104 protein-coding genes and 1 tRNA gene (2 of these 105 only partly in view) are annotated in these 114,017 nt (G+C 66.7%); 44 read left to right on the top strand and 61 right to left on the bottom strand.

Annotated elements, in window-relative coordinates; genetic code table 11:
- Together O5K39_RS16675 and O5K39_RS16670 are read right to left on the bottom strand one after the other, a co-directional pair.
- Positions 1-152, bottom strand: the beginning of a protein-coding gene (locus O5K39_RS16675) for an organic hydroperoxide resistance protein (protein ID WP_271144723.1). 274 nt of this gene lie to the left of the window's left edge; 152 of the gene's 426 nt are visible here — the first part of the coding sequence; the start codon lies at positions 150-152; its stop codon lies off the left edge, out of view.
- A 64-nt stretch (positions 153-216) separates the two neighbouring features.
- The gene (locus O5K39_RS16670; RefSeq protein WP_271144722.1) at positions 217-885 is read right to left on the bottom strand and encodes a J domain-containing protein; all 669 of its coding nucleotides are present in this window, start codon (positions 883-885) and stop codon (positions 217-219) included.
- A gap of 45 nt (positions 886-930) precedes the next feature.
- Between O5K39_RS16670 and O5K39_RS16665 the strand changes: the two genes are divergently transcribed.
- The 6 genes from O5K39_RS16665 to tuf all read left to right on the top strand — a co-directional run bounded on the left by O5K39_RS16665 (position 931) and on the right by tuf (position 7,146).
- Complete coding sequence (locus O5K39_RS16665; RefSeq protein WP_271144721.1) at positions 931-1,233, top strand: BolA family protein; 303 nt, start codon at positions 931-933, stop codon at positions 1,231-1,233.
- Positions 1,234-1,306: 73 nt separating this feature from the next.
- The gene (locus O5K39_RS16660; protein ID WP_271144720.1) at positions 1,307-3,121 is read left to right on the top strand and encodes an ATP-binding protein; all 1,815 of its coding nucleotides are present in this window, start codon (positions 1,307-1,309) and stop codon (positions 3,119-3,121) included.
- 96 nt (positions 3,122-3,217) lie between these two features.
- Positions 3,218-3,718, top strand: a complete 501-nt coding sequence (locus O5K39_RS16655) for an RcnB family protein (RefSeq protein WP_271144719.1) — start codon at positions 3,218-3,220, stop codon at positions 3,716-3,718.
- A gap of 126 nt (positions 3,719-3,844) precedes the next feature.
- Entirely contained in the window at positions 3,845-5,542 is a 1,698-nt protein-coding gene (locus tag O5K39_RS16650) for a cisplatin damage response ATP-dependent DNA ligase (protein ID WP_271144718.1), read from the top strand.
- 287 nt (positions 5,543-5,829) lie between these two features.
- Positions 5,830-5,903: transfer RNA gene (locus tag O5K39_RS16645), tRNA-Gly, on the top strand.
- 52 nt (positions 5,904-5,955) lie between these two features.
- On the top strand, positions 5,956-7,146 hold the full coding sequence (tuf, locus tag O5K39_RS16640; RefSeq protein ID WP_271144717.1) for an elongation factor Tu: 1,191 nt from the start codon (positions 5,956-5,958) through the stop codon (positions 7,144-7,146).
- A 152-nt stretch (positions 7,147-7,298) separates the two neighbouring features.
- On the opposite strand, the gene lpxK is transcribed toward tuf, so the two are convergent.
- From lpxK to O5K39_RS16620, 4 genes are read right to left on the bottom strand one after another with little or no spacing between them, the layout of a single operon-like run.
- The gene (gene lpxK / locus O5K39_RS16635; RefSeq protein ID WP_271144716.1) at positions 7,299-8,303 is read right to left on the bottom strand and encodes a tetraacyldisaccharide 4'-kinase; all 1,005 of its coding nucleotides are present in this window, start codon (positions 8,301-8,303) and stop codon (positions 7,299-7,301) included.
- Positions 8,300-9,601, bottom strand: coding sequence for a 3-deoxy-D-manno-octulosonic acid transferase (locus O5K39_RS16630; RefSeq protein WP_271144715.1), 1,302 nt, complete (start codon positions 9,599-9,601; stop codon positions 8,300-8,302). The genes lpxK and O5K39_RS16630 overlap by 4 nt, the downstream gene beginning before the upstream one ends.
- Position 9,602: 1 nt before the next feature.
- Positions 9,603-10,289 carry a lysophospholipid acyltransferase family protein gene (locus O5K39_RS16625; protein ID WP_271144714.1) on the bottom strand — a complete coding sequence of 229 codons (687 nt, stop codon included), beginning with the start codon at positions 10,287-10,289 and terminating at the stop codon, positions 9,603-9,605.
- A gap of 4 nt (positions 10,290-10,293) precedes the next feature.
- Positions 10,294-12,135, bottom strand: a complete 1,842-nt coding sequence (locus tag O5K39_RS16620; RefSeq protein WP_271144713.1) for an ABC transporter ATP-binding protein — start codon at positions 12,133-12,135, stop codon at positions 10,294-10,296.
- Positions 12,136-12,217: 82 nt separating this feature from the next.
- On the opposite strand from O5K39_RS16620, the gene O5K39_RS16615 reads away from it, so the two are divergent.
- Entirely contained in the window at positions 12,218-12,883 is a 666-nt protein-coding gene (locus O5K39_RS16615) for a sulfur transferase domain-containing protein (protein WP_271144712.1), read from the top strand.
- Between the two features lie 15 nt (positions 12,884-12,898).
- Here O5K39_RS16615 and O5K39_RS16610 read toward each other — a convergent pair whose 3' ends face one another.
- The 5 genes from O5K39_RS16610 to O5K39_RS16590 all read right to left on the bottom strand — a co-directional run bounded on the left by O5K39_RS16610 (position 12,899) and on the right by O5K39_RS16590 (position 15,892).
- Complete coding sequence (locus O5K39_RS16610; RefSeq protein WP_271144711.1) at positions 12,899-13,126, bottom strand: hypothetical protein; 228 nt, start codon at positions 13,124-13,126, stop codon at positions 12,899-12,901.
- Positions 13,123-13,395, bottom strand: coding sequence for a hypothetical protein (locus tag O5K39_RS16605; RefSeq protein ID WP_271144710.1), 273 nt, complete (start codon positions 13,393-13,395; stop codon positions 13,123-13,125). The genes O5K39_RS16610 and O5K39_RS16605 overlap by 4 nt, the downstream gene beginning before the upstream one ends.
- A gap of 81 nt (positions 13,396-13,476) precedes the next feature.
- Complete coding sequence (locus tag O5K39_RS16600) at positions 13,477-13,731, bottom strand: DUF4170 domain-containing protein (protein ID WP_271144709.1); 255 nt, start codon at positions 13,729-13,731, stop codon at positions 13,477-13,479.
- 26 nt (positions 13,732-13,757) lie between these two features.
- The gene (locus O5K39_RS16595) at positions 13,758-14,552 is read right to left on the bottom strand and encodes a 3'(2'),5'-bisphosphate nucleotidase CysQ (protein ID WP_271144708.1); all 795 of its coding nucleotides are present in this window, start codon (positions 14,550-14,552) and stop codon (positions 13,758-13,760) included.
- A complete protein-coding gene (locus O5K39_RS16590) occupies positions 14,549-15,892 on the bottom strand; it encodes a metallopeptidase TldD-related protein (protein WP_271144707.1) in 1,344 nt (447 codons plus the stop codon). Before O5K39_RS16590 ends, O5K39_RS16595 begins: the two co-directional genes overlap by 4 nt.
- 842 nt (positions 15,893-16,734) lie before the next feature.
- Between O5K39_RS16590 and O5K39_RS16585 the strand changes: the two genes are divergently transcribed.
- Positions 16,735-17,307, top strand: coding sequence for an SMI1/KNR4 family protein (locus O5K39_RS16585; RefSeq protein ID WP_271144706.1), 573 nt, complete (start codon positions 16,735-16,737; stop codon positions 17,305-17,307).
- Between the two features lie 63 nt (positions 17,308-17,370).
- Here the strand turns inward: O5K39_RS16585 and O5K39_RS16580 are convergent, their stop codons facing one another.
- From O5K39_RS16580 to folE, 12 genes are all read right to left on the bottom strand, one after another.
- Entirely contained in the window at positions 17,371-17,772 is a 402-nt protein-coding gene (locus O5K39_RS16580) for an MAPEG family protein (RefSeq protein WP_271144705.1), read from the bottom strand.
- 2 nt (positions 17,773-17,774) lie between these two features.
- Positions 17,775-19,595, bottom strand: coding sequence for a M14 family metallopeptidase (locus O5K39_RS16575; protein WP_271144704.1), 1,821 nt, complete (start codon positions 19,593-19,595; stop codon positions 17,775-17,777).
- A gap of 46 nt (positions 19,596-19,641) precedes the next feature.
- A complete protein-coding gene (locus O5K39_RS16570) occupies positions 19,642-20,265 on the bottom strand; it encodes a hypothetical protein (RefSeq protein WP_271144703.1) in 624 nt (207 codons plus the stop codon).
- Positions 20,266-20,324: 59 nt separating this feature from the next.
- Positions 20,325-20,681: a hypothetical protein gene (locus O5K39_RS16565; protein WP_271144702.1), complete on the bottom strand. Its 357-nt coding sequence runs from the start codon at positions 20,679-20,681 to the stop codon at positions 20,325-20,327.
- A gap of 132 nt (positions 20,682-20,813) precedes the next feature.
- Positions 20,814-22,340 carry a UbiD family decarboxylase gene (locus tag O5K39_RS16560; RefSeq protein ID WP_271144701.1) on the bottom strand — a complete coding sequence of 509 codons (1,527 nt, stop codon included), beginning with the start codon at positions 22,338-22,340 and terminating at the stop codon, positions 20,814-20,816.
- A gap of 27 nt (positions 22,341-22,367) precedes the next feature.
- Positions 22,368-23,021 (bottom strand): Pr6Pr family membrane protein, encoded by a 654-nt coding sequence (locus tag O5K39_RS16555; RefSeq protein WP_271144700.1) that lies wholly within the window; start codon positions 23,019-23,021, stop codon positions 22,368-22,370.
- Positions 23,021-23,269, bottom strand: coding sequence for a helix-turn-helix transcriptional regulator (locus O5K39_RS16550; RefSeq protein WP_271144699.1), 249 nt, complete (start codon positions 23,267-23,269; stop codon positions 23,021-23,023). The genes O5K39_RS16555 and O5K39_RS16550 overlap by 1 nt, the downstream gene beginning before the upstream one ends.
- Positions 23,270-23,305: 36 nt before the next feature.
- Positions 23,306-24,154, bottom strand: a complete 849-nt coding sequence (locus O5K39_RS16545; RefSeq protein WP_271144698.1) for an aldo/keto reductase — start codon at positions 24,152-24,154, stop codon at positions 23,306-23,308.
- Positions 24,155-24,182: 28 nt separating this feature from the next.
- Positions 24,183-24,542: an MmcQ/YjbR family DNA-binding protein gene (locus O5K39_RS16540; RefSeq protein ID WP_271144697.1), complete on the bottom strand. Its 360-nt coding sequence runs from the start codon at positions 24,540-24,542 to the stop codon at positions 24,183-24,185.
- Complete coding sequence (locus O5K39_RS16535) at positions 24,539-25,285, bottom strand: SPFH domain-containing protein (RefSeq protein ID WP_271144696.1); 747 nt, start codon at positions 25,283-25,285, stop codon at positions 24,539-24,541. Before O5K39_RS16535 ends, O5K39_RS16540 begins: the two co-directional genes overlap by 4 nt.
- 303 nt (positions 25,286-25,588) lie before the next feature.
- Positions 25,589-26,038: a biopolymer transporter ExbD gene (locus O5K39_RS16530; protein WP_271144695.1), complete on the bottom strand. Its 450-nt coding sequence runs from the start codon at positions 26,036-26,038 to the stop codon at positions 25,589-25,591.
- Between the two features lie 308 nt (positions 26,039-26,346).
- Entirely contained in the window at positions 26,347-26,961 is a 615-nt protein-coding gene (folE, locus tag O5K39_RS16525; RefSeq protein WP_271144694.1) for a GTP cyclohydrolase I FolE, read from the bottom strand.
- A 135-nt stretch (positions 26,962-27,096) separates the two neighbouring features.
- Here folE and cysS point away from each other — a divergent pair, with 135 nt between their 5' ends.
- Positions 27,097-28,506 carry a cysteine--tRNA ligase gene (gene cysS / locus O5K39_RS16520; RefSeq protein ID WP_271144693.1) on the top strand — a complete coding sequence of 470 codons (1,410 nt, stop codon included), beginning with the start codon at positions 27,097-27,099 and terminating at the stop codon, positions 28,504-28,506.
- Positions 28,507-28,682: 176 nt separating this feature from the next.
- Here the strand turns inward: cysS and O5K39_RS16515 are convergent, their stop codons facing one another.
- The 8 genes from O5K39_RS16515 to O5K39_RS16480 all read right to left on the bottom strand — a co-directional run bounded on the left by O5K39_RS16515 (position 28,683) and on the right by O5K39_RS16480 (position 35,381).
- Entirely contained in the window at positions 28,683-29,612 is a 930-nt protein-coding gene (locus O5K39_RS16515; RefSeq protein ID WP_271144692.1) for an SPFH domain-containing protein, read from the bottom strand.
- An 88-nt stretch (positions 29,613-29,700) separates the two neighbouring features.
- Positions 29,701-29,943 (bottom strand): hypothetical protein, encoded by a 243-nt coding sequence (locus tag O5K39_RS16510; protein ID WP_271144691.1) that lies wholly within the window; start codon positions 29,941-29,943, stop codon positions 29,701-29,703.
- Complete coding sequence (locus O5K39_RS16505; protein WP_271144690.1) at positions 29,940-31,205, bottom strand: lytic murein transglycosylase; 1,266 nt, start codon at positions 31,203-31,205, stop codon at positions 29,940-29,942. Before O5K39_RS16505 ends, O5K39_RS16510 begins: the two co-directional genes overlap by 4 nt.
- Before the next feature lie 411 nt (positions 31,206-31,616).
- Entirely contained in the window at positions 31,617-31,817 is a 201-nt protein-coding gene (locus O5K39_RS16500) for a hypothetical protein (RefSeq protein ID WP_271144689.1), read from the bottom strand.
- 825 nt (positions 31,818-32,642) lie between these two features.
- On the bottom strand, positions 32,643-32,852 hold the full coding sequence (locus O5K39_RS16495) for a hypothetical protein (RefSeq protein WP_271144688.1): 210 nt from the start codon (positions 32,850-32,852) through the stop codon (positions 32,643-32,645).
- A complete protein-coding gene (locus tag O5K39_RS16490) occupies positions 32,849-33,313 on the bottom strand; it encodes a hypothetical protein (RefSeq protein ID WP_271144687.1) in 465 nt (154 codons plus the stop codon). The genes O5K39_RS16495 and O5K39_RS16490 overlap by 4 nt, the downstream gene beginning before the upstream one ends.
- A gap of 91 nt (positions 33,314-33,404) precedes the next feature.
- Entirely contained in the window at positions 33,405-34,889 is a 1,485-nt protein-coding gene (locus O5K39_RS16485) for a replicative DNA helicase (protein WP_271144686.1), read from the bottom strand.
- Between the two features lie 117 nt (positions 34,890-35,006).
- The gene (locus O5K39_RS16480; RefSeq protein ID WP_271144685.1) at positions 35,007-35,381 is read right to left on the bottom strand and encodes a hypothetical protein; all 375 of its coding nucleotides are present in this window, start codon (positions 35,379-35,381) and stop codon (positions 35,007-35,009) included.
- Between the two features lie 142 nt (positions 35,382-35,523).
- Here O5K39_RS16480 and O5K39_RS16475 point away from each other — a divergent pair, with 142 nt between their 5' ends.
- Together O5K39_RS16475 and O5K39_RS16470 are read left to right on the top strand one after the other, a co-directional pair.
- Entirely contained in the window at positions 35,524-36,072 is a 549-nt protein-coding gene (locus tag O5K39_RS16475) for a GNAT family N-acetyltransferase (protein ID WP_271144684.1), read from the top strand.
- A 145-nt stretch (positions 36,073-36,217) separates the two neighbouring features.
- Entirely contained in the window at positions 36,218-38,857 is a 2,640-nt protein-coding gene (locus O5K39_RS16470; RefSeq protein WP_271144683.1) for a TonB-dependent receptor, read from the top strand.
- Between the two features lie 134 nt (positions 38,858-38,991).
- Here the strand turns inward: O5K39_RS16470 and O5K39_RS16465 are convergent, their stop codons facing one another.
- The 5 genes from O5K39_RS16465 to O5K39_RS16445 all read right to left on the bottom strand — a co-directional run bounded on the left by O5K39_RS16465 (position 38,992) and on the right by O5K39_RS16445 (position 44,408).
- On the bottom strand, positions 38,992-41,466 hold the full coding sequence (locus O5K39_RS16465; RefSeq protein ID WP_271144682.1) for a TonB-dependent receptor: 2,475 nt from the start codon (positions 41,464-41,466) through the stop codon (positions 38,992-38,994).
- A gap of 316 nt (positions 41,467-41,782) precedes the next feature.
- Positions 41,783-42,367, bottom strand: a complete 585-nt coding sequence (gene rplI / locus O5K39_RS16460; RefSeq protein ID WP_271144681.1) for a 50S ribosomal protein L9 — start codon at positions 42,365-42,367, stop codon at positions 41,783-41,785.
- A 1-nt stretch (position 42,368) separates the two neighbouring features.
- The gene (gene rpsR, locus O5K39_RS16455; protein WP_271144680.1) at positions 42,369-42,653 is read right to left on the bottom strand and encodes a 30S ribosomal protein S18; all 285 of its coding nucleotides are present in this window, start codon (positions 42,651-42,653) and stop codon (positions 42,369-42,371) included.
- Positions 42,654-42,664: 11 nt separating this feature from the next.
- Positions 42,665-43,048 (bottom strand): 30S ribosomal protein S6, encoded by a 384-nt coding sequence (gene rpsF / locus O5K39_RS16450; protein ID WP_271144679.1) that lies wholly within the window; start codon positions 43,046-43,048, stop codon positions 42,665-42,667.
- A gap of 196 nt (positions 43,049-43,244) precedes the next feature.
- Positions 43,245-44,408, bottom strand: coding sequence for an N-acetylmuramoyl-L-alanine amidase (locus O5K39_RS16445; protein WP_271144678.1), 1,164 nt, complete (start codon positions 44,406-44,408; stop codon positions 43,245-43,247).
- Between the two features lie 516 nt (positions 44,409-44,924).
- On the opposite strand from O5K39_RS16445, the gene O5K39_RS16440 reads away from it, so the two are divergent.
- From O5K39_RS16440 to O5K39_RS16425, 4 genes are all read left to right on the top strand, one after another.
- On the top strand, positions 44,925-47,654 hold the full coding sequence (locus tag O5K39_RS16440) for a ribonuclease E/G (protein WP_271144677.1): 2,730 nt from the start codon (positions 44,925-44,927) through the stop codon (positions 47,652-47,654).
- Between the two features lie 120 nt (positions 47,655-47,774).
- Positions 47,775-49,262: a M48 family metalloprotease gene (locus O5K39_RS16435; RefSeq protein ID WP_348637115.1), complete on the top strand. Its 1,488-nt coding sequence runs from the start codon at positions 47,775-47,777 to the stop codon at positions 49,260-49,262.
- Positions 49,263-49,278: 16 nt separating this feature from the next.
- Positions 49,279-49,824, top strand: coding sequence for a thioredoxin domain-containing protein (locus O5K39_RS16430; protein ID WP_271144676.1), 546 nt, complete (start codon positions 49,279-49,281; stop codon positions 49,822-49,824).
- Positions 49,712-50,071, top strand: a complete 360-nt coding sequence (locus O5K39_RS16425; protein WP_348637114.1) for a DsbA family protein — start codon at positions 49,712-49,714, stop codon at positions 50,069-50,071. Before O5K39_RS16430 ends, O5K39_RS16425 begins: the two co-directional genes overlap by 113 nt.
- Before the next feature lies 1 nt (position 50,072).
- Here O5K39_RS16425 and O5K39_RS16420 read toward each other — a convergent pair whose 3' ends face one another.
- From O5K39_RS16420 to O5K39_RS16375, 10 genes are all read right to left on the bottom strand, one after another.
- Positions 50,073-50,780, bottom strand: coding sequence for a hypothetical protein (locus tag O5K39_RS16420; RefSeq protein ID WP_271144674.1), 708 nt, complete (start codon positions 50,778-50,780; stop codon positions 50,073-50,075).
- 62 nt (positions 50,781-50,842) lie between these two features.
- On the bottom strand, positions 50,843-52,534 hold the full coding sequence (locus tag O5K39_RS16415) for a hypothetical protein (protein WP_271144673.1): 1,692 nt from the start codon (positions 52,532-52,534) through the stop codon (positions 50,843-50,845).
- A gap of 66 nt (positions 52,535-52,600) precedes the next feature.
- Positions 52,601-53,158 (bottom strand): tryptophan-rich sensory protein, encoded by a 558-nt coding sequence (locus O5K39_RS16410; protein WP_271144672.1) that lies wholly within the window; start codon positions 53,156-53,158, stop codon positions 52,601-52,603.
- 56 nt (positions 53,159-53,214) lie between these two features.
- Positions 53,215-53,715 (bottom strand): bacterioferritin, encoded by a 501-nt coding sequence (bfr, locus tag O5K39_RS16405; RefSeq protein WP_271144671.1) that lies wholly within the window; start codon positions 53,713-53,715, stop codon positions 53,215-53,217.
- A 192-nt stretch (positions 53,716-53,907) separates the two neighbouring features.
- Positions 53,908-55,134 (bottom strand): tRNA 2-thiouridine(34) synthase MnmA, encoded by a 1,227-nt coding sequence (gene mnmA, locus O5K39_RS16400; RefSeq protein ID WP_271144670.1) that lies wholly within the window; start codon positions 55,132-55,134, stop codon positions 53,908-53,910.
- A gap of 373 nt (positions 55,135-55,507) precedes the next feature.
- A complete protein-coding gene (locus tag O5K39_RS16395; protein ID WP_271144669.1) occupies positions 55,508-55,747 on the bottom strand; it encodes a hypothetical protein in 240 nt (79 codons plus the stop codon).
- Positions 55,748-55,836: 89 nt separating this feature from the next.
- On the bottom strand, positions 55,837-56,121 hold the full coding sequence (locus O5K39_RS16390; protein WP_271144668.1) for a DUF1153 domain-containing protein: 285 nt from the start codon (positions 56,119-56,121) through the stop codon (positions 55,837-55,839).
- Positions 56,122-56,294: 173 nt separating this feature from the next.
- On the bottom strand, positions 56,295-57,767 hold the full coding sequence (flgE, locus tag O5K39_RS16385; protein ID WP_271144667.1) for a flagellar hook protein FlgE: 1,473 nt from the start codon (positions 57,765-57,767) through the stop codon (positions 56,295-56,297).
- A 12-nt stretch (positions 57,768-57,779) separates the two neighbouring features.
- Complete coding sequence (locus O5K39_RS16380; protein WP_271144666.1) at positions 57,780-58,529, bottom strand: flagellar hook assembly protein FlgD; 750 nt, start codon at positions 58,527-58,529, stop codon at positions 57,780-57,782.
- Between the two features lie 2 nt (positions 58,530-58,531).
- A complete protein-coding gene (locus tag O5K39_RS16375) occupies positions 58,532-60,085 on the bottom strand; it encodes a flagellar hook-length control protein FliK (RefSeq protein ID WP_271144665.1) in 1,554 nt (517 codons plus the stop codon).
- Positions 60,086-60,175: 90 nt separating this feature from the next.
- Here O5K39_RS16375 and O5K39_RS16370 point away from each other — a divergent pair, with 90 nt between their 5' ends.
- The 9 genes from O5K39_RS16370 (at position 60,176) to O5K39_RS16330 (ending at position 69,887) form a co-directional block, all read left to right on the top strand.
- Complete coding sequence (locus tag O5K39_RS16370) at positions 60,176-60,469, top strand: hypothetical protein (protein WP_271144664.1); 294 nt, start codon at positions 60,176-60,178, stop codon at positions 60,467-60,469.
- A complete protein-coding gene (flgK, locus tag O5K39_RS16365) occupies positions 60,460-62,580 on the top strand; it encodes a flagellar hook-associated protein FlgK (protein WP_271144663.1) in 2,121 nt (706 codons plus the stop codon). The genes O5K39_RS16370 and flgK overlap by 10 nt, the downstream gene beginning before the upstream one ends.
- Complete coding sequence (locus O5K39_RS16360; protein WP_271144662.1) at positions 62,580-63,509, top strand: flagellin; 930 nt, start codon at positions 62,580-62,582, stop codon at positions 63,507-63,509. The genes flgK and O5K39_RS16360 overlap by 1 nt, the downstream gene beginning before the upstream one ends.
- A gap of 61 nt (positions 63,510-63,570) precedes the next feature.
- Positions 63,571-64,812 (top strand): putative DNA modification/repair radical SAM protein, encoded by a 1,242-nt coding sequence (locus O5K39_RS16355; RefSeq protein ID WP_271144661.1) that lies wholly within the window; start codon positions 63,571-63,573, stop codon positions 64,810-64,812.
- Entirely contained in the window at positions 64,812-66,296 is a 1,485-nt protein-coding gene (locus O5K39_RS16350; RefSeq protein ID WP_271144660.1) for a UdgX family uracil-DNA binding protein, read from the top strand. Before O5K39_RS16355 ends, O5K39_RS16350 begins: the two co-directional genes overlap by 1 nt.
- Positions 66,297-66,395: 99 nt before the next feature.
- On the top strand, positions 66,396-67,514 hold the full coding sequence (locus tag O5K39_RS16345; RefSeq protein WP_271144659.1) for an ABC transporter permease: 1,119 nt from the start codon (positions 66,396-66,398) through the stop codon (positions 67,512-67,514).
- Positions 67,511-68,314, top strand: a complete 804-nt coding sequence (locus tag O5K39_RS16340) for an ABC transporter ATP-binding protein (protein WP_271144658.1) — start codon at positions 67,511-67,513, stop codon at positions 68,312-68,314. The genes O5K39_RS16345 and O5K39_RS16340 overlap by 4 nt, the downstream gene beginning before the upstream one ends.
- 8 nt (positions 68,315-68,322) lie before the next feature.
- Positions 68,323-69,261 (top strand): MlaD family protein, encoded by a 939-nt coding sequence (locus tag O5K39_RS16335; RefSeq protein WP_271144657.1) that lies wholly within the window; start codon positions 68,323-68,325, stop codon positions 69,259-69,261.
- On the top strand, positions 69,258-69,887 hold the full coding sequence (locus O5K39_RS16330; protein ID WP_271144656.1) for an ABC-type transport auxiliary lipoprotein family protein: 630 nt from the start codon (positions 69,258-69,260) through the stop codon (positions 69,885-69,887). The genes O5K39_RS16335 and O5K39_RS16330 overlap by 4 nt, the downstream gene beginning before the upstream one ends.
- A 4-nt stretch (positions 69,888-69,891) precedes the next feature.
- Here the strand turns inward: O5K39_RS16330 and O5K39_RS16325 are convergent, their stop codons facing one another.
- The 5 genes from O5K39_RS16325 to O5K39_RS16305 all read right to left on the bottom strand — a co-directional run bounded on the left by O5K39_RS16325 (position 69,892) and on the right by O5K39_RS16305 (position 72,983).
- A complete protein-coding gene (locus O5K39_RS16325; RefSeq protein ID WP_271144655.1) occupies positions 69,892-70,716 on the bottom strand; it encodes a hypothetical protein in 825 nt (274 codons plus the stop codon).
- Between the two features lie 98 nt (positions 70,717-70,814).
- Positions 70,815-71,468, bottom strand: coding sequence for a 3-oxoacid CoA-transferase subunit B (locus O5K39_RS16320; protein ID WP_271144654.1), 654 nt, complete (start codon positions 71,466-71,468; stop codon positions 70,815-70,817).
- Complete coding sequence (locus O5K39_RS16315) at positions 71,468-72,172, bottom strand: CoA transferase subunit A (RefSeq protein WP_271144653.1); 705 nt, start codon at positions 72,170-72,172, stop codon at positions 71,468-71,470. Before O5K39_RS16315 ends, O5K39_RS16320 begins: the two co-directional genes overlap by 1 nt.
- 75 nt (positions 72,173-72,247) lie before the next feature.
- Positions 72,248-72,625: a transcriptional regulator gene (locus O5K39_RS16310; RefSeq protein WP_271144652.1), complete on the bottom strand. Its 378-nt coding sequence runs from the start codon at positions 72,623-72,625 to the stop codon at positions 72,248-72,250.
- 10 nt (positions 72,626-72,635) lie between these two features.
- The gene (locus O5K39_RS16305; protein ID WP_271144651.1) at positions 72,636-72,983 is read right to left on the bottom strand and encodes a type II toxin-antitoxin system HigB family toxin; all 348 of its coding nucleotides are present in this window, start codon (positions 72,981-72,983) and stop codon (positions 72,636-72,638) included.
- Positions 72,984-73,111: 128 nt separating this feature from the next.
- On the opposite strand from O5K39_RS16305, the gene O5K39_RS16300 reads away from it, so the two are divergent.
- Genes O5K39_RS16300 through O5K39_RS16285 form a run of 4 tightly spaced genes read left to right on the top strand, consistent with a single transcriptional unit; the run spans position 73,112 to position 76,816 of the window.
- Entirely contained in the window at positions 73,112-73,999 is an 888-nt protein-coding gene (locus O5K39_RS16300) for a DUF459 domain-containing protein (protein WP_271144650.1), read from the top strand.
- Positions 73,996-74,862, top strand: a complete 867-nt coding sequence (locus O5K39_RS16295) for a GDSL-type esterase/lipase family protein (protein WP_271144649.1) — start codon at positions 73,996-73,998, stop codon at positions 74,860-74,862. Before O5K39_RS16300 ends, O5K39_RS16295 begins: the two co-directional genes overlap by 4 nt.
- A 1-nt stretch (position 74,863) precedes the next feature.
- Positions 74,864-76,282: an MBOAT family protein gene (locus O5K39_RS16290; protein WP_271144648.1), complete on the top strand. Its 1,419-nt coding sequence runs from the start codon at positions 74,864-74,866 to the stop codon at positions 76,280-76,282.
- 15 nt (positions 76,283-76,297) lie between these two features.
- Positions 76,298-76,816 (top strand): hypothetical protein, encoded by a 519-nt coding sequence (locus O5K39_RS16285; protein WP_271144647.1) that lies wholly within the window; start codon positions 76,298-76,300, stop codon positions 76,814-76,816.
- Between the two features lie 9 nt (positions 76,817-76,825).
- Here O5K39_RS16285 and O5K39_RS16280 read toward each other — a convergent pair whose 3' ends face one another.
- On the bottom strand, positions 76,826-77,881 hold the full coding sequence (locus O5K39_RS16280) for a GSCFA domain-containing protein (protein ID WP_271144646.1): 1,056 nt from the start codon (positions 77,879-77,881) through the stop codon (positions 76,826-76,828).
- 297 nt (positions 77,882-78,178) lie between these two features.
- Here O5K39_RS16280 and O5K39_RS16275 point away from each other — a divergent pair, with 297 nt between their 5' ends.
- Both O5K39_RS16275 and O5K39_RS16270 read left to right on the top strand, forming a co-directional pair.
- Positions 78,179-79,519: a tyrosinase family protein gene (locus O5K39_RS16275; protein WP_271144645.1), complete on the top strand. Its 1,341-nt coding sequence runs from the start codon at positions 78,179-78,181 to the stop codon at positions 79,517-79,519.
- A complete protein-coding gene (locus O5K39_RS16270; protein WP_271144644.1) occupies positions 79,516-80,283 on the top strand; it encodes a hypothetical protein in 768 nt (255 codons plus the stop codon). Before O5K39_RS16275 ends, O5K39_RS16270 begins: the two co-directional genes overlap by 4 nt.
- On the opposite strand, the gene O5K39_RS16265 is transcribed toward O5K39_RS16270, so the two are convergent.
- From O5K39_RS16265 to O5K39_RS16255, 3 genes are all read right to left on the bottom strand, one after another.
- A complete protein-coding gene (locus O5K39_RS16265; protein ID WP_271144643.1) occupies positions 80,280-81,122 on the bottom strand; it encodes a CoA ester lyase in 843 nt (280 codons plus the stop codon). The genes O5K39_RS16270 and O5K39_RS16265 overlap by 4 nt on opposite strands.
- A gap of 81 nt (positions 81,123-81,203) precedes the next feature.
- On the bottom strand, positions 81,204-82,988 hold the full coding sequence (locus O5K39_RS16260) for an IlvD/Edd family dehydratase (protein WP_271144642.1): 1,785 nt from the start codon (positions 82,986-82,988) through the stop codon (positions 81,204-81,206).
- A 76-nt stretch (positions 82,989-83,064) separates the two neighbouring features.
- Positions 83,065-83,799 (bottom strand): FadR/GntR family transcriptional regulator, encoded by a 735-nt coding sequence (locus O5K39_RS16255; RefSeq protein ID WP_271144641.1) that lies wholly within the window; start codon positions 83,797-83,799, stop codon positions 83,065-83,067.
- A gap of 139 nt (positions 83,800-83,938) precedes the next feature.
- On the opposite strand from O5K39_RS16255, the gene O5K39_RS16250 reads away from it, so the two are divergent.
- The 5 genes from O5K39_RS16250 (at position 83,939) to O5K39_RS16230 (ending at position 91,476) form a co-directional block, all read left to right on the top strand.
- Positions 83,939-86,368: a glycoside hydrolase family 3 N-terminal domain-containing protein gene (locus tag O5K39_RS16250; RefSeq protein WP_271144640.1), complete on the top strand. Its 2,430-nt coding sequence runs from the start codon at positions 83,939-83,941 to the stop codon at positions 86,366-86,368.
- 162 nt (positions 86,369-86,530) lie between these two features.
- Positions 86,531-87,691 (top strand): fumarylacetoacetate hydrolase family protein, encoded by a 1,161-nt coding sequence (locus tag O5K39_RS16245; RefSeq protein ID WP_271144639.1) that lies wholly within the window; start codon positions 86,531-86,533, stop codon positions 87,689-87,691.
- Positions 87,688-88,446 (top strand): SDR family oxidoreductase, encoded by a 759-nt coding sequence (locus O5K39_RS16240; protein ID WP_271144638.1) that lies wholly within the window; start codon positions 87,688-87,690, stop codon positions 88,444-88,446. Before O5K39_RS16245 ends, O5K39_RS16240 begins: the two co-directional genes overlap by 4 nt.
- Before the next feature lie 48 nt (positions 88,447-88,494).
- Positions 88,495-89,928 carry a sugar porter family MFS transporter gene (locus O5K39_RS16235; protein ID WP_271144637.1) on the top strand — a complete coding sequence of 478 codons (1,434 nt, stop codon included), beginning with the start codon at positions 88,495-88,497 and terminating at the stop codon, positions 89,926-89,928.
- Positions 89,929-90,033: 105 nt separating this feature from the next.
- Positions 90,034-91,476 carry an aldehyde dehydrogenase family protein gene (locus tag O5K39_RS16230; RefSeq protein ID WP_271144636.1) on the top strand — a complete coding sequence of 481 codons (1,443 nt, stop codon included), beginning with the start codon at positions 90,034-90,036 and terminating at the stop codon, positions 91,474-91,476.
- 61 nt (positions 91,477-91,537) lie between these two features.
- Here O5K39_RS16230 and O5K39_RS16225 read toward each other — a convergent pair whose 3' ends face one another.
- Complete coding sequence (locus tag O5K39_RS16225) at positions 91,538-93,058, bottom strand: tryptophan halogenase family protein (RefSeq protein ID WP_271144635.1); 1,521 nt, start codon at positions 93,056-93,058, stop codon at positions 91,538-91,540.
- A gap of 53 nt (positions 93,059-93,111) precedes the next feature.
- Here O5K39_RS16225 and O5K39_RS16220 point away from each other — a divergent pair, with 53 nt between their 5' ends.
- Complete coding sequence (locus O5K39_RS16220; protein ID WP_271144634.1) at positions 93,112-93,837, top strand: DUF6445 family protein; 726 nt, start codon at positions 93,112-93,114, stop codon at positions 93,835-93,837.
- A 4-nt stretch (positions 93,838-93,841) separates the two neighbouring features.
- On the opposite strand, the gene O5K39_RS16215 is transcribed toward O5K39_RS16220, so the two are convergent.
- Together O5K39_RS16215 and O5K39_RS16210 are read right to left on the bottom strand one after the other, a co-directional pair.
- Entirely contained in the window at positions 93,842-94,864 is a 1,023-nt protein-coding gene (locus O5K39_RS16215) for a cupin-like domain-containing protein (protein ID WP_271144633.1), read from the bottom strand.
- A gap of 81 nt (positions 94,865-94,945) precedes the next feature.
- Positions 94,946-98,167, bottom strand: coding sequence for a TonB-dependent receptor (locus tag O5K39_RS16210; protein ID WP_271144632.1), 3,222 nt, complete (start codon positions 98,165-98,167; stop codon positions 94,946-94,948).
- A 214-nt stretch (positions 98,168-98,381) separates the two neighbouring features.
- On the opposite strand from O5K39_RS16210, the gene O5K39_RS16205 reads away from it, so the two are divergent.
- The 4 genes from O5K39_RS16205 to O5K39_RS16190 all read left to right on the top strand — a co-directional run bounded on the left by O5K39_RS16205 (position 98,382) and on the right by O5K39_RS16190 (position 104,225).
- Positions 98,382-99,896 (top strand): tryptophan halogenase family protein, encoded by a 1,515-nt coding sequence (locus O5K39_RS16205; RefSeq protein ID WP_271144631.1) that lies wholly within the window; start codon positions 98,382-98,384, stop codon positions 99,894-99,896.
- Complete coding sequence (locus O5K39_RS16200) at positions 99,893-101,359, top strand: tryptophan halogenase family protein (RefSeq protein WP_271144630.1); 1,467 nt, start codon at positions 99,893-99,895, stop codon at positions 101,357-101,359. The genes O5K39_RS16205 and O5K39_RS16200 overlap by 4 nt, the downstream gene beginning before the upstream one ends.
- A gap of 3 nt (positions 101,360-101,362) precedes the next feature.
- On the top strand, positions 101,363-102,871 hold the full coding sequence (locus O5K39_RS16195) for a tryptophan halogenase family protein (protein ID WP_271144629.1): 1,509 nt from the start codon (positions 101,363-101,365) through the stop codon (positions 102,869-102,871).
- Between the two features lie 145 nt (positions 102,872-103,016).
- Positions 103,017-104,225 (top strand): cation:proton antiporter, encoded by a 1,209-nt coding sequence (locus O5K39_RS16190; protein ID WP_271144628.1) that lies wholly within the window; start codon positions 103,017-103,019, stop codon positions 104,223-104,225.
- Here the strand turns inward: O5K39_RS16190 and O5K39_RS16185 are convergent.
- Positions 104,222-105,970 (bottom strand): glycoside hydrolase family 9 protein, encoded by a 1,749-nt coding sequence (locus O5K39_RS16185; RefSeq protein ID WP_271144627.1) that lies wholly within the window; start codon positions 105,968-105,970, stop codon positions 104,222-104,224. The two genes, O5K39_RS16190 and O5K39_RS16185, sit on opposite strands and share 4 nt — an antisense overlap.
- 211 nt (positions 105,971-106,181) lie before the next feature.
- On the opposite strand from O5K39_RS16185, the gene O5K39_RS16180 reads away from it, so the two are divergent.
- Positions 106,182-106,760: a hypothetical protein gene (locus O5K39_RS16180; protein WP_271144626.1), complete on the top strand. Its 579-nt coding sequence runs from the start codon at positions 106,182-106,184 to the stop codon at positions 106,758-106,760.
- A 10-nt stretch (positions 106,761-106,770) separates the two neighbouring features.
- Here O5K39_RS16180 and O5K39_RS16175 read toward each other — a convergent pair whose 3' ends face one another.
- Entirely contained in the window at positions 106,771-108,465 is a 1,695-nt protein-coding gene (locus O5K39_RS16175; RefSeq protein WP_271144625.1) for a glycoside hydrolase family 43 protein, read from the bottom strand.
- A 57-nt stretch (positions 108,466-108,522) separates the two neighbouring features.
- Between O5K39_RS16175 and O5K39_RS16170 the strand changes: the two genes are divergently transcribed.
- Complete coding sequence (locus O5K39_RS16170) at positions 108,523-109,665, top strand: endo-1,4-beta-xylanase (RefSeq protein ID WP_271144624.1); 1,143 nt, start codon at positions 108,523-108,525, stop codon at positions 109,663-109,665.
- Positions 109,666-109,973: 308 nt separating this feature from the next.
- Here O5K39_RS16170 and O5K39_RS16165 read toward each other — a convergent pair whose 3' ends face one another.
- Positions 109,974-112,112 (bottom strand): alpha-glucuronidase family glycosyl hydrolase, encoded by a 2,139-nt coding sequence (locus O5K39_RS16165; RefSeq protein WP_271147182.1) that lies wholly within the window; start codon positions 112,110-112,112, stop codon positions 109,974-109,976.
- 196 nt (positions 112,113-112,308) lie between these two features.
- Here O5K39_RS16165 and manD point away from each other — a divergent pair, with 196 nt between their 5' ends.
- The gene (gene manD, locus O5K39_RS16160) at positions 112,309-113,511 is read left to right on the top strand and encodes a D-mannonate dehydratase ManD (RefSeq protein ID WP_271147181.1); all 1,203 of its coding nucleotides are present in this window, start codon (positions 112,309-112,311) and stop codon (positions 113,509-113,511) included.
- Between the two features lie 33 nt (positions 113,512-113,544).
- Positions 113,545-114,017, top strand: the 5' portion of a protein-coding gene (locus O5K39_RS16155) for an SGNH/GDSL hydrolase family protein (protein WP_271144623.1). Its footprint extends 799 nt past the window's final position; the window shows 473 of its 1,272 coding nt (coding positions 1-473); the start codon lies at positions 113,545-113,547; the stop codon falls past the right edge of the window.

Genomic DNA, 114,017 nt, shown 5'->3' with positions numbered 1-114,017 from the left:
AACAGCTGTTCCGGATTGGTGCCGGGGCCGTCGTCGCCGCCCATGGCCTTGGGCACCGACAGGCTGACGTCGATCTTGCCGTCGTCGGTGTGCGATCGCCCGTCGCGTCCGCCGCCCGAGGCGGTGGCGTGGGCCTTGTAGAGAATGTCCATGAGGGGCTCCTGTGAGGTGGGAGCCAGATATAGTGCGTCCCTCTCCCGTCGGGAGAGGGAGCCTTCAAGCGATACCCGCCTTCTTCAACGTCTTCCAGGCCTTGATAACGCGGACCAGCTTGGCCTCGGCACCGCGGTCGCCCTGGTTGTGGTCGGGGTGACAGCGTTTCAGCAGATCGTGATAGGCGGTCTTGATCGCCTCCTTGGTCGCGCCGGGCTCCAGGTCCAGGTCGGCCAGGGCGCTGCGTTCGATCTTGCCGACGCGGCGATCCTCGGTCGGCGATTGCGGGGCCTGATCCCCCTTGCGTCCGAACAGGCCATAGCTGTCGCGCCAAGACCCCGTGCCGGTCGTGTTGGCCGTGCCCATCTTGGCGGCAAAGGTCGCGGCTTCGCGGGAGTTCTTGGAGGCCTTCATGTCCCAGGTGGGACGCCCCCCCGTCATGGCCTCGTTTTCCTTGGCCGCGCGGATCTGGGCCTCGTTCATGCCGGCGTAGAAATTCCAGCTCTTGTTGTACTCGCCCGCGTGCGACTGACAGAAGTCGTAGAAGTCGTTCAGCCGCTCGCGCGATTTCGGGGCGCGCGCGGTCGCGGCCTTGCGGCACTCGGGCCATTCGCACGGCTTCTCGCCCGGCTTCAGGCGCAGGACGTCGGCTTCCGCCTCGGCCTCTCCGGCCTTGAGCGGTTTGATCCGCATATCCTTGAAACGGGGTTTGTATTCGAATGACGCAGGCATTGGGCAGAGTGTAAGGTCGATTTGGTCATCATCAAGGATGGTTCGATGTCCGAAGGCCCGATCGCGACGATTATCCGCGAAAAACTCACAGCCGCGCTGAAACCGACACGGCTCGAGATCGAGGACGACAGCGCGCGGCACTCCGGGCACCACCACGAGGGCGGCATGGACGCGAAACCGGGCGGCGAATCCCACTTCAACCTGATCGTCGTCTCGGCCGCGTTCGAGGGCATGAGCCGCGTCGCCCGCCAGCGCGCGGTCAACACCGCCGTCGCCGAACAGCTGGCCGGGCCCGTCCACGCCCTGTCGATCCGCGCCATGACACCCGCAGAGGCCGCAACCGGCTGAAGATTCCCGTTCATCCCGTCTTAGACAGTCTGTGCGCAGATGGTCGCGGGACTGTTCAGAAGCCGGAATTTCAATGGTTGGATCCGAGGGTATCGGCAAAGGACTGGCATCCGACAACGATGCCGGCGAGGCCGCATTGGCCCTCATGGCGATTCTGCAGACCCAGTATCTGCGCTATGTGATCATCGCCAGCTGGGCCCTGGGCCTGGTGGCCACCGTCGGCTGGGTTCCGGCCATGGTCTGGTTCATCGGCACCCTGGGGGCCGGCGCGGTGCGCGGCGCCTTTGAAAAGCGGATGGCCGGAAAGGTCGGCGCGGGCTGGGGCATGATCTTCCCGGCGGTCGCCACCATCACCACCTGCGCCTGGGCCGCCGCGCCCCTCATGGCCTGGTTTTCGCCCAGCCCCTTCGGCCAGTCGCTGGCCGTTGCCCTGTTGATTTCCGGCTACGTGCTGGTCTTCGCCCAGCTGCGCAGCTCCCCGCGCCAGGCGATCGTGATCTCGTCGCCCTATGGCCTCGTCGCCCTGGCCATCCTGGTCAGTCTGTGGGGTGGCCCGCTGTTCTGGCCCTTCCTGGGAGTCATTCCCTTCACCGCCGCCGGCATGTTCGTGCTGGTGACCATGACCATGCTGCGCGAGGAGCGGATCCGCGCGTTTCAGGAACACCAGTCGCACCTGATCGCCGAACTTCAGGCCGCCCGCGACAAGGCCGACGCCGCCAACAACGCCAAGTCCAACTTCCTCGGCATCATCTCGCACGAGTTGCGCACGCCCATGAACGGGGTCCTGGGTGCCGCACAGCTGCTGAGCGCCACACGGCTGGAACAAACCCAGCGCGACTATCTGTCGATCATCCGGAACTCGGGCGACAACCTGCTGAGCCTGCTGAACGACATCCTCGACATGACCAAGATCGAGGCCGGCAAGATGACGTTCGAGCTGGCGGACGTGAACCTCAACGATCTGCACGGCCGTGTGACCGGCCCGTTCGTGGCCCAGGCCGAGGCCAAGGGTCTGGAGTTCGTCTCCCACTTTACCGGGGAACAGCCGTCGGTCGTCCGTGGCGACCCCCTCCGGGTCTGTCAGGTGATCCAGAACCTGCTGTCGAACGCCGTGAAGTTCACCGAACGCGGCAAGATCGAGTACGTCATCCATTCGACCCGCGTGAACGACAAGCGGGTGCGGTTCGACTTTTCCGTGACCGATTCGGGATCGGGGATCACCCAGGAGGACCTCGCCCGGCTGTTCCAGCCCTTCACCCAGGTCGACGCCTCGTCCACCCGCCGGTTCGGCGGCACAGGCCTGGGCCTGACCATCGCGCGGCGCATGGCCAATATCATGGGTGGCGACATCGCCGTCACGTCCGAGATCGGTGTCGGCTCGACCTTTACCCTGACCGTAGAGGCCGAGGTGGTCGAATGGTCCGCCGTCGAGGCCGCCGCTCCCATCCATGCCGAGATCGAGAACGGCGGCTCGCTCAGCGTGCTGGTCGTCGAGGATCACCCGGTCAACCGCATGATCCTGGAGGCCTGGCTGGCCTCGGCGGGGCACACCACCGCCTCGGCCGAGAACGGCCAGATCGCCGTCGATGTGGCCCGCGACCAGACCTTCGACCTGATCATCATGGACGTGAACATGCCCGTCATGGACGGTCTCAGCGCGACGCGGCTGATCCGTCAGGACGGCGTCAATGCCGAAACCCCCATCGCGGTCCTGTCCGCCTCGGCCCGGCGCGAGGACCATATGGCGGGTCTGGACGCGGGTGCCGACGCCTATCTCAACAAGCCGATCGACTTCGCGGCCCTGGCCGTCTTGATGAACCGGGTCGGCGGTGGCCGGGTCGCCGTGCGGGCTTTGCAGGAACAAGGCGAAATTTCGGTCGCCGCCTGAACCTGACCTGAGCAGGCCTGTTCAGGTCGGGCTCAAACGAAGGGGACTAAACCTCAGGGCAAGTCGAAGGTTCGACTGACCCAAGGAGAAGTCGCCATGAAGAAATTCATCACCGCCGCCGTCGCCGCTGTCATCGCTACCGGCTCGCTGGGCCTGGCCGCCACTACCGCCAGCGCCCAGTCGCGCGGCTACGAACAGTCCCAGGATCGCCGCGACGACCGACGCGACGACCGGCGCGATGATCGCCGGGATGACCGTCGCGACGACCGCAACGACCGCCGCGAATACCGTCAGGACGCCCGCGAGGATCGTCGCGAGTATCGTCAGGACCAGCGCGCCTACGCCCGCTATCAGCGCGCCGAACGCCGCTACAACGCCGGTCGCTGGCAGCAGCCGCGCGGTCATCGCTACCAGGCCTATGGCTATGGCCAGCGCCTGCCCAGCGCCTACAACGCCTACGTCGTCAACGACTACAACCGTTACGGCCTTCGCGCCCCGCCCCGTGGATACCACTATGTCCGCAACGGCAATGACGTGGTTCTCGCCGCCGTCGCCGGTGGCCTGATCACCGCCGTCATCGCGGGACTGTTTAACTAAGAGGCCTACCGCCCTTCGGGCTACTTGAGACCGATCGGTGTATGATGACACAGCCCCGGAGGGAAACCTCCGGGGCTTGTTTCGTTGTGCTGTGACGCTGACGCCTGGCGTGCATAGTGGGACCCGATGCGCGCCTTTGCCGAACTTCTGGATCGCCTGTCTCTGACGGCCTCGCGCAACGCCAAGCTGGTGCTGTTGCGCGACTATCTGAAGGTCACGCCCGATCCCGACCGGGGCTGGGCCCTGGCTGCCCTGACCGGCGATCTGACCTTCAACGACGCCAAGCCCGCCATGATCCGCCGGGCGGTAGAGGCGCGGGTCGATCCCGTCCTGTTCGGCTGGTCCTACGACTATGTCGGCGATCTGGCCGAGACGGTGGCCCTGATCTGGCCCGGCGACCCCGACCGCCGCCCCAACCGCGAACCCGAACTGGCCGAGGTCATCGACGCCCTGTCCACGGCCAAACGCGGCGAGGTGCAGGGGCTGATCGAGGGCTGGCTGGACGCCCTGGCCCCCAAGGGCCGCTGGGCCCTGCTGAAGCTGCTGACCGGCGCTCTGCGGGTCGGCATGTCGGCCCGTCTGGCCAAGACCGCCACGGCCATGATCCGCCCACCGGCCGTCAGCGAACCGCCCGATCCGGACGGCGGCGAGGCGACCCTGGCCCTCAATCCCGTTGATGTCTCCGAGATCGAGGAGGTGTGGAACGGCCTGGAGCCGCCCTACGCCGACCTGTTCGCCTGGCTGGAGGGCCGGGGCGAGCGCCCCAGCACCACCGCGCCCGGGCGTTTCCGCCCCGTCATGCTGGCCGTCGCCATCGACGAGGCGGTCGATTTTGCCAGGCTGGACCCCGCCGACTACGCCGCCGAATGGAAATGGGACGGCATCCGCGTTCAGGCGGTGCGAGAGGCCGGCGTCGCCAGACTCTATTCCCGCACGGGCGACGAGATATCGGCCGCCTTTCCAGACGTCATGGCCGGACTGACCTTCGAGGGAGCCGTCGATGGCGAATTGCTGGTCTGGCGCAACGGCGTCGTCGCCCCGTTCGGCGACCTGCAACAGCGGCTGAACCGCAAGACCATCGATGCAAAGACGATGGCGGCCTACCCGGCGGCGGTCGTCGCCTATGACCTGCTGGCCGACAACGGCGAGGATCTGCGCGCCCTGCCGCTGCGCGACCGTCGTGTCCGTCTGGAGGCGCTGGTCGCTGCCCACACAGGCGACCGCCTGCATCTGTCGCCGGATGTTCCGTACGCGGACTGGGCCGCGCTCGGACGGCTCCGCGCCGATCCGCCGGTGGGGGCCGCCGCCGAGGGTCTGATGCTCAAACGCTGGGGTTCTGCCTACGTCGCCGGTCGCCCCAAGGGCCCCTGGTTCAAGTGGAAGCGCGACCCCCACACCCTGGACTGCGTCCTGATGTACGCCCAGCGCGGCCACGGCAAACGCTCCAGCTTCTACTCCGACTTCACCTTCGGCTGCTGGACGGACGAGGGCACGCTGTCCCCGGTCGGCAAGGCCTATTTCGGCTTCACCGACGAAGAGCTGAAATCGCTCGACAAATTCGTTCGCGACCACACCCTGGAACGGTTCGGACCGGTCCGCTCCGTCCGCGCCGAACGCGATTTCGGCCTGGTCCTGGAGATCGCCTTCGAGGGCCTGAACCGTTCGTCCCGCCACAAGTCCGGCGTCGCCATGCGATTCCCCCGTATCAGCCGCATCCGCTGGGACAAGCCGGCCCGCGAGGCCAACACGCTGAACGATGTCATGGACATGCTGGATGCCATCGAGGCGGGCGGCGGGCGGCTCGCGACCGTCGAAGTCGCGTAGTTCGTTCGCCCGATCCCGTGTCGAACAAGGAATCCGATGCGCCTCCTATCGGCTGGAGAACACGAAGCTGGAGTTTTCCGGGGCCGCAGATCAGGGTCTTGCCTGAGCGATCAAAGACCGCACAAAAGCCTCGCATTTGGCTGCGGCATCGCGCTTCTGCGCACCGCGATCGCTTGCAACGGCGGGCCTCCTCTGCCAAAACGCGCGACCCAATGAGTTGCGATTTTTAGCGAAGAGACGAAAACGAGACGCGTATCTTTGATAGGGACCGGTAACCCATTGAATTTGCGGGTATAGTATAATGGTAATACAGCAGCCTTCCAAGCTGAATATGTCGGTTCGATTCCGTCTACCCGCTCCAGGTTTTTGATAGCACCCAGCGCCCCTCAACCCGGGCCATCAGGAGTTTGGCCATGGCCAAGGAAAAGTTCGAACGTAACAAGCCGCATTGCAACATCGGCACGATCGGTCACGTTGACCACGGCAAGACGACGCTGACGGCGGCGATCACGATGACGCTGGCCAAGGCCGGTGGCGCCAAGGCCATGGCCTATGCCGACATCGACGCGGCTCCGGAAGAAAAAGCTCGCGGCATCACGATCAACACGGCGCACGTCGAGTATGAGACGGCCAACCGTCACTATGCCCACGTCGACTGCCCCGGCCACGCCGACTATGTGAAGAACATGATCACCGGTGCCGCCCAGATGGACGGCGCGATCCTGGTGGTGTCGGCCGCCGACGGCCCGATGCCCCAGACCCGCGAACACATCCTGCTGGCCCGTCAGGTCGGCGTGCCCGCCCTGGTCGTGTTCATGAACAAGGTCGACCTGGTCGACGACGCCGAGCTGCTGGAACTCGTCGAGATGGAAGTGCGCGAGCTGCTTTCGTCCTACCAGTTCCCGGGCGACGACATTCCGATCACCATGGGCTCGGCCAAGGCCGCGACCGACGGCGTGAACCCGGAAATCGGCGAGAACCAGGTTCTCAAGCTGATGGAAACCGTCGACGCCTACATTCCGCAACCGGAACGCCCGGTCGACCTGCCCTTCCTGATGCCGGTCGAGGACGTGTTCTCGATCTCGGGTCGCGGCACCGTGGTCACGGGTCGTGTCGAGCGCGGCATCGTCAAGGTCGGTGAGGAAGTCGAGATCGTCGGCATCCGCCCCGTCCAGAAGACGACCTGCACCGGCGTGGAAATGTTCCGCAAGCTTCTGGATCAGGGTCAGGCGGGCGACAACGTCGGCGTGCTGCTGCGCGGCACCAAGCGGGAAGACGTCGAGCGCGGTCAGGTCCTGTGCAAGCCGGGCTCGATCACCCCGCACACCAAGTTCCTGGCCGAGGCCTACATCCTGACCAAGGAAGAGGGCGGCCGTCACACGCCGTTCTTCACCAACTATCGCCCGCAGTTCTACTTCCGCACCACGGACGTGACAGGCATCGTTCACCTGAAGGAAGGCGTCGAGATGATCATGCCCGGCGACAACGCCGAGCTGAACGTCGAACTGATCACGCCCATCGCCATGGAAGAGAAGCTCCGCTTCGCCATCCGTGAAGGCGGCCGCACCGTCGGCGCCGGCGTCGTCGCCAAGATCATCGCCTAGTTTTAGGGCGCTAACGCGAGCGACGCGTTCCCGCTTTCGCGGGAATGACGAGGCTCGCTGCTTGAGCGCGGTTTGAGTGTGAATACAGAACGGCCGTCGGGGCAACCCGGCGGCCGTTTTGCTTTGGATGCCGCCGTCTTCCTTCGGGAGGATTAGCGCACGCCGGTCAGGTAATCCGCGAACCTCGCCTCATCCTCGAACCGCGCCACCACGGGCCAGTTCACGACGCGGTCTCGCCACGTCGGCGGCAGTCGGACCCAGTCCTTCTCGGTCGTGACCATGCCCGCTCCCAGCATCCCGGCGCGGTCGGCGAGGAACCGCAGGTCTTCCTCGCGATAGGCGGCGTGGTCGGGGAAGGGGGCGAACTCGACGAGGTCGCAGCCAGCGGCGACCAGGGAGCGTTCGACCTTCCACGGCTTGGCGATACCGGCGAAGCCGAGCCGGGGTCCGGATGGCGGTGGACCGGCGGGCGTCAGGCGGGCGATGAAGATCGGCAGGTCGCCGAACACAGCGGTTAGCTCGGGATCGACCTCGGCCATGTCGGTGGGCAACAGCACGATCACGGCATCGACGCGGGCGAGGCCGGCCTTCAGCGGTTCTCGCATCGGGCCCGAGGGGAAGACGCCGCCGTCGCCGAAGGGCCATTCGTCACCGCGTGTCTCGCCGTCGACGACGATGAGGCTGAGCGACTTCTTCAGGGCCGGGTTCTGATGGGCGTCGTCGAGCACGAGGGTTGTGGCCCCGGCGGCGACCGCGGCACGGGCACCGGCGATGCGGTCACGGGCGATCCAGGCGGGGCTGTCTAGGGCCAGCATCAAGGGCTCGTCGCCGACATCCTCGGCCGTGTGGATGGCGAGATCGACGCGCAGCGGACCGGTTTCTCGACCGCCGTAACCGCGTGACAGGGCATGGGCTTCGACGCCGGCGGCGCGGAGCAGGCGGAGAACCTCGCGGGCGACAGGCGTCTTGCCGGAGCCGCCGACGGTCAGGTTGCCGACCGAGATGACGACTGCCCCCGGATCGACGGGCGCGGCGCGGGCGATGCGGCGGGCGGTCAAGGCGGCCCAGAGCCAGGACGCGGGCTTCAGCAGGGTGCGGGTGACGATGGCGTGGCGGCTGCCCCGAACATACCACCAGCGCGGGGTGTTGAGCTTCACAACCGGCCCCTGGCGATGGGTGGAGCGGGGGGCAGGAGCGGCTGCAGGCTGTCCCACAGCCGGTCGAGGCCGGCACCGGCGTCGACGGCGGCGCGGCGGGCGCGCTCTCCCATGGCCCGGGCGGCGGTGGGATCGTTCAGAAGTGGACCGATGACCTGGGGCAGGTCGGCCGGGGTGGCAACGACGGTCAGGCCGCCGGCTTCGTGCAGGGCCGTCGTCACGCTGGCCCAGTTGGAGGCGTCGGGGCCGGCGACGGCGGGCTTGCCAATGCGGGCAGGCTCCAGCGGGTTGTGACCGCCGACGGGCGGCAGGCCCAGCGCGGGCGCGAAACTGCCGCCCATGATGACCACATCGGCCAGCCGCAGGAACAGGCCCAGTTCGCCCAGGGTGTCGGCGACATAGAGGTCGGTGTCGGGGCCCAGTACGCCGCCCCGCGAACGCAGGGCGAAGCGATAGTCGTCGCGGGTCAGGGCGGTGGCGATCTCGGGCCCCCGCTCCGGATGGCGGGGGACCAGGATCAGACAGATGCGCTGGTCCAGGGCGTCCAGCGCGCGGACGATGGCGATTTCCTCGGCCTCATGGGTGCTGGCGGCGACGACCACGGGACGGTCACCGATGGCGGCGCTGAGGCCGATGAAGGCGGTCGCATCATGGGGCAGGGGGCCGCCCGAGAGCTTCAGATTGACCAGACCGTCGATGCGGGCACCCAGGGTCTGGAGCGTGGCCGCAGAGGCCTCGTCCTGGGGCAGGACGCGGTCGAAGGCGGTCAGCAGGGCGTGGGCCATGCCGGGGAAACGCTTCCAGCCCCGGGCGGTCCTGTCCGTCACCCGGGCGCTGACGAGGGCCAGTTTCACCCCCCGCCGGTGGGCCGTCATGATCAGATTGGGCCACAGCTCGCTCTCGACGAAGATACCGAGCGACGGTCGCCAATGGTCGAGGAAGGCGGCGACCGCGGCGGGGCCGTCGACCGGGGCGAACTGGTGAATGACCCCCTCCGGCAGCCTTTGGGCCAGGATCGTCGCCGAGGTCACAGTGCCGGAGGTGATCAGGATCGTCAGGTCGGGCCGCACTTTTTGCAGGCGGTCGACCAGGGGCAATAGGGACAGGGTCTCGCCGACGCTGACACCGTGCATCCAGACCAGGTCGCCGGAAGGTCGGGCGACGGTGGCCACACCGAGGCGCTCATCGACACGGACCGCGTCCTCCTTGCCCTGCTTCACACGGGCGTCGAGCAGGCGAGGAGCCAGCGGCTCCAGCAACCGGGTCAGCAGGCGATAAGCGGTCAGAGCCGGGCTCATCTCAGACCCGCTTCAGGCCGGTGACGGCGTCGGCGCGAGCCTCCACGCCGGTCAGGCGGTCCGCCCAGGCTGCGGCGACTTCGGACAGATCGGCCCCCGCAGGAAACCGGTCAATGTCCCAGACGATGGCACCCTTGCCGAACGGCAGGGGCAGAACGGCGCGGTCCCAGCTGTTCAGCCGGATCGCGGGATTGCAGCTCAGACCGATGAACAGCACGGGCGCGCCGGACAGCTTGGCCATCAGGGGCAGGCCCTCGGCCATCTGGCGGGCCGGGCCGCGCGGTCCGTCCGGGGTAACGGCCAGGGCGGCGACCTTGAGCTGTTTCAGGCCGTCACGGAGCGCCTGGGTCCCGCCCTTGGCGCGGTCGGCCTTGTCCTTGTTGGCCGAGGACCCGCGCACAGCGGGAATGCCTTGCAGCGCCATGGCCGTGGCGATGAACTGGCCGTCAGGGCTGAGCGACACCAGACCCTTGATGGGCTGGGCGCGGTTCAGCGGCCAGCAGGCCGGGCTGAGCGCGATCCGGGAGTGCCAGTAGGCGCACAGCACTCCGCCGCCCTCGGACCACACCGTTTCGGCGACGGCTTCGTTCTCTTGCGTCCAGCGGATGGTGGCGAAACAGAATTGCATCCAGCCGGCGAGGATGTGGGCCAGCACCGACTGGATGATCGGATTACGGAGAGGTCTCACGGCGCTAGACCACGGCTGCCAGGGGCGGCGTTCCGTCCAGCGACTGTTGCCGCGCCAGACGGCTGTAGAGTCCGCCCTCGGCGATCAGGCTCGTGTGGGTCCCGGTCTCGACGATGCGGCCGGCCTCGATGACATGGATACGGTCGGCGTTCATCACGGTGGACAGGCGGTGGGCGATCATCAGGGTCGCCCGACCCTGCATCAGCCGCTCCAGCGCCGCCTGGACCAGGGCCTCGCTCTCGGTGTCGAGCGCGGAGGTGGCTTCGTCGAGCAGCAGGACCGGGGCGTCCTTGAGGAAGGCGCGGGCGATGGCGACGCGCTGGCGCTGGCCGCCGGACAGGCGCATTCCGGCCTCTCCGACGCGGGTCTGGTATCCCTCGGGCAGGGCGAGGATGAAGTCGTGGGCGGCGGCGGCGCGGGCGGCGGCCTCGATGGCGTCCCGGGTCGCGCCGGGTCGGCCATAGGCGATGTTGGCGGCGATGGTGTCGTCGAACAGGAAGGGCTCCTGGGTCACCAGGGCGATATGGGCGCGCAGGTCGTGCAGTCGGACGTCGCGGATGTCGCGCCCGTTGAGGGTTACGGTGCCCGCCGTCACGTCGTAGAACCTCGGCAGCAGCGACAGAATGGTCGACTTGCCCCCGCCGGACGGGCCGACCAGGGCCACGGTCTCTCCCGGACGGACGGTCAGGGACACTTCCGACAGGGTCGGTGCCGATCCCTGCGCCGGGGCCCCGTAGGCGAAGCTGACGTGGTCCAGCGCGATCGTGACCGGCCCTTCGGTCAGGGGCGCGGCATCGGGGGCCTCCCGGATTTCGGGCTGGATATCGAGCGCCGCGAACAGGCGCCGCGCGGCGGTCAGGCCCTCGGTCATCACGGTCTGCAGGTTCGTCACCTGACGCAGCGACTGACCGGCCGCCATCAGCAGGCCGATGAAGGCGGCGAAGGCCCCGACGCTCATCTCGCCGTCGCGGGCGCGCCAGCCGGCATAGGCCATGACGGCGGCGACGATGATCATGGCCACCAGATTGCTGAACGGGCCGGCGAAGGCGCGACTGTCAGCGGATTTGATGATGTGGCGCTGGCGGCGGGTGACGACTTCGCCGACGGCGGCTTCTTCGTGGACCTCCTGGTTTTCCAGCTTGATCAGGCGGACGCCGTCGAGGTTTTCCATCAGGGCCGTGGAGAGGGCCTCGGTCTCCTTCATCGCGCCGGTGGTGGCCTTCTTGGTGCGCTTCGAGAAACGGCGCAGCACCAGGGTGATCAGGGGCACGCCCAGCAGGACGATGCCGGTCAGCCGCCAGTCGATGAACAGCATCGACGCGATCACGGCAACAAGGGTGAGGCTGTGCTGGGTGTAGTTGACCACGCCGTTGGTGAAGGCCTCGCGCACCAGGTTCGCATCGAAAAGAACCGAGGAGACGAATGAACCGGAATGCTGGCTGCGCAGCCGGGCGAGGTCGGCGCGGATCATAGCGCCGAACAGCCGGACCTGAATGTCGCCGACGATGCCATGACCCAGTCGGTTGACCAGCGCAGCCTGACCCAGGCTGGCCAAGGTCCAGACGAAGGCGACCGCGACGATGGCCGAGGGAATCACGATCAGGGCCTGACCCGGCGCGATGTCGATCAGGCCCCAGAGCTTCATCGGCGCGTTCTGTTGCAGGAACAGTCCGTTGATCGCGGGCTCCAGCAGCTTCAGCGTCAGGGCCGACAGGCCACCGGCCGCCGCCGCGCACAGCATTGAGGTGAACAGCGCCCCCTTGTGATGCGAGAGATAGTCACGCCAGATCCGCGCCAGCAGCGGGCGCAGGCCTTCGTCCTGTTCGGCGGGGGTGGGCGGCGTCATGGGAGGGAGGTCGGACGGCTCGGCCTTCAAGTCAACCCGCAGGTCTGATGACGCCGGGAGCATGGGCCTGTATGTGGCGGCAATGCCGAAGTTTGACCTCTCCACGCCCGGCGGCCGGTTTCATGCCGGCTGGGACTATTTCTGGAGCGACCACGCCTTTCTGAGGCTAGCGTTTTCCAATGCGCACTGGCTGGGACCGGACCTGGTGCGGACCAACCAGCCGTCGCCCCGGCAACTGGCGGGATGGGCGCGGCGGGGCGTGAGGACCGTCATCAATCTGAGGGGCGTGCGGGACGAGAGCTATTATGCGCTGGAGAAGGCGGCGTGCGATCGGTTGGGCTTGACGCTGATCGATGCGCCGCTGGACTCGCGTGACGTGCCGACGCCGGATCGGGTGCATCGGGCGAAGCGGCTGTTCGAGACGATCGAGTATCCGGTGCTGATCCACTGCAAGTCGGGGGCGGATCGGGCGGGGTTGATGGCCGTCTTCTACCGGCATTTCCACCTGGGCGAGCCGATCTCGGTGGCGATGGGGCAGCTGTCGAAGCGGTATCTGCACAGCCGGGAGGGGCTGACCGGGGTGCTGGATTTCTTTCTGGAGAAATATGTCCGGGAGATCGAACCGACGGGGGTCGGCTTCCTCGAATGGATCGACAGCCCAACCTATGATCCCAAGGCGATCCGCGCCGAGTTCAAGGCCGGGTGGTGGGGAACGCTGCTGACCGATCGCCTGCTGCGGAGGGAATGACCGGCCACCGATCCGTTAGCCCCATGGACCGCGCGGCGGGCCGTCGGCGGGCGGCGGGGCCTCGCCGCGTTCCCTGGCCAGTTCGGCGTCGCGGCGGGCCTTGCGCTCGGCCTCCCATTGTTTGAACCAGCGCGCGTAGCCCATCTCGCCCTTCAGCGACATGGTCCAGAGCACCAGGGCCAGAAGCATTCCGACCAGGGCCGCAGTCGCGGGGCCGTCCAGGGTTGTGCCGAAAAGGGTCATGGGCGGGCGTCTCCATCGAATGAGGGCGCGTGGGCGAAGGGGTCGGTGGGCTCTGCTGACCGCGCCGGGTTCGGAGTCAGGGTAGGGGTGTACTGTGTCGGCGCAAAGACCGGCTCGGGCGAGGGTGCGACGGCATCCGGGACCGGCGGCGCAGGCTTTCTGGCCGGGCGACGCGGCGCGGCGGGGGCGTGTGGATAGCCGATCGTGTGCCAGGCCACGATGCCGGCCCCGAGCCCCAGCAGCAGCACAATCACCAGAAATGGGGCCATAGACCGCTCCTTTGCGCGCCCCGAACCTTCATGAAGCGTGCCAGCCCCGAAAGGGTTCGCCGACCGGCTTCTTGCGTCGCCTCAGTGGGCGTGGTCGTCGCCGCGCGGGTCGATCATCTTGTGGGCGTGCAGGATGAAAAAGCGCATCAGGGCGTTGTCCACGGTCGCCTGGGCGCGGGCCTTCCAGGCCTGGCGGGCCTCGGCGTAGGAGCCGTAGGCGCCGACGAACTCGACCTTGGTCAGGTCGCGGAAGACGGGGGCGTCGAGGTGACGGAGCTCGCCGCCGATCACGAGGTGGAGCAGTTGCGGGTTTTCGACGTCGGGGGTCTGGGGCATGGGAATCCTGTGAGGGCGGGGAGGCCTTAGGCTGTCAGCGGGATAGGCCTTGTCCGCTCCAGGATCAACGGGTGCAGGGCCGGGGCGGAGCAGACGAGGCTGGCCTGGCGGGGGTCCGGGCGGTTGAAGGTCCAGCCGTTGCCCTGGTGGTCGGTGACCCGGGCCCCGGCCTCATGCGCGATCAGGTCGCCGGCGGCGATGTCCCAGTCCCATTTGGGCGAGATGGCGATGGCGGCGTCGAAGGCCCCGGCCGCGACCAGGGCCATCCGATAGGCGATGGCGTTGCGCTTCTCCAGCCGCATGGGCGGCCAGGGCTCGGCCCAGCGCGGGCTCTGCATCAACATGGCGTCGGCAAGCATGGAGGCGTCCTCGAGCGCATCGGTGTCCGAGGCCGAGATGGGCTGGCCGTTCAGGCGCGCGCCACCGCCCAGGGTCGCCTCGAAGGTCTCGTTCAGTTGAGGGGCGTGGATGACGGCGGCGACGGGTCGGCCGTTCTCGATGACGGCGATGGGCACGCACCACCACGGCTTGTTCTTCATGAAGGCCACGGTGCCGTCGATCGGATCGACGATGAAGATGCGTTCGCACGACAGGCGGGCGGGGTCGTCGACGGTTTCTTCCGAGAGCCAGCCGTAGTCGGGGCGGGCCGAGAGCAGCCGGGTTTTCAGCAGTTCGTCCACGGCGATGTCGGCCGAGGTGACGGGGGAGCCGCCATCCTTGGACCAGGTCTTCACGCCCCGCTCGCGCTCGGACAGGGCCAGGGCCCCGGCAGCCAGGGCCGCGCTGCGGATCAGATCGAGGTCGGCTTCGTAGGACGTCATTTGCCGGCGATGGCGACGGCGTCGAACAGCAGGGAGGGGCTGTTGAACGATCCCCGGAACTCCAGGTCCGACCCCGCCACCATCCGCGCCCACAGGGCCTTGAGGTTACCGGCGACGGTGACCTCGCTGACCGGATAGGCCAGTTCGCCGTCCTCAAACCAGAAGCCGGACACCCCCGCCGACCAGTCGCCGGTATTGGCGTTCAGCGAGGGGCCGAACATGGAGGTGACCATCAGGCCGGTGCCTGCGTCGGCGCGCAGCCCCGCCGCATCGCGGTCGCCGGGCGTCAGGTGCAGGTTGTGGGTCGAGACGCCGGGAGGACCGGCCAGACCGCGCGAGGCGTGGCCGGTCGAGGCCTGCCCCAGTTGGCGGGCCGAGGCGGAGTTGTGCAGCCAGGTGGTCAGGACGCCGGCATCGACCAGGCGGCGCTCGACCACCTCGACGCCCTCGTCATCGAAGGGGGCGGAGCCGAGGCCGCGCATCCGGAACGGGTCATCGATCAGGCTGAGATGGGTCGGCAGGACCGCCTGGCCCATGTCGTCCTTCAGGAAGGAGGTGCCGCGCGCGATCGAGGGGCCGGAGATGGCGCCGAGCAGGGGCGACAGGATCTGGGTGGCGACGCGGTTCTCGAAGATGACGGGGGCGGTGGTCGAGGCGATCTTGCGCGGGCCGACGCGGGCGACGGCGCGACGGCCGGCCTCTTCGCCGATCGCCGCGGCGTCGGGCAGGTCGGACAGGTGGCGGGTGGTGCGGCTCTCGCCGCCGCGCTCCATGGCCCCGTCCTTCTCGGCGATGACGCCGACGCCGAGCGAGAAGGCCGAGCCGGAGTAGCAGCCTTCGAAGCCGTGGGAGGTCACCAGCCGCCATTCGGTGGACGAGGTCGAGGCGTGGCCGCCCTCGGAGCGGACGACGCCGGGGATGGCCAGCGCTGCGGCCTCGGCCTGGATCGACACGGCTTCCAGCTCGGCGGCGCTGCGTTCGGATGTGTCCATCAGGTCGAGGTCGCGGAAGGGGCCCCGGTGAAGGCGATCCTCGGGCGCAAAGCCGGCGTAGGGGTCCTCCGGGGCCAGCCGGGCCATGGCCACGACCCGTTCGATCAGGCGGGTGCGGGTCGCCTCGGACAGGTCGGAGGCGGAGACAGAGGCCTGACGCTTGCCGACGAAGACGCGCAGGCCCAGGTCGCGAGACTCTTCGCGCTCGACGTCTTCGAGGGTGCCATTGCGGACGCCGACGGACAGGGCGGCGCGTTCGGCGGTGACGGCCTCGGCGGCGTCGGCTCCGGCCTTCAGGGCGGCGGCGACCAGATCATGGAGGAGGGCGGCGGAGGCTTTGACAGTCATGCCCCGATATGGCGGGGGCGGGACGCGGGTGCAACCGGGTTGGAGGCGGAGGGGGCCAAAGATATATCGTTGGTGTCAAGGTGGGCAGGGTGGTGAGTCCCGATAGTCCCGAGGGGTCGAAAGCTGGAGGGTGTGGCCCGTGGTGGGTCGGTGGGATCGACCGCCTGGACCGGTGGTGGAGGGGTGATGATGTCAAAGACCGTGTTCGTGCAGTTTACCACCGGCTCGATCGGTGATGGCCGAGCGGGCGATTATTTTTGAGAAGGCAGCAAAAACAGGGGCCTGACCGCACGGAATATGATGGGCACGGCTGGTGGTTTGCCGCCATGGCGGCTTGAACCGTTAATCGATCAGTTCCCGATGATTTCGGTTACGCCAAACGGCGAGAGAGCGGCGCGAACGACGACGACCGTTATGCAGAATGGTGCAAATTCCTGCTGTTACCGCCGATCGCCCGATCTCCCTCTCCCGGCGGGAGAGGGCTTGAGCGCACGGCGGCACAGCCGTCGTCCTTGCGCGAAAGGGTGAGGGGCAGGCGTTACAGTCGGCGCAAGCCGTATCCCTGCCCGCCTGACGGCTCACGCCGACGGACAGGCCGGCCCCTCATCCGTCCGCTACGCGGCCACCTTCTCCCGCCGGGAGAAGGGAAGGGCATTTGGGGCGAAGACGAACGCAGCGAACTGCAGGCCGGGACGACGAAAGCGATTGAGGTCTGATCGAGCTGGTGCGGACATGTGTTCTTTGGTCGCTGACGCGGTACAAGGTGCAACATGCGGATCGGTCGCCGAAGCTTTACTATGGGCTTGGGTGCGGTCCTTGGAGGCTGCTCGGGAGCTTCAAACATGAGCCGGAACTACGACCAAGGTCTGCAATACGGCATCAGTCTCGTGGGCAACGCTTCGCCGTCGAATGACCCGATATGGACTGATGGCTACTCCCAAGCCGAGCTTGATGACGCGCAGTCAAAATACGGATTGGTATTCCCGCCCGACCTGATTGCGTTGTTGCGCGAGCGTCGACCTGTTCAAGGCTACGATTGGCGGACGGATGACGACCAGATTCGCGCGATCTTGAAGTGGCCTCTGGAGGGCCTTCTATTCGATGTCGAGAACAACGATCTCTGGTGGCCAGAGTGGGGGCTTCGCCCACAGACGCCGGAAGCTCGGGCTCATGTTGTAGCCGACGTCGTGAACGAGGCTCCGAAGCTGATCCCGATCTTTTCGCACCGGTTCCTTCCCGGAGACCCGAATGAGGCTGGCAATCCGGTGTTTTCGATCTACCAGTCAGATGTGATCTATTACGGGGCTGATTTGGCGGACTACTTTGATCGCGAGTTCGGCGGCTCGACTCCGCCTCTACCTCAGCACATCAAACGTATTCCGTTCTGGTCAGAACTCGTCGAACGCAACAGTTAGGCGAGACGACCGCTTCCCAACCTCAATCGACCGTCGCCAGATCCGCTTTGGCGTCCAGAAGTCTTATAGCCCGCCCACCCAGCAACAGATCAGCATCACCGCCGAGGCCAGCAGCGGTACGTAGGTCAGCAGCATTCCGAACATCCGGCCGGGGGTCGGGCCCACGCCCGTCAGCATTCCCCAGGCGTGCAGGATGCGGCCCAGCAGGAAGGATCCGCCGATCAGGTGGACCACCCAGGTCTGATGCCCTGTCAGAGCCAGCAGGATCAGGGTGGCGATGGCCAGGGGCATGTATTCAGCAGCGTTGCCGAAGGCGCGGCTGGCGGCCTCGACCGGGGGCTTGCCGCCGTCGCCGAGCGAGACGCGGTGCTTGCGACGCCGGGCCGAGGTGATCCCGGACAGGACCAGCAGGACGATGATATTGAGCGCCGCCCAAAGACCCGCCGCGTGAATCCCGCTGTCCATGCTCAGTCCTCTCGCCCCACCGGATAGAGCCGGTAGCGGTCATCATAGAACGGTGTGCGTTCGTAGAACCAGCCCAGGCGGGCGTCGCCGTCGGCGGCGAAGGCGGGGTCGGCGGCGAGTTTGGCCTCGAACTCGGCCTTGAGGGCGGCGTCGGCGGCCATCATCCGTTCGGCCAGGGGGGCGATGGCATAGCCCTCGATGTATTCGACGCGGTTCAGGATCTCGGGGAACAGGCCCCAGGCGAAGAAGCTCTCGGACGACTGGGGCTCCAGCAGCAGGACGACGATGTCGCCCAGCGGCTGATCCGTCGGGACGCGCACCGAACCGACGGGATAGGTCCAGTCGCGGCGTTCGACCTCGACTGTCTTGACGCTGGCCTGGACGTGACCCTCGTTCGGGCGCGGGGCCAGGGTCGGATCGACGAGGCGCAGCATGGAGACCGACGGGGTGCGGGGGGCGTCGAGGGTCTCCATCGTGATCCCGTGGAGGCGCAACCGCTCGATGATGTCGGGACGGGTGGCGGGGACCCAGTAGGCGGTGGGGCGCTTGAGGCTGAGGGTCGGGCGTGAGCCGTAGAAGGGCAGTTTCCACGTTTCCGGATCGGCCTGGCCCAGCCAGCGGATTTCGCGGCGGCCCGAGGCGGGGCTGTCATAGGTCTCGTAGCGGATGCCGAGGAAATCCCGCGTCGAGGCCGGGGTCGGATCGGGCTCGAAATTGGTCGGGATCTCGGCGGGGCGCAGGGCGCGGTCGCTCTCGGTCGCGGCGCGCAGCTCGGCACCCTGTTCGGCCAGCAGGGTCAGGGACCGCTCGATGAAGACATAGGTGCCCAGCACCCGCTGCTCATAGGGTTTGAGGCTGTGGTTCTCGATCAGGATGGTGGGGACGTGGGCGGCCGCGCCCCAGCCGTTGGAGAACCGCTCGCCGAGTCCGCCGTCCGACAGGCCCTTCTTTGGATCCTGATCGTCGATGCCGAAGACCAGTTCGCCGGGGATGTGCCCTTGCGCCGACAGGGCCGCGTTCATGGCCGGCTTGAAGGTGCTGTCCAGCCAGGCGGAGGCGGAAGGCGAGCGGCTGAAGGCCCCGTCCTCGCCGTTGAAGCCGTAGGTTACGTCGTACTGGTAATCCATGCCGTCGGTGACGTGGACATCGACATAGAGGTCGGGCCGGTATTTCAGGATCAGGCCACGGACGGCCCTCATCTCGGGCTGATCCAGCTTCAGATAGTCGCGGTTGAGGTTCTGGTTGGTGGCGGTGTTGCGCCAGCCCTGGATGCGGGGGCCGCGCTGGTTCGGGCGGCTGTAGGCGCTGGCGCGCTCATGGCCGTCGACCGACAGGATGGGGATCAGGATCAGGTTGACCCGGTCGAGCAGGGTGTCCTTGCCGTAGAAGGCGATGTCGCGCAGCAGCATCATGCCCGCGTCCTTGCCGTCGATCTCTCCCGGATGAATGCCGGCCTGGATCATCAGGATAGGCTTGGAGGGGTCGAAGGCAGTCCCGTCCTTCGAGGCGATGACGGCATAGATGGGACGGCCCTCGGGCGAGGTGCCGAACTGTTCGATGCGGATCAGGTCCGACGCCGCGTCCAGCCGGTCGAACCAGGCGCGGGTGTCGACGTAGTTCGGGCTGAAATCATGGTCAGCGTCGAGCTCAAAGGCCGTGACCCAGGGGTCGGAGGCGTCGCGCAGCAGGCTTTTGGAGGCTCCGTCCCAGGCAGGGGCGGGCGGCAGGAAGGGTTGATCCCACGCAGGCGTGTTGGGGACGGTCTGGCTCATTGCGGGGGTTCCCAGGAAAAGCAGGGCGAGGGCGGTGAACAGGGCGCGCATGGCGATGTTCCTCGGACAAATGCGGCGGCTTCGCAAGCCGGGAGGATCAGCCCCCTGTGGCCGGCAACCAGCCGCCGGATGCGAACAGGATGTGCCCGGCGCGGACGATGTTCCAGATGGTGTAGATCAGGACGACCAGCAGGGCGGCGATCACCACCCTGCGGCCGGGCGCGAAGCCCGCGACCGCTGTGGACAGGGCAAAGACTCCCAGGCCGATCAGGATTCTGGGGGTCCACAAGGCGGCCCAGAGCGGGTCGGCCAGCGACAGCAGGGCCAGCAACAGCCACACCATGGCGTTGGCCGCGAGCACGCATCCGAAGACGATGCGCCGATGGGCCCAGAAATGGTCGTCGAGATTGATCCGCGCCTCTGCGCCTTCGGCGGTGACGCGCGGGAAGGTGATGCTGGCGGCCACATAGAAGGTCGCGGCGATGGCCAGGCCGATCAGCAGCAGGGCGGGATTGAACGGCGCCCCGCGAAAGAACCGCCACGCCTGAACCCAGAAGGTCGCCAGATCCATGGCCACGAACAGGGCCAGCAGCGGCGTCAGCCAGCCGAATCGGACCCGATGACGCTCGTGCAGCAGACGGGCGAAGCCGCCGACAAGCTCGGCGACCGACAGGCCCAGCAACAGGCCATAGAAGCTGAAGAAGAACTCGAACGCGCTCATGCGGCCCCCGCCGTTGGAAAGCGAGGCTTAGCGGGTCATTCGGCCGGCGTCATGGGTGATCAGCTGGTGCGGCGTTCGCGCTTGGCTTCCAGGCGGTCGATGACCGACTGGTGCTCGGCCTTGCGGGTCTCGTGCTGCTGGATCGCGGCCTGTTGCTCGGGGGTCAGGCCGCCGGAGGCTTCGGCAGCGGTCTGGATCTCGTAGATCTGCTGGTCGATGGCGACGACGGCGTCCTGGGCGGCGTACAGCCGGGTTTCCTCACGCTCGCTGAGTGGCGGACGGTTGCGACGGGCGGCGGCGCGAGAGGCACCCCGTCCGGCCATCACCTGGGCTTCGGCCGACGTGGGGACCGTCACGGTCACGACCACGGGGGCGGCGAGGGTCAGGCACAGAGCAGCAATCAGGACACGCGACATCGTGGAAAGCTCCAAACAAGGAATTGCGAACCGACGCTATCGCGGCATTACAAATCCGTCATCCGAAAAGTGTGCGCTGCAACATGAATTGTGACGAGACGGCGCCCTGTTTGAGACAGCGTCGTGCGGGCGCTATTTCCAGATCGGCTTTCCGTCCCCCGGCAGGCCGAGCCGATCCCACATCTGCGACACGCGATCGACGACGTCGGCGTCCATGCGGATCTCCTCGCCCCATTCGCGGTGGGTCTCGGGCGGCCATTTGTCGGTGGCGTCCAGGCCGATCTTTGAACCGAGGCCGCTCTCGGGACTGGCGAAATCCAGATAATCGATCGGGGTGTTCTCGATGACCGTGATGTCTCGCGCCGGATCCATCTTGGTCGAAATGGCCCACATGACCTGTTTCCAGTCGCGGGCGTCGATGTCGTCGTCCACGACGATGACCCACTTCGTGTACATGAACTGGCGCAGATAGCTCCAGACGCCCAGCATCACCCGCTTGGCGTGGCCGGGATAGGCCTTCTTCATCGACACCACGGCGATGCGGTAGCTGCAGCCCTCGGGCGGCAACCAGAAGTCGGTGATCTCCGGGAACTGTGCCCTCAGCAGGGGGATGAAGACCTCGTTCAGCGCCTCGCCGAGCACCGAGGGCTCGTCCGGCGGGCGGCCGGTGAAGGTGGTCAGATAGATGGGGTCGCGGCGCATGGTGATCGCCGTCACCTTGAACACCGGGAATTTTTCGACCGAGTTGTAGTACCCCGTATGGTCGCCGTAGGGGCCCTCGTCCTCGTGCTCGTCCAGCAGGACGTGGCCTTCCAGCACGATCTCGGCATTGGCGGGGACCATCAGGGGCACGGTCTTGCAGGGAACCAGCTCGGCCTTGGCCCCGCGCAGCAGGCCGGCGAACTGGTATTCCGACAGGGTGTCGGGCACGGGCGTGACGGCGGCGAGGATGGTGCCGGGATCGGCGCCCAGGACGACGGCGCAGGGCAGGGGGCCGGTCTTCTTCTTCTTGTGGCGCGCATAGTGCTGGGCGCCGCCGCGATGGGCCAGCCAGCGCATGATCGCGCGATCCTTGCCCAGGACCTGCATCCGATAGATGCCCAGGTTGAAGTCGTCCTCACGATCGTCCGACGGCCCCTTGGTGACGACGAGGCCCCAGGTGATCAGGGGTGCGGGCTCGCCGGGCCAGCAGCCCTGGACGGGGAGGGAGGTCAGGTCGATGTCGTCGCCCTTGAGCACAACCTGCTGGACCGGGGCGGTCTTCACGACCTTGGGCCGCATGGACATGACGGTCTGCATCAGCGGCAGCATCTCCATGGCGTCGCCGAGGCCGCGCGGCGGGGTCGGGTTGCGCAGGAAGGCCAGAAGTTCGCCGACTTCACGCAGTTCCGCGGCAGTGGTGCGGACCTTCTTTTCCATGGTCACGCCCATGGCCACCCGCTTGACCGTGCCGAACAGGTTGGCGAGGCAGGGGATGGGGCTGATCGTGCCGTCGGGCATGACAGGCTTTTCGAACAGCACCGCCGGGCCGCCGTTCCTCAGCAGGCGGGTCTGGATCTCGGTCATCTCGAGGTGGGTGGAGACGGGTTCCGACACCCGCACCAGCTCTCCCTCGGCCTCCAGCATGGCCATGAAGTCGCGCAGGGATTTGTAGGCCAATGAACCGCTCCGGTGGATCACGCCGGATTAGGCGGCTGCGGCCGTCCTGTCACGCCGTCCGAGGGTGCGCTCGATCGCCACGACGATCAGGCCCACGATGGCGAAGAAGACCAGCAGGCCGCCGAAGTTCAGCAAGGCGGGGCCAAGACCGAGCCGGCCCACGTCGATGAACCAGTAGGGATACCAGCAGCTGATCGCGCCGTGCAGCAGGGTCCAGGCACCATAGGCGAGGGGGAAGGCCAGCCACCGGCCGGCATCCACCCATCGCAGACGGCCGTTGGGTGTGAAGATCAGCCAGTCGATCAGGATGGCGGCCGGCATGACATAGTGCAGGGCGATGTTGGCGACCCAGGACCAGCCTTGCGGGCTCCAGGTGGCGTGAAGCAGGAAATGGTACACCAGCCCCACGACCACGGCGTACATGGTGACCCCGGCGCGAATACCCTCGGATGCGGCCCAGCGCCCGGGACGGCTGCCGGCGGCGATCACCGGCAGGGTCATGGCGAGGGCAACCAGCAGGTTGGTCAGGATGGTGAAGAAGCTGAAGAAATTCACCGTCCGCGTGATCAGGGCGGCGGCCGGTGGTGCCGAGATCATCAGCCCATACTGAAGCCCCAGGGCAGCCCAGCCGACGACGGCGAAGGCTCCACGCCAGATCAGGGCGGCCCGCGATCGGCTCATCAATAGGCCGGGGTGTCGGACACCAGCGCCCAGAGCGGCAGGTGCAGCACCTGGGTCGCGGCCCCCAGCTGGGCGGTGGTCAGATGACGGCGTCCGGCCTCGATCAGCCGGACATCTTCGGGCGACAGGTGGATCGCCTCGGCCAGGGCGTCCAGATCGACGTGGCGCTGGGTGCGCCAGCGTCGCAGACGGGCGCCGATCCGGACATCGTCGGGATCAACCGTTGGAAAGCCGAGTACCTGACCCATGGCGTCTCCTGACCTCCGCGCTTCTGCTGTCGCGGATCAGGCAGCTTCGTCCCATTTGAACGCCGGGTCCAGCCAGTCGCCGAGGCGGCCGTCCGGGCGGGCCAGGGCGTGGATGCGGGCCATCTCATCGTCAGACAGGGTGAAGTCGAAGATGTCGAAGCTTTCCTCGGCGCGGCTGACCTTGGTGGTGCGGGGGATGGCGATGACGTCCTGCTGGATCAGCCAGCGCAGGGTGACCTGGCCGGCCGACTTGCCGTGGGTCTTGCCGATAGCGTTGATGACGGGATCGTCGGCGATCTTGCCCTGGGCAAGGGGTGACCAGGCGGTGATCGACGAGCCGAGGTCGCGGGCGGTCGCCAGCAGCGGGCCATTGGCGAGATAGGGGTGATATTCGACCTGGTTGGTGACCAGTTTGGCCTTCGACAGGCCTTGCGCCTGCTTGAACTCGGCGGACGGGAAGTTCGACAGGCCGATCGAACGGGTCAGGCCCTGATCCCTAGCCTCATTGAGCGCGCCCAGGGTCTCGGCGAAGGTCGGTTCGGCCTTGGGCCAGTGCAGCAACAGCAGGTCGGGCGTGAACCCCAGGTTGGCGATGGACTCGCGCGCCTGGGCAAGAAGTGCGTCGTGGTGGAAATGCTTCACCCAGATCTTGGTGGTCAGCCAGAGGTTGTCGCGGGTGACGTGGCCGGCCTCGATCGCGTCGCGAATGCCGTCTCCGACCGCCGCCTCGTTGTGATAGATCCAGGCCGTGTCGATGTGGCGATAGCCGATGCGCAGGGCCTCCGCGACCATCCGGCGGGCGTCTTCGGGCTCAAGCATCCAGGTGCCGAAACCCAGGAGCGGGATGGACAGGCCGTCGACGACGATGGTGGGCTGGGCGGACATGGCGGGCTCCTGAAGGCGGACCCGGGAGTTAGGCGCCGGGGACCTCGCCCGGAAGGGTCGGATGCTGTTTTTGCAGGGTCCTCGGCGCGACCTTGCGCCAGCGCCGCGCCATCATGATCCCCAGCCAGGCCGGATCGACGCTCGCGAGGCGGGCCAGCACCATGGCGTGGTTGCGATAGTGGTCGGTGAAGAAGAAGGTCTCCGGGTCCATCTCGATCAGCAGGTCGCGCTCGTCCAGGCTGTCCAGATGCACGACCACGCAGTCGTCCTCGTCGCGGATACGGGTCAGGAACTTTCCCGCCGTCCGGAAAGCCGGCATGCCGTAGGCCGAGCCGCGCTCGGTCCCGGGCAGGGCCAGGATCAGGGCCTCGACGTCGTCGCGGGTCATGACGGCCGGCGACCCTCGGGACGGTCGCCGATGACGATGGTGGTGTTTCGAGCGGCCCCTGCGGTCTGAAGCAGCCGCAGATGGGCCAGTTCCGGGTTGTCCTTCAGCAGCCGGGCGGCATTGGCCAGGGAGCGCAGCGCCGCCTGCTCGCCCCGGGCCCGCTCCAGCGCGGCGAGGCCCTCCAGGCGGGCCCGCTCGACCTCCGACATCAACCGACGCAGTTCCGGCGGCAGGATGACGGCGCTCAGGGCGATCGATTCGATGCGGGCCGCGCCGACGGTGTCCGGCACCCCGGCGGTCAGCATCTGGTCCAGCTCTTCGGCGCGTCCGAGAAGCGCGTCCATCGAATGGGCCGAGGCCAGACGGACGAGGGCGGTGTTGGCCACCTGGGTCACCGGGCTCCACACGGGCTCGCGGATGGCCATTTCTGCGTCGTGCAGCCGATAGGCCACGGTCGCGGTCAGCCGCGCCGGAAGCCGGTCGGCGGTCACGACTTCGACCGGTCCGACCTGGATGTACTGAAGCGCCATCGACAGGGGCGCGATCGTGACGCTTCGGCGCGATCCCCAGATCGTGTGTCGGCCGGGCTCGAGCAGGCGGTCAAAGACGCCGTCGACGCTGACCACGCCACGCTCCCACGGGCTGATCCGAATCGTGCGCCGGTCCCCGATCATGGCTCGGAGGAACCAGACGGCTATGGCCAGGACGGCGAAGGCGAAAATCAGACCGGCGGTATCGAACACGGGCACGTCCTCTGCACGATCGGGCGTCCGGCACCGCGGCGACCTGACGGGGATCGCGAGGATCCGCAGGGTCCAGTCGCGGCTTGTCTTTCGACCGGCGCCGGACGCCGTCTCTGTTCACCAACATGGAGACGATCGCCGGTCTTTGTGGCTGGCCGCACCGGAGCCCCGGCATCGCGCCCAAGACGATCGTCGAAGGGGATTCGAACCCCGCTCAACCCTAGCGATCGATGTTGGGTGAGGCCAAGAAAAAAGGCCGCGTCCCGGGGGACGCGGCCTTGGCTTCAAACCGAGCGGATCGGCTCAGGTGATGTCTTCGTTCAGCAGACCGACCTTGTAGAAGCCGTTGGTCTGAAGCGTGTTCATGACTTCCATGAACTGGCTGTATTTCACTTCGGGCTGGGCGCGGACGAACAGGCGTTCTTCCTTGCAGCCCTGGCCGGTGGGATCGCCGAGGGCGGCGCAGGCGTCGACGGCCAGGGTTTCGATCGTGGTCTGGCGGTCGGCCAGGAAGATCGAGCCGGTGTCCTGGATGGTCACATAGACCGGATCCTTGGGCTTCTCAGGGGTGATGGGGGGCGGCGTTGCGGGCGGCAGGTCCAGCTTGATCGACACGGTGGCCAGCGGTGCCGACACCATGAAGATGATGAGCAGAACCAGCATGATATCGACGAACGGCGTGACGTTGATGTCCGAGTTCTGTTCGATGGTCTTGCCGCCGGACGCGCCGGGGCCTGAAAGTCTACCGGCCATGCTCTAGATTTCTCCCTGGAGGTCCGCCGCCGAGCGGGGACCGAGCGATTGGTTCGTGGGTGTTTCTTGGCGGCCTCGAAGGCGGTTGTAAAGCGGTCTGACGCCCCGTTTCGTTCCGTCGCGTCGCTTTTCGCGCAACAGGCGTGTTCTTCTCCCGCGCAGCGGGGAAGTGTCGCGTCCCTGAGCGAAGCGAAGGCAGCGACGATGGGGGCTGTGGCGATCGGGGCGATGAAAGTACCCCCATCGACCCTGTTCGGCCTTCGGCCGAAGACGGGCCACTTCCCCGCAAGCGGGAGAAGAATGGTTCTTCAGCCCTTCGCCAGTTTCAGGAAACGGTCGGTCAATGCCGGATCGGACTTGAAGGCACCGGTGAAGCGGGTGGTGATGGTCGAGACGTGGCGGTGATGAACGCCGCGCGTGGTCATGCACTGGTGCTCGGCATCGATCAGGACCGCGACCCCGGCGGGGCTCAGGTGCGCCTCGATGGCGTCGGCGATGTCCTGGGTCAGGGTTTCCTGATTCTGGAGGCGGCGCGCAAAGATCTCGACGACGCGGGCCAGTTTGGAAATGCCGACGACCTTTTCAGTCGGGATGTAGGCGACATAGGCCTTGCCCAGGAAGGGGGCCATGTGATGTTCGCAGTGGCTCTCGACCTCGATGTCGCGCAGCAACACCATGTCGTCATAGCCCTGAACGTCCTCGAAGGTGCGCGACAACTCCTTGCCCGCGTCGGCGTCATAGCCGTCGAACCACTCGCCATAGGCGTCCACCACGCGCTTGGGCGTGTCGATCAGGCCGGGCCGCGAAGGATCGTCGCCGGCCCAGGCGATCAGGGTGCGCACGGCCTCCAGCGCCTGCTCACGGCTGGGGCGCGTCGTCACGAGGACGGGCTTGCTGACGACCGGAACGGGTGAAGCACTCATAAAATCGATCTCGAAACCGACGAAACGACGCCCCGTGGGCCTTCTTTCGTCCTTGGACACTGTTTAACAGCTTGGCGGCTATATGGGGCATCCCCTCCGTCCCGCAAGAAAACTCTCGAAAGCTCCACCCCTACGATGACGCTGTCCCTGTACGACACCCTGCACCGCGAGAAGCGTGTCTTTTCGCCGCGCGATCCCAGCCGGGTGACGCTCTATGTCTGCGGGCCGACGGTCTATGACTATGCGCACATCGGCAATGCGAGGCCGCCGGTGGTGTTCGACGTGCTGGTGAGGCTGCTGCGGCGCGAGTACGGGGCCGACAGCGTGATCTATGCCCGCAACGTCACCGACGTGGACGACAAGATCAACGCCAAGGCGGCCAGGGAAGGTGTGCCGATCGGTGAGGTGACGGCCCGGTATGAGGCCGCCTATCTGGCCGACATGGGGTTGCTGAACGTCTCGGCCCCGGACCTGGCCCCCCACGTCACCGACCATATCGAGGCCATCGTGGCCCAGATCGCGGCGATCGTGGACCAGGGCTGCGGCTATGTGGCCGAGGGCCATGTGCTGTTCGACGTCTCCTCCTATCCGGCTTACGGCGCGCTGTCGGGGCGGAACCTGGACGACATGATCGCCGGGGCGCGGGTCGAGGTCGCGCCGTACAAGCGCAATGCCCACGACTTCGTGCTGTGGAAGCCGTCCAAGGAGGGCGAGCCGTCCTGGCCGTCGCCGTGGGGCGAGGGGCGGCCTGGCTGGCACATCGAATGCTCGGCCATGATCGAGGCCGAGCTGGGCCTGCCGATCGACATCCACGGCGGCGGCATCGACCTGGTCTTTCCGCACCACGAGAACGAGATCGCCCAAGGGGTCTGCGCCCACGGCCATGCCCATGCGGCGACGGCGCCGGCGGAGTACAGCCGCTACTGGATGCACAACGGTTTCCTGACCGTCGATGCGGAGAAGATGTCCAAGTCGATCGGCAACGTCCTGCTGCTGCATGACCTGGTCCAGGCCATGCCGGGCGAGGTTGTGCGGTGGGCGCTGCTGAGCGCGCATTACCGCCAGCCGCTGGACTGGAACCAGTCGCTGCTGGACCAGTCGCGCAAGAATCTGGATCGGCTGTATGGGGCCCTGCGTCGCGCAGAGGGGGTCGAGGCGCTTGGCGACATGCCGTCGCCCGAGTTCCTGGAAGCGATCGAGGACGACCTGAACACGCCGGGCGCCATGTCCAAGCTGTTCGCCCTGTCCAGCGAGATCGAGCGGGCCATGACGGCGGGCGACACACGGGCCGTCGGCATCGCCAAGGCCGAGCTGATCGCGTCGGGGGCCATCCTGGGCGTGCTGCAGTCGACACCGGACCAGTGGTTCGAAGGCGGGGCCGACGACACGCTGAAGACCGAGGTCGAGGCCCTGCTGGCCGAACGGATCGAGGCCCGGGCAGCCAAGAACTGGGCCGAGGCGGATCGCATCCGGGACCGGCTGACGGCGCTGAACGTGGTGGTCATGGACGGGCCGACCGGGGCGACCTGGCGGTTGAAGGAGTGAGGTAGTCGTCCTTCTCCCCTTGCGGGAGAAGGTGCCCCGAAGGGGCGGATGAGGGGTCACGCCGTCGATGACGGTGGGGGGGGCTGGCGCCGAAACAGCGTGACAGGTCGGCGTGACCCCTCATCCGTCAGCCTCCGGCTGCCACCTTCTCCCGCAAGGGGAGAAGTGAAGCATGACTACTCCGCCTGCTGACCTGTCGCCGGGATCATCGTCGTCGGGGTCTGGCCGATGATGCAGGTGGAGGCGCGGGGCGGGCAGAGGCCTTGCGAGCGCTGGGCGTAGATCTGGTCGATCAGCTGGGGGTTGGCGCGAAGGGCGTCGCCGCGCAGGCGGATGGATTCGGCCTCGCCACGCGCGGTCTCGATCAGGGCGTTGGCGTTGGCACGGGCTTCGGCCTCCTTCTGCTGGGCGGCGAGGGTGCGCTGTTCGGTGGCGGTGCGGGCCTGGATGGCGGTGGTGATGCTCTCGGGATAGCGGATGGTGCCGACCCATTGAAGGTTGGAGATCTCCACGCCCTCGGCCGCCCATTTGCGCTGCAGGTTGGCATAGGCGCGCTGGATCACGGCCTGACGACCCGCGCCCATCAGGCTGCCGGTGCAGGGGGCTGCGGTGGGCTGGGTCGCGCCCTCGACCACGGGTTGCTGGGCCTGAAGGTTACAGGACACCGGCACCTTTTCCGCCTCCTGGGCGATGAAGGAGCGGACATCGTTGCGGATCGGATTGTCGAGCAGGTCGTCGAAATTCAGACGGTATTTGGCGTACAGATCCGCCGCCTTGTTGTCCGAAACCTTGACCGTCATGTTGACGTCGGCGGTCATGGGCAGGCCGGTCTGGTCGGCGAAACCGATCTCCTCGTTCTCCTGACCGTCGGCATTGCCTTCGCGGGTGTAGGAATAGACACGCTGGCGGGTCGGGTATTTGATGATCTTTTCGCCGAGGCCTTCCCAGTGCCAGCCGGGGCGCAGTTCGGTGGGCTGGACGCCGGGGTTGGGGCCGAACTTGGTGGTCTTGATGCCGGCCTCGCCGCTCTCGACCGTGACGCTGCACGAGACGACGGCACAGCTGCCGCCGGCGAGGACCAGCAGCAACAGGGCGGCCGTGGCCACGAGCCTGAGTACGCGTGGCGTGGCGCTGCTTCCGCCGCCGAGGGACCTGGGTCCTGGAAAAGTCATGGTCGCGCCCCCGCGGATGGTCTCAGTCCCGGATCATCCGGGAGATTCGATTGAACAGGAAAACGGCCAGCAGGCCCAGCCCGAGCGTGCCGAACAGGCCGGCGACCGAGGCGACGAAGACGGAGCCGAGGAAATGCGCCTCAAGGATCATCGGCACCAGGACGCGGAACAGGACGAAGGCGGCGACCAGCAGCAGGCCGATGGCCAGGAAGGCATAGAAGCCCGCCAGGATCGCGCGTTGACCCGAATCCCGAGGCTCGCTCACATCCGGCCCAGTTCGTCAGCGAGGGAGGCGGTCAGATAGCCGTCGGCGATGCGGCCGTTGGCGGCCTGCCAGCGCTTGAGGGCGGCGCGGGTGTTGGCGCCGACGACGCCGTCGACGCCGCCGGTGTCATAGCCCATGGCACTGAGCGCGCGCTGGGCCCCGATCCGCTGGTTGAGCGACAGGGGAGGGTCGTTGGGCCAGGCGGCGACGAGGCCGGGCTTGCCGTCCACCCCGTCCGCCGTCAGGCCGATGGCGAGGGCATAGGAGACCGAGTTGTTGTAGCGCCGGATCACGTAGTGGTTGGGCAGGGCCAGGAAGGCGGGGCCGGCCGCACCTTGCGGCAACAGGATGGCGGCGTCTTCCAGAGCTTCGGCCGAGTTGGGTGCACCGCCCCGGGCCAGGGTCACGCCGCGCGCCGCCCACCAGCGCCAGGGGTGGGTCGGGCCGTCGGCCTGTTCGTAGTCGAACGAGGCGGGCAGGGCGACCTCATAGCCCCAGGTCTGGCCGCGCCGCCAGCCGGCCTCGGCCAGCAGGTTGGCGGCGGAGGCCAGGGCGTCGGCGTCGGAGTTCCAGATGTCGACCTGGCCGTCGCCCGTCTGATCGACGCCCAGACGCAGGAAGTTATCGGGCATGAACTGGGTCTGGCCCATGGCCCCGGCCCAGCTGCCCAGCAGGCCCGATCGGGCGCGGCGGCCGTCGACGACGATGTTGAGCGCGTCCCTTAGCTGGCCCTCGGCCCAGTCGCGGCGGCGTCCGTCATAGGCCAAGGTGGCCAGGGAGCGGATCACGTCCTTGTTGCCTTGGACCTGGCCGAAGCTGGATTCATTGCCCCAGATGGCGACGAGGATCTCGGCCGGGACGCCGTACCGTTGGGGCACGCTGGAGGGCACGGCACCGATGCGGCGGCGGGCCTCGGCGATGCGGGCGGCGGAGGCGGCGTTCTGGACATAGGCCCCGGCGGGGCGGCTGAACTCGGGCTGGTTGCCGTCGAGACGGACCACTTCAGGATCGGGGGTCAGTCCGGCCAGTTCACGCTCATAGGCCTCGCGACGGGCGCCGCCGTGGCGGGCGAGGAAGCCCTGTTTCCAGGCCTCGAAGCCGGAGGCGTCGGGTGCTGCGGGGCCGTCGGCCAGATAGGGGCGCTCCTGAACCGGCGCGATCGGTCCCGTCGCCGTGCCGACCGAGACCTCGGGCGGCGGCGGCAACATCGGGGCGCAGGCCCCGACCGACAGGATGATGAGGAGACGATAACGGAAACGCATGGGTACAGGTCTACCGGGTCCGGCTCGGCTCGCGCAATCACAAGCGCGCGACAGGATGATGGGCGGACAAAGACGGTGAATCCGCGGCTAACCCTTTATGAACGCCGCACCTTAAGATTTCCGGCCTAGACGATAACCATCCCTGATGTGGCCTGGTGGCGGAGGGGCAACGCAACGGAGCCGCAACTCCGTAGACCCTCCGTTCAACTCGGAGGCCAGGCCTCCAATCCTTTCTTGTTGGGTCGCTGCGCGACGCGCTACCGCTCGCGACGCGGTCGCTCGCTGCTTGAGCGCTGCGTGTTTGTGTCGCTGCGCGACGCGCTAACGCTCGCCCCCGGGTCGGATCTTCGATCCGCCCGAGGACAGGCTATGCGGTCGCTCGCTGCTTGAGCGCGAAGGGGGATGCCGGTGTCACGAGGGCGCGTCGGGAGCGCTCGGGCGGACCCAGACGCCGTCCTCGATCTCGACCAGACCACACTCGCGGCGCTTGGCGGCGATGTTGACGCGCAGGATGCCGAGCCTTCGCTCGAGTTCACGCTTCAGTCGCTCGAACTCGGGTGTGCCCCGGTCGTCTACGGGGCTCGGCGGCCGGGCGTTCGCTGGACGGGACATGGCGGCTCCTCTCAGTTGGGTTCTTGAGAATGGCGAGTGGCACTAGCACCCTCCACACATACCTCTTCGCCCTCACGCGCCGATGCGCTGAAGTCATGGGAAGGGCCGGCAGAGCGTCCGGGCCTTCGCCCGGAAAAGAATAGAAAATACCGTTTCGGCGAAAGACAGACGCTCCGCGTATGTGGTTTTCGCAGGAGCTGTACGGCTCGGTCTCCCGAACCAGCGGGGCTCTTAACCCCTTGCCGCTACCGCGCCCCCGGCGGGAAGGCGGGCGCCTTGCGTGCCCGTCCCCTGAACGATCTGACTCTCTGCGCCGGACCCTTTGACGATCCGGGGCGACGAAGCTCCCGAAAGAACTGCGCCGGCCTCCCCCGGTCTGATCCCGCTCCACACACCCCCGCCGCAACAAGATCGCAAGGCCTTGCGCCCTTCCCCGCGACGGGACGAAGGGCAGTATAGCGGACGTTGATACCTGGGCGGGTTCGAGGGGGTGAGAAATCTGCAATCGGTTGCGGAGCAAGGGATTGGGCGGCCGAAGTTCGCAAGTTCGAGGTGCTGGAGCAGCCGTCTCCTCCCCGTCGCGAAGCGATGGGGAGGTGGATCCGAGCCCTTGCGAGGAGACGGAGGGGGGGACTCGGTGATAGGAATGGGGGCTGCCGGATCGAGCGCGCTCGTGTCGAGAGTCCCCACCGGACAGACCCCGTCGCCCCCTCCGTCACGGCCCTGAAGAAGGGCCGCGCCACCTCCCCATCCGCCAAGCGGCGGACGGGGAGGAGAAACGTAGCCTGCACGAACTGGTCACGCCGACTTGGCCGCCGCTGTGCCTCAGGTGATCCGCTTGGCCGACAACGGGTCGCTGGCGGGGAAGCTTTCTTCGAGGCCTTCGTCGACGAGGGCTTCCTGGCGGCTCTCGGCCTGGGCCTCGGCGTCCTTGAGCTGGTCGGGCTTGCCGTGTTCGGGCGCGGCGCGGCGGGCGTGGGGGGTTTCGGGGTCGCAGTCCTGTTTGACGTCAGTGATGGTGTTGGGCGCGGTCATCGGGGCATGTCCTGTGTGGGGGCTGTTTCGGCGTCGGGGCCGTAGCCGAGGTCGGCGATGTCGTCGTCGGAGAGGCGTTTGGCCTCCCAGTGGGCGGCCGAGGCCTGGGCCCCGCGCTCGTTTTCCATCAGTCCGGCATAGACGAGTTCGACCTCGTCCTCGCCGCGCTGGCCGTCGCTTTCGCCGTCGATCTTGAACAGGGGATAGCCGTCGGCTCCCAGCAGGGCGTCGGCCTCGGCCTCGATGCCGGCGGCACCGAGATCGTCGTCGAGGGACTGATCGTCCTCGTCGAAGTCTCCTTCATCGCCGTCGCCGTCGGCGCGGGTGACGTCGAGAACCTCGGGCAGGTCCTCGAAGGTGCGGAACTGGTTCGTCGGCGCGCCGGGGTCGGCGTCGTCGTAGTTGTCTTCGTCGAAGACCTCTGACTGGTCCTGTTCGTCTGCGGCATCGATGTCCGGCATGGTCGCCTCCCTGTGTCGTTGACAGGGAAACGGTCCGGGAGCTCAGCCGTTCCGAACGCCCGGCGGCGGACAGTCGGTGGCAGGCCCCGATCTATTCAGGAATGTCGCTGAAGTTGCCGTAGCCGCTGCGGGCCAGGTTGCCGAAGCGGGTGGTGTCGGCGTCGAACGACAATTTAACGATGCCGATGGGGCCGTGGCGCTGCTTGCCGATGACGACCTCGGCCTGATGCTCAAGCAGATCCATGTCCTGCTGCCATTTGAGGTGTTCCTCGGTGCCCTCGCGCGGTTCGGTGCGGCCCAGATAGTAGCTTTCGCGATAGACGAACATCACGCAGTCGGCGTCCTGCTCGATCGAGCCGGATTCGCGCAGGTCGGACAGTTGGGGGCGCTTGTCCTCACGGTTCTCGACCTGACGCGACAGCTGGGACAGGGCGATGATGGGGACGTTCAGCTCCTTGGCCAGGGCCTTGAGGCCGCCGGTGATCTCGGAGACCTCCTGCACCCGGTTCTTCTGGGCATTGCCCTCGCCGACGGTGATGAGCTGCAGGTAGTCGACGATGATCAGGTCGAGGCCCTGTTCCATCCTCTTCAGGCGGCGGGCACGGGCGGCAAGCTTGGAGATGGCCAGGCCGCCGGTGGCGTCGATGTAGAGCGGGCTCTCGCCGATCTCGATGGCGGCGTCGCGGACCTTGCCGAAGTCGCTGGCGTCGATCTCGCCCTTGCGCAGGCGGTCGGAGGAGACGCCCGACGCATCGGCCAGGATCCGCATGGCCAGCTGTTCGGCGCTCATTTCCAGCGAGAAGAAGGCGACGACGCCGCCCGAGACGGTCTTTCGCCCGTCCGGCGTCGGTTCCCAGCGGTAGTTGCGGGCGACGTTGAAGGCGATGTTGGTGGCCAGCGCCGTCTTCCCCATCGAGGGTCTTCCGGCCAGAATCAGCAGGTCGGACGGGTGCATGCCGCCGAGCTTGGAGTCGAGGTCGTCGAGGTGGGTGGCGAGACCGGCCAGTTTGCCGTCGCGCTGATAGGCCTCGCCCGCCATCTGGACCGCGCCGGCCAGCGCCGTCGAGAAGCTGACGAAGCCGGAGGAGGGGGCACCGGATTCGGCCAGGGAATACAGGGTCAGCTCGGCCTGTTCGATCTGGTCGATTGCGGGCGTTTCGGGGTCGGGGGCGTCCTTGATGATCTCGCCGCCGATACGGATCAGGTCGCGGCGCAGGGCCAGGTCATAGACGACGCGGGCATAGTCGGGGGCGTTGGCGCCGGGCGGGGCGCGGTCCATCAGGTCGGCGAGGTAACGCAGGCCGCCGAACTCGGCGAAGGCCGGATCCTGCTTGAACCGCTCCATCAGGATGGTCGGCTCGGCCAGCATCCCCTGGCGGATGTGGTCCTCGATGGCGTCGTACAGCCGCTGGTGGAAGGGCTCGTAGAAATGGGCGCCGCGCAGCCGGTCGCTCAGCCGCTCGAAGATGGCGTTGTCGAACATCAGGGCGCCCAGCAGCGCCTGCTCGGCCTCGAGGTTGTGAGGCAGGGACGGGATGGCGACGGAATCGGCGGAAAAGGAGGTGAAGGCGTTCATCGGGACCACGCCTTAACGATGTCAGCCGCCGACGTCAGAGGCGGACGGATCGTCGTGGTGGATGGTTCGGCGCGGTCTGTGGACGGACCGGGAATCGTCAACGATTCGGCATTTTTCCTATGCTGCGGGGCAGGGGTATCGCTCGGCCATCCATTCGCGCATCGCCTGGGTCACGGTGATCTGGCTGCGGCGGGCGGCAGGCACCGCGTTGAAGCGGGTCAGGATCGCGTTGGGCGAGAACGACACCTTTTCCGGCATGCAGGTGGCCGGGCGGCGGCCGGCGGTGCGGGCGGCGGTCTGTTCGGCGCGGGTGGTGCGCACCGCCCCCTCGAACTCGCGCATCAGCCGGCGGGTGTCGGAGCGCAGCAGGGCGGTGGGGTTGCGGGGGATGCCGGCGGCCGTGGTCAGGAACTCCTGCACCGTCATGGCGCTGGCGCTCGTGGCGATCAGGGTGGCGGCGATGGCCAGGCCGGCCAGTGCGATGCGGTTCATGTCGGACCCCTCCGGTTGAGGGACCAGATTGGCGGATCATCCGCGGCAGAACTAGGGCACGATCGTTACAAGCGGCACAGTTGTCGGCCTGAGGGGGTCTGCTGATAGAAGGCGTCGAGACCGTTATCCTGGAATACACCCCATGAGCCTTTCACACCGCCTGGCCCAGATCGAGGACCTGGAGGCACTGCACGCGCTGATGGGGCGGGCGATCGACCGTTTGCAGGACGCGTTCCTGTCGCCCGAACAGGTGCGGGCCAGCCGTCAGGTCATGGGACAGGATAGCCAGCTGGTGAAGGACCAGACCTATTTCCTGATCGAGGACGGCGACCGCATCGTGGGGTGCGGGGGCTGGAGCTGGCGGGCCACATTGTTCGGCGGGGACGACAGCATCGTGGCGCGCGAGCCGGCGCCGCTCGATCCCGCGACCGACGCGGCCAAGATCAGGGCCATGTACGTCGACCCGGATTTCGCCCGGCGCGGCATCGGTTCGAGAATCCTGACCCTGTGCGAGGGTGCCGCGCGGGATGCGGGATTCGGTCGGGTCGAGATGATGGCCACCCTGGCGGGCGTGCCGCTTTACCGGGCTTGCGGCTATGTCGAGATCGAGAAGATCGAGGCAAAATCTTCGGAGGGGGTGACGATCCCACTGATCCGAATGGGAAAAATATTTCGTGATACAGTTGTTTGAGGGTGAAGTGACGCTTTCGCAACAGGCCTGTGAAATCGCGAAAACCGGGCTTTCATTCTTCGTGGCTTCGTAAAGGATAACGTCAGTCTCTGGGGAGGGAACGCGCCAGGAAATTCAATCGATTCAACACGATGGGAATTTCCGTATGCGCACAAACGACAAATCGACGCCGCTCAAGCTGCTTTTGAGCAGCGGGGCCGCGTTCGGTGCCCTGCTTATGACCCAACCCGCCTGGGCGCAGTCCGAGCCGGGGGTGGAAGAAACGGAATTCGAGGAAATCGTCGTCCTCGGCACGCGCCGAACCGACAGATCGGCGACCGACTCGGCGTCTCCGATCGACATCATCAGTGCGCAAGAACTGGTCGGCCAGCCTGCCGCCGACATGCTGGACGTCATCAAGAACATCGTCCCGTCGTTCTACGTCCCGCAGAACACCATCTCGGACGCCTCGACCTTCGTGCGGGCACCGTCGCTGCGCGGTCTGGGCGCCGACCAGATCCTGGTGATGATCAACGGCAAACGCTACAATCGCTCGGCCCTGGTTCAGGTCGTCGGCGGCGGCGACACGGCGCTGTCACTGGGCGCGCAGAGCGCCGACATCTCGATGATTCCGGCGATCGCGATCGCCAACCTGCAGATACTGCGCGACGGCGCGACGGCCCAGTATGGCTCTGACGCCATCGGCGGCGTCATCAACTACGGCATCCGCAGCAGCGACAGCGGCCTGGAAGTCCTGACCCAGTATGGCCAGAACTATGCCGGCGACGGTGAGAGCTACCAGGTCGCCGCCAATGCGGGCTTCAGCCTGTGGGGCAACGGCTTCGTCAACCTGTCGGGCGAATACTTCAAGGGCGAGCAGACCAGCCGTGGCGCGACCCGGCCGGTCGCGGCGGTGTTCGCGGCCAGCAACCCCAGCCTGGCGTCGCAACTGCCCAACTTCCCCGGCCCGGTCCAGATCTGGGGCTCGTCGCCGACCGACGGCTACAAGCTGTTCCTGAACTCCGGCTATGATCTAACCGCCAACAGCAGCTTGTACTTGACGGTAAACGTAGGACACCGCGAAGCCGACCAGAGCTTCAACTATCGCTCGCCGATCTCGGCGACGGGGCTGGTGATCGACAATGGCACAGGCACGCCCGCGACGGGATCGCCGGGACGCAACGGCGCCTTCAACCCGATCTTCCTGACCCCATGCCCGACCGGCAATGCGACCTGCCCCACAGGCGGCTTCGTCCGAAACACCAATACCTTCAGCTTCGCCTCGATCTATCCCGCCGGCTTCACACCCCGATTCCAGGGCGTGGCCGACCAGGCCTACGGCACCTTCGGGACCAAGGGTGAGGCCGACAGCGGCCTGACCTACGACCTGTCGGCGACCCTGGCGGAGAACTCGCTGGAGCTGGCGATGACGCAGTCGCTGAACGCATCCTTCGGCCCGCAGAGCCAGACCTCGTTCGAGTTCGGCCAGCTGATCCAGCGCGAAGCCAATCTGAACCTGGACCTGACCTATCCACTGGAGGTCGGCTTCGCGAGCCCGATCACCCTGTCGGGCGGCGTCGAGCATCGTCGCGAAGAGTATGAGCAGACGGCGGGCGACCTGCAGTCCTATGCCGCCGGTCCCTATGCGGTGCAGAGCCTGTATCGGCTGGTTTCGCCGGGAGTCTATGTCGCCGACGGCTCGGCGAGCCAATCGCCCGGGGCCAGCGGTTACGGCGGCACCCGGCCCGAATCGGCCAAGGTCACGTCCCAGACCAGCTATGGCGTTTACGTCGGTGCCGAGGCCGACGTCACCGAGGCGCTGTCGGTCGGCGTCATGGGCCGTTACGAGGATTACAGCACCTTCGGCGACACCTTCGTCGGCAAGGTGAACGCCCTGTACGAAGTGTCCGACATGTTCTCGGTCCGGGGCACGGTCGGTTCGGGCTTCCACGCCCCGTCGCCGGGGCAGGGTGCCACCGAAATCCTGACCACCGCCTTCGCGGCCGGCAATCAGGTCCAGACCGGTACCTATCCGGTCAGCAGCCCCATTTCCCAGTTCTTCGGCGCGAAAACCCTGACGCCAGAGGAATCGGTCAACTTCGGCGCCGGCTTCATCCTGAAGCCGATCCCCGCCCTGACCCTGACGGTGGACGCCTATCTGATCGAGGTGACGGATCGGATCAGCATCACCAGCACCTTCAATGTGACCGCTGCGAACATCGTCGCCCAGCCCGCCCTCGCGGCGGTCGGCGTCGGCGGGGCCGTCAACTATTTCACCAACGGCTTCGACACCGAGACCAAGGGGATCGACGCGGTCGCCAGCTATCGCACCGAACTGCTGGAAAACCCGCTGAGCCTGACCCTGGCCTACAGCTACAACAAGAGCGAGGTGACCGATTTCGATCCGGTCGTCATCGGCGCGGATCGAATCTTCGACATCGAGAACATCACGCCCAAGCACCGCGCCATCGTATCGGCCAACTGGCAGGTCGCGGGCTTCACGGTGAACGGCCGCGCCAACTACTACAGCAGCTGGGCGAGCGAGCAGGACTATCCGGGCCAGGTGTTCGGCGACAAGGTCACGGCCGATCTGGACGTCAGCTACACGATCGCCGACGCCTATACGATCACGGTCGGTGCCAGCAATCTGTTCGACGAGTACCCGGACAAGATCGCAGGGACCACGGCCAACCCGATCTATGCCCTGACCGGCAGCACCGCCGACGGTCAGATCTATCCGCGATCGGGCGGTCCGTTCGGCATGAACGGCGGCTTCTGGTTCGCCAGGCTGAGCGTGAAATACTAACGGCGCGGGCGGCATCGGCGGGGTCGCGTCAAGATCCCGCCGGTGAGCCGATCAGGCTGCAACGCTGACAGGACAACAAAAACGGTGCGGGGATCGCTCCCCGCGCCGTTCCTGTCTGCTTCGATCCTGACGGATCAGAAGCTGTAGCTGAGGCGTCCGTAGAAGAACCGGCCGTTGAAGCCGAAGGGCGAGAAGCTGGGGAAACCCACCGATCCGGTCGCGCCGTTGATGGTCGTCGGCGTGAAGCGGGGGTAGGCGTCGGTGGCGTTGTTGACGCCGACGGCCAGGGCGACGCCCATCGGGAAGGCGTAGCGGCCTTCAAGGTCCAGCAGGTTCGCGTCGCCGGTCTCGTAGTCGAGGGTGACGTTATTGTTGGCGACCAGGATGGAGTCATAGCTGGTCAGGCGTGCCGTGGCGCCGAAGCCGCCCAGGCTCCAGTCCACGCTGGCCACGATCTTCTGTTCCGGGGTGCCTTGCTCGAACGACAGGATGTTGGAGCGGTCGAACAGATAGTTGGGCGAGACCGGGATGGCCAGGTTCGAGGGCAGGGGCGGAACGCGCGTCACCTCGGTGTTGTTGAAATTGCCGGCCAGGGTGAAGTCGAAGCGGCCGAAGTCCTGGACGGTCTTGTAACGGGCGACGACGTCGATCCCGGAGGTGGTGTTGTTCACCCCGTTCAGGAAGAAGCGCGCGCCGGTGACGCCGAAGGGGGCCAGCAGGGCCAGGGTGGCGCTGGTGGTCGCCGCCAGCTGGCTGGGACGGGCGACGCCCAGAGTCTCGGAATAGATGATCCGGTCCTTCACATCGATCCGGTAGGCGTCGACGGTCAGCTCGAAGCCCTCATGCCGGAAGACCGCGCCGCCGGAGTAGTTGGTCGAGGTTTCGGGCTCGAGCGGCTTGGAACCCAGGGCGATGGCGATGGGGTCATCGACCCGGTAGCTGCCGTTCTGGGACAGGGTCGTCACCGGCACCCCACCGACCACGGTGGTGATCAGGTTGGTGGCGACGTAGCTAAAGAACTGCTGTTGCAGGGCCGGGGACTTGAAGCCGGTCGAGATGGCGCCGCGCAGGGCGAACGACGGCGAGAAATCGTAGCGGGCCGACATCTTGCCGGTGAACTGGTCGCCGAAGTCCGAATAGTCCTCGTAGCGGCCGGCGAGGCCGAAGCTGAACTGTTCCGAGAATTTGCCTTCCAGGTCGATGTAGGCACCGACATTGTAGCGATCGACGTCGACCTCGTTGGCCGGGGCGAAACCGGGGAAGCCCTGCGAGCCCGAGCCGCCGGCGGCGACGGGGCCCTTGTTGTAAGAGGCGGGCTCGCCTGCGTTGACCGAGAAATCCTCGCGCCGGTAAGAGACGCCGAGCGCCACGTTGAGCGGCTCATACAGGTTGACCTCGACCTGTTTGACCGCGTCGATGTCGATGGTCAGCTGGCCGTAGCCGAGGCCGCCGGCCTTGAACTCACGCTGGGAGGCCGCGCCGTAGGAGGCGTTCAGGCTGTTCAGGACCTCATAGTCGATCTCGTTGCGGCCATAGCCGGCCGAGATGTCCCAGTCGAAGCCGAGTGCCGGACCCTTCACACCGCCGTAGATATTGTAGTCGGTAATGCTGGCCGCGATGATCGGCAGGAAGCCGTTGGGGTAGATGGCCGGGACGTTGTTGGCGTTGTTGAAGGCCCGCGCGGTCGCGGCGGATTCCGAATAGCGATCCTGATAGCCGCCGAAGGCATAGGCCTCCCAGCCGGCCGACAGCGGCTTGCCGGCGTTGAAATAGCCGGTGTAGGCCTCGGTGTAGGGGTCGCCGAAGCGGCCCAGGACGGTGGTCGCATTGCCGCCGTTGACGGCGGCCGGGGCGGCATAGTCGGAGCGGTTGGTGGGCTCGCGGCGCTGGGCCTCGCCCGACAGGGTCAGGAAGCCGTCGCCGAACAGGGGCAGGCCGATCCAGCCGGCCAGGGAGGTCTGCTCGCCGTCCGATTCCGAATGCTTGCCGCGGCCGGTGTCGTACTCGGTGTCGAACATGCCGTAGTTCAGGGTCAGGCCGCCGCCGCTGTCGGCCTGGCGCAGGCGCAGATTGATGACGCCGGCGATGGCGTCGGCACCGTACTGGGCCGAGGCGCCGTCACGCAGGACTTCGACGGTGCCCAGGGTCACCGAGGGGATGGTGTTCAGGTCGAAGGCGGTAGAGCCACGGCCGAGCGCGCCGTTGACGTTGACCAGGGCGCCGATGTGACCGCGCTGGCCGTTAATCAGGACGAGCGTCTGGTCGGGGGCCAGGCCACGCAGGGTCGCAGGGCGGACGTGGTCGGAGCCGTCCGTGATGGCCGGGCGGGGGAAGCTGAGCGACGGAGCGGTGTTGGCCAGGGCGGCGGCCAGTTCGGTACCCGTGCCGTTGCGGGTCAGTGTCTCGGCCTGGATCACGTCGACGGGTGCGATGGTGTCGAGGCGCGATCGGCCCACGGTGCGGGTGCCGGTGACGACGATCTCTTCGAGAGCTGCGGCCTCTTCCTCTGGGGTCGGCGCGGTCTGGGCCGAGGCGACCATCGGGAGGGCCAGAAGGGCGCCGGCCGAGGCGAACGCCAGAAGGAGGGTGCGGGTAGAACGGATGTGCATGTGCGCCTGACAGACCAGATGTTGAGCCGCCGCCGAATGGCGACGGGGCCGATTGCGGGCTTCCTGAGCTGTCGACGTTGGCCGCCGACTTCATCCCCGTGGTCGGTCTGTCGGAGGCGGCGGCAAATTCTTGCCTGAGCCGGCCCCCATGCCGTCCTTGGCTGCAAGCTGGGTGCGCGACCCGGGACGGTCAAGGACGGCCTTTGCGCTTCGCGGCCCGTCGTTGCATTTTTGACATAGAGCCGACGCGCGACGGACACGAAAAAGGGCGCGCCCGTGAGGACGCGCCCTTCAATCATTCGACCGGAGTGGGGTCTCAGGCTTCGGAGCCGAGACCGTCCTGCTGGCCTGCGCCGCCTTCGCGCATGTCGTTGGCCTGTTCGGCGGCCAGTTCGCGATCTTCGTCGTAAGCCGACTTGATCACGTCCTCGCCCTTGGCCTGACGTTCGGCTTCGTCGGCCGAGCGGGCGATGTTGATCTTGACCGTGGCCGAGACCTCGGCGTGGAGACGGATCACCACCTCGTGGACGCCCAGGGTCTTGATCGCGGTGTTCAGGACGACCTGCGAGCGTTCGACCTTGCCGCCTTCGGCCTGGATGGCCTCGGCGACGTCGCGACCGGCGACCGATCCGTAGAGCTGGCCGGTTTCGCCGGCCTGGCGGATCATGACGTAGGACTGACCGTCGATCTTGTCGGCGATCTTCTGCGACTCGCCCTTGTTGCGCTCGTTGCGGGCCTCGATGGCGGCGCGGTCGAGTTCAAACTTCTCCAGGTTCTTGGAGGTGGCGCGAAGGGCCTTTTCCCGCGGCAGCAGGAAGTTGCGAGCGAAGCCATCCTTGACGGTGACGACGTCGCCGATGGCGCCGAGGTTCTCGACGCGTTCGAGCAGAACGACCTTCATCTTATTTCACCACGTAGGGCAGGAGGGCCAGATAGCGGGCGCGCTTGATGGCCTTGGCCAGTTCGCGTTGCTTGATCTGGGACACGGCGGTGATGCGCGAGGGCACGATCTTGCCGCGTTCGGAAATGTAACGCTGGAGCAGCTTGACGTCCTTGTAGTCGATCTTCGGCGCGCCTTCACCCGTGAACGGGCAGGTCTTGCGGCGACGATTGAACGGACGACGGCCGGAACCGCCGGAGCCGGCGGGCGTGCCCGGGACGTTACGGGGAGCAGTGGTATCGGTCATGGTTCTGATCCTTACGCTTCGACCACGGCGTCTTCACGCGCGGGACGTTCGCGATCGCGTTCACGCTCGCGCTCACGACGGGCCAGCAGGGGCGACAGTTCCAGATCGAGTTCCTCGACCTTGACGGTCAGCCAGCGCAGCACGTCTTCGTTGATGCCCAGCTGACGCTCGACCTCGGCCATCGCGGCCGGGGGGGTGTCGATGGCGAGCAGGGAATAGTGCGCCTTGCGGTTCTTCTTGACCCGGTAGGTCAGGTTGCGCAGGCCCCAGTATTCGATCTTGGCCACCGAGCCGCCGCCGGCGACGATGATGTCCTTGATCTGGTCATTGAGGGCTTCGGCCTGTTGCGCGCTGATATCCTGGCGCGACATGACCGTGTGCTCGTAAAGAGCCATGGGTTCGTCTCCCTTGTAGGGCATCGGCGCCTGCGGACCGGGTAAGTCGCGCCTGCGATGGCTCCTGAAGCGGCGGCCGGAATGACTTCCCGAACCCTTTGGTGTTCCGCATCAGGACCGAAGCCCTGGAAAGCGGGGGCATATAGGGGAAAAGGGGCGGAGGGGCAAGGAGGAAGGGAGGCGGAGCGCCGTTCGATCAGAGCCCGCCCGCGCCGACGCCGGTCGAGGCGAGCTGGAGGTTGGCGGGGGGTTCGCGGAAGTAGCGGTCGATGCCTTCGGCGACGGCGCGCATCAGGCGGCGGCGGCGGGTGGCGTCGCCGAGCGCTCGTTCGTCGTCGGGATTGGTGATGAAGCCCATCTCCAGCAGCACGGCGGGGACGTCGGGAGCCAGCAGGACGGCCAGGCCGGCGTCGCGGTGGCTGCGGCGCAACAGGGGCTGGTCGGCGGCCTCGATATGGGTCAGCAGGACGCGGGCGAACTGGGCCGAGCGGTTCTGGGTCGCACGCTGGGTCATGTCCAGCAGGATGCGGTCCACCGACGGGTCGCGGCCCGGCAGATGCAGGTCGCGGTGCCAGTCGTCGCGCCGCGTGACCTCTCGAACCGCGCGCGACGCCCCCTGTTCGGACAGGGTGTAGACCGAGGCGCCGCGCGTGGCCGGGTCGGCCCCGGCGTCGGCGTGCAGCGAGATGAACAGGTCGGCGTCGGCAGTGCGGGCGATCCGGACGCGCTGGTACAGATCGACATAGGTGTCGTTGGCGCGGGTCAGCTGGGTGCGATAGCGGCCGGTGGCGTCCAACTCGGCCTTCAGTGCCAGGGCGGCGGCCAGGGTGAGTTCGCTTTCGCGGCGGCGGGCGCCGAGGGCACCGGAATCGCGTCCGCCGTGGCCCGCATCGATGACGATCAGGGGCTTTTGGGCGTTGCGCTCCATGCGGGGCGCGACCGGGCGGGGATTGGAAGGGCGGGGGCCGGTGGCCTTCAGATCGACGACATAGCGCCAGGTGGCGACGCCGTCGCCGGGCGGCAGCAGGAAGCGGCGCTCGATCTCGGCCGCGCTGGCCAGCTGGAGTTCCAGGCGCGAGGCGGTGCCGACGGCGTCGACCTCATAGCCGCGCACCAGGCCGGAGCCGGCGCCGGACAGGTTGCGGCGGGGCGCGACGCCGGACAGGGTCAGGACCACGCTGCCGTTAACGCCGGTCTCGACCACCGCGCCGCGCGCCGTGCCACCCAGGTCGACGACCACCCGGGTCCGCTCGGCGTCGCCGCCAAATCTCACGCGCAGGACGTCGGCCGCCGCGCCGGCGAAACCGCGCCCGCCGACGAACAGGCCGGCGCACAGCACGACCAGGGCCATGGCGGTCATGGCCCATTCGCGAGCCCCCCACCGTGCGATTTCGGAACGCCACCGACCGTACATTCTGACGGACACCCACCTTCTTTGTTGGGCCCACGATGACAGACGGCGGTGTGGAATGCGTTAAGCGACGGGCGGCGGGCGACAGATTGGCGACGTTCGCCTTTCCTTATCCCCTGACAGTGCCTATGCTTTGTCTGCTCGCGGAAACGTCCGCGTCGGCCGATCTGATCGGGCCCCGACGCGTCCACCTCCGCCGGCTTCGACTTTCACCTATCCTAGACCCGGCCGGCGTTCGCGCCGACGGATCGAAGACCGGGCCTCAAGACGCTGCCTCTATCACGGCGCGTCCGGGTCCAGGACCGACTGAATCCATGGGCCTTTTCGCCTGCGCTCCCATCCGGCCGGAAACGGCCATCGTCGAGAGATTCGACGGGAAGACGCTCGCCCTGGCCTGCAATCCCATTCGGCGAGCCGCCCTTGTCCTCCAACGGACCGGCAGAGCGCGCCAGAGAGAGTCCTTCAATGTCAAAGACAATGCTGATCGATGCAGCGCACGCGGAAGAAACCCGCGTCGCGATCGTGGACGGACGCCAGGTCGAAGAATTCGACTTTGAATCCAAGACGAAGCGCCAGCTTCGCGGCAATATCTATCTTGCCAAGGTCACCCGCGTAGAGCCCAGCCTTCAGGCCGCCTTCGTCGAGTACGGCGGCAATCGCCACGGCTTCCTGGCCTTCAACGAGATCCACCCCGACTACTATCAGATCCCGGCCGCCGACCGCGAAGCCATCATGGCCGAGGCCGCGTCGGCTGATGATGACCAGGACGACGAACACGCTCGCGATTCCGACGACGGCGATTCCGAAGGCGGGATGGCCGAGGAGGAACGCCTGAAGCGTCGCCTGATGCGGCGCTACAAGATCCAGGATGTCATCCGGCGTCGCCAGATCCTGCTGGTGCAGGTCGTCAAGGACGAGCGGGGCGGCAAGGGCGCGGCCCTGACCACCTGGCTGTCGCTGGCCGGCCGCTACTGCGTGCTGATGCCCAACACCGGCAAGGGCGGCGGGATTTCGAGGAAGATCACCCAGGCCTCGGACCGCAAGCGTCTGAAGGCGGCGGCGGCGGCGCTGGACGTGCCGCGCGGCATGGGGCTGATCATCCGCACGGCCGGCGCCAAGCGCACCAAGGCCGAGATCAAGCGCGACTACGAGTACCTGCTGCGTCTGTGGGAGACGATCCGCGAGACGACCCTGGCGTCAAACGCCCCGTCCCTGATCTATGAGGAAGAGAACCTCGTCCGGCGCGCCGTGCGCGACATGTTCGACAAGGATTTCGACGGCATCCAGGTCGAGGGCGTCGAGGGCTTCAAGGAGGCGCGCGACTTCATGCGGGTGCTGATGCCCTCGCAGGCCAAGAAGGTGCATCTGTACCAGGGCTCGCGGCCGCTGTTCGCGGCCAACGGCATCGAGGAGGTCCTGACCGGCATCCACCAGCCGGTGGTGACGCTGAAGTCCGGCGGATATCTGGTGATCAACCAGACCGAGGCTCTGGTCGCGATCGACGTCAACTCGGGCAAGGCGACCAAGGAACGCAACGTCGAACAGACCGCGTTCAAGACCAACTGCGAAGCCGCCGTCGAGGCCGCGCGCCAGCTGCGCCTGCGCGACCTGGCCGGGCTGGTGGTCATCGACTTCATCGACATGGACGAGTCCAAGAACAACCGGACCGTCGAACGCATCCTGAAGGACGCCCTGTCGGAAGACCGCGCCCGCATCCAGATGGGCCGGATCTCGCCGTTCGGCCTGATGGAGATCAGCCGTCAGCGTCGCCGTCTGGGCGTGCTGGAAGGCGCCACCGAAATCTGTCCGCATTGCCAGGGCGCCGGTCGCGTCCGTTCGGCTGAATCCGCCGCCCTGATGGTGCTGCGCGCCGTGGACATCGAGGCCGGCAAGAACGGGGCGGGGTCGATCAACCTGCGCGTCTCGACCGCCGTGGCGCTGTATATCCTGAACCACAAGCGCGACTATCTGCAGCGGCTGCTGGAACGGCGTGGGCTGGCGGTCATCATCCAGATCGACGATAGCCTGGGCCAGGGCGACAGCGCGATCGAGCGCACCGAGACCAACGAGGACTTCGTCGTCGTCAATCCGGCCGAGGGCCTCGACCTGAACGACGACTTCGACGACAGCGCCTATGACGACGAGGACGAAGACGAGGACGATGACGACATCGTCGACGACGAGGACGAGGTCCAGCTGGACCGCGAAGATGGGGACGACGATGCGCCGCGCGAGCGGGCCGAACGGGTCGAGGGCGGTCGTGACCGCGATCGTGGCCGGGGTCGCAAGCGCCGTCGCGGCGGACGTCGTGACGAGGAGGTCGCCGTGGTCGGCGATGCCGAGGCCGTCGAGGCGCCGATCCTGGTCGCCGGTGACGACGATGATGACTCCGAAGCCGGTCGTCGCCGTCGTCGCGGTCGTCGTGGCGGACGTCGCGTCCGTGAGGACGGCGATGGCGCGGGCTCCTTCTTCTGGGTGCGCGGCCGCACGCCTGACCTGAACGACCCCTATGTCTGGTTCGACCCGATCAATCCCGAACCCCGCGCCGAGCGGGCACCGGCCATGGCCTCGGACGGTCCTGCCGCCGATGTCGAGGAGCCGATCGGTGAACGGCCCGAGGGCGAGATCGCGGGCGATCGTGACGGCGGGCGTTCGCGTCGGCGTCGTCGCGGACGGGGTCGCGGCGAGCGCACGGCCCAGCCGCATGACCTGAAGGTCGAGGCGCGCGCCACCAACGAGGGGATGCCGGCCGGCGGCTCACCCGAATCGCCGATGGCCGTGATGGTGTCGCCCGACGCCGATCCGGACGCACCGGCGGTCCCGGCCGAGCCCCAGCGTCGGCGCGTGCGGCGCAAGCCTGCCAGTGCTTCGGCGGCGACGCTCGATGTCGATCTGGACACTGGCGTCGAGCCCAATGAGGCCGAGCCGGTCGGCGAACCCGTCGTGCTGGACGTCACCCCGGCCGAGGCCGAGGCCGAACGGATCGAGGACGTCGTCGAGGCTCAGGCCGAAGCGGCGGTCGAGGTCGAAGCGGAGCCGGTGGCCGAGCCTGAGCCGGTCCATGTCGAGCCCGAACTGGTCGCCCACGCCCCGGCTCCGAAGCCCGAGGCGGACCTGTCGGCGATCATCGCCAACGACCCGGCCCAGATCGCCGCACCCCCCGAGAAGCCCAAGCGTGGATGGTGGCGTCGCTGAATGCCAGCGCCTAGATAGAACGAGACGGAGCGCGTCGCCGCAAAAGGGTCACTGATCCGGGCCAGCGTCGCGCTCCGATCCCGTCGCCGGAACCCGCCGGCGCGAAATAGGGAGTTCTGCTTGAACCGACTGGCGCGCCTCGCATCGTCCCTGACCGTCGTGCATCGGCGGACGGGCAAGCTCGGCGTCGGTCTGGCCGCCATCGCGATCGCCCTGACGGTCCCGGCGCAGGCCTCGGCCCAGAGCGCGATCCGCGACACCGAGATCGAGGGCATCATCCGCGAATGGTCGGACCCGGTCTTTGTGGCCATGGGGCTGAACCCGGAAGAGGTCGAGGTCCTGCTGATCAACGATCCGAGCCTCAATGCGTTTGCGCTGCGGGGCCGGATCATGGGTCTGAACACCGGGCTGATCCTGGAGACGGATACGCCCAATGAACTGCTGGGCGTCGTCGCGCACGAGGCCGGGCATATCAAGAACCGCCACCTGTTGCGGGATGGGGCGTCCAATGCGGGGATGCAGCCCTTCCTGATGACCATGGCGCTGGGCGCGCTGGCCGCCGCCGTCGGACAGCCTGGTGCGGGGGCCATGCTGATGGCCAACAGCCAGTATTTCGGCACCCTGGGCGCGCTCCGCTACATGCAGAGCCAGGAGGGCGAGGCCGATATTTCGGGCGCTCGGGCGCTGGAAGCCGCGGGCGAAAGCGGCAAGGGGCTGGTCGATTTCTTCGAGAATTTCAGGTCGCAGGAGGTGTTTTCGGACGCCCGTCGCTATCCCTATTTCCGCAGCCACCCGCTGTCGGGACAGCGGATCGAGGCCCTGCGTCGGCCGGTCGAGGCGATGTCCAACTATAGCCGTGCCGACAGCCCGGAACGTATGGCGCAACACGCCCTGATCCTGGCCAAGATTCACGCCTTCATGGACCCGCCGAACGCGACCCTGCGCGACTATCCGGCCTCGGCGACCGACTTCCCGAGCCGCTACGCGCGGGCGATCGGATACTATCGCGACGGCCAGACCGACCGTGCCATCGCGGGGGTCGATGCCCTGCTGGCCGAGAAGCCGGACGATCCGTATCTGTGGGAACTGCGCGGCCAGATCCTGTTCGAGGACGGCAAGCCCGCCGACGCCATCGGGGCCCATGAGAAGGCGGTGTCGCTGAAGCCGGATGCCCCCCTGTTGCGCGTCAACCTGGCCCACGCCCTGATCGAGACCAACGACCCGGCCAATCTGGACCGGGCCATCGACGAGTTGAAACGGGCCGTGGCACGCGAGGACGACAACACCCTGGCCTGGCGTCTTCTGAGCCAGGCATATGCCAGTCAGGGCAAGGAGGGCGAGGCGCGGCTGGCCTCGGCCGAATACTGGTTTGCGGTCGGCGACGACCAGCAGGCGACCCAGTTCGCCCTGAGGGCCCGGCCGCTGCTGGACAATCGCTCGATCGAATGGCGGCGGGCGATGGATATCGTGCTGGCTTCCGGGGCGACGGTCCAGGACGTCAACGACCTTGACGCCCGCGATGCGCGGCGTCGGCCGTCCACGATCGAGCCGACCAATCCGACACTGAGCCTGCCGCCGCCGCGCCCCGCCGCCGGCCCGGCCACCTGATCCCGACGGACCCCGAATGACCGACGACCTTCCCCCCGCCGAGCCGGGCACCAGGCCTGCGCGGCCTGCCCTGATGCGCTGGCTGTCCGGACGCAGCGTGCTTGCCCTGGTGGTGTCGGTGATCGCCCTGGGTTTCGCGGCGGCACCCTGGGTGTCGCCCGATCTGTTCGGATCACGGGTCCGGGCCTATCTGCTGGCCCACCCTGAGGTGCTGGACGAGGCCGTGACGGCGCGTCAGGCCAATGAGGATCTGGCCCGGGTCGCCCAGACCAACGCGGCCATCGCCGCCAATCCCGCCTTCCTGCGACCCGATCCGGCCGATCCCAGCGTCGGGCCCGAGAACGCGAAGGTGACGGTGATCGAGTTCTTCGACTTCCGCTGCCCAGGCTGCAAGGCGGTGGCCCCCGACTATCTGCGGCTGGTGCGGTCCGCGGTCGGACGTGCGGTTCGTGTTCAAGGACTGGCCGATCCTGGATCGCGGCGACGGTCCGCCGGTGTCGCAATATGCGGCGCGCGCCGCCATCGCGGCGAACAGGCAGGGGAAATATCTGGAGGTGTATGAAGGGCTGATGGCCGAGCGGGCCCTGACCATCGAAAGTGTGGATCAGGTGCTGGTCGCCGCCGGCGTCGATCTGGCGCGGGCCAAGGCGGACATCTCCTCGCCCGAAACCAACCGCCACATCGCCGACATCCACACCACGGCCCTGCTGTTCAAGCTGACGGGCACGCCGACCTTCATCATCAACGGCAAGATGACGGCGGGGATCTCGCCGGAGGAAGTTGCGCAGGCGATCGACGCGGCGGAGTAGGTCAATAGATGGGTTCGAGGCTCCAGCCAGTCAGACCGAGCAGGAACAGCCCCGCCTCTCGCACGGGCATGGCTTCTGGGAAATATTCAGGATCAGGCGACCATCGATTGACGTAGCGATACTCACCCGGCGCGCTGCCCTCGATGATCCATCTCGAACCGTCCAGACCCATCTGGTAGTTGGCTGGGCCCATTGCCAGGACCGAGGTCGAAGCCAGCATGGCGGCGAGACTGTCGTGCTCGTCCGATGTCAGGGGCCTGACGATCTTTCGGCTAACCTTCAAGCCGGCATAGCCGCTTGATCCGTCGAGTCGGGTCGCTGTCATGTACAGGCGTCCGTCGGCCAGAGTATCGACCCGGACAATGACCGCTGCATGGAAGGACCGCAGCCAGGTAAAGCGCAGGCTTCGCGACTGTGGGGACTGAGGGTTCCGGCTCGCCAGATAGAGGGACGGTTCGCCGGCGGCTCGCCAGTAGGAACTATACCAGGCCTGTTCGCTTGCATCGACGATGACCGCACCGCCTTGTCCCGCGCGAGGGTGACCGGGTGGCCAGCCATTTTCCAGGAAGGCTTCGGGGAAATACTGGACACGGGTGTTGTTCAGATGCGCGATCCAGATCGAGCCGCTGACGGCGAAAAAAACGAGGATCGCCGCCAAAGAGCCGAGGGGAAACACCAGCGGTGCCGGCAGTGTCGCGAGCTTGGGCATAAAGGCACCGTGAACCGCCGGTGCGCCGCGGCGGTCGAGATCTGTCGCCCGCCGCACCATGATCACGCCAGCCCCAGCGTCATCTCCCCGCCGATCCACTCCACACGCGACTGGCGCATCGCCTCGGCGGAGGCGGTGGGGTTCCCGAGCGCCGTCTCGGCCTGGGCGAGGACGAAATAGCTGTAGGGGTCGGCGGGCCAGTCTTTGAGCAGTTCCTCGATCTTGGCCTTGGCCCCGGCGGCGTCGCCGGACGCCAGCATGGCAGCGGCCAGGCTGCGGCGGGTTGGGTACCAGATGATGGGCGGGTCGCCGCCCTCGGAGTCCTGGGCCTGGATGGCGGCGGCGCGGGCATAGGCGGCGATGGCGGCCGGGTGGTCGCCCGAGATCATGAAGGCGCGACCCTCCAGCACCTTCTGGAACAGTTCGATGAAGTCCTTGACGTCCTTGGCCTGGGGGGCGGTGTCGGGGATGGCCGCGCGCAGAGCGGCCATGGCCTCGGCTTCGCTGCGGACGGCGGCCGCGTCGCCCCGGCGGGCGGCAGCCTCGCCCCGGGCGTAGCGCCAGGATGTGCGCAGCAGGGTGTTGGCGGCGGGCGGTTCCTTCAGCGCGGCGACCCGGTCCTGATCCGCGAACCGGCCGTAGATGGCGTAGGCGTCGTTGGCCATCAGCTGACGCCAGGCATTGTCCGGCGCGATGTCCGGCCATGTCGACAGGAAGCTGTCGGCCAGGGTCAGGCCGTCGGTCACTCCGCCCGCCATCAGGGCCCCGCCCATGCCGAAATGGATGTTGTGGGCGTGCAGGGGCTTGCCGTGGATGCCGTTGGGCGAGTCAGCCAGCTCGACATACTTGCGGTCCAGGGCCACGGCCCCGACGTTCGATCGCATCGCGTCGCGATAGCGGCCGACGCGGTAGTATGTGTGCGACGGCATATGGACGAGGTGGCTCGCCCCCGGCGTCAGGCGGGCCAGACGCTCGCCGTAGGGAATGGCCTTGTGCGGATCGTCGGACCATTCGGTCAGGTGGATATAGAGGTGGATCGCGCCGGGGTCGTCGGGGGCGCGGGCCAGGGCCTGTTCCAGGATGGTCATGGCGCGGGTGATGCCGGGATCGGCGGCCTTGCCCTCGTCGTCCCACCATTCGTCGGCATTCAACATCCAGGCGTCGGCGGTGGTCGAGGCGACCAGAAGGTCGGCGGGGTTGCGCAGGGCCAGCCGGTCCATGGTGCGGGCGAACCGAAGGCTGCGGCTCGACTTGAAGCCCGAGTAACGCTGGATCAGGGCGTCGATCATCTGTTTCTGGAGCGGGGTCGCGTCGCGGGCCAGACGGCGGGCGTCACGGGCGGCCGTCAGGGCGGCGCGTTGGGAGCCGTCGTCGGTGCCGCCGCCGTTCAGATTGGGCCCCAATGCCCAGGCCTCGCCCCAGGCGCACATGCCACAGGTCGGATCGAGGGCGCGGGCCTTGCGGAAGGCGCGGACGGATTCGGTGTGCTCGAACGCCCAGCGCAGGCGGACGCCGTGGTCGAACCAGGCCTGGGCTTGCGGCGTCGCATCGACGGCATAGGTGGCGGGGCCGAAGCCGGGGACCATGACCATGGAGGTCACAGGGTCGGTGGTCATCGCCGACCCGGCCTGACCGCAGACCTGGGGATTGTCGATCAGGGCCAGGGCGGCGGCGTCAGCGGTCGCATCGGCGACGGCGGCGGGGCCGGCGAGGCAGACAGCGGCGGCTGTGAAGGCCAGAAGTTTCAATCGCATCGCCCGCTCCCGATCTGCGCGGGCATCTTGTCCCCTCACGTCCCGATTGCCAAGGCCGCCGGACCGTCAGTGGAGGGTGGTGCCGGTGCGGTGCTCGGTCTTGCGGCCGATGAAGTTGGCGAAACGGACGCCGGCACCGGTGGGGGCAGCCAGCTTACCGGCGCTGTCGTCCAGCCTGCGGGCTTCGAACGCGAAGGCGGCGGCGAGGCCGGCCGAGGATACGGCGGCGGCGACCTGACCCAGGCGGGACGCGGGGCGCAGGCCTAGCCAGACGGCGTTCACCGTCTGGGCGGCGAACCACAGACCCATGGCCAGGGACCGGTTCGGGCTGGTCGGCGCGTTCCAGACCCGAACGGCCGAAAGGGTCGTCGCCGAGAAGACGGCAGGCAGCACCAGACTGAAGGCCCCGCGTGGCCGCTCCAGCACCGGGGCCGAGCGATGGCGGAGCTGCCGGTCGGTGCGAGGCTGGGTCGGGGTGCGCGCAGCGAGGGCCGTGGCCAGGAGGGCGAACCCGACTGTGACGATGATCCCGCCGACGACGTGGCCCGCGCTGCGACCCTCGGCGTTCAGCAGGTCGGTGGCCCGGTCGCTGAGGTCGTCGAAAACGTCGTCGATGTCGGTCATGGTCTCGCTCCCAGCCTGCCCGAGACGCTAATGACCCTGGGCCGCTGCGGTTCCGCTCAGTTGCCGGTGGCGGACTTGTCGGGGCTGATTTCGGTCATGGCGGACTGCAGATAGTTCTGCTCGCCCAGCTGGGCGATCAGGATGTTCTGGGTCTCGAGGAAGTCGATATGTTCCTCGGTGTCGGCCAGGATGGCGGTCAGGATCTGACGGCTGATGTAGTCGCCGGCGGCCTCGCACTGGGCGATCCCGGGGATCAGGGTCTCGCGTCCGCCGATCTCGAGGCGCAGGTCGGCGTTCAGGCATTCGATGGCGTTCTCGCCGATCGCCAGCTTGTGCAGGTCCTGCATGTTCGGCAGGCCATCGAGGAACAGCACGCGCTTGATCAGCATGTCGGCGTGCTTCATCTCGCCGATCGACTCTTCGTAGATGATGTTGCCGAGGTGTTTCAGGCCCCAGCTCTCGAACATGCGGGCGTGCAGGAAATACTGGTTCACGGCCGTCAGCTCATTGGTGAGCACCGTGTTGAGCAGGCGGATGATCGCGGGATCGCCCTTCATGGCCGTGGTCCTTCGTCTCGGTTCGGCGGGATCGAGGAGGCGATTCCGCTGGATGGCATCCTCTAGCACAGGAAATCGGGCCGCGGGGTCTTGCGAGTTTTTATCAGTCGAGACGAGAATGAGTTGCAGTGTTCGCTGCAATTGACGCCTGGGCATTGAGTATTGATCGCAACGCCGACTGACGTGCGAACATCAGGCGACTGACGTGGTGGTCGCGATGAAACCGCCGCCCAGCAGGCGGTCGGGGTCGGCCGGATCATAGAGGGCGCAGGCCTGTCCGGGCGCGACGCCTTCCTCACCCGTGTCGAAGGCGACGCCGACGACACCGGCGGTCAGGGTCAGGCGGGCGGGCGAAGGCGGACGGGTCGAGCGGACGCGGGCCAGAACGGGAGCGGCGGCAGCAGCGGCGGCCTCGATCGAGACTTCGTCGCCCAGCCAGTTGGTTTCGTCCAGGGTCAGGGCGGCGGTCAGCAGGGCCTCGCGCGGACCGACGACGACGCGGCGATGCTCGGGATCCAGCCGGGTGACGAACAGGGGCTCGCCCACCGCGACGTTCAGGCCCCGGCGCTGGCCGATCGTATAGTCGGTGATGCCCGCGTGGCTGCCCAGGACGCGGCCGTCCATGTGGACGATCTCGCCCGCCTCGCGTCCCTGCGGACGCAGTCGGTCGATCAGGGTGCGGTAGTCGCCGTTGGGGACGAAACAGATGTCCTGGCTGTCGGGCTTGGCCGCAATGCGCAACCCCAGTGCGGAGGCGACGCCGCGGACGGCAGGCTTTTCAAGACCGGCCAGGGGGAAGCGCAGATAGTCGAGCTGGTCACGGGTGGTAGCGAACAGGAAATAGGACTGGTCGCGCGACGGGTCGATGGCCTTCCTCATCTGGACCCGGCCGTCGGCGGTGACGGCGCGACCGACATAGTGACCCGTCGCCATGGCGGCGGCACCCAGATCGCGGGCGACGTCCAGCAGGTCGCGGAACTTGACCGTCTGGTTGCAGCGGATGCAGGGCACGGGGGTGCGGCCGGCCAGATAGGCGTCGGCGAACTGATCGATCACGGCGTCGCGGAACCGGCTCTCGTAGTCGAGGACGTAGTGAGGAATGCCCAGGATCTCGGCCGCCAGACGGGCGTCGTGGATGTCCTGGCCCGCGCAACAGGCCCCCTTCTTCTTCAGCGCCGCGCCGTGGTCATAGAGCTGCAGTGTCACGCCGACGACATCGTAGCCGGCCCGGTGCAGCAGGGCCGCGACCACGGTGGAGTCCACCCCTCCCGACATGGCCGCCACGATGCGGCTGCCGACCGGCAGGCCGACCGCCGCGCGCGCGGCCTCGACCGCCGCATCCATGTCGGGGACGGCGATCTCGGGCAGGGGGCAGAGGGGCTCGGCCAGAATGTCGGCGGCGGGGGTCATCGCGGCCATATAGGCGCAAAGCCGCGCGATTTCGAGCGTCAGGGCTTTGTGGCCTGGTGAGGCAGATCCATGGCGTCATGGAGGACGCGTATGACCCGCAGAAACTCGTCGTCATATGTGTAGACGATCAGGTGCCGCGGCCGCCGAACTCGAGGGGGTAATTGGCGTAGAAAACGCAGATGATATGTCCATGCTCCGCCGAGAACGTCTTCGTGAGTTTTGGCGGCTCGCTTAGCCGGTTCCTCTGCCAGGCTGGCGATCCCGGCGATGACGAGGTTACGGTAACGAACCGCAGCCTCGTCGCCAAAGGTCGTTCTGCTGATCCTGGCAATGTCGATGATATCTCGCCTTGCTTGCGGCGCGACATCGACTGTCCGGCTCATCAATCGTCTAGGCCGAGCGTTTCGCCCCAGGCCTCAAGGTCATCGACTCGAATGAACTCGCCGCGTTCAAATTCGTCGAGCCCGACCTTGATCTCGGCATTGAGCGCGTCCAACCGCTCCTGCCAGTCCGTGATCAGGGCTTCAAAGACCGCGTTCCGGTCCTGGAATCCGTCCGGTCGCACGAGGCCGTCGATATACTCGATCATTGGATCAGGCAGGGTGACGGTCAGGTTGGCCATGCGGCGAGGATATGCCGAAAGCTCTCAAACGACAACGGCCGCGCCCTTTGCGGGGCGCGGCCGTATGCCGTCGTCTTGGGGGAGAAGCGTTAGGAGCGGTAGCTCTGGATGCGCGTGGTGCGCAGGCCCTGCATGCCCCATTTGTCGATCGCCTTCTGCCAGGCGATGAACTCCTCGGCCGTCAGCCGGTACTGGCTCAAGGCGTCCTCAAGGCTGAGGAGACCGCCACGCACGGCGGCGACCACCTCGGCCTTGCGGCGGATGACCCATCGGTCGGTATTGGGTGGGGGAAGGTCCCGCAGAGTCAGCGGGGTGCCGGTCGGTCCAACCACGTATTGTTCGCCTTTTCCGTTCAGGCGTCGCTCTTGCAACATGGGCTTTTGCCTCATTCACCACCACATTCGTGACGGTCAATGTACCCATTCGCACCTAAAGGCCGTTTAAGCGTCGTGGTGAAGGAAAGGATAAAATCCAGACCCTCGAAATGACGTCGAACGACAGTATTAAAGCGACGATTCATTGAGACTAACGATTACTTACCCAGAGATCAGCGTTTGATGCTGATCAGTTCGGCCAGCATCTCGTCGGCCGTGGTGATGATCTTGGAAGAGGCCGAATAGGCCCGCTGGGTGGTGATCAGGCCGGTGAACTCGGCCGACAGATCGACCGTCGAGGCCTCGAGCTGTGACGCACCGACCAGGCCAGCGCCGCCAGTGCCGGGGGCCTTGAGGTTGTAGGTGCCCGAGCCCTGGCTGACGCGGAAGGCGTTGGCATTGGCGGCGGTCAGGCTGTCGGGGCTGGGGAAGGTGGCCAGGGCGACCTGGGCGATCTTGCGGGTTACGCCGTTGTCGAAGATGGCGGTGACGAAGCCGCTCTCGTCGATCTCGATGTTGGACAGGTTGCCGAAGGCGGTGCCGTTGGTGATCACGGCCTGGACGACCGAGTCCGAGTCGTACTGGCTGAGACCGCCGGCAGAGGCGTTGAGGTCGAAGGTCACGATCTGGTCGTCGATCCCGAGGCCATCCGCCCATTTGACCTCGCCTGCGCCGGGTGCGGCGTTGTTCGAGGCACCGAAGGTCAGGGAGGCGGTGGTGACGTCGGGGAACAGGGCGGCCGCGCCGAGGGCGGTCATGGCGTCGACATCCAGTCGGCCGTCCTGGGTAAAGGCAATCAGGCCGGTCTTGAGCTGGCCATCCGTCAGGGGGGTGCCGGTGATCACGTCGCCGGCCGGCACGGCGCGAACCTCGGCGTACCACTGGTTCGGCGTCGCGCTCTTCAGGAAGGAGATGGCAATTGTGCGCTGGCCGCCCTTGGAGTCGGACACGGGCACCGTGAGTTCGAAGTCGGGCTTCACGCCCGCGCCGGTCTCGGGATCGTATTGTGCCATGGAGTTGGTGGTCGGGTCATAGCGACCGGCCGCGGCGGGGTCAGCGGGGTCGGCAGCGAAGGCGGCGGCGGCCGTGGCCTCGGCCGATACAGTCTGGCTCGACTTCAGGTTGGCGTTCAACTGGGCCCGGGTCGTGGCCTCGGCCGTGCCGCCGACGGAGCCGACGTTGATCGCCTTCAGCTTGCCGAGGTCCGAGGGGTCGGTGAGGATGACGCCTTCGGAATCGACCGGCCAGCCCTGCAGATAGAGGCCGGCGGTGTTCTTCAGATAGCCGAAGTTGTCGACCCGGAAGGCACCGGCGCGGGTGAACAGGCGCGCGTCACCGGCGTCGATGCCCTCGGCGCGCTCGGTGGTGACGAAGAAGCCCTGGCCGGAGATGCCCAGATCGGTGGACTCGGTCGTGCGCTGGAGCTGACCGGCCTGGGTGATGAAGTTGCGGGTGTTGGACAGGACGCCGCCGGCTGAATAGCCGGTGCCGCGCGACTGGGAGTTGACGACGGTCGAGAATTCCGAGGCCGTGCGCTTGTAGCCCACGGTGTTCACGTTCGCGATGTTCTGCGAGATCGCGGCCAGGGCGGCGGAGTTGGCGGTCAGGCCGGACACACCGGCGAGGAGGGCGCTGTTGATGCTCATGGCGTGGGGTCCTTACGAGATCAGATTGAGGGGGTTCAGGTAGGAGGCGGCGGAGGAGACCGCGCTCAGGGCCTTGGCGGCGGCGCTGGGTTCAGCCTCCGCCGTGTGCTGTTGCAGCGAGATGACGGCGCTCATCGGCACGATGGAGTTGCCGACATTGAGGTAGGCCTGGCCGTCGTACATCTCGACGCCGGTGACCTGGCCACGGGTCAGGACCTGGCTGGAGATGGTGTTGGTGCCGTTGTTGGCGGTGACCTTCAGCGTGTAGACGCCGCCGTCCGACAGCTGGCCGCCGGCGGTGGTCTTGCCCTCCCAGGTGAAGTCGTGGACGCCTTCCTTCAGCTCCGAGGCCTGACCAGTCCAGACGACCTTGCCGGTCCCGTCGAGGACTTCCAGCTTGGCGGCGGTGGCGTCGGCGCCGAGCTCGTAGCTCCAGCTGGCCTTGCCGTCGGTCAGCTTGTCGGCGGCCCAGACGGCGGTGACATCCTTGCCGATGTAGTTCGAGCCCTGACCGAGGCCTGAGCCGCTCTGGGCGGCCAACAGGCTGGTCAGCAGGTCATTGGTCAGGAGCTGTTGCTGCACCCCCGTCATCTGGGTCAGCTGTTCGGTGAACTGCGATGAGTCCATCGGCGACAGCGGGTCCTGGTTCTTCAGCTGGGCGGTCAGCAGGGTCAGGAAGGTGTCGAAGTTGGTCGCCAGGGACGTGCGCGCTGCGTCCGTCTTGGCGGTGGCTGTGGTGGTGTCGGTAACGGACGCGACCATGGTCAGACTTTCAGATCGACGCCGCGCGGCGTCAGCGACAGGGACGTCCAGGCGGCAGGGGCGGGCGTGGCGAGGTCGGCATCGGCGGCGATGCGGGAGGCCGAGGCGAAGGCGCGGCCCTGGCGACGGTCGAAGCCGCCACCTGATGAGGACTGGCGCTCGGCGAACTCCAGGCCGTCACGGGCGATGGTGAAGCCGGCGTCCTGAAGCTCGCGCCGCAGATCATCGACCCGGCCGCGCAGTTCGGTGGCGGCGAGCGGGTTGTCGAAGGCGAGGCGGGCGGCGAGTTGTCCCGAGGCGTCAATCTCGAGGCTGACATCGACGCGGCCGAGGCCTTCGGGTGTCAGGCCCATCTCGAACCGGGTGGAGCGGCCGGCGAGGGTCTTCGAGATCTGGGCGGCGATCTGGGCCGTGGTGTCGATCGTGGCCTGGGACAACTGCGACAGGGTAGAGGCCTGGGCGGTCACCGCGGTCGAGGCGGGCGCCGAAGAAGGCTGGGCCAGGGTGGCGGCAGGGGGCGTGGCGGTCTCGATGGTTTCGATGGACGGCGCGAGCGTCTGAATGGGGCCGTCGGCGGGTTTGGCGGCAGCCGGGGTGACATCGGATGTGGCCTTGCCTGCGAGCGGCGACGTCTTCGAAGCCGCGCCTTCCGACATCTGGGAGGGCGAGGTCTCGGACGACCCTGTCTCGGTCGGGCCGGTCTTGCTCAGAGGCGTTTCGGCCGGAAGAGCGTCCTTGCCCGCGACTGTCGGCTCGGACGCGGTCGGGGTGTGGTCACTCCTGGTCAGGGCACGCCCGGCGACCGGGGGCGACAGCTGTTCGGGCGCGAGCGTCTGGAGGGTCTGGGTGGGCGAGACGTTCAGGGCGGCGAGGGCCTTGGCGACGGCCTGGGCGGCGGTCGCGGTCGGGCTCGCAGCGGACGCGTCGGTGGAGGCGTCAGTCGGCGCGGCGGGGGCCTCAAGCAGCGCGTCGTCAGTGTCCCCTTGTTCGGCAGGGGCAGGGCTCGCCTGGTCGGGCGTGGTGTCGATCGGCGAAGGCGCGACGGTCTGGGTGAGCCTATCGGCGGCTTCATCCGACGCCGCAGACTTGACGGACACGGCGACGGGTTCCGGAAGGGGCGTGACGGCCGGCTGGGGCGACGCGGGCTGGTCGGTGTCGTCGGCCTGGATCTCGGAGGACAGGTCGGATGCGCCGATGGTCGTTTCAGGATCGGTCGGCGGTTGATCCTCGCTCTCGGTTGCAGCGACCAGAGCGTTCGCATCCGTTTCCTCTGTACCGGTGCTCTCGACGGTAGCGCCGCCGCCGGTCGGCCGGGGCTGGAGGGCGAAGGCGAGGGCGGCGGAGATCAGGGCGTGGACCTGATTGGGGGCGGCCACGGGCGTGACGGGCTCGGCCGAGGTCGTCGCCGTAGCGGCAGGCGGAACCGTGTCCGCAGCCGCAGTCTCGACGGCGACCAGTCCAGCGAAGGCACCGTCGTCGGCAGGCGCGATCGAGCCCGTGTCGCCGCTGGGGGCGACGATAGCGGTCGGCATGGCGAGGAGGGTGGCGGGGGACATGAGGCGGCAGGCTGTTTCGGCTGGATGCGGGGCGGCGCCTGCTGCGCCTGGGTGTTCACCGTCCGGCCTCGCAAGCGGCGGGCCAGTTCGTTGGCTGTTGTATTTGTTTGTGAAATCAGGATGGTGCCGTGGATGGTTGATCCGTCGTCGTGGCGATTCTTGCCGCGTCTTCGCGTTTTTTGCCCGGCGACGCGGTGCCGGGTGCATCTGGCCCGCCGCTTGCGCACCTGTCGTCTCATGCAACAGGCGCGATTAGCCATATTCAAGGAATTCAAGGCCCTGGCGGTCATTGAACACACCGTCGCCGGGCAAGAAGCGCCGCGCGGTCGGAAGGGCTTGCCGGGCGCCGACGTGGCCATGGTGGAGGCGATCCCATGTCGCTGAGTTCCATCATGAACATCGCCAACTCGGGGCTGTCCGCCGCACAGACCCAGTTGCGCGTGGTTTCGGACAACGTCGCCAACGTCAATACGCCCGGCTATGTCCGCAAGATCGCCGAGCAGGTCTCGCTGACCACCGAGGGCGTGGGGTCCGGCGTGGAGGTCGCGCGGGTTCGTCTGGCCACCGACCGGTTCCTGCAATCCGCCAGCCTGAACGCCAGCGCCGACTCCAACCGCCAGGGCGTGCGCTATGAGCTGTACGACCGTATCCAGACCCTGTTCGGCGATCCGGGTGGCAACAGCGGCTTCTTCTCGCAGGTCGACGGGGCGTTCGCGGCGTTTGCGACCATGGCCGAAAGCGCCGGCTCCTCGCCGCTGCGTCAGGAGGCTTTGTTCAAGGTCGAGGCCCTTTTCGACGAGGCCACACGTATCTCGAGCCAGATCCAGTCGGTGCGTGAGGATGCAGACGGCCGGATCCAGACGGCGGTCGAGAAGGCCAACGGCCTGTTGCAGCATATCGAGACCCTGAACGTCGACATCGCGCGGGCCACCGTAATCAACGGCGACGCCTCCGGCGCGGAAACCCAGCAGGCGTCCCTGATCAGCCAGCTGTCCGAGCTGATGGACGTCAAGGTGTCTCCGCGCACCAATGGCGGAGTGTCGATCCGGAGCTCTGCGGGCCTGTTGCTGGCCGGGCAGGGGGCGGCGACGCTGGAGTATCGCAGCGCCGGCGCGGTCAACGCCGAGAGCACCTTCGAGGACGTCTGGGTCACCGAGCCGGGCGGCCAGAAGCGGTCGTTCACCGACGGGCTGAAGAGCGGCGAGATCAAGGGCCTGCTGGAACTGCGGGACATCGAGGCACCGGCGACGGCGGAGCGGCTGGCCGAACTGGTCACCCGGGTCGCCGATGAGCTGAACCGCGCCCACAATGCCAACGCCAGCGTGCCCGCGCCGACCACCCTGACCGGACGCAATGTCGGCCAGACACTGGAGACGGCCCTGACCGGGTTCACCGGCCAGACCACGATCGCAGTGACCAACACATCCGGCGTGATCCAGGCGCGGGCCGACATCGTCTTCTCCGGGGCGTCGATGACGGTGAACGGGGTCGGAACGACGCCGGCGAACTTTCTGACGACCCTGAACGCCCAGCTCGGCGGGGCGGCGACGGCGTCGTTCGCGAACGGGGTGCTGAGCCTGAGTGCGACCGGGACCAACGGCGTGGCCATCGCCGACGACGCGACCTCACCCTCCAGCAAGGCCGGGCGCGGGTTCTCGCACTATTTCGGGCTCAACGATCTGGTCACGACCGATCGGATGGCCCTGTACGACGTGGGCCTGACGGGGACGTCGCAGCACGGGTTCACGGCGGGCGAGACCGTCACCTTCCGCTTCGCCGAAGAAGGTGGAGGGCGGCTGCGCGACCTGACGGTCGCCGTGCCGGCGGGCACCGGCACGATGTCGGAACTTCTGACGGCGCTGAACAGTCCGGTGACCGGGGTCGGCCGCTATGGCGCGTTTGTCCTCGACGGGACGACGGGCGCGGTGACGTTCCAGGCCTCGGGATCGCCGCCGGCCGTGGTTTCGGTCGCCGAGGACACCACGACACAGACCCCCTCCGGTGTTTCGCTGACCGAGTTGCTCGGCGTCGGGGCCGGGGTCCGGTCGTCGCGGGCCGACGGGTTCGCCCTGAGGACCGACATCCGCAACAATCCCGGCAAGCTGGCCCTGGCCCAGTTGAACCTGACTGCCGCAGCGGGTGCGACGGCCTTGAGCGCGGGGGACGGGCGAGGGGCCCTGGGTCTGGCCGACGCGGGCCGGAGATCGGCGAACTTCCAGGCGGCGGGCGGGTCGGTGGGCGGGACCCAGTCGATCGCGCGATATTCCGCAGACCTGTCCGGCGACATCGGCGCGCGTGCCGCAGCATCCAAGACCCGGGCCGAAAGCTCGCAGGCCATCCAGACCGAGGCGGCGGCCCGTCAGTCGGCCTACGAGGGCGTCAACCTGGACGAGGAACTGGTCAAGATGACGACCTATCAACAGGCCTTCAACGCCTCGGCCCGGCTGATCCAGTCGGCCAAGGACATGTATGACGTCCTTCTGGGGATGGTGTGATGAATCGCGTATCGACCCCCGGCAACTATCAGTCGGCCCTGCTGAACCTGATGAACGCCCAGGCCCAGCAGACGGACGCCCAGACCCGCCTGTCGACCCAGAAGAACGCCACCGACATGGCCGGTTTCGGTCGCGGGGCAGAGAACCTGACCACACTGAAGGCCGCGACCAGCCGGGTGCAGTCCTTCCTCGATACCGGCGAAGCCGTCGCCGCCAAGCTGGCGACCCAGGACCAGGCGCTGAACCAGATCAACGACAGTATCGGGACCGCCCGGTCGGCGATCGGCAGTGTGCTGGCCTCGGAGTCGGCCGATGTGCTGATGCTGGAGCTGCGCGGGCAGTTCCAGTCGATCCAGAACGGGCTGAACGCCGAACACCAGGGTGTCTATCTGTTCGGTGGCGGCAACACCGGTCAAGCCCCAGTCAATGTCTCGACCATGGCCCAGCTGGCGGCGGCCCCCGACGTGGCTTCGACCTTCGACAACGACAGCCTGACGCCGGTGTCGCGGTTGGGCGAAGGGCGGTCGATCCAGACCGGCTATCTGGCCGAGGACATCGGCACCGCCATCTTCCAGATCTTCCGCGACATCCAGGCCTATAACGACGATCCGGCCACGGGCCCGCTGACCGGCAAGCCGACGGAGGCGCAGAAGGACTTCCTGACGGCCCAGTTGAGCCGTCTGGACGCCGCCAGCACCGACACGATCGAGGTGATCGCCCGCAACGGCTCACTGGCCAAACAGGTCGAGACCACCAACGCCAGTCATCAGGGTCAGGTGGAAACTCTGGATGCCATGGTGGCGTCCAAGACAGACGCCGATCTGGCGCGGGCCCTGACCGACCTGCAACTGTCACAGGTGGCGGTGCAGGCGTCGGCCCAGGTGCTGAGCAAGCTGGGCGAGTCGTCGCTGCTCAACTACCTGCGATAAAAGCGAAAAATCCCGAACGGCCACGCTGGACCCGAACGTGTTTCGGGAACATATAGCGAACATGGCTCAACTCGATCTGCGACAGAAGCTGGCCGTTCTGGCGGATGCCGCCAAATACGACGCATCCTGTTCGTCGTCCGGAACCTCGAAGCGTAACTCGGTCGGCGGCAAGGGGATCGGTTCCACCGAGGGGATGGGCATCTGTCACGCCTACACGCCGGACGGGCGGTGCGTGAGCCTGCTCAAGATCCTGCTGACCAATTTCTGCATCTACGACTGCGCCTACTGCATCAACCGGGTGTCGTCGAACGTGCAGCGGGCCCGGTTCACGGTCGATGAGGTCGTCGAGCTGACGCTGAACTTCTACAAGCGGAACTATATCGAGGGGCTGTTCCTGTCGTCGGGGATCATCCGGTCCGGCGATTACACGATGGAGCAGCTGGTCGAGGTGGCGAGGAAGCTGCGCGTCGATCACGACTTTCGCGGCTATATCCATCTGAAGCTGATCCCAGAGGCCGATCCCCGGCTGGTCGAGGCGGCGGGGCTGTATGCGGACCGGCTGTCTGCCAATATCGAACTGCCGCGCGAGGAGGCTCTGAACCGGCTGGCCCCGCAGAAGAGCATGGGCGTGATCAAGAAGGCGATGAGCCAGGTTCGGCTCGGCGTCGAGGCCGCGAGGCCCGGCAAGCGCGATCGGATCAAGCCGCCGAAATTCGCACCCGGTGGCCAGAGCACGCAGTTGATCGTGGGGGCGGACGGGGCGCCCGACAGCGAGATCCTGGATCGAAGTGCGTCGCTGTACGGAGGCTATGGGCTGCGCCGGGTCTACTATTCGGCCTTTTCGCCCATCCCGGATTCCAGCTCGACCCTGCCGTTGGCAAAGCCACCGCTGATGCGCGAGCACCGGCTGTATCAGGCGGACTGGCTGATGCGGTTCTATGGGTTTTCGGCACCCGAGATTGCGGGGGCGACGACGGGCGGGATGCTGGATCTTGCCGTCGATCCCAAGCTGGCCTGGGCGTTGAACAGCCGGGCGGCGTTTCCGGTCGATGTGAATACCGCCGATCGGGAAAGCCTTTTGCGGGTACCCGGTTTGGGGGTGAAGTCGATCGACCGGATGATCCGTGTGCGGCGCTATCGAACACTGCGGCTCGAAGACGTGGCGCGGCTGTGCCGGGGGATCGACAAGGTGCGGCCGTGGATCACGGCGCTGGACTGGTCGCCGGGCGGGCTGACGGATGCGGCGGATCTGCGCGCGCGGCTGGTCAGGGAACCGGAGCCGGTTCAGCTCACTCTGTTCTGATGCGGGTCGCGACGCTTGAGCACGAGACGGATTTCGACGGGTGGCGCACGGCGGCGCGGGCGTTCCGGCTGGCGGGGGTGAGGCCGGCCGAGGCGCGGTTCGAGGTCGCGGGGGCTGCGGGGCAGGGCGGGTTGTTCGATGTGCCTCCATCGGCTCATCCCGAAGAAGGTCCCGATAAGCGGAAAGAAAGTGGATTCACCGTCCCCAAGGCCTTCGTCGATGTCGCGAAAGCGGTGATCCTGCACCGGTCGGGCGATCGGTTCGACCTGATGTACCGTCTGCTGTGGCGGCTGCGCGACGAGCCCGATCTGATGAAGATCGTCTCCGACGTCGATGTCGCCGACGCCATGGAGCGGGCCAAGAACGTCAGTCGGGCGTCGCACAAGATGAAGGCCTTCGTCCGGTTTCGGGAGGTCAAGGACGAGGTGGGCGAGGCCTGGGTCGCCTGGTTCGAACCGGCGCATCGGGTGCTGGAGAAGACCGCGCCTTTCTTCGTCAACCGGTTCACGACGATGCGGTGGTCGATCCTGACGCCCGACGGATCATGCTTCTGGTCCCCGCCTGGCGCGGGGATGACGGTAGACGACGAGGGCCTCAAATTCGGCCCGCCGGCCAGCGCTGCGGATGCACCGCAGGAAGACGAGATCGAGGCCTTCTGGCAGACCTACTATGCCTCGACCTTCAATCCGGCGCGGCTGAAGACCAGAACCATGCAGGGCGAGATGCCCAAGCGGTACTGGAAGAACCTGCCCGAGGCGAAGCTGATCCCCGAGCTGATCGCGGCCTCGGCGACGCGCACCGATGCGATGGTCGCGACAGCGCCGTCCGAGCCGAACGCCCGCCTCGCCAAGGCTATCGCGAAATCCAATCGCGACGGATCGTTTGAGGAGGGGTTCGTGCCGTCCAGTCTGGAAGAGCTGCGTCACGGGGTTCAGGCCTGTCGCCGTTGCCCCCTGTATCGCGACGCGACCCAAGGGGTGTGCGGCGAGGGACCGTCGAGGGCGAAGCTGATGATCGTCGGCGAACAGCCAGGGGACCAGGAGGATCTCGCGGGTCGGCCCTTCGTGGGGCCGGCAGGGCAGGTGCTGAATGCGGCGCTGGAGGAAGCCGGCATCGACCGCGGTGAGGTGTTCGTCACCAATGCGGTCAAGCATTTCAAACACGAACCGCAGGGCAAGCGGAGGTTGCACAAGACGCCGGTGGCGTCAGAGGTCTCGGCCTGCCGCTGGTGGCTGGATCACGAACGGCGGCTGGTGCGGCCCCGGGTGGTGCTGGCGCTGGGCGCGACGGCGTCGCTTGCCGTGCTGAACCGCAAGATCGCCGTGACCCAGACGAGGCGGCAACCCATGCCATTGGACGACGGATCGACGGCCATGATCACCGTCCATCCTTCCTATCTGCTTCGTCTGCCGGATGAGGACGCACGGGCGCGCGAGCGGGCGGCCTTCGTCAGCGACCTGAAACGCGTGCGGGCCGCTCTGTGACGGCTTGCGGTGGCCACGGCGGGCCCTTAACCATCGGGCCATGTTCGTAAGTTCGGCCAAGCCATGGGCGTTTGCGCCGGCCTCGGCTAAGGGATGGCGATGAGCACAGCCGATTTCCAGATCGAGGAGGCCGAGGGCGGCAGCGCGCGGCTGCGGCTGACCGGCGACTGGACCACGGCGGGGATGGGCCGTTCGGCGCAATCGCTCAGCGACAAGCTGTCGGGCCGCAAGATTTCCGGCGTCGATCTCAGTGGCCTGGGGCGGTTCGACACGGCCGGTGCCCTGGTCATCGTTCAGGCCTCGGACTGCGTGTTTCCGGCGGACGCCTGGGCCGACCGGCCGGAAGCGGGCCGGGTCTATGCCATGGTCGAGAAGCTGGAGCGCGAGACCGCGCCCCCGCCTCGCAAGCCCGATCCCTTTACCCAGACTTTCTCCAAGATTGGCCATGGCGTCGCCGACGTCGGTGCCGAGTTCGTTCTGTCGATGGCCTTCCTCGGCCGGTTGATCACCTCGACCGGCACGGCGCTGGCCCGTCCCGGCCATATCCGCTGGGCTGCCTGGTTCAGCCAGGCCGAGCGGTCGGGACTGGATGCCCTGCCTATCGTCGCCGTGACCAACTTCTTCATCGGTGCCGTCATCGCCTTCCTGGGCGCCAATCTGCTGACCCAGTTCGGGGCCGGGGTGTTCACCGTGCAGCTGGTGGCCGTGGCGGTGCTGCGTGAACTTGCCGTGCTGATCACCGCCATCCTGCTGGCCGGGCGCTCGGCTTCGTCGTTCGCCGCCGAGATCGGGTCGATGCGGATGAACCAGGAGGTGGACGCCATGCAGGTGATGGGCGTCAATCCGTTCCAGGCCCTGGTCATCCCCAGGTTGGCGGCCATGGTGCTGATGATGCCGCTGTTGACCTTTGTGGCCATGCTGTCGGGCTTCTTCGGCGGCCTGCTGGTGACGTGGAGCCAGCTGGATTACGGCCCGGCCTTCTTCATCCAGCGCATCAGCGAGGACCCCAACATGGGCACCCATTTGATGGTCGGGATGATCAAGGCCCCCGTGTTCGCCATCGTCATCGCCGCCATCGGCTGTCGCCAGGGAATGGCGGTGTCGGGCGACGTCGAAAGCCTGGGCAGGCGCGTGACAGCGGCGGTGGTGCAGGCGATCTTCGCCATCATCCTGCTGGACGCCGTGTTCGCTCTGGTCTTCCTGGAGCTGAACCTGTGAGCGCGGATAAGGGCGAGGCCATCGGCAGCTATGACGGCGACAACCTGATCGAGGTGCGCGGTCTGCTGAGCCAGTTCGGGGAACAGGTGATCCACCGCGACCTGGATCTGGACGTGAAGCGCGGCGAGGTCCTGGGGGTCGTCGGCGGTTCGGGCACGGGCAAGACCGTGCTGCTGAACTCCATCATCGGGCTGAAGCAGCCCGAGGGCGGCACGATACGCATCTTCGGCCACGACACCGGCGACCTGACGGCCCAGCAATCGGCCGACATCGAGCAACGCACCGGGACCCTGTTCCAGCAGGGGGCGCTGTTCTCGTCCTTGACGGTGCTGGAGAACGTCGCATCGCCCCTGGTCGAGCACACCCGGCTGTCCAAGGACACGATCCGCGAACTGGCCGAGATGAAGATCGCCATGGTCGGTCTCAAGCCCGAAAGCCACCATCAGAAACCGGCCGAGCTGTCGGGGGGGATGAAGAAGCGGGTCGGCCTGGCACGGGCCCTGGCGCTGGATCCCGAGCTGCTGTTCCTCGACGAGCCGACGGCGGGTCTGGACCCGATCGGAGCGGCGGCGTTCGACGCCCTGATCCGCAACCTGTCGGACGATCTGGGACTGACCGTCTTCATGATTACGCACGACCTCGATAGTCTGTATGCGATCTGTGACAAGGTCGCGGTGCTGGCTGACAAGCGGGTCGTCGAAAAGGCCACGGTGCAGGAGTTGGAGAAATCCGACCATCCGTGGATCAAGGAATACTTCCTGGGGCCGCGTGGACGCGCGGCGACCAAGTCCGCCGCCTGAGGATCGAGATGGAACGAGACGCCCACTACGCCGCCGTCGGCATCGCCACCGTCGCCCTGGTCGCGGCCCTGATCGTGTTCACGATCTGGCTGGCCCGGCTGCAGTTCAACGACGACTACGACGTCTACGACATCGTGTTCTCGGGACCCGTCAATGGATTGTCGGAAGGCGGCGAGGTCCACTTCAACGGTATCCGGGTGGGTGAGGTGACCGACCTGAATCTGGATCCCAAGAAGGGCGATCAGGTCATCGCGCGCATTCGTCTGGACGCCACCACGCCGGTGCGGGTGACCTCGCGGGCCCAGTTGGAGCCCCAGGGCATCACCGGCTTGAACTACGTCCAGATCACGCCAGGCACCGAGGGCAGCGCCCTGCTGAAAACCCAGTACCCGGAAAACGTCATTCCGGTGATCCAGAGCCAGCCGTCGCCGATCGCCGAACTGCTGAGCGGATCCGGCACGGTGCTGGCCCAGACGGTGGATGCGCTGAACCGGATCAACAGGGTCCTGTCCGACGACAATATCCGTTCGTTCTCGACCACGCTGAACAATGTCGAGACGATCTCCAACGAGCTGAATGCCCGCAAGGGCATGTTCGACCAGCTGGAACAGGCCCTGACCAAGGCCAACGCAGCCGTCGCCGAGTACCAGGCCCTGGGTGCCGACGCTCGCCGTCTGATCAACACCGACGGTCGCCAGGCCATCGAGAACATCAACAAGGCGACCGAAGAAGCCCAGGCGGCCATCGCCTCGGCCAACCGTTCGGTGAGCTCGCTGGAACGGCCGCTGGGTGATTTCGCCACCACCGGCCTGCCCCAACTGACCCAGACCATCGAGGAGCTGAACGAGGCGACCGGCTCGCTTCAGGATCTGATCGACGACGTCCGGGCCAGCCCGCGCGACTTCATCGGCCGCCCCGCATCCAAGGAACTGGAGGTCCAGCCATGACCGGCGCACTGTTCACCCGCACAGCCCTGAAACTGGCCTCCGCGTTTGCCGTCACGGCGGCCCTGTCCGGCTGCGCCCTGTTGTCCACGCCCGATCCGGTCCAGACCTATCGCTTCGGTGGCGACGCGCCGGAGGTGGTCAACTCCGCAGCGGCGGCGCGAACGGTGGCCGTGGCCCTGCGCCGCATCGATTTCCCCGAGGCGTCCAAGGGGGATCGCATCCTGGGTGTCACCGGGACCGAGGCTGCCTATATCGGCGGCGCGCGCTGGATCTCGCCGGCCGAGGTGCTGTTCAACGACGCGCTGGAGGCGACGTTCGCCTCGCGCCCCGATCAGGTTCGCCTGATCGGACGGCGCGAGGTGGGGGCCTCGACCCGGGTGCTGAGCCTGGACGTCACGACCTTCGAGGCGCGGTACGATTATGCCGGGGCGGTGCCGACCGTCGTGATCTCGGCGCGCGCCCGGATGGTAGTCCTGCCGGAACGTTCGGTGACATCGGAACGGGTCTTCACCGTGCGCCAGCCGGCGACGGAGAACCGCGTCTCGTCGATCGTGGCGGCCTTTGATACCGCTACGCGCGACCTGAACACCCAGCTTCTGGAATGGACCGCCAGCGAAACCGACTGACGGTTCAGAGCCCGCGCCGGGCCTGTTCCATCCGGCCGCCCTCGTCGATGCGCCGGGACCGTCCGGTCTCGACCTCGCGAACAGCGGTGTCGAGCATGGCCAGGACGGTTTCGCGAGAGGTCACCAGTCGGGCCTGATCGGGGCGAATTTTTTTCGGTTTCCTGACGTGCATGCCCAGGGCCTGGGTCCAGTCGGCGTTCCATTCGATCAAGGCTTCGCAGGCCAGTTTCAACCGATGCAGCGCCTGGGCGTCCGTGTTCTGGATAACGCGGACCGAGGGCAGCAGCCGCAGAGCCGCGTCGCGGGCATCCGCCAGCCGGTGGCCCCGCTCGACGAGAGGCGCAGAGCCCGAAGGATGCAGGGCCAGGGCCGCGCAGGCGTCCAGATCCAGGGCCGACGCCCGCATCGCCTCCCACAGGCCATCCAGAACCTGAGATCTCCGGTCCAGCGCACCGATGCGGATTTGAAGGTCGTCGAGGGATTCGCTCAGCGTCCGCGTCGCCTCGGCGAACCGGGCGCGAAAGGCCTTGAGGCGGCGTTTACGGCTGTCGAGCAGTCCGCCCAGACCGCGACGGGTCACAAGGGCGCGGGGGTCCAGCCGGTCGATCCCGCCCCGCAGATGGGCCAGCACGGCCAGGGCCTCGGTCAGTTCCCCGCCGCGGGTTTCGGAGCGGATGCGGTCGCAGACCCCGAGGGCAGCCAGCCGGGTCGCCTCGCCGAAGCTTTCGGGTTCGGCCGGCGGACGCAGGCCCTCCGCCAACTCGGCCAGGCGCGCGGACGTCGGCGCAGGCAAGCCCGGCCGCGTGCGATCGGCGCGTCCCTCGCTCATCCTCGACCCCGATCCATGCCCGTTTCCCACGTCGGACTATCGACCGGTCATGCCGCTGACGACAAGGGGGATCGCCTGTGGGTTGCCGGGCGCGGCGTCTACTCGGCCAGGAACGGAGAGATCGAGTAGGTGGCCTCGGTCTTGGCGGCGACCTCTTCCAGGGTGACGCCCTCGGCCAGTTCGATCAGTTCAAGGCCCGTGCCGTCCGGCTTGACGTCGAACACCGCCAGGTCGGTGATGATGCGGCTGACGACGCCGGTGCCGGTCAGGGGCAGGGTGCAAGACTTCAGCACCTTGGACTGGCCGTGCTTGTTGGCGTGTTCCATGACGACGACCACGCGCTTGACGCCCGCGACCAGATCCATGGCCCCGCCCATGCCCTTCACCAGCTTGCCGGGGATCATCCAGTTGGCGATGTCGCCGTTCTCGGCGACTTCCATGGCGCCGAGGATCGACAGGTTGATATGGCCGCCCCGGATCATGGCGAAGCTGTCGGCCGAAGAGAAATAGCTGCTTTCGGGGATCTCGGTGATCGTCTGCTTGCCGGCGTTGATGAGGTCGGCGTCGACGTCTTCGTCATAGGGGAAGGGGCCCATGCCCAGCATCCCGTTCTCGGATTGAAGAGTCACCTCGATCCCGGCCGGGATATAGTTGGCCACCAGGGTCGGAATGCCGATGCCGAGGTTCACATAGAAGCCATCCTCAAGCTCGCGGGCGGCGCGGGCGGCGAGTTGGTCGCGGGTGCGGGCCATTATGCGGGCTCCCTCTGGGTGATGGTTCGCTGTTCGATGCGCTTCTCGAAAGTGCCCAGGATGATGCGGTCCACATAGATGCCGGGCGTGTGGATATTGTCGGGGTCCAGGGTGCCGGTCGGAACGATGTGTTCGACCTCGACGACGCAGGCCTTGCCGGCCGTGGCCATCATCGGGTTGAAGTTGCGGGCGGTCTTGCGGAATACCAGATTGCCCGCCGCATCGGCCTTCCAGGCCTTGACGATCGACAGGTCGGCGACGAGGCCGGTTTCCATCACATATTTACGGCCGTCGAACTCGCGGACTTCCTTGCCCTCGGCGACCAGGGTGCCGACGCCGGTGGCGGTAAAGAAGGCCGGGATGCCGGCCCCGCCTGCGCGGATGCGCTCGGCCAGGGTGCCCTGGGGGTTGAACTCGAGCTGGAGCTCGCCGGCCAGGTACTGGCGTTCGAACTCCTTGTTCTCGCCGACGTAGGACGAGATCATCTTGGCGATCTGGCGCGTTTCGAGAAGCTGGCCAAGGCCGAAACCGTCCACGCCCGCGTTGTTGGAGATGACCGTCAGATCCTTGACGCCCGAGGCCTTCAGCCCCGCGATCAGGTTTTCGGGGATGCCGCACAGGCCAAAGCCGCCCGACATCACCGTCATGCCGTCGAAGGTCAGGCCCTCGAGGGCGGCGGCCGCGTCCGTGAAGATCTTGCGCATCGGCTCCCTTTTTTCATTTTCTGATGAATATGCTTTGGCAGGCTGGATAGTCCAGCCACCACGGGTCGGCAAGGGTCATGCGGCGAGATCGCCGATCAAGGCACCCGCTGGAATGTGCCATGCCCGGCTGATCCGTCGAATCTGGTCCAGATTGATTTCCCGACGGCCGTTCAGCAGGTCGGATACCCGCGCCTTGGAGCCGATGATATCGATCAGGTCCGAGCGACTGTAGTGGTTCGTCTCCATCAAGAACTTCAGCACCTCAACCGGTGCGGCGCGCGGAATCGGATAGTGACGTCGCTCATAGTCTTCGATCAACAATGTCAGGGCGTCGAAATTCTCGGCGGCTTCGCTTCCGGGATCAGGTTCGTTGTCGAAATAGGGGCGGACGGCCTTCAGCGCGGCCTCGTACTCGACCTCGTCCCTCAGGGTGCGAACGGAGCTGAAATCCATGGTCATCTCTTCAAAGCCTCGCAACATCGATCTTGTCGTACTCAGCGTGAGTTCCGACGAACAGGATGAACACCCGTTTGGATTTGAATCCGATCAGGCCGACCACCCGGTACTTGTTGCCTCCGACATCAACGACCACCTTGCCGTCCTTGACGTAGTCGGCGGTGTTGAACGTGGCCCTGACTTCGCTGAAGCTGTTCCAGTCGGCGTCTGACACCGTCGTGTGCCACTCCGTCAATGCCGCCTTCGCCGCATCCGCAGCCCTGCCCTTCGGCAAACCCGTCCAGAACCGGACCAGCGCGGATTTGGCTATGACATGCACGATCGCGACGATATCACGTTCCCAATCTGGAAACAACGGGCGATCGTCGAACTGTTCCCCGCGCCACGGTTAACCTTTTTCTTCGCTCGCGAGGCGCAGGCGGTGGGCGGGGTCGGCTTGCTGGGTTAGACACAGAGGTCGGGGCAAGTCAGGACGTGTGGGGCGTGCGGGCAGGGATCAACTCATTGACGGCGGCGCTGCTGGTCGGCGTGGCGATCGGCCTGGTGCTGACGCCCGACGGTCGGGCGTGGCTGCGCCGGCCGACCCTGCTGTTCGGGTCCAGCGCCAACGCCTCGGCTCCGGTGGTCGAGCCAGCGTCGCCGCCGGTCGCGGCCGGGCCTGCGCTTCCGACCGTGACGCCTTTGAAGGACCGTCTGGCCCAGCGGCGGGCGTTGCGGGTCGGTGTGTTCGGGGATTCGATGGCGGACGGGCTGTGGACGGGTCTGTACCGGGAGCTGAACGGCCAGCCCGGTGTCACGGTGACCAAGTTCAGCGAGGTCTCCACCGGCCTGTCCCGCTATGACTATGTCGACATCCAGGACAAGACGGCGCGCCAGATCGCCGAGACGCCGGTCGATGTCGCGGTCATCCTGTTCGGCACCAACGACGCCCAGGGCATCAGCATCGACGGCCAGATCCACGAGTTCGGGTCTGCCGGCTGGAAGGTGGCCTACGCCAAACGGGTCGATGACCTGGTCGCGCTGCTGAGAAGCCGGGACGTGATGGTTTATTGGGTCGGGCTGCCGCGCATGAAGCGGGCGTCGTTCGACGGCAAGATGGCCCTGATCAATGAGGTGGTCTCGGCGCGGATGGCCGCGCTGAACGTGCCCTATCTGTCGACCGTGGCCCTGACCTCGGACGCCGAGGGCGACTACGACGCCTATCTTGCGGCGACGGACACCGGACGGCGCCAGCTGATGCGGGCCAACGACGGGATCCATATGTCGATGGCCGGCTATCTTAGGATCACCGAGCCGGTCGAGGCGGCAATCCGGCGGGACGCGGGCTTGGTCGAACAGGCAGCCGCTTCGCTCGAGGCCGCAGGGGCGTGACCGCAAGGCTGGGACGTGTCCTGGCGACCCTGGCGCTGGCGTTCGCCTCGGCGTCCTCCGTATCGGCCCAGGAACGGGCGTGGACGCCCCTGCCGTCGCCGGTCAGTCGAACCTGCCCCCAGGGCCTGTGCCAGGCGGATGCCCTGGCTCCGCTGTTCCGCGGTCTGGACGGTCGCTGGGTCGGCCATGTCCGGATCGTCCAGTTCGGTGACAGCCATACGGCCGCTGGCTGGATCACGGCGGCGGTTGAGCGGCGGTTGCGGGCGAGGTTTCCGACGCGGACCATCGACTGGACACCGGTCGGCGTGTCGGGGGCGACCCTGGCGTTGCTTCCTGACCAGAGACTGCCGATCGCCGACGCCTATCCCGACCTGATCGTCATCGCCTACGGCACCAATGAGGGGTTCGACGACGCGCTCGACCTCGGCACCTATGAGGCCCTGCTGGCCGCGCAGATTCGGCGGTTCCGGATGGAGGCTCCGGCCGCCGCCATCCTGATCCTGGGCGCACCCGAGGCGATGCGGGGGGAGGGGGGCGGCACGTGTTCCGGCGACGTCGAGGGGCGGTGGCGCGAACCGGCGATGCTGTCGGCTGTTCGCGAGGTCCAGTACCGCACGGCGGCGCGGATGAACGTCGCCTTCTGGGACTGGCGTGGACGGATGGGGGGGGATTGCTCGGCCGACCGGCTGACCCGCGCAGGCGCCTGGGGCGACCCGCTGATGCGTGAGGACCACGTCCATTTCAACGAGGCGGGTGCCGACTGGCTGGGCGGGCTGCTGTACGATGACCTGATGACGGCGGGCCGCGCCTGGTACGCTCGCAACCCACAGGCCCAGGGTCCAGCGCGGACGGGCGGGCGCTAGGATGCTGTTCCCGACCCTGGCGTTCGGCGTCTTCTTCCTGTTCGTCTATTTCACAGCGTGGTCGCTGGACCGGGAGAACGGCCGACGGAAGCTGTTCCTGCTGCTGGCCAGCTGGTTCTTCTACGCCCAGTGGGACTGGCGGTTCGTGCTGCTGCTGATCGGCTCGGCGGTGCTCAACTGGGGTGTCGCGGCCCTGATCGCGCGCAAGCCGGTCGGGGAAGACGGGTCCAGGATCGGGGCCGGGTGGCTGGTCGCCGCCGGTGTCGTGGCCAACCTGCTGATCCTGGGGGTGTTCAAATACTACGGCTTCTTTGTCGATCAGGCGCTGGAGCTGCTGTCCCGGTTCGGGTGGGAGCGCGATCTGCCGCTGCTGCAGATCGTGCTGCCGGTGGGGATTTCCTTCTTCACCTTCCAGGGCATCAGCTACGTCGTCGATGTGAAGCGCGGCAAAACGCCGCCGGCGAAGTCGCTGCTCGACGTCATGCTGTTGATGAGCTTCTTCCCGCATCTGGTGGCCGGGCCGATCGTGCGGGCGTCGGACCTGTTGCCGCAGTTCGACCGGGTACCGCGCCTGACCCGGGTGATGGCGGTCCACGGACTGCTGTTGATCGTCTGGGGCCTGTTCAAGAAGACGGTGATCGCGTCGGAGCTGTCGGTGCGGCTGGTCGATCCCGTGTTCTTCGATCCGGCGGCCCATTCGGCGCTGGACATCGCGGCGGCCGTCTATGGCTATGCGGTCCAGATCTATTGCGACTTCTCGGCCTATTCGGACATGGCGATCGGGATCGCGGCCTTGCTGGGCTATTCGTTTCCGAGGAATTTCGATCAGCCGTACCGGGCGGCGTCGATGCAGGCGTTCTGGCGGCGCTGGCACATCAGCCTGTCGAGCTGGCTGCGGGACTATCTGTATGTGCCGCTGGGGGGCGGCAAGCGTGGGCTGGTGGCGTCCTGCATCAATGTGATGATCACCATGCTGCTGGGCGGACTTTGGCACGGGGCCGCCTGGACCTTCATCGCCTGGGGTGCCCTGCACGGCGGGGTGCAGGTGATCGAGCGGCTGGGCCGGGCGGTGCTCGGTAATCGCGGCGTGGTTCCCTCCGTCGTCGGCGTCATCGTCACCTTCCACATCGTCTGCCTGGGCTGGATCCTGTTCCGGTCCGAGACTTTCGGCATGGCGCTCGAGGTGCTCGAGGGGTTGGGCAGGATGGGGCCAGCGACCCTGGTGACGCCGTTCCTGCTGACGCTGATCATCGGCGGGCTGGCCATGCACTGGTTGCCGCCCCGCGCGATCGAGGGGCTGGCCGAGCGGATGGCACCGGCACCGTCCCTGACCATCGGCGTTCTGATCGGCTTGGGCCTGTTGCTGGTCGAGGCCGTACGCCCCGACGGGGTCCAACCCTTCATCTATTTCCAGTTCTAGCTCAGGGAGACGCGCGTGACCGACCCGACCGATCCCGAAGAGCCCGGGCCCTTTCCCACAGCGATACCCGCCTCGCCGTTTCCGCCGCGAGGGCAGGAGATGGCTCCGGCCCAAGGGGCCGGGGGGGACCTACCCTCGGACTGGAACGCGGGTGCCGATGCCCATGACCTTTCCGTCGGCCACGAGATGGCACCCAGGAACGCGTTGGTCGCGCTCGGCCGGTTCGCCTTCCCGCCGGGCCCTCCACCGGATGACGAAGGGGTGGCGGCACGGGACCGCCGATGGACGACCCGAGCCATCGCCTTTGCGACCTTGCTGATGCTGGTGTTCAACGCGGCCTCGATCCAGAACTGGTCGCGCCAGCAGCCGCCGGGCTGGATCACATCGACGGTCCAGCAACTGGGCGACGTCTGGTCGGCCCAGCTGACCCAGCTGGGTGCCGATCGGCCGCGACAGGCCGTCAGGGACGCCTGGGTCAGTTTTCAGCGCCTGGGCTTCGACGGGCGGAAGCGGCCGGACGATACGGCCGCCTGACAGACGGCTCTAGCGGTAGGCGTCCATCGCCTCTTCGTCGCAGACCACGCCGGGATTGTTGGCGCGGGCGATCAGTTCGGCCGGCGGACGATTGGGCGCAACCTCCTTGGAGGCACCGTCGACGTAGTTGGACAGGAAGACCCGCATCGCGTGGGCCACGCCGAGGTGGTTCACTTCGCGGTGGTCGGGCTCGTAATACATTCCACCAGAGAAGCTGCCGTTGAAGATCTCGAACGACGGGAAGTAGTCGACCCAGTCGAACGCCTTGATGGCCATCTCTGCGACGACCCGCAGCACCGACTTGGAATAGGTGGTCGAGACCAGAACGTTGCGGTTCTCGAAGGTCGCGATAAGCGGCACGGGCGACACAGTCAGTAGCACCTTGATGCCCGGATTGACCTCTTTCAGCGCCTTCAGGAAGGTTTCGAGTTCCTCCCAGACCTCGGGCACGGTGAAGTTGACGAACTCGTACTTGTCCGGATCGCAGTCCCCGGCGACGACGCCCGGTGCCGAGGAATAGACCGAGCCGTCGGCCTTCGAGCGCCAGGCCTCGGTCAGGCCAAGGGTGAAGATGAAGACGTCCGAGGTCTCGAACATGGTGCGCACGGCCGCGAGGTGGGCCTCGCGATCGGCCTTAAGCTCCTTGAGCGTCGCGAAGCCGTTCGGCTCGACCTGCTGACGGAAGACGTCGAAGAACCGGCCGTTGGCGTCCTTCCAGTAGGTCTCTGCTGGCGTGCGACGACCGAAAGCCTCGTCGAACAGCTGCCGCAGCTGGGCTGTGGTGTAGATGTTGCCAAACCGGGCGGAGAAGACCCCGTAGTTGTGCGGCAGGCGCTGTTCGGGTTCCAGATGCTCGCCGGCCTCGGGCACATAGTAGTTGAAGCCGATCTGGCGAAGCTTGCGCGAGATGTTCTGGGCGAAACAGCTGCCGGCGGTGGCGACCTTGGAGTTCGGGTCGATCTGGAACCGGGTCATGACGACGGGGTCCAGCCGATGCGGCTCAGTGCGCGAGATGGACCGGCGCCAGAACTGGTGATCGGGAAGGCCGCGATAGGGATTGCGCATCAGATCAGTCCGCTGACGTGGTCGAAGATGGGACGGTCGCCGGGAGCCGTGCTGAACCCTGCACTGTGGGTCTGACGGTGGGGAGTCGGCGTTGCATGAAGTCTCGAATATTTCCGGTGGAGTTAGGGGGTTAAGTCCGGCGAGGCAAGGACATGGGCACGCGATGTGGCATGCGCCAGCCGCGCCCCGGAGGCTGAAACTTTTCACGGGAACTCGCCGTTCGCGCTAGGCGGCTGGACAGATGACGGCGTTTGATGAACGGTCCACCTCTCACGTAGGAGCGAGACGGGGGCGACCATGAAGATCGATCGACGGCACGCGCTGGCCGGCGGATTGACGGCCGGGCTCGGGCTGGGCGGAGCCGAGGCCTGGGCCCAGGCGACGTCGCCGCGTGTGCGCCGGGCCGCATCGACCCTGACGGCGACCAGCGACGATGTGGTGGCCTTCGCGCAGGGCGTGTCGCTGATGAAGCGTCGCAACGACAACCGGTCCTGGGCGCGGCAGGTCCGGCTGCACCGGGAACAGGCCAAGCACGGCAATGCGCTGTTCCTGCCCTGGCATCGGCTCGAGCTGGCCCACCTGGAGCGGATCATCGGCAGGTTGACGGGGCACAGCACCTTTGCCTTGCCATACTGGGACTGGCAGGGTGACCGTTTCCTGCCCAGCTGGACCACCACGCCGGGCCTGCCCCTGTACGAGCGCCAGCGGGCACCGGGGGCCAACGAGCTGGATTATTCCAAGGCGCGGTGGGCGACGTCGCGAAACGTGGCGCGGCTTCAGTCCGACGACTTCGCCACCTTCTGCGGCCGGATGCCGACGGGGGCAGGCTCGGTCGAGGCCTATGGGCACAACCACATCCACGTCCTGGTCGGCGGGCTGATGGGGCGTACCGAGACGGCGGCCCAGGATCCGGTCTTCTGGATGCACCACTGCAATATCGACCGGGTGTGGGCGACCTGGCAGGCCCTCGCGCGTCGCACCTATCCCGCCGCCTGGTCCGCCGAGAAGGTCGATGGCTATATTGGTCCGAACGGCGAGAACACCGGCACATGGACGGCCGGACAGGTCGTGGAGACCCGCTCGCTGGGGTACCGATACGACCAGCTCTATCCCTTTCCCCTGTTCAGCGTGGCCAGCCAGGGGCCGGCCGGGGCGACGACACGGACGCCGATCGGATCGACGGTCTACAAACTGAGAGCCGAGGCCCGGCCGGGCGAGAGCGCGATGCGGATCGTGTTCCCCGACGATCTGACCGCGCGGCTGAGGGCCGCTGACGACACGGTGATGATCTCCGGCGTGGGATCGGTGGCCTATGCGATGGACCGGCGGCTGCTGGATAGGTCTCTGGAGATCGCGATGACCGGCGGGACGCGGACCCTGGCGCTCGGGTCTTCGCCGACCTTTGTGCATCTGGGGATGATGGGTGACGGGTCGATGGCCCACCATGCGATGCCGCATGACGCCTATGCCATCGGCTTCAACTTCGGCGACGAAATCCTGAACCTGGCCCAGCGCAGCGAGGGGCCGATCGCGGTCGGTGTGGCGGCCGAAGATCTGACGCCGTCTGTGCGGCGGCCGCCTGCACAGGGACGGGTGCTGGAGCTAAATGTCACCCTGACGGACATCCGCTGGTCATGAGGGCCCGACAGCTCCTGACGGTCGCCGTTGCGATCGTGGCCGTGGGGCTGCACGCCTGCGCCACGGTACAGGAGCAGCAGCCCGCCGGCGCGCCGCCGCCAGCCCCTCCACCCCCGCCGCCGCCCGTGGCCATGGCCGCGCCACCGCCCCAGGTCGATCTGTGGCCCGAAGGCCGGATTCCCATGTGTTTCGAGGCCGGTGCCCCGGAAGACGACTGGGCCCGCGAACAGGTTCGTGCCGCCGCAGGGGTGTGGGAGGCCCAGGCCGACGTGAAGTTCGACTTCGCCGACACCTGTAGCGACCCCGAACGTGTGGCCATCCGCATCGTCCACGATCCCGAGATGTTCGCCTCGGCCAGCCACCGGGGCGTGAGCCTGAGGGACGGGGGGCGGATCGTGCTAAACGCCGAGTATCTGGTCACCAACCGGCTGTGCGGGCCTCGGGGTTATGTCGGGGAGTTCCGCTGCTTCTATGCCGACGCCCTGCATGAACTGGGTCACGCCCTGGGGTTCTCCCACGACCACGTCAGCCCGCGCGCGCCGAACTGTCTGGCGCGTACGACGACCCCCGAGACGATCGCGGCGGGCGAGACCTATTACGATCCGGCCTCGATCATGAACTACTGCAACGCCGATCGCTGGCTGGGTCAGCTCAGCCTCGCCGACATATGTTCGGTGCGGGCGGCTTACGGCGTGCTGGTCGGAGACCGGCCGACGCGGGCGGACTGTTACGCCTTGGTCGGGGCCGCCCTACCGACGCGTTAGACCCGGACGGCCGCCAGGGTTCGTTCGGCCTGTCGCAGGTGCAGCCGCTCGACCATCCGCCCGTCGAGGCGGATCGCGCCCTTGTCGGCGTTGGCCGGGTCGGCGAAGGCATCGACGATGGTCTGGGCCGCCGCGACCTGACGTGCGTCGGGCCTGAAGATGGCGTTGCAGGGTGCGATCTGGGACGGATGGATCAGGGTCTTGCCGTCGAAGCCAAACTCAAGGGCCTGTCGCGTCTGGGTCTCGAACCCTTCGAGGTCATCAAGGGCGTTGAAAACCCCGTCCAGGATGATCAGCCTGTGCGCCCGGGCCGCCGCCACCGCCAGTCCCATGGCCCCGACGAAGGGCGCACGCAGGGCGTCGGTCTGGACCCCCATCTCGGCGGCGAGGTCGTTGGTGCCCAGCACGAAACCGGCGAGAGGCCCGGTTCGGGCCGTTGCCGCCATGGCCTCCAGCCGGAACAGGGAGATGGCGGTCTCGATCATGACCCAAAGCGGCGTCCCGGTCGCCAGTCGCGCGCCGTAGGCTTCGATCGTTGCGACATCGCTGACCTTCGGGGCCAGGATCGCGTCGGGTGAAGCCTGGGCCAGGGCGGTCAGGTCGTCTTCGCCCCAGAGGGTGTCCAGACCGTTGACACGCACCACCAGTTCGCGCCGTCCGAAGCCGCCGTCGCGCACCGCCGCCACCGCCTGGTCCCGGGCGAGAGACTTGAGATCGGGTGCCACGGCGTCTTCGAGGTCGAGGATGACGACGTCACACTCCAGCGTCCGCGCCTTCTCGATCGCACGGGCGTTGGAGGCGGGAAGGTAGAGGGCGCTGCGGCGTGGGCGATCGGTCATGCGCCAACCTAGAGGGCGCAGGCTTCCGCGCGCAACGGGACGATCGACCGGCGCGCGAAAGGATTGCCGACAGGCGGTTGGTCAGTGGTTGTCGCGTGGGTTGCCGAACTTGTCGATGATGCGGTGGTATTTGACCGCAGGCTCCAGCACGGCCCCCGTGCCCAGCTGGCCGACCGTGGCGCGCTGAAGCTCCTGCCAGGGCGTTTGCGACGGCGGGATCTTGAAGCCTCCGGCCGCATCGAGAGCGGCGCGGCGCTCGGCCAGTTCGGCCTCGTCGATCAGGACGTCCACGCGGCAGGTGTTCAGGTCGACGCGGACGGGGTCACCGGTTCTGAGCAGGGCCAGGTTCCCGCCGGCCGCCGCCTCGGGGGACGCGTTCAGGATCGAAGGGGAGCCGGAGGTGCCCGACTGGCGGCCGTCGCCGATGCAGGCCAGGGCCGTCACGCCCTGTTTGATCAGGTAGGCCGGCGGCCGCATGTTCACGACCTCCGCGGCACCCGGATACCCCAGGGGTCCGGCACCGCGCATGAACAGGATGCTCTTCTCGGTGATCGCGGTGGCGGGATCGTCGATCCGGTGGTGGTAGTCCTCGGGGCCGTCGAACACGACAGCAGGGCCTTCGAAGGCGTTGGGGTCGGCCGGGTTGGCCAGGTAGCGCTCGCGGAACTCTGCGGCGATCACGCTGGTCTTCATGATGGCATTGTCGAACAGATTGCCGCTGAGCACGAGGAAGCCCGCGTCCTCGACCAGCGGCGCTTCCATGGTGCGGATGACGTCGGGCAGCACGATCTCGGCGTTCCGGCAGTTGTCTCCCATGGTCTTGCCGTTGACCGTCATCGCGCCTTCGCGGATCAGGCCTTTGCTCATGAGCTGCGCCACCACGGCGGGGACGCCCCCGGCCTGGTGGAAGTCTTCGCCCAGATAGGTCCCGGCCGGCTGCAGGTTGACCAGCAGAGGGACCGCGTGACCACGGGTCTGCCACTCCTCGATCGGCAGATCGACCCCCGAATGGCGAGCCAGCGCCGTGATGTGGACCGGCGCATTGGTCGAGCCGCCGATGGCGGAGTTGACGACGATGGCGTTGTGAAAGGCGTCGGGGGTCAGGATGTCGGAGGGCTTCAGATCCTCATGGACCATGTCCACGATCCGCTTGCCCGTCAGATAGGCGATCTGAGGCCGCTCGCGGTACGGGGCCGGGATGGCGGCTGAGCCGGGCAGGGACATGCCCAGGGCCTCGGCCAGGGAGTTCATCGTCGTTGCCGTGCCCATGGTGTTGCAGTAGCCGACCGACGGGGCCGAGGTGGCGACCAGATTGATGAAGCCTTCGTAGTCCAGTTCACCCGCCGCCATCATCTCGCGCGCCTTCCAGATGATGGTGCCCGAGCCGATTCGCTCGCCCTTGAGCCAGCCGTTCAGCATGGGTCCGACCGACAGGGCGATGGCGGGAATGTCGACGGTGGCTGCCGCCATCAGACAGGCCGGTGTGGTCTTGTCGCAGCCGATGGTCAGCACGACGCCGTCGAGGGGGTAGCCGTATAGGAGTTCTACGAGGCCCATGTAGGCAAGGTTGCGATCGAGGCCGGCGGTCGGGCGCTTGCCGGTTTCCTGGATCGGGTGGACCGGAAACTCCAGAGCGATGCCGCCCTGTTCACGGATGCCCTCGCGAACCCGTTTGGCCAGTTCGATGTGGTGGCGATTGCAGGGGCTGAGGTCCGAACCCGTCTGGGCGATACCGATGATCGGCTTGCCCGAGCGGAGCTCTTCCAGCGTCAGCCCGTAGTTCAGGTACCGCTCCAGATAGAGGGCGGTCATGTCGGGGTTTTGCGGGTTGTCGAACCAGGCGCGTGAACGCAGCGGTTTAGCCATGGTGAGTCTCTGAGTGGATTTACTCAGACAATTAGCGAAGGTTCCTTAGCTTGGCAAGCAAATGCTACCGGTGTCATCACTCATTCATGGCACCGGCGGTCTGAGCGAGCGCGTGATTTACCAGGGCCTCCATAGCCGCATGCGCTTCTTCGGCGTCTCCGGCCGCGACCGCGTCATAGACCCGCCAGTGCTCCGGCATGGGGTCCGGGGGCAGGCGGCGCTTGCGCTGCTTGTAGTGGGTGGTCCAGCGCACACCGGCTCCGATGGTGGACGCCAGACTGATCAGCGGCGGGTTGCCCGTGGCGATCAGCAGGGCCTGGTGGAAGTCCCGGTCGGCCGACTGGCCCGCCTCGGTCTTGAGGGTGAGGCGCTCCATGTCGTTCAGCGCCTTCCTCATCTGGGTGAGTTGTTCGGTCGTCCGGCGCTTGGCGGCCAGGGCGGCGGCGGCGGGCTCGACGATCAGGCGCAGTTCAAACAGGCCGTCGACCATGACACGACTGGGCTCGCTCTCGAAGAACCAGGCCAGCACATCGGGGTCCAGCAGGTTCCAGCGCTCCATAGGCAGGACGCGCGTACCCGTCCGGGGCCGGCTTTCCACCAGGCCTTTCGCGGCCAGGATGCGGATGGCCTCGCGATAGGCGCTGCGCGAGACCTTCAGTCGTTCGCTGAAATCAATCTCATTGGCCAGGATTTCTCCGGGCGGGCGTTTCCCCGAAACAATCGAAGTTCCCAGGTCCCGCGCGATGGCCCCGTGCAGGCGTCCCTGGCCGGACGATGGACGTGTGAACGGTGGCTTGGTCTTGGAAGGCATGACGGCATCCGGGTCTGACATCTCCCTGTACAGGAATTCGGCACCCGGCGACCATTGACCGGACACCGAAATGCGCCCTATCGTGATGTTAGCGCTATCATCATCGGGCCAACCGGTGAGTAAACAGGGAAGAGACGAGATGACCGACGTGACCGGTAAACAGATGACGCTTGGTCGTCGCACGCTGCTGGCCAGTTTCGCTTCCGCACTCGCGCTCTCACAGATGCCCGGCGTTGCGAGGGCCCAGAGCCTGGCCAAGCCGGGCGCGGACGCCCTCTATCGTGACCCGAATCAACCGGTCGACCGCCGCGTCGAGGACCTGCTTCAGCGAATGACGCTGGAAGAGAAGGTCGCCCAGATGGTCGGTATCTGGGAAACCAAGGGGTTGATCCAGAACCCGGCCGGCGACTTCGATCCGGCCAAGGCGACGACCGCGTTTCCAAACGGACTGGGACAGATTTCGCGTCCTCAGGACAAGCGCGGTGTCGATCCGGCCCTGAACGGCGCCGCTGGTGCCGCCGGGGACGCGGTCAACCGCACCGGTCGCGAAACGGCCGACTATGCCAACGCCGCCCAGAAATGGGCCGTGGAGAACACCCGGCTGGGCATCCCGCTGATCCTGCATGAAGAGGCGTTGCATGGGTATGTGGCACGCGGGGCCACCAGTTTCCCGCAATCGATCGCCCTGGCCAGCACCTGGGATCCGGCTCTGCTGACGCGCGTGTTCAGCGTCGCTGCCCGCGAGATGCGGGCGCGGGGTGCGCAGCTTGCCCTGGCTCCGGTCGTCGATGTCGCGCGCGATCCTCGCTGGGGTCGTATCGAGGAGACCTATGGGGAGGATCCGCATCTGGTCGCCGAGATGGGTCTGGCGGCGATTCGCGGCTTCCAGGGCGATACCCTGCCGCTCGCGCCCGACAAGGTCTTCGTCACGCTCAAGCATATGACAGGCCATGGCCAGCCTGAGAACGGTACCAACGTCGGGCCGGCGAATATCTCCGAACGGACGCTTCGCGAGAATTTCTTCCCGCCGTTCGAACGCGCCGTCACCGAACTGCCCGTCATGGCGGTCATGGCGTCGTACAACGAGATCGACGGCCTGCCTTCGCACGCCAACCGCTGGCTCCTGCATGACGTGCTGCGCGAGGAGTGGGGGTTCGAGGGTGCCGTCGTGTCCGACTATTTCGCGGTGCGCGAACTGAACACGCGCCACAAGATGTTCGCCTCTATCGAGGAGGCCGCCATGCGGGCTCTCGACGCCGGCGTGGACATGGAGCTTCCTGACGGAGAGGGCTACAACAAGCTGCCCGCGCTGGTGCAGTCGGGCAAGGTCGATATCGCTGCGATCGACGACGCCGTGCGGCGCGTTATGAAGATGAAGTTCCTGTCCGGCGCGTTCGAGAAGCCCTATGTCGACGCCCGACGCGCCGACGCCCTGACCGCGACGCCGGACGCCGTGGCCCTGGCCCGCGAGGCGGCGGCCAAGGCAATGGTCCTGCTCAAGAACGAGGGCAATGTGTTGCCGCTCGACCCGTCGAAGATCACACGCATGGCGGTGCTGGGCACCCATGCGCGCGACACGCCGATCGGCGGATACAGCGACGTTCCGGCCCATGTCGTCAGCGTGCTGGAAGGCATCCAGGCACAGGCCGCAGGCAAGTTCGCCGTGGACTATGCCGAGGCGGTGCGGATCACCGAAAGCCGGTCGTGGAGCGCGGACAAGGTCGATCTGGTCGATCCCGAGGTCAACGCCGGCCTGATCCGCGAGGCGGTCGCCACGGCCCGCAATGCCGATGTGATCGTCATGGTGCTGGGCGACAACGAACAGACCAGCCGCGAGGCCTGGGCCGACGAACACCTGGGCGATCGTGATTCGCTCGAGCTGATCGGCCAGCAGAACGATCTCGCCCGCGAGATCTTCGCCCTGAACAAGCCGACCATTGTCGTCCTGCTGAATGGGCGGCCACTGTCGGTGAATTTCGTCGCCGAGAACGCCGACGCCCTGATCGAGGGCTGGTACCTGGGGCAGGAGACGGGTCACGCCGTCGCCGACGCCCTGTTCGGCAAGGTCAATCCGGGCGGCAAGCTGCCCGTCTCGATCGCCCGGACGGTGGGACAACTGCCGATCTTCTACAACTACAAGCCGACGGCGCGTCGGGGTTATCTGTTCGACGAGACGACGCCCCTGTTCCCGTTCGGTTTCGGCCTGTCCTACACGACCTTCGATGTGTCGGTGCCGCGTCTGGCGAAAGCCACGATCGGCCGGTTTGAAAAGGTCAGGGTCGAGGTCGACGTCACCAACACGGGGGCGCGCGCCGGCGATGAAGTCGTCCAGCTCTACGTCCGCGACGACCATGCGTCCGTCACCCGTCCGGTGCTGGAACTCAAGCATTTCGAGCGCGTGAGCCTGGCACCGGGGGCCAAGACGACGGTGACATTCGAGCTGACGCCGCGCGACCTGTCCTTCTGGAACATCGACATGGAACGGGTCGTCGAGCCGGGCACCTTCACGATCAGTGCGGGGTCGAACTCGGTCGATCTGAAGACGGCGACGCTGACCGTCGCCGTCTGACCGAAGCAGACGCCGGAGCCGGGGTCTGTTTGCGAAAGCTGGCAGGTCCGACGGCTGCGATGTCGACGCCATGAGCCTGAGATCGCTTGACAGCAGGAGCGGGCGAGTCGAATGTGGTAGCGCTAACAAGAATGACCGAGCTGCAAGCTCCGGCGGGGGACCATGACCAGAATCGTTGATTATCTGCCCGCCGACTGGCGCGACGCCGTGCTTCTGGGCCGGCTGGAGCTGCCGGAAGGCCCGACGCCCATCCTCGTGCGAGGCGGGCGTGTTCTCGACATCTCGCAATTCGCGGCGACCACGGCGGATGCCGCCGCCAAGGCCGACCTGCGAACCGCGACGGGACCCGACCTGGGTGCCCTGGACGAGATGGAGTTTTCCGTCGCCTGGGATGATGGGTCCGCCGGCGGCATGAAGCTGCTGTCGCCGCTCGACCTGCAATGCGTAAAGGCGTCGGGTGTGACCTTCGCCGTTTCCGCCGTTGAGCGCGTGATCGAGGAACGGGCGCGGGGCGATGCCGGCCGGGCCCAGGAAATCCGCAGCCAGCTGGCCGAACGGGTCGGCGCCGATCTGTCGGCGGTGAAGCCCGGTTCCGACCAGGCGATGGCGCTCAAGGACGCCCTGATCGCGGACGGCCTGTGGTCGCAGTATCTGGAAGTCGCGATCGGCAAGGACGCCGAAATCTTCACCAAGGCCCCGGTGCTGTCGTCCGTCGGCTGGGGTGACTGGGTCGGGGTTCGGTCCGACAGCGCCTGGAACAATCCTGAGCCGGAAGTCGTCGTGGTCTGCGACGCCACGGGCCGCCCGGTCGGCGCGGCGCTCGGCAACGACGTCAACCTGCGTGACATCGAGGGACGCAGCGCCCTGTTGCTGGGCAAGGCCAAGGACAACAATGCGTCGGCGGCCCTGGGGCCCCTCATCCGACTGTTCGACGACGGGTTCAGCCTGGACGACGTGCGCAACGCCGTCGTCTCGCTGGAGGTCACGGGCGACGACGGGTTCGTGATGACGGGGGCCAGTTCCATGAACCTGATCAGCCGCGACCCGCTGGACCTGATCGGTCAGACCGTTGGCAAGACGCACCAGTATCCGGACGGGTTCGCCCTTTATCTGGGGACCATGTTCGCGCCGATCCAGGATCGCGACGCGCCGGGCCAGGGCTTCACCCACCACATCGGAGACCGGGTTAGGGTCTCGTCGCCGCGTCTCGGCGTTCTCGAGAACAAGGTGACGACCTGTGATCAGGCCCCGCCCTGGACCCTCGGCGTCTCGGGTCTGATGCGCAATCTCGCCGCTCGCGGCCTTCTGGGAACCGCCGTATGAGCCGTGCCATCTATCCGTCGCTGAAGGACCGTCTGGTCGTGGTCACCGGCGGCGGCTCCGGCATCGGGGCCGGGTTGACCGAAGCGTTTGCGCGGCAGGGGGCCCGGGTCGTGTTCCTCGACGTGGCTGAAACGGATTCTCTGGCGCTGGCCAGCGAACTGGCCACGCTGACTCCAGCACCGCGCTTCATGCTCTGTGATCTGAAGAACCTGTCGGCGCTGAAGTCCACCCTCGCCGAGATCATCGACGAGTACGGTCCGGTCGATATCCTGCTGAACAATGCGGCGAACGACGATCGTCACAGCCTGACCGAGGTGACGCCCGAATACTGGGACGACCGGATCGCGGTGAACCTTCGCCACCTGTACTTCGCAGCCCAGGCCGTGGCCCCGGGGATGCGCGAGCGGGGTAGTGGTGTGATCCTGAACCTGGGGTCGATCAGCTGGCACCTGGGGTTGCCGGACCTGTCGCTCTACGAGACCGCCAAGGCCGGGATCGAGGGGATGACGCGGGCCCTGGCGCGCGAGCTGGGCGTCGATGGCATTCGCGTCTCCTGCATCGTGCCGGGTAACGTCAAGACGCCGCGTCAGATGAAATGGTATACGCCCGAAGGCGAAGCCGAGATTGTCGCAGCACAATGCCTGAAGGGTCGGCTGGAGCCGCAGGACGTTGCTGCACTCGCGCTGTTCCTGGCATCCGACGATGCACGTTTGATTACAGGGCATGAGTATTTCGTAGACGCCGGCTGGCGCTGAGGCGACGATCAATCCGGGCCAAAAGAGCCCATCGGGAGGATAACGACTATGGCTGGACCAACAGGGGGGCTTTCGGAGCCGACCAGCGCGGGAATGGACCGCGTCAACCTAGGCTTCATCATCGCCATCGTGGCGGTCGCGACGATCGGCGGACTGCTGTTCGGCTATGACAGCGGTGCCGTGAACGGCACGCAAGCGGGGCTACAGGCCGCGTTCAATCTGGATGCCACGGGCCTCGGCTTTACCGTCGGCTCGCTGCTGATCGGTTGTGCCGTCGGGGCTTTCTTTGCCGGGCGACTGGCCGATCTGGTCGGGCGGCGAACCGTCATGATCATGGCGGCGGTGCTGTTCCTCATCGGCGCGCTGATCCAGGGCTTCACCGACGTTCATGCGCTCTTCGTCGCAGCGCGCTTCGCGGGCGGCATGGCCGTGGGCGCCGCCAGCGTGCTGTCGCCGCTGTATATCTCTGAGGTCGCTCCGGCGAACATCCGGGGCCGGATGAGCACGGTCCAGCAGGTGATGATCATCACGGGCCTGACCGCCGCCTTCCTGGTCAACTATTTCCTCGCCCAGTCCGCCGGGAGCAGCCTGGGCGAAATCGCCGGTGCCTCGGCCTGGCGTTGGATGTACCTGGCCCAGGCCGTACCCGCCGCCGTCTTCCTCGGCGCCCTGTTCCTGATCCCGGAGAGCCCTCGTTATCTGGTGATGCGCGGCAAGGACGAAGCGGCGCGCACGGTGCTGAACAAGCTGTTCGACGCCGACGCCGCCGACCGCAAGCTGGGTGAAATCAAGGCCAGCTTCGACAAGGGCCACAAGCCCAGCTTTGCCGATGTCATGTCCAAGAAGACGCTGTTCCGCCCTATCGTCTGGGCCGGCATCATGCTCGCAACCTTCCAGCAGTTCGTCGGCATCAACATCATCTTCTACTACGGCGAGACGCTTTGGCGCCTGGCCGGCGTGTCTGAAGAAGTCGCCCTGGAACGCAATATCCTGTCCGGTGCCGTGTCCATTGCGGCCGTGCTGGTCGCCCTGGCCGTGATCGACAAGGTCGGACGCAAGCCCCTGCTGCTGATCGGTTCGACCGGTATGGCGGTGACGCTCGCCGCGATGACCTGGGCGTTCAGCGGTGCCAGCGCAGACGCTGCCGGAAATCTCGCTCTGAGTGATACGGCAGGCCTGACCGCCCTGGTCGCGGCCAACCTGTATGTGATCTTCTTCAACTTCAGCTGGGGCCCGGTCATGTGGGTCATGCTGGGGGAAATGTTCCCGAACCAGATGCGTGGCTCGGCCCTGGCCGTGGCAGGCCTGGCCCAGTGGGGCGCCAACTATCTGGTGGTCCAGAGCTTCCCTGCGCTGGCCGACGGCATCGGCCTGGCCGGGACCTATGCCCTCTACACGGCATCAGCCGTGATCAGCATCTTCCTTGTCCGCTCCTTCATCCAGGAGACGAAAGGCAAGGAACTCGAAGACATGCAGGGCTGAGCCGACAATCAATGCGTCCGGCCGCGCGATCCATGCCAGTTCGGCATTCGCGTGGCCGGGCGGCCACCCTACATAGATGACGAACCTCTCCCCAAGGATACGACCATGACCGACACCCTCGACCTCGCCCACTGGATCAATGGCGAGAAGGTCAATGCGGATCGACCCGGTGAGAGCCACAACCCATCCAACACCAACGAGATCATCGCCCGCACGCCTAAGGGCGGAGCGGCCGAGGTCGATCTGGCCGTCGCGGCGGCCAAGGCGGCCTTTGAATCGTGGTCCGAAGCCTCGCCCGAGGTACGGTCGGACATCCTCGACAAGGCGTCCAACATCCTGATGGAGCGCCGCGAACAGGTCGGTCGGCTGCTGTCGCGCGAAGAGGGCAAGACCCTGGCCGAGGGGATCGGCGAGACGGCGCGGGCCGCCCGCATTCTGAAGTATTTCGCCGGCGAGGCCCTGCGCATCCACGGCCAGAACATGCTGTCGACGCGGCCGGGGGTGGAGATCCAGACCTATCGCCAGCCGGTCGGCGTGTTCGGCCTGATTACGCCGTGGAACTTCCCGATCGCCATTCCGGCCTGGAAGATTGCGCCCGCCATCGCTTTCGGCAACACGGTCGTCATCAAGCCCGCGGGTCCGACCCCGGCGACCGCCGAGGCCCTGATCGCCATCCTGCATGAGGCCGGCCTGCCCGCCGGCGTGGTCAATATGGTCATCGGTGACGGCGACGTCGGCCGCGCCATCGTGGCCCACAAGGACATCGACGGTATCTCCTTCACTGGCTCGCAAGGGGTCGGGCAGGGCGTCGGCAAGGGAGCGATGGAGCGCCAGGCCCGCGTCCAGCTGGAGATGGGCGGCAAGAACCCGCTGGTCGTTCTGGACGATGCGGACCTCGACCGCGCCGTGGCCATCGCGCTCGACGGCTCCTTCTTCGCCACGGGCCAACGCTGCACGGCCTCCAGCCGCCTGATCGTGCAGGACGGCATTCATGATCGCTTCGTGGAGGCCCTGGGCGAAAAGGTCCGCGCCCTGAAGGTCGGCGATGCCCTCGACCCGACGACCCAGATGGGTCCGGCGGTGTCCGAGAGCCAGATGGAGACCAGCTACAAATACATCGACATCGCGCGCTCGGCCGGCGGGCGGATCGTCACCGGCGGCAACCGTCTGAACCTCGACAATCCGGGCTGGTACGTCCAGCCGACCCTGATCGCCGACACATCTCCGGACGCCGTGATCAACACCGAAGAAGTGTTCGGCCCCGTCGCCTCGACCATCCGCGTCAAGAGCTATGACGAAGCCCTAGAGATCGCCAACGGGGTCGAGTTCGGTCTGTCGGCGGGGATCGCCACGACCTCGCTGAAATACGCCCGCGACTTCCAGCGCCGGGCCAAGGCCGGGATGGTGATGGTCAATCTGGCCACGGCGGGTGTCGACTACCACGTCGGTTTCGGCGGATCGAAGAAGTCCAGCTACGGTGCCCGCGAGCAGGGCTACAACGCCGCCGAGTTCTTCACCCAGCACAAGACGGCCTACAGCTGGAGCTGATCGCCGGCTCCAAATTCTGGTTGTAACGGACAGGCGTCATCTTCGGATGACGCCTTTTCTGTCAGGACGCCCGGCAGTAGCTTGAGATGAAATCCTCATGCCGGGGCATCTGGGCGACGAGATCGCCGATGACCCGGGTCAGGACGCTCATCCGTTTCTGGACCAGGGCTGCGGGGAGGGTATCGGCCAGGGGCTCATAGGTCCGGGGCATGACGCCCTGGCCCAGAAGTACGGCGATCCAGCTGGCCTCGCTGAACAGTTCGTCCTCGTATCGGAACAGCCTGCCCGTGGCGCGGAACAGGTCGATCTTGCGCGCCAGGGTGTCGGGGATCGGCATGTCGCGAACCTGACGCCAGAAGGCCGTGTCGTCGCGCACCGTCGCCTTGTAGTGCAGGATGATGAAGTCGCGGACCTGCTCGAACTGCTGTTGCGAGAGCCGGTTGTATTCGGCGATCAGAAGCGGATCGAAATGCCTGTCAGGCATCATCGTCATCAGCTTGGAGATCCCGCTCTGGATCAGGTGGATGCTGGTGGATTCCAGCGGCTCCAGGAATCCCGACGCCAAGCCCAGCGAGACGCAGTTCTTGATCCATTGTGACCTGCGCCGCCCGGTCACGAAGCGGAGCGCGCGGGGTTCGTCGAGCGCGGGGGCGTCCAGGCCGGCCATCAGCTCGGCGCGGGCCTGATCGTCCGAGATATGGCTGCTGCAATAGACGTGGCCGTTACCGGTGCGGTGCTGCAGCGGAATACGCCAGCGCCACCCGGCGGACCCGGCCGTGGACCGCGTGAATGGGGTCAGGGTCGTCAGCCGCTCTGTGGGAACCGCCAGCGCCCTGTCGCAGGGCAGCCAGTGTGACCAGTCCTCATAACCCGCGTGCATGGCCTTCTCGATGAACAGGCCCTGAAAGCCCGAGCAGTCGATGAACAGGTCCGCTTCCAGCCGCCGACCATCGGCAAGGACCACCGCCTCGACGAAGCCGTCGTCCGCCCGCAGCACGGTGTCGACGATCCGACCTTCGTGCCGGACGACTCCCCTGGCCTCCGCATGGCGCCGCAGGTAGCGGGCATAGAGACCGGCGTCGAAATGATAGGCGTACTTCAGCGTCTGCAGCGCGGGCGGGGCATCGCGGTCCGGCTTGACAAACCGACCGGCCTCGGACGCGACGGTGCTGAGGTTGTAGGCGCCCAGGGGCGAGGTATCGCCGTCGGCGCGCTGTCGCAGCCAGTGCTGGTGAAACTGGACGCCGTCCATGTCCACGCCGAATGGGCCGAACGGATGGATGTAGCGGCTACCGGTCAGGCCCCAGTCCACGAACTCGATGCCGAGCTTGAACGTCGCCTGGGTGGCCCGCATGAAGTCGGCCTCGTCGATGCCGAGCAGGCCGTTGAAGCTGACGATCGGCGGGATGGTCGCCTCTCCGACCCCGACCGTCCCGATTTCTTCGGACTCGACGACCGAGACCCGGGTCACGCCGTTGCCCGAGAGCCGGGACAGGGCCGCAGCCGCCATCCAGCCGGCCGTGCCGCCGCCGACCACCAGGATGTGGCGAAGGGCCTCGGAATTGCGGTCAGGAGTTTGCATCGCCGACGACTATAGCCTCGGATATGTCTGACATAAGCGCTATTCTTCGCGCGATGACACCGTGTCCCACCGCCATCGCCAGTGCGCGTATCGAAAGGATCGGTTCCGAGCAGGAGCCTCTGCTGGTCCTTGACGAGGCGGTGACGGAACCCGAGCTTCTGGTGGAGATCGCGGCGAGCGCGTCAACCTTTGCCGACGCCGCGACGGGTGGCGACAATTTCTATCCGGGGCGTCTCGCGCCCGCGCCACTAGACTATGTCGGTGCCCTCAGCCGCGCTCTCGACCCCCTGATCCGCGGACATTACGATCTGCGAGGCGTTGCGCCCTGGCGAGCCAGTTGCAACTTCGCCCTCGCGACACTTGCGCCTGAACGCCTCGGCCTGGCGCAACGCATTCCGCATGTGGACACGGTCGATCCGCTCCAGTTCGCGGTGCTGCACTATCTGTGCGATCCGGCTTTCGGCGGTACGGCCTTCTATCGTCACCGGTCCACGGGATACGAAACCCTGACGGTGGATCGACTGGAGACCTATCAATCCGCGCTGGACCGCGAGCTTGAGGCGGAGCCGCCGCAGCCGGGCTATATCGCCGGCGACACGGCCCAGTTTGCCCTGACGCATCGGACGGACTGCGTGTTCAATCGCGTCATCGTCTACCGGAGCTGCCTGCTCCATTCGGGACAGATTTCCCGACCGGAAGCGCTGTCGGTCGATCCACGCAAGGGCAGGCTGACCGCCAACATTTTCCTGACCTATCGGCCGGTTCGAGCGACACCGTAGGCCCTTAGCCGCGTCGGAGGCCGGCGGCCAGGAAGTCGCGAATGCGGCGCGCCAGGGTCGGCGTCATCCGGCCCAGGACGCCCTGACTTTGGACCGGGATATGGGCGGCGGGATCGCCGTCGGCTTCAAAGACATAGTGTTCGAACATCGAACGCCAGGCGTCCCTGTGCGCCGGCGGCAGGGGACGCACGGTCATCACCGAATGGATCATGGCCTCGAACGGGGAGGGCGGCGCGCCGGCCGCATTCCACCAGTAGTTCACCAGCAGATTGAACGGCGACAGGGCCTCGACCTGATGCCACCAAAGCGGCGGGATATAGATGGCGTCGCCCGGGCCGAGATCGGCCGTCACGGCGTGCGCCATGGCCTCGGCGAAGCGCGGAAATCGTTCGAGATCGGGGTCTTTCACGGACACAAGGCTGACCGGCTGGCCCGCAAGGGTGAAGTCCAGCGGGCCCACATAGAGGTTCCTGACCTGCTCCGGCGGAAACAGGGTGAATCGCCGACGGCCGGCGGCGACGCAAGCGATGTTGTCCGAGAGATCATAGTGGGTCGAGACCGTGACGGCGTTGCCGACCCACAGCCGCGCCATGGCCCGGGGATCCAGCAGTGGCAGGATGTGGGTCTTAGCGAAATCGGGAACGCAGCCGTTCGCGACGGCGGCTCCGGCATAGAGCGAGGGAGCCTGTGGCTCGATCCGGCATGCAAGCAGCCGATCAAGGATATCGACCAGGGACGCCTGTCCGCGCTCGAAATTCGTGCCGGTCAGAGTGTCGTCATAGAAGAAGCGCCCGCCGATCCCGGGCGCTCCCGTGAAGGTCTCGAGCGGCTGGCCGTTGGCGTGGGTCCTGAGCCAGTCCGCGACGGCCTCGTCACTGTCTTGTGCGGCCTGAACGACGGGCCAATCCGAAATCTGGTTCCTGATGACCACCGGCCTATAGGCGGGAAGAATGTCGCGTTCGAACTCGTCCCGGCTAACGGCCTCCCGGACCGGAATTGGTCTCGCTTGGGGGAGATGGGTACGCAACTGGGAGACCATGGGCACAGACTAAAGAAAAAGCCCCGACGGGTGAACCGTCGGGGCTGAAGGTGGTCGTCAGGGGTGGGTCTAGAAGGTGGCGCGCACGATGAAGGTGAAGCGCCGGTCGTTGATGAACCAGGAACGGCCGGTTCTCAGCAGGTCGTTGTTGAGGACCTGCGACGTGCGGGTGACCTCGTCGGTCAGGTTGACCGCCTGAATGCCGATCTTGACGTTGTCGTTCAGCGAGTAGAAGGCCGACCCGTCAAGTTGGCCGGTCGCCTCGTTCATGATCGGCGCGAACGGGACGATGACGTCGCGCGGCGTGATCAGGAACTCGGAGCGCCAGGCATAAGCCAGACGGATGGCGATCGGCCCACGCTCGTAGAAGCCGGCGAGGTTGGCGGTGTGCTCCGACAGGTTCTGGAGCGGCAACAGGCTGGTGTCGATGTTGGCGACACGTCCGGCGGCCACGTCCGGGTCGGTGTTGGACAGGGTGCTCTGGGGAACGCCCTCGGAGTCGATGTAGGTGTAGTTGGCGTTGAAGCCGAAGCCGGCGAACCGTTCGGGCAGGATGGAGTCGAGCGTGGCCTGCCAGGCGATTTCAAAGCCCTTGACCGTCGCGGTTTCGTCGGAGTTGACCGGCGTTGTCACCACGGCGTCGAAGGTTGCGCCATTGTTGGTGAAGGCCTGACGCACCGTGCCGTTGGTGATGACGTCGCTCAGGCGCTTGTAGAACAGCGAGAAGGTGAACGAGCCGGGATTGCCATAGTACCATTCGAACGAGGCGTCGAAGCTGTCTGCCTGGATGGGCTTGAGCAACGGGTTGCCGACGGCGAAGCGACCGGTCGGGCGACCGTCCACGATGTCGAGTTCGTTGGCCGACAGGTTCACGTTGAAGAAGTTGCGCGTGAGACCAATGTCCGGCGGCGTGATGGCCTTCGAATAGCCGAAGCGGAAGATTTTTCCGCCGTCCATCTCGGCCTTCAGGTTGAAGCTCGGCAGGAGGTAGTCGAACGTCGTCTCTGCGGTATCCGCGACGATCGCGCCATTGGCAAAGTTGCGGGCCGCCTGGCGGTTTGCAGGCGAGACCAGTCGACAGAAGGCCGTCGGGGTCGTGCCCACCGGAACGGCGGCGCATTCCGCCTCGGTGCTGAAGGTACCGCGAGGGAAGGCCAGATACCCGCCGGCCTGACGATCGGTCCTGGTGTAACGCAGGCCCATGTTACCGCTGAGCCTGACGCCGTTGGACAGCTCTCCGGCGTATCGAAGCATTCCGTAGAACGCATCGCTCTGTTCATCGACCGGGTTGATCTCGTTCAGGCGGTACTGCGTTCCGGGGACCACATCGCAGCGCATGGCCAGGGGCACCCAGTTCTGCGGGCAACCGTCGCCGCCGAGGCGCGCACGCCATTCGTCACCGACCAGAAGGCCGAAGGCGGCATAGGCGTCGTAGTTCTGGACGATGTTCTGATTGTAGAAGAGGCGAGGCTGGTCGCCCGTGGGGACCGGGACCTGGCCGCGGAAGAAGTTGCTGAAGGCGAAGGTCTCGAACATCGATCCGACGAGGGTGCCGGCCGTGCCGGGAACGCCGGTTTCGCCCGGCGTCGGAACGCCGTCGGCCAGATCGTTGAGCCAGACGGGCCCGCCGCCGCCCCACTGTTCGCTGATCACACCCCAGTTATAGGAGGAGAAGCGCGTGGTCTGTTCGCGCTCGGCGCGGCGATAGCCGAACCGGACGGATTCCAGCCAGCTATCCTCGTCGAACGAGTATTCACCGTCCAGCTTGATGGCGGTCAGTTCGCCCTCGCTGTCCTCGGCATGGTCCATGTTGTTGCGGACGAAGCTGTTGAACGGGTCGCTGAAGTTGGCGTTGGCGCCGTTGTAGTAGCGTGGGCAATCCGTATCCGGGGTCGGCGGCGTGGCCGGGCACTGTCTGACGGTGCCGTTCTCCGACGGCGGCAGGAAGGTGACGATCGGCACCTCATCGCCGCGGAGCTGGATCTGCGCGTTCTGGTAGGTGGAGGCCCACATCGTCGCGTCGAGGTTCTCGACCGTCGATTCGACACGCTGAAGGTCGAGCGCGAACTTCAGCTTGTCGGTCGGCGTCCATTTGAAGTTGAAGCCGTAGTCCGTAGTGATGTTTTCGGAGAAAACGTCGCGCCGCTGGTTGTTGCTCTGCAGACCGAACGGGGGGGTACGGTTGTCGCGACCGTCCTGCTGGTCGGCGCGCCAGCCGGTCGGGCCGGTGATGGTGCCGTTGGTGAAGACGCCGTCGTCGCCGAACTCGAAGGTCGTGCCGAGGACCGGACGCGAGTCGCCGTTGGAGGTGACGTTGTCGGTGGCGATCTCGACCGCATGCTCGGTCCAGGCCTGGGTCGCTTCCGAACGCAGGAACTGCGCCGTGGCGATCATGGTCCGGTCAGGGCTGCGCCATTGTGCGGCCGCAGCATAGCCGGTGCGCTGACGATCGAATTCCTGCGAGCGGAAGGAGGCGCCGCGCGGGAAATAGATCGGCTGCGACGCAATGCCCGACCGCAGCGAGAAGTTGGAAATCTGCTGGCCGTCGCCGCGGGACTTCAGCTGCGAATCGACGAAGTTGGCCAGGAAGCCGAACTCCCCGAGCGCGTTTTCCCAGCGCTTGCTGCCGAGGATCGAATAGGTGGGCGTGTATTCCTCGGCCAGGTCGCCGTAGCTGAGTTCGGCCGAGGCCGACAGTACGTCTCCGGACTGATCGAACGGAACGCGGGTTCTGAGGTTGACCGTGCCGGCGATGCCGCCTTCGATCAGGTCGGCCGACTGGTTCTTGAACACGTCAACGCCGGCGAGGAGCTCGGAGGGCACGTCGGCGAAGCCGAGCGCGCGACCGTTATTGGCGGTAAAGGCGTCGCGTCCGTTGAACTCGGAGCGGACGAAGGTGAGGCCGCGCACGACCACGCCGCTGCCTTCGACGGAGAAGTGGTCAGGGTCCACACCGGCGGCGAAGCGGTCGATCGAGACCCCCGGGACGCGTTGCAGGGCCTCGGTGACGGAGCGGTCAGGCAGGGCCCCGATGTCCTGGGCGCTGATCGAATCAACGAAGACTTCGGCGTTGCGCTTGATGGTCTGGGCACTTTGCAGGCTGCCACGGATGCCGGTGACCACCACTTCCTCGACTTCGGTGTCGTCGGGATCGTCCTGCGCCGGAGCCGTCTGGGCCCAGGCAGGGGCACCGTAAACGGCGGCGGCGACAGCGAGCGCCGAAGCCCCGTGACGCGCCCAATGGCGACTGTGGGCCCGACCGGGCGCAGTTGTGGTATTGGCTTGATTCATTCGTTTTCTCCCCAGCTGTTATAAAGTAGCGCTTTGGTAACGCTACCATTGAGGCGAGACATACCGCAGTCTTGCGGCACCTTCAAGTGTCTGAGTAATGAGGGCGTGTGCCAAATAAGCGCCTGATTTTGTTGCGCCGCACAAATCGAAAGCGGCTTGCGGACGCCGGGTCGGCCGTGGTCAACAAAGTTCTGGGTTGGGAGCGCTAACGGACATGTCTGGGGCACGGATCCGAAAGATTGTCATCGTCGGCGGCGGAACGGCGGGCTGGATGACGGCGGCGGCGCTGTCGACCCTGCTGAACCGTTCTGGTCTGAGCATTAGACTGGTCGAGTCCGAAGAGATCGGAACCGTCGGGGTCGGCGAGGCGACCATCCCTCACATTCGCAGCTTCAACCAGAGGCTGGGACTGGACGAGGACGAGTTCATGGCCCGGACCCAGGCCACCTTCAAACTGGGCATCGAGTTCCGGGATTGGGGACGTCTGGGCGACTCCTACATCCACCCCTTCGGGGCCTATGGGCGATCGATCGAGCGCGTGGGCTTTCACCACCACTGGCTTCGACTGAGGCGCGCGGGCGCGGCGGCCGATATCCACGACTATTCCCTGCCGGTCGTGGCGGCGCGCATGGGGCGGTTCATGCGGCCAGAGACCGACCCCCGTTCGCTGCTGTCCACATTCTCCTATGCCTTCCAGTTCGATGCGGGGCTCTATGCCGCCTATCTGCGTCAGCATTCGGAAGCGCGAGGCGTTGTGCGCCGCGAAGGCCGGGTCGTGGATGTCGAGCTCGACCCGGACAACGGCCACATCCGCAGCGTCGTCCTGACCAGTGGCGAGCGACTGGAAGGCGACCTGTTCATCGACTGCTCGGGCTTCCGCGGTCTTCTGATCGAAGGCGCGCTGAAGGCCGGCTATGAGGACTGGACACGGTGGCTACCGTGCGACCGCGCCGTCGCGGTGCCGTGCGACACTGTGGAGGCCTCGACCCCCTACACCCGGGCCACGGCCCTGGAAGCCGGCTGGTCGTGGCGGATCCCGCTCCAGCACCGGGTCGGCAACGGCTATGTCTATTCCAGCGCCTTTCTGTCGGATGAGGCTGCGGTCGAACGCGTCATGGGCCGTCTGGAGGGGCCTGCCCGCGCCGAGCCGCGAATGCTGCGGTTCACGACAGGGCGGCGGCGCAGGCAATGGATGCACAACTGTGTCGCCATCGGCCTGTCGAGCGGGTTCCTGGAGCCGCTGGAATCGACCAGCATCCATCTGATCCAGGCCGCGGTCACCAACCTCATCGAACTGTTCCCCGACGCGGACCACGATCCGGCTGACGCCGACGAATTCAACCGGATCATGGAACTGGAATACGACCGGATCCGCGATTTCCTGGTGCTGCACTACAATGCCACGGAACGGGACGACACGCCGTTCTGGAACCATTGCAGGACGATGGAGGTGCCCGACAGCCTCGCCGAGAAGGTGGCTCTGTTCAAGGAGCGCGGCGTCGTCGCCCGTTATCGCGACGGCCTGTTTCTGGAACCGAGCTGGCTCGCCGTCTATTTCGGCCAGAGGATCGAACCCGACGCCTATGATGCGCTCAGCGACCGGGCTCCCGAGGCGGCCCTGGCCGAGGCGCTCGAGACCCTGCGGACATCCGTGCAGCGGGCTGCGGCGGCAATGCCTTCGCATGAGGCCTTCGTGAAGGCCTGCTGTGCCGCCAGGGCCATGGCATGACACGCAGCGTCCTCATCGTCGGTGGCGGTTCGGCGGGCTGGATGACGGCGGCTGCGCTTGCGCGTGCGACGCGCGGACGGGTGTCGGTGCGTCTGCTGGAAGACCCGGGCCATGTCGAGGACACTGGGGTCCTGGGGCCGTTCGAGGCGATCCTGCCGTCGCTGAACGGCTTCAACGCCTCACTGGGTCTGACCGAGGCGACCCTGATCGCCAAAGCGAACGCGACCTATCGGCTGGGGACGGTTTTCAGGTCGTGGACCCGCCGGGATCACGACTACATCCATCCCTTCAGTGAGTTCGGCGGAACCCTGGACGGGGTGCCGTTCCATCATCACTGGCTGAGACTCAAGGCGGCCGGGATGGCACCGCCGCTTGAAGCCTTCGCCGTCGCAGCCGTGGCAGGGCGGGCAGGGCGGTTCAGTCTGCCGTCGGACGACCCCCGCTCCGTGACCTCCACCATGGGCTACGGGCTGCACCTGCCGGTTGCGGACTATGTCGCCGTCGTCCGGGATGTCGCCGTCGCAGCGGGCGTCGAGCGAATCGCGGGATGGTTCGCGGACATCGAGCGGCGCGCCGACGGAGAGGGCCTCAAGGCGGTCGTGGCCGGCGACGGACGTCGGTTCGAGGCCGATCTGTTCATCGACGCGACGGGCCAGAAGGGCGATCTGATTTCACGCCTGGACGCGGGCCGGGTCGATTATTCGCACTGGCTCCCGGCCGACCGCATCAGCGGCGCCTTGGGCCCGGTCGAAGCCCTGGGCCCGCTGACGGAAGCGAAGGCCTTGCGCGGCGGCTGGTCCTGGAAGGCCCCTCTGGGGAACGGCGTCGGGACCATGCGGGTCTCGGCCAGCGCCTTCGAGGCCTCGGGCGCACAGCCGCAGATCAGATTCTCAAATGGGCGGCGATCACGGGCCTGGGTCGGCAACTGTGTCGCGATCGGATTGTCGGCGACGACCCTTGAACCGCTGGAGGCGTCCGGTCTGCATCTGGTTCAGAGTGGCGTGAGCAAGCTGTTGGGCCTGTTCCCGTCCAGCGATTCGATGGGCGCAGCCGCCGCCGAGTACAATCGTCTGATCGCGGCCGAGGCTGATCGGCTGCGGGACTTCATGATCCTGCACTACCGGGCGAACGCCCGCAAAGGCGAGCCGCTGTGGGACGCTGTCCGCAATACGGCTCCACCGGATGAACTGGCCCACAAGGTTCGAATGTTCTCAAGTCGCGGGCGCGTCAGTCTGTACGACGAGGAAACCTTCGAGGACTCCAGCTGGATCGCCGTATTCATGGGCCAGAACCTCATTCCGCGACGGTACCATCCGATCTGCGATCAGACGCCGATCGCGGATCTGGTCGCACGTCTGGGACGCATGCAGGCGGTGATCGGTCAGGCCGTCGAAGCCATGCCGACCCACGCCGAGATGCTGACCCGATACTCACGCGAACCGACACAACCCAGGCCATCGTGACCCATGACGACTGACAACCGCATACGAAAGATCGCCATCGTCGGCGGGGGCACGGCAGGCTGGATGACGGCGGCTGCCCTGGCCAAGATTCTGGGCCCCGGCTACGCCGAGATCACCCTGATCGAGTCCGACGAGATCGGAACCGTCGGCGTCGGTGAGGCGACGATCCCCCAGATCCGCACCTTCAACACCATGCTCGGTCTGGACGAGGACGAGTTCATCCGGCGCACCCAAGGCACCTTCAAGCTCGGGATCCAGTTCCGCGACTGGGGCCGGATCGGAGATCACTATTTCCATCCGTTCGGCCCGTTCGGTGTGGATATGGAGGGCGTGTCGTTTCACGCCTTCTGGCTTCGGCTGAACCAGCAGGGCGATTCCTCGTCGATCTCTGAATATTCCCTCCAGGCCATGGCGGCCGAGCGGGGCAAGTTCATGCGCCCCATCGATGCCGGACGATCGCCCCTGTCCAAGATCGCCTATGCCTTCCATTTCGACGCGGGACTGTATGCTCGCTACCTGCGCGAATATTCCGAGGGCCGGGGCGTTAGCCGGCTCGAGGGGCGGATCGTCGACGTCGCCCTGCGTGGCGAGGACGGGTTCGTTGAACGCCTGACCCTGGGCGACGGCCGGACGGTCGAAGCCGATCTGTTCGTCGACTGCTCCGGCTTTCGCGGGCTGCTGATCGAGGGGGCATTGAAGACCGGCTATGACGACTGGTCGCACTGGCTTCCCGCCGACCGGGCCGTCGCCGTTCCGTGCGAGCGGGTCGAGGACCCTGTGCCCTTCACGCGGTCGACGGCGCGGGCGGCAGGATGGCAGTGGCGGATCCCGCTCCAGCACCGGACCGGCAATGGATATGTGTTTTCAAGCCGGTTCATCGACGAGGCGGACGCGACGGCGGACCTGCTGAGCCAGCTGGACGGCAAGGCTCTGGCCGAACCCCGGACGCTTCGCTTCACGACCGGGCGACGCCGGAAGTCCTGGAACCGGAACGTCGTGGCGCTGGGACTGGCGTCCGGCTTCATCGAGCCGCTCGAATCCACCAGCATCCACATGGTCCAGAGCGGCATCGCCAACCTGTTAGCCATGTTCCCGACCAAGGCCTTCGAACAGGCCGAGACCGACCGGTTCAACCGGGTCGTCGCCTACGAGGCCGAGCGGATCCGCGACTTCATCATCCTGCACTACAACGCGACCCAGAGGACGGACACGGAGTTCTGGAACTACGTCCGGACCATGCCGGTGCCGGACAGCCTTCTTGAAAAGTACGAGATCTTCCGCAGCCGGGGCCGGGTGTTCCGGGAGAACGAGGAGCTGTTCAACGACACCAGTTGGTTCGCCGTCATGATCGGCCAGAATGTCGCCCCGGCCAGTTACGATCCGGTCGCCGATGTCCTGACCGTCGACGAGACCCGGCGGCGATTGGCCCAGACGGCCGAGGCGATCCGGAACTCGGCGGACTACATGCCGGCCCATGCGGCGTTCATCGCCGAGCATTGTGCTGCGCGATGACGGGGCAGCTTGGCCGTAAGCCTTGCCGTCGCCGTCGGGCCATGTAATTGTCTGAGTTGTCGATCGACGCGACATATCGCTCGCGCGATCGACGCCAACTTGAAATTCGATCAGCCGAACAAGAGCTGAGTGGCGGGGGTCTTCCATGCACGCAATGACGACGACCGAGATATTCCTGATCGCGTTGCTGCTGATCTTCACGGCACCGTATCTGATCTGGCGCGGGCTGCGCACCGAATACTATGCGCCCCTGGTCGTGGTTCAGATCGTCTGCGGGATCCTGCTGGGGCCCGGCGTGCTGGGGGCGGTGGCGCCGGGATACTATGAGTTCGTCTTCAATCCCCAGGTCATCACGGCTCTGAACGGTGTCGCCTGGTGGGCGGTGATGATCTTCGTGTGGATCGCCGGGATCGAACTGGACCTGAAACAGGCCTGGGCGCGTCGTGGCGAGACCGGGGTCACGGCCGGACTGGCCCTGACCGTGCCCCTGATGTTCGGCGCCGTGGCCGGTATCGCGATGCTTCAGCTTCCGGGGTGGGTCGGGCCGAATGGTCAGCCCTGGCAGGTCGTGCTGGGCATCGGCATGGCCTGTGCGGTGACGGCCCTGCCGATCCTGGTGCTGTTTCTCGAGAAGCTGGAGATCCTGCGTCTGCCGCTGGGCCAGCGTGTGCTTCGTTACGCCAGCCTGGACGACATCGCCATCTGGGGCGTTCTGGCCCTGATCCTGCTGGATTGGGAGCGGGTCGGACGGCAGGCAATCTTCCTTGTGGGCTTCGCCGTCGCGACCTATGCGATCCGGGCGCTAATGAAGTGGCTGCAGGAACGCGACCGCTGGTACGTCTCTCTGATCTGGCTGGCGGCTTGCGGGTTTGCGGCCGACTGGTGCGGGTTGCACTTCATGGTGGGGGCCTTCCTGTCGGGGGCCGTGCTGGACGGCGAATGGTTCGACCGCAAGCGGATGGACCAGTTCCGCGACCACATCCTGTTGGCCATCATGCCGGTCTTTTTCCTCAGCACGGGCTTGCGCACCCAGTGGGACGTGGGCGGGGTGGCCGTGTTCGGGGCTGCGGCCCTGCTGTTGTTCGCCTCGGTGGCGGGCAAGCTGGCGGGTCTTCAGATCGCCGGTCGCATCCTGAAATGGGAGAAGGGCGAGGCCTCGATCATCGGGTGGCTGCTGCAGACCAAGGCCCTGATCATGATCATCTTCGCCAACATCCTGCTGGACCGGGGGATCATCACCAACGAGACCTTTACCGCGCTTTTGCTGATGGCCGTCGGATCGACGATGCTGACCATCCCGATGGTGACGCCGGCCCTGCGCAAGCTGAAGGCGCTGGCGGGCAAGGGCGGCTAGCCGGGCGACAGGAAGGCCGCGACCCAGACGAAGGGCGCGTTCCAGTTGATGGCCACCTCGTTCTGGGTGAAGGCCCCGATGTCGTCGCGCCAGCAGGTTTGGGGCAGGCATTTCCCGCGCATGGTCTCGGCGACGGGATCGCTCATGTTGGTGTTGTTCGGCCCCCCCGAAAGCACCCCGGCCGGAGGCATCGGATAGGCGGGGTCGCTGGAGTGGGCCCAGAACCGGTGGTGCGGATTGCGCATCGGCCGGTCGCCATATCCGGTCACATAGGACTGGTCCAGCGGGTTGCGGCCCAGCACATAGTCCATGGCGGCCACGACCCCGTCCCTGAACGCAGGCTCTTTGGTGAAGTCATGAGCCAGGCCCAGCACCATCGCCCGGTTCATCAGATTGCCGTTGGAGCCCCAGCTGTAGTCGGGACCTGCGAAGGGCTGGCCATATCCCTGTGTCGCGCCTTCGGCGAGGTATGCCCGGCCGGCCGCGACCAGGGACTGGCGGGCACGTTGGCGCTCGGCTTCGGGCAGACGGTCGCTCGACAGCGCCAGGGCGATGGTCCCCAGCGCTCCGACGCCGTTCCAGCCGATGTCCCCCGTCGCCCGATCTCCGATAGGGCCCGCCAGATAGTGGGGCGACGACCTCAACGCCTGCAGCAGGGCCGCGTCGCCGGTGGTGAGGTACAGTTCGGCCAAGGCCCAGTAGAACTCGTCGCTCAGGTTGCCGTCGCCGTAATCGCCACCCCCGTTGAACGAGCCGACGGCATAGATGTCAGGGTGGCGTTCCGCTGCGGCCATCCCGCGCTTTGCAGCCTCCAGGGCGCGGGCCGAGAATGCGGGGTCGATGGTCTTCCAGATCCGCGCGGCCTGGGCGGCGACGGCGACCATGTTCAGGGTTGCGGCCGTGTTCGGGGCGTAGAGATACCGCGTCTCGGGATCGTTCGCCGGGGCCATGGGCAGGCCCGTCCAGCGGACGTCGTGGACCTTGTGGTGAATCAGTCCGCCGGCGTCGACCTCGGTGAAGGTCAGGGGCTGCTCGCGGGTGAACCGGCCGACGGGAACACGCAGGCGTGAGCCGTCCGGGACCTGCATCCGCAGCAGGAACTCGACCTGCCAGCGGGCCTCGTCGAGCAGGTCCGAAACGCCGTTGCCGGCCTCTGGGATGTCGGCGGATCCGTCCGGGTAGGGCTCGCTGATCCCGACGGCGGCGGCGCGCTCCCAGGCGTTCAGCAGAGTCCAGGTCGAGATGCCGCCGTTGACAACATACTTGCCGTGGTCGCCCGCGTCGTACCAACCGCCCGACACATCGAGGGTATAATCGCAGCCCGGCCAGACATTGCCGCGCATGTCTTCGCCGGCGAAGCAGGTGGCGCGATCGGGGGCATGACCGGCGGGACGGGCGAGGTCCGGGCGGACCACGTGTTCGGCCTCGATCGCGATGCCGTTGCGGTTCTCGTAGAAGAAGATCAGGGCGTCGCGCTTGATCGTGGCGAACGGTGTGTCGGAGATCGCGAGGTTCCGGCGATGGCCGCCGACGGAGAGCTGGTAGTTTCCTGCCGGGCGAAGATCGTCGAACCGGACCGTATGGACATGGTCGCCGGAGGTGGAATCCAACCCGACAACGACCGTCTGACCGCGAAGCACAACGCGGCCGTCCGTAGCGGCGATCGACCAGTCCAAGGGTCGCGTAGCGGGATCCACCAGCGTTGCCGCCTTGGGTCCATTGGTGCCGAATGCGACTTGGTTCAACCGGACAGGATTGAGCGGAGGCGACTGGGCCAATGCCACAGCGCTCAGTGACACGACAGCGGTGGTCGCCATGAGAACCCGAAGGACTGTCGAGAACCGGGAATGAACGCGCATGGGAGTCCTTGCAATTTCCGGAAGAATTGTCTGAGTTAACGATCGAAACGTGTCAAGCGTCGATACCGCTGTACGCGGTCTGACAGGGAGGTTGGGTATGCGTGCATTGATCGGGCTCGTCGCCGGCCTGGTATTGGCTGGCACCGCGCTGGCCACGCCATCGGCGGGTCAGGACGACGACATCACGAAATACATCATCAACAGCCCGCCGGTGCAGTCTTGGCAGGTCAGCGGCGTGCAGACTGCGCCGCGTCCCCACGCCGCCCCCGGGGTGCTGGGCGAACGGGCCATCACCGTCCAGGCCAGACAATCAGGCCAGCCCTGGGCCGTGTCCGCACAGATGCCCATTCGTGGCGAGATCAAGCGCGGCGACACGGTTCTGCTGGCGGTGTGGGCCCGGCTTGCGACGCCTCCGGCAGGGCAGACGACCAGCCGCCTGCCGGTGCGCATCCAGCAGGCGTCCGCACCCTATGGCTCCATCGCCGAGGCGACCGGAGAGATCGGGCCCGAATGGAAGATGGTCTATGCCTCGGGCGTCGCGACCCAGGACTATGCAGGCGGGGCCGTCAATCTGGCGGTTCACCTGGCGACGGCGGACCACACGGTCGAACTGGGGCCGGCGCTGGTGCTGGATTTTGGCCAGAACTATGATGCGAACAAGCTGCCGGTGAACTGACCGGCAGGCTTCAGTGCGCCGACCGGGCGTGCGGGCCGAAGGTGACGCCGACGAAGCCGCCGGCGGTGCGGGTGCTGAGGATGGTTCCGTCCACGTCCCGGGCCAGGGTGATCCACTCGCCCTGGTCGCCGGCATAGGCGAAGTCGTAGCGATCGGCACGGGCGGTGACGCGAAGGCGGGCGGCGTCGCCCGGGCTGGACAAGGGGGCGCTGGCGATTACGACGCCTTCGGCAGGCTCTGAAGGACCCGCCCGGCGGCGCAGTTCGACGACCGGCTTACCGGCCTCTTGCCCGACAGCCAGAAAGTAGAACCAGTCGTCGTTCTGGAGGGTGGCCAGACCGGCGCGGTCGCCATCGCGGGTCGGTGTCCAGCGCATCACCGTTTCAGCCGTGGCATGCTGATGCTGCTGGCGTCGGCCGAGGAAGGAGGGGTTGGCGTTGTCGCCCAGATCGACGGGGCGCGGCGTGAGGCTCAGGGAGCCCGGCTGTGACGTCAGGTCGTACCAGGTCTCGCGCGGGTTGCGCATCATCATCCAGTAGGCAGGCAGGGCAGGGCCGTCGAACGCATCGACGACGCGGAACGGGCCGGTCGTGGGCACGGCGGGCGCAGGCTGTTGGGGCAGGGCAGGGCGCTGCGCCTGATAGGGGATGACCTGGCCCGGGGTCGTGATGATCGGCCATTCGCCCGACCAGTCGACCGGCAGCAGGAAGGTCTCTCGCCCCGTATTGTACTGGTCCGGACCATAGGGTCGAACGGCCAGGAAGGTGGCCCACCAGTCGCCATCAGGGGTCTGGACCAGGTCGGCGTGTCCGGCCGAGGTGATGGGGTTCGGGCGCGTCGGGTCGAGGCCGCGCTGGGTCAGGATGGGGTTGCCGGCAAAGGCCTCGAACGGGCCGTCGGGCGAGCGTGACCGCAGGGCGACCTGGGAATGGCCCTCGGCTGTGCCGCCCTCGGCGCAGGTCAGATAGTACCAGCCGTTGCGAAAGGTGAGGTGAGGGCCCTCGATCCAGATGGGCTTGGTGCTGAAATCCACGCCGCCGTTCACCAGCACCTTGCGGGGGCCGTAGGTGGCCTGGCGGGCGATATCGAACTTCTGGATCCAGATGGCCCGATGGCCTTCATACTCCGGCGTGCCTTCGGGCGGGCCGTTGTTGAGGATCCAGGCCTGACCCTCCTGATCCACGAACAGCGAGGGATCGATGGCGCCTTCCAGATCGGGCAGCCAGACGGGATCGCTCCAGGGGCCGGCGGGATCGGTCGCGGTGATCAGGAAGTTGCCACCGCAGTCGACGCAGGTGTTCAGGATGTAGAACAGCCCGGCATGATGCTCGATCGTCGGGGCGAAGACGCCGCGCGAGAGGCCGAGCCTGGCGAAATCCAGCTGGCCGGGTCGGTCGATCGCATTGCCGATCTGGGTCCAGTTGACCAAGTCCTTGCTGTGAAAGACCGGGATGCCCGGGAAGTAGGAGAAGGTCGAGGTGACCAGATAGAAGTCGTCGCCGACCCGGGTGACCGACGGGTCCGGATAGAAGCCGGTCAGGATCGGGTTGCGGTACTGGCCCGGCGAGAGCGGGCCGGATGTCTCCGGATCGCTGCCTTCATAGGTAAAGGATTCGAAGCGCGCGGGCGCGGTCTGGGCCACGGCCGTCCCGGTGAACAACGCTGTGGCCAGACCCAGCGAAAGGGCAAGATTGTGCTTTTTCATTTGTCTGACTTTTAGCCTTGACCCTATAAGGTTGGCAACCATCGAATGGAGCCACCCATGATCGACAGACGCGCTTTTCTCGCGACCACCGCCGCGCTGGCCATGCCGATGGCCGCCTATGCGGCCCCCCGGGATACAAACCGTCCGTCCCTGAACAGCCTGGCTGCGAGCAAGGGGATCCTGTTCGGCACGGCGATCAGCGCGGGTCAGGCGACGGCTCGCGCGGGGACGGCCGAGGAGCAGTATCGCGCTGTAGTGCTGGCCGAATGCGGGGCCCTGGTCTGCGAGAACGAGATGAAGTGGCCGGCCCTGAGGCCCGATGCCGCGACCTTCGATTTCTCGCGCTCCGATGCGATCGTGGCCTTGGCCCAGGGGCATGGGATGAAGATGCGGGGCCACACCCTGTTGTGGCACCACCCCGACTGGTTCCCGCGCTGGCTGACGGACTACGATTTCGGCTCACGGCCTGCGGTGGAGGGTGAGCGGGTGCTTCAGGCCCACATCCGGCGCGTCGGCGAAAACTATCCGCAGGTCGTGTCGTGGGACGTGATCAACGAGGCGGTCGACGCCGATACGGGCGAGCGGCGCGAGACCAGCCTGTCGCGGGCTATGGGTCCGGAGGTTCTGGACGTGGCCTTCCACACGGCCCGCGAGGCGGCTCCGAAGGCCCGACTTCTGTATAACGACTACATGAGCTGGGAGGCCGGTCATGAGAACCACCGTGCCGGGGTCCTCAAGCTGCTGGAGGGGTTCAAGGCGCGGGGCGTGCCGATCGACGGACTGGGCGTTCAGAGCCATATCGGCTCGGGCAATGCCGACAACTCGGTCGGGTTCGACACCGCTCAGGAAACCCAATGGCGTCGGTTCCTGGACGAGGTCACCGGTATGGGGCTTACGCTCGAAATCACCGAATTCGATGTCCACGACAAGAACCTGCCGGCCGATCCGGTCGTCCGGGATCGGGAGGTCGCGGCCCTGGGGCGTCGTTACCTGGACCTGATGCTGGAGTATCCGCAGCTTGACACGGTCATGGCCTGGGGGATGTCGGATCGGTACACATGGTTGCAGGGGCGTTGGCCGCGCGCCGACGGCCTGCCCAAGCGTACCAACCCCTATGATGCGGAGTTCAAGGCCAAGCCCTTGCGCGAGGCCATGGCAGCGTCCTTCCAGGCGGCGGCACCTCGACCTCAGGCCATCTGACGCGGCCCGGTGCATCATGGCGGTGGCGGTCGTAAAAAGGGGCCGCCAAACCGCCAAAAAGAGAAAAGCAGGGATGGCGGTGGCGGTCTCGAAAACACGCCGCCAAACCGCCAAACCGCCAGATGCTCAAATCTGGAACGCCCATGCGGCGACGCTCCCAATCCTGACTTTTCAAAGACCCGTTCGAGGACGTGGCGTTGCGACAGATCGGGCGCAAGGGGCGGGCAGGAAAATACTCCTAACAAATGCCCTGATACGTGACGAACTTGTCTCCTTCGAAGTCACCGCTCATTTCGTTCGGCGAATGATCAGTTCCCCGGCGCGAACGGGAACGACAGGGCCTTGTAGTAGGCCAGGGGATGGGCCGGTGGCGTCACGCCGGCCGGCAGGGGGCGGGCAGAGACGTCGCTGAAGTAGGCGATGCTGGCGTCCCGCCACCACTGGGCCTCGTTCTGCTGGATCGCGAGGAAGGTGGAGACCTCCTCGAACCGCTGGCTGTCGATTTCGGGTTCCAGAGCCGACCAGGTCCGTTGCATCTGCGCGACGGACGCCACGCCCCGGTCGTAGGTGTGGACGAGTTCGGACCAGAGGGGTCGGCCCGACGGCATCCGGTAGTCCCAGGACAGGTGATGGAACCATAGAAGTTCGGTCTGGGGTGTCGTCGCCGGATCGGCCCAGCGGGCGGCGAGGGCCGGGGCGTACTGGGCGATGGCGTTGCTGCCGGTCGCGGTGCGGTCGAAGCCGATCCCGGTCGGGCCGGCCTGATGATAATAGACCGGGTTCCATTCGGGCCGGGCGAGGTCGGCGACCCAGGGTCCGGGCCCGTAGTGAGGGCCGGTGGCCATGACGTGGTGCAGGCCCAGCGGCGTCATGTAATCGACCACGGCCTCGCGTGACGCCATCATCATCTCCACGATCGAACCGACAGCCTGTGCTTCGTTCGTGAAGGTCATGCGGGCCCATTCCTCGGCGATCGGTCGGGCGCGGGCGGCTTCGGGGTCCCAGGCCATTCGGCCGAAGACGTACCAATTCGCCTGGTCGAAATGGGAGCCGGACCAGTTGCGGTCCGAGCCGATGTTGGCGACGCCCGCCATCCCGGTCAGGGCGTGGCCGTCGATCGAACCATCGACGACGCGGGCCACGGTCGCGCCGGGGCCGGGCCGGCGGGTGTCCGACTGGAGCGCCTCTTCGTACAGCGTTCCCAGATAGGCGAGGTGGGTCGCGAAGCCGAGGTATTCCTTGGTGATCTGGAACTCGATCATCAGGGGCGTCTTCGGCATGGCACCGAACATGGGGTGGAAGGGCTCGCGCGGCTGGAAGTCGATGGCCCCGTTCTTGACCTGGACGATGACGTTGTCGCGGAACCGGCCGTCCAGTGGCGTGAAGTCGGCATAGGCCTGTTTGGCGCGGTCGTCGGGGTTCTCCTCCGAGTAAACGAAGGCGCGCCACATCACGACGCCGCCGTGCGGGGCCACGGCGTCGGCCAGCAGATTGGCACCCTCCGCATGGGTGCGGTGATAGTCCTGAGGGCCGGGCTGCCCCTCCGAGTTCGCCTTGACCAGGAAGCCGCCGAAGTCGGGGATGGCGGCATAAATCTCGTCCGCCTTGGCGCGCCACCAGGCCTGGACCCGGGGGTCGAGCGGGTCGGCGGTGGTCAGGCCACCGATCTCGATCGGCGCGCTGAACCGCGCAGACAGATAGACCTTGATCCCGTAGGGCCTGAAGACATCGGCGAGGGCGGCGGCCTTTTCGATATAGGGCGTGGTCAGGCTGGTCGCGCTGGCGTTGACGTTGTTCAGGACCGTGCCGTTGATGCCGATCGAGGCGTTGGCCCGGGCATAGTCCGTATACAGAACGGGAGTGTAGTCGGGCAGGCGGTGCCAGTCCCAGATCGACTGACCCGAGTAACCGCGCTCCACATGGCGATCCAGATTGTCCCAGTGGTTAAGGACCCGCAGCGCGACCTTGGGGCTCGACGCGATGTCGAGGTCAGCGACCGAACCGCCGGTCTGGATCTGACGCAGGAAGGCGAAGGCGCCGTACAGCAGGCCGACGTCCGTATTGGCCGCGATCACGGTCGTCGCGCCGCCGTCGATCGTCACGCTGCGGATCAAATAGCCCTCTCGGCCCAAGTCGGAGAGCGGCAGATCGAGCGCCGCGATAATCGGGTTCGAGGCCGTGCCGTAGACGATCGCGCCCGGTCTGATCCTGGGCGTCACGGCCGGGAGTTGGCCCAGGAGGCCTTCGATGCCGCGCGCCAGTTCGGCGGTGACGATGTCCACCGTGGGGCCTCCGGCTTGGGGCGCGAGGCTGAGCGTATGGGGTTGAGCGGCGGCCGCCTGTTCTGCGGGGACGGGCCGGTAGCGCAGCCAGAGGTCATAGCCGTCTTCGGCCCGGACGGTCGTCGAGGCGCAAAGCACCAGTGTCCAGGCCAGCAGGCAGGACACCACGGTCAGGATGTTCGGTCGCACGTCGGTTTCCTCCATCGACCCGTGACCGGGTTCTCGAGCAGGCCGGGCCGATAGCGGTTGACATCGACCGGGGCCTGCATTCTGGTAGCGCTATCATGGCATGACCCTGGCGCAAGACCAAGGGCATGGCCGGCGCATTGCGCTGCGGAGGAAGTTTGTGTCCAGGCTCACCATCAAGAGCGCCCGGGTCATCGTGACCTGTCCCGGCCGCAACTTCGTCACGCTCAAGATCGAGACCGAGGATGGTCTGACCGGGGTTGGCGACGCGACGCTGAACGGGCGTGAACTGTCGGTCGCGAGTTATCTGACCGATCATGTCGCCCCGCTGTTGATCGGGCGTGATGCGCACCGGATCGAGGACACCTGGCAGTATCTGTACAAGGGGGCCTACTGGCGGCGGGGACCGGTCGGGATGTCCGCCATCGCGGCCGTCGACATGGCGTTGTGGGACATCAAGGCCAAGGCCGCGGGTCTTCCGCTGTATCAACTGCTGGGCGGGGCCTGTCGGGACAATGTGCTGGTCTATGGCCACGCCAACGGCACGACCGTGGAGGAGACGATCGCCGAGGCGCGGCGCTATGCGGATCTGGGCTACAAGGCGATCCGGCTGCAGTCCGGAGTGCCGGGGCTGGCGTCCACCTATGGGGTGTCAAAGACGTTCGGCTACTACGAGCCGGCCGACGCTGAACTGCCGACCGAGAATCTGTGGTCGACCGAGAAATATCTGAGGTCGGTCGAGCCGCTGTTCAAGGCTGCGCGGGAAACGCTGGGGTGGGACGTCCACCTGCTGCACGACATCCACCACCGGCTGACCCCCATCGAGGCCGGGCGGTTGGGCAAGGATCTGGAGCCCTATAGGCCGTTCTGGCTGGAGGACGCGACGCCGGCCGAAGATCAGGCGGCGTTCCGGCTGATCCGCCAGCATACGACCAGCCCCCTGGCGGTCGGGGAGATCTTCAACTCGATCTGGGACTGCAAGCAACTGATCGAGGAGCGGTTGATCGACTATATCCGCGCGACCGTGGTTCATGCCGGCGGGATCACCCATCTGCGCCGGATCGCGGCGCTGGCGGACCTCTATGGCGTCCGGACCGGGTGCCACGGCGCGACGGACCTGTCGCCGGTTTCGATGGCTGCCGCCCTGCATTTCGACCTGTCGGTACCGAACTTCGGCATCCAGGAATACATGCGCCATACGTCGGAGACCGACGCGGTCTTCCCGCACGCCTACAGTTTTGCGGACGGCACGATGCATCCCGGTGAGCAGCCGGGTCTGGGGGTCGATATCGATGAGACCTTGGCGGCCGAGCATCCCTATTCCCGCGCCTATCTGCCGGTGAACCGGCTGGAGGACGGGTCGATGCACAACTGGTGAGGGTAGTTCATGTCTGACCGGAGGAAGGCCTCGATGCCCCTGTTCAATGCGCGCGCATGGCTGGTTGGCCTGAGCATCGGGCTGCTGTGCCTGATGCTGGGCGTCGGGTCGGCGTCGGCACAGGCGTCGGCACCGACGGAGCGATGGGTCGGGGCCTGGGCCTCGTCCCAGCAGGTGCCGGAGCCCAACAATGCCTTGCCCGCCGGTGCGCTGGACGATGCAACGCTTCGCCAGATCGTGCGCCTGACGCTGGGCGGTTCACAGGTCAGGGTTCGGGTGTCGAATGTGTTCGGGGTGACGCCGCTGGTGATCACATCTGCACGGGTCGCCAGCCCGGTCGCCGTCGGCGGACCCGCCATCGATCCCGCGACCGATCGTGCCCTGAGTTTCGCCGGACGACCCGGCGTGACCATCCCGGCCGGGGCGGAGGTCACGTCCGACCCGCTGGCGCTGGAGGTCTCGGCCTTCGACAGCCTCGCCGTCAGCCTGCATTTTGCATCGATGCC

The sequence above is a fragment of the Brevundimonas sp. NIBR10 genome, from assembly GCF_027912515.1.
Classification (GTDB): Bacteria; Pseudomonadota; Alphaproteobacteria; order Caulobacterales; family Caulobacteraceae; genus Brevundimonas.
The sequence above is the reverse complement of the archived record's forward strand: the minus strand, read 5'-3'. Positions and strand labels throughout refer to the sequence as shown.

Excerpts from the sequence above, each read along its gene's own strand:
- O5K39_RS16200 (WP_271144630.1), top strand. The coding sequence starts at position 99,893 with ATGACACGCAGCGTCCTCATCGTCGGTGGCGGTTCGGCGGGCTGGATG.
- bfr (WP_271144671.1), bottom strand. The coding sequence starts at position 53,715 with ATGAAGGGCGATCCCGCGATCATCCGCCTGCTCAACACGGTGCTCACC.
- O5K39_RS16230 (WP_271144636.1), top strand. The coding sequence starts at position 90,034 with ATGACCGACACCCTCGACCTCGCCCACTGGATCAATGGCGAGAAGGTC.
- O5K39_RS16280 (WP_271144646.1), bottom strand. The coding sequence starts at position 77,881 with ATGCGCAATCCCTATCGCGGCCTTCCCGATCACCAGTTCTGGCGCCGG.
- O5K39_RS16210 (WP_271144632.1), bottom strand. The coding sequence starts at position 98,167 with ATGAATCAAGCCAATACCACAACTGCGCCCGGTCGGGCCCACAGTCGC.
- O5K39_RS16315 (WP_271144653.1), bottom strand. The coding sequence starts at position 72,172 with ATGCGCAAGATCTTCACGGACGCGGCCGCCGCCCTCGAGGGCCTGACC.
- O5K39_RS16650 (WP_271144718.1), top strand. The coding sequence starts at position 3,845 with ATGCGCGCCTTTGCCGAACTTCTGGATCGCCTGTCTCTGACGGCCTCG.
- O5K39_RS16600 (WP_271144709.1), bottom strand. The coding sequence starts at position 13,731 with ATGCCCCAGACCCCCGACGTCGAAAACCCGCAACTGCTCCACCTCGTG.
- O5K39_RS16420 (WP_271144674.1), bottom strand. The coding sequence starts at position 50,780 with ATGCCCAAGCTCGCGACACTGCCGGCACCGCTGGTGTTTCCCCTCGGC.
- O5K39_RS16620 (WP_271144713.1), bottom strand. The coding sequence starts at position 12,135 with ATGACGCCGCCCACCCCCGCCGAACAGGACGAAGGCCTGCGCCCGCTG.
- O5K39_RS16270 (WP_271144644.1), top strand. The coding sequence starts at position 79,516 with ATGAGGGCCCGACAGCTCCTGACGGTCGCCGTTGCGATCGTGGCCGTG.
- tuf (WP_271144717.1), top strand. The coding sequence starts at position 5,956 with ATGGCCAAGGAAAAGTTCGAACGTAACAAGCCGCATTGCAACATCGGC.
- O5K39_RS16265 (WP_271144643.1), bottom strand. The coding sequence starts at position 81,122 with ATGACCGATCGCCCACGCCGCAGCGCCCTCTACCTTCCCGCCTCCAAC.
- O5K39_RS16490 (WP_271144687.1), bottom strand. The coding sequence starts at position 33,313 with ATGCCGGACATCGATGCCGCAGACGAACAGGACCAGTCAGAGGTCTTC.
- O5K39_RS16655 (WP_271144719.1), top strand. The coding sequence starts at position 3,218 with ATGAAGAAATTCATCACCGCCGCCGTCGCCGCTGTCATCGCTACCGGC.
- O5K39_RS16345 (WP_271144659.1), top strand. The coding sequence starts at position 66,396 with ATGAGCACAGCCGATTTCCAGATCGAGGAGGCCGAGGGCGGCAGCGCG.
- O5K39_RS16470 (WP_271144683.1), top strand. The coding sequence starts at position 36,218 with ATGCGCACAAACGACAAATCGACGCCGCTCAAGCTGCTTTTGAGCAGC.
- O5K39_RS16325 (WP_271144655.1), bottom strand. The coding sequence starts at position 70,716 with ATGAGCGAGGGACGCGCCGATCGCACGCGGCCGGGCTTGCCTGCGCCG.
- O5K39_RS16175 (WP_271144625.1), bottom strand. The coding sequence starts at position 108,465 with ATGAAAAAGCACAATCTTGCCCTTTCGCTGGGTCTGGCCACAGCGTTG.
- O5K39_RS16225 (WP_271144635.1), bottom strand. The coding sequence starts at position 93,058 with ATGCAAACTCCTGACCGCAATTCCGAGGCCCTTCGCCACATCCTGGTG.
- O5K39_RS16445 (WP_271144678.1), bottom strand. The coding sequence starts at position 44,408 with ATGACCGCCATGGCCCTGGTCGTGCTGTGCGCCGGCCTGTTCGTCGGC.
- O5K39_RS16320 (WP_271144654.1), bottom strand. The coding sequence starts at position 71,468 with ATGGCCCGCACCCGCGACCAACTCGCCGCCCGCGCCGCCCGCGAGCTT.
- mnmA (WP_271144670.1), bottom strand. The coding sequence starts at position 55,134 with ATGGCCGCGATGACCCCCGCCGCCGACATTCTGGCCGAGCCCCTCTGC.
- O5K39_RS16250 (WP_271144640.1), top strand. The coding sequence starts at position 83,939 with ATGACCGACGTGACCGGTAAACAGATGACGCTTGGTCGTCGCACGCTG.
- rpsR (WP_271144680.1), bottom strand. The coding sequence starts at position 42,653 with ATGACCGATACCACTGCTCCCCGTAACGTCCCGGGCACGCCCGCCGGC.
- O5K39_RS16580 (WP_271144705.1), bottom strand. The coding sequence starts at position 17,772 with ATGGACAGCGGGATTCACGCGGCGGGTCTTTGGGCGGCGCTCAATATC.
- O5K39_RS16565 (WP_271144702.1), bottom strand. The coding sequence starts at position 20,681 with ATGTCGCGTGTCCTGATTGCTGCTCTGTGCCTGACCCTCGCCGCCCCC.
- O5K39_RS16440 (WP_271144677.1), top strand. The coding sequence starts at position 44,925 with ATGTCAAAGACAATGCTGATCGATGCAGCGCACGCGGAAGAAACCCGC.
- O5K39_RS16500 (WP_271144689.1), bottom strand. The coding sequence starts at position 31,817 with ATGTCCCGTCCAGCGAACGCCCGGCCGCCGAGCCCCGTAGACGACCGG.
- O5K39_RS16630 (WP_271144715.1), bottom strand. The coding sequence starts at position 9,601 with ATGAGCCCGGCTCTGACCGCTTATCGCCTGCTGACCCGGTTGCTGGAG.
- O5K39_RS16260 (WP_271144642.1), bottom strand. The coding sequence starts at position 82,988 with ATGGCTAAACCGCTGCGTTCACGCGCCTGGTTCGACAACCCGCAAAAC.
- flgK (WP_271144663.1), top strand. The coding sequence starts at position 60,460 with ATGTCGCTGAGTTCCATCATGAACATCGCCAACTCGGGGCTGTCCGCC.
- O5K39_RS16545 (WP_271144698.1), bottom strand. The coding sequence starts at position 24,154 with ATGTCCGCCCAGCCCACCATCGTCGTCGACGGCCTGTCCATCCCGCTC.
- O5K39_RS16610 (WP_271144711.1), bottom strand. The coding sequence starts at position 13,126 with ATGACCCTTTTCGGCACAACCCTGGACGGCCCCGCGACTGCGGCCCTG.
- O5K39_RS16430 (WP_271144676.1), top strand. The coding sequence starts at position 49,279 with ATGACCGACGACCTTCCCCCCGCCGAGCCGGGCACCAGGCCTGCGCGG.
- O5K39_RS16290 (WP_271144648.1), top strand. The coding sequence starts at position 74,864 with ATGCTGTTCCCGACCCTGGCGTTCGGCGTCTTCTTCCTGTTCGTCTAT.
- O5K39_RS16350 (WP_271144660.1), top strand. The coding sequence starts at position 64,812 with ATGCGGGTCGCGACGCTTGAGCACGAGACGGATTTCGACGGGTGGCGC.
- O5K39_RS16540 (WP_271144697.1), bottom strand. The coding sequence starts at position 24,542 with ATGACCCGCGACGACGTCGAGGCCCTGATCCTGGCCCTGCCCGGGACC.
- O5K39_RS16605 (WP_271144710.1), bottom strand. The coding sequence starts at position 13,395 with ATGGCCCCATTTCTGGTGATTGTGCTGCTGCTGGGGCTCGGGGCCGGC.
- O5K39_RS16235 (WP_271144637.1), top strand. The coding sequence starts at position 88,495 with ATGGCTGGACCAACAGGGGGGCTTTCGGAGCCGACCAGCGCGGGAATG.
- O5K39_RS16275 (WP_271144645.1), top strand. The coding sequence starts at position 78,179 with ATGAAGATCGATCGACGGCACGCGCTGGCCGGCGGATTGACGGCCGGG.
- O5K39_RS16255 (WP_271144641.1), bottom strand. The coding sequence starts at position 83,799 with ATGCCTTCCAAGACCAAGCCACCGTTCACACGTCCATCGTCCGGCCAG.
- O5K39_RS16485 (WP_271144686.1), bottom strand. The coding sequence starts at position 34,889 with ATGAACGCCTTCACCTCCTTTTCCGCCGATTCCGTCGCCATCCCGTCC.
- O5K39_RS16310 (WP_271144652.1), bottom strand. The coding sequence starts at position 72,625 with ATGGATTTCAGCTCCGTTCGCACCCTGAGGGACGAGGTCGAGTACGAG.
- rplI (WP_271144681.1), bottom strand. The coding sequence starts at position 42,367 with ATGAAGGTCGTTCTGCTCGAACGCGTCGAGAACCTCGGCGCCATCGGC.
- rpsF (WP_271144679.1), bottom strand. The coding sequence starts at position 43,048 with ATGGCTCTTTACGAGCACACGGTCATGTCGCGCCAGGATATCAGCGCG.
- O5K39_RS16190 (WP_271144628.1), top strand. The coding sequence starts at position 103,017 with ATGCACGCAATGACGACGACCGAGATATTCCTGATCGCGTTGCTGCTG.
- O5K39_RS16330 (WP_271144656.1), top strand. The coding sequence starts at position 69,258 with ATGACCGGCGCACTGTTCACCCGCACAGCCCTGAAACTGGCCTCCGCG.
- O5K39_RS16660 (WP_271144720.1), top strand. The coding sequence starts at position 1,307 with ATGGTTGGATCCGAGGGTATCGGCAAAGGACTGGCATCCGACAACGAT.
- O5K39_RS16495 (WP_271144688.1), bottom strand. The coding sequence starts at position 32,852 with ATGACCGCGCCCAACACCATCACTGACGTCAAACAGGACTGCGACCCC.
- O5K39_RS16360 (WP_271144662.1), top strand. The coding sequence starts at position 62,580 with ATGAATCGCGTATCGACCCCCGGCAACTATCAGTCGGCCCTGCTGAAC.
- O5K39_RS16575 (WP_271144704.1), bottom strand. The coding sequence starts at position 19,595 with ATGCGCGCCCTGTTCACCGCCCTCGCCCTGCTTTTCCTGGGAACCCCC.
- O5K39_RS16570 (WP_271144703.1), bottom strand. The coding sequence starts at position 20,265 with ATGAGCGCGTTCGAGTTCTTCTTCAGCTTCTATGGCCTGTTGCTGGGC.
- O5K39_RS16195 (WP_271144629.1), top strand. The coding sequence starts at position 101,363 with ATGACGACTGACAACCGCATACGAAAGATCGCCATCGTCGGCGGGGGC.
- O5K39_RS16615 (WP_271144712.1), top strand. The coding sequence starts at position 12,218 with ATGCCGAAGTTTGACCTCTCCACGCCCGGCGGCCGGTTTCATGCCGGC.
- O5K39_RS16480 (WP_271144685.1), bottom strand. The coding sequence starts at position 35,381 with ATGAACCGCATCGCACTGGCCGGCCTGGCCATCGCCGCCACCCTGATC.
- O5K39_RS16240 (WP_271144638.1), top strand. The coding sequence starts at position 87,688 with ATGAGCCGTGCCATCTATCCGTCGCTGAAGGACCGTCTGGTCGTGGTC.
- O5K39_RS16550 (WP_271144699.1), bottom strand. The coding sequence starts at position 23,269 with ATGGGTCAGGTACTCGGCTTTCCAACGGTTGATCCCGACGATGTCCGG.
- O5K39_RS16475 (WP_271144684.1), top strand. The coding sequence starts at position 35,524 with ATGAGCCTTTCACACCGCCTGGCCCAGATCGAGGACCTGGAGGCACTG.
- O5K39_RS16555 (WP_271144700.1), bottom strand. The coding sequence starts at position 23,021 with ATGAGCCGATCGCGGGCCGCCCTGATCTGGCGTGGAGCCTTCGCCGTC.
- O5K39_RS16505 (WP_271144690.1), bottom strand. The coding sequence starts at position 31,205 with ATGCGTTTCCGTTATCGTCTCCTCATCATCCTGTCGGTCGGGGCCTGC.
- O5K39_RS16355 (WP_271144661.1), top strand. The coding sequence starts at position 63,571 with ATGGCTCAACTCGATCTGCGACAGAAGCTGGCCGTTCTGGCGGATGCC.
- O5K39_RS16590 (WP_271144707.1), bottom strand. The coding sequence starts at position 15,892 with ATGACTGTCAAAGCCTCCGCCGCCCTCCTCCATGATCTGGTCGCCGCC.
- O5K39_RS16410 (WP_271144672.1), bottom strand. The coding sequence starts at position 53,158 with ATGACCGACATCGACGACGTTTTCGACGACCTCAGCGACCGGGCCACC.
- O5K39_RS16375 (WP_271144665.1), bottom strand. The coding sequence starts at position 60,085 with ATGTCCCCCGCCACCCTCCTCGCCATGCCGACCGCTATCGTCGCCCCC.
- O5K39_RS16170 (WP_271144624.1), top strand. The coding sequence starts at position 108,523 with ATGATCGACAGACGCGCTTTTCTCGCGACCACCGCCGCGCTGGCCATG.
- O5K39_RS16665 (WP_271144721.1), top strand. The coding sequence starts at position 931 with ATGTCCGAAGGCCCGATCGCGACGATTATCCGCGAAAAACTCACAGCC.
- O5K39_RS16395 (WP_271144669.1), bottom strand. The coding sequence starts at position 55,747 with ATGGCCAACCTGACCGTCACCCTGCCTGATCCAATGATCGAGTATATC.
- O5K39_RS16465 (WP_271144682.1), bottom strand. The coding sequence starts at position 41,466 with ATGCACATCCGTTCTACCCGCACCCTCCTTCTGGCGTTCGCCTCGGCC.
- O5K39_RS16415 (WP_271144673.1), bottom strand. The coding sequence starts at position 52,534 with ATGCGATTGAAACTTCTGGCCTTCACAGCCGCCGCTGTCTGCCTCGCC.
- O5K39_RS16245 (WP_271144639.1), top strand. The coding sequence starts at position 86,531 with ATGACCAGAATCGTTGATTATCTGCCCGCCGACTGGCGCGACGCCGTG.
- O5K39_RS16390 (WP_271144668.1), bottom strand. The coding sequence starts at position 56,121 with ATGTTGCAAGAGCGACGCCTGAACGGAAAAGGCGAACAATACGTGGTT.
- folE (WP_271144694.1), bottom strand. The coding sequence starts at position 26,961 with ATGAGTGCTTCACCCGTTCCGGTCGTCAGCAAGCCCGTCCTCGTGACG.
- O5K39_RS16335 (WP_271144657.1), top strand. The coding sequence starts at position 68,323 with ATGGAACGAGACGCCCACTACGCCGCCGTCGGCATCGCCACCGTCGCC.
- O5K39_RS16595 (WP_271144708.1), bottom strand. The coding sequence starts at position 14,552 with ATGACGTCCTACGAAGCCGACCTCGATCTGATCCGCAGCGCGGCCCTG.
- O5K39_RS16380 (WP_271144666.1), bottom strand. The coding sequence starts at position 58,529 with ATGGTCGCGTCCGTTACCGACACCACCACAGCCACCGCCAAGACGGAC.
- O5K39_RS16670 (WP_271144722.1), bottom strand. The coding sequence starts at position 885 with ATGCCTGCGTCATTCGAATACAAACCCCGTTTCAAGGATATGCGGATC.
- O5K39_RS16205 (WP_271144631.1), top strand. The coding sequence starts at position 98,382 with ATGTCTGGGGCACGGATCCGAAAGATTGTCATCGTCGGCGGCGGAACG.
- O5K39_RS16530 (WP_271144695.1), bottom strand. The coding sequence starts at position 26,038 with ATGGCCGGTAGACTTTCAGGCCCCGGCGCGTCCGGCGGCAAGACCATC.
- flgE (WP_271144667.1), bottom strand. The coding sequence starts at position 57,767 with ATGAGCATCAACAGCGCCCTCCTCGCCGGTGTGTCCGGCCTGACCGCC.
- O5K39_RS16585 (WP_271144706.1), top strand. The coding sequence starts at position 16,735 with ATGAGCCGGAACTACGACCAAGGTCTGCAATACGGCATCAGTCTCGTG.
- O5K39_RS16180 (WP_271144626.1), top strand. The coding sequence starts at position 106,182 with ATGCGTGCATTGATCGGGCTCGTCGCCGGCCTGGTATTGGCTGGCACC.
- cysS (WP_271144693.1), top strand. The coding sequence starts at position 27,097 with ATGACGCTGTCCCTGTACGACACCCTGCACCGCGAGAAGCGTGTCTTT.
- O5K39_RS16220 (WP_271144634.1), top strand. The coding sequence starts at position 93,112 with ATGACACCGTGTCCCACCGCCATCGCCAGTGCGCGTATCGAAAGGATC.